This is a genomic window from Methylomonas sp. LW13, from assembly GCF_016865255.1.
Taxonomy (GTDB): Bacteria; Pseudomonadota; Gammaproteobacteria; order Methylococcales; family Methylomonadaceae; genus Methylomonas.
Map to the genome: position 1 here is coordinate 4,898,652 of NZ_CP033381.1, position 115,343 is coordinate 5,013,994.

General features: G+C 51.5%; 106 protein-coding genes, 2 tRNA genes, 3 rRNA genes, 1 pseudogene and 1 riboswitch (2 of these 113 cut by a window edge). Of the genes and pseudogenes, 54 read left to right on the plus strand and 58 right to left on the minus strand.

All coding sequences use genetic code 11. From position 1 onward, the window contains the following. The 21 genes from tagH to pilM form a co-directional block, all read right to left on the minus strand. A protein-coding gene (gene tagH, locus JL719_RS22315; RefSeq protein WP_033159242.1) for a type VI secretion system-associated FHA domain protein TagH crosses the window boundary here: on the minus strand, positions 1-222 show its 5' portion. It extends 1,146 nt beyond the left edge of the window; the window shows 222 of its 1,368 coding nt (coding positions 1-222); it begins with the start codon at positions 220-222; its stop codon lies beyond the left edge, outside the window. 729 nt (positions 223-951) lie between these two features. Continuing rightward, entirely contained in the window at positions 952-1,356 is a 405-nt protein-coding gene (locus tag JL719_RS22320; protein ID WP_033159243.1) for a hypothetical protein, read from the minus strand. Positions 1,357-1,472: 116 nt separating this feature from the next. Next, a complete protein-coding gene (gene amoB, locus JL719_RS22325; protein ID WP_033159226.1) occupies positions 1,473-2,717 on the minus strand; it encodes a bacterial ammonia monooxygenase, subunit AmoB in 1,245 nt (414 codons plus the stop codon). Positions 2,718-2,806: 89 nt separating this feature from the next. Beyond that, a complete protein-coding gene (gene amoA, locus JL719_RS22330; RefSeq protein WP_033159227.1) occupies positions 2,807-3,556 on the minus strand; it encodes an ammonia monooxygenase, bacterial type, subunit AmoA in 750 nt (249 codons plus the stop codon). 117 nt (positions 3,557-3,673) lie between these two features. Continuing rightward, the gene (gene amoC, locus JL719_RS22335) at positions 3,674-4,426 is read right to left on the minus strand and encodes a bacterial ammonia monooxygenase, subunit AmoC (RefSeq protein ID WP_033159228.1); all 753 of its coding nucleotides are present in this window, start codon (positions 4,424-4,426) and stop codon (positions 3,674-3,676) included. Between the two features lie 1,936 nt (positions 4,427-6,362). Then, positions 6,363-6,683 (minus strand): Grx4 family monothiol glutaredoxin, encoded by a 321-nt coding sequence (grxD, locus tag JL719_RS22340; RefSeq protein ID WP_033159229.1) that lies wholly within the window; start codon positions 6,681-6,683, stop codon positions 6,363-6,365. A 134-nt stretch (positions 6,684-6,817) separates the two neighbouring features. Then, a 5S ribosomal RNA gene (gene rrf / locus JL719_RS22345) occupies positions 6,818-6,933 on the minus strand. Between the two features lie 201 nt (positions 6,934-7,134). Then, positions 7,135-10,029: ribosomal RNA gene (locus JL719_RS22350) — 23S ribosomal RNA — on the minus strand. A 323-nt stretch (positions 10,030-10,352) separates the two neighbouring features. Further along, positions 10,353-10,428, minus strand: a tRNA-Ala gene (locus tag JL719_RS22355). Positions 10,429-10,544: 116 nt separating this feature from the next. Next, positions 10,545-10,621 (minus strand) — tRNA-Ile (locus tag JL719_RS22360). Positions 10,622-10,681: 60 nt separating this feature from the next. Further along, a 16S ribosomal RNA gene (locus tag JL719_RS22365) occupies positions 10,682-12,215 on the minus strand. The 16S, 23S and 5S rRNA genes sit together here with 2 tRNA genes alongside, the layout of an rRNA operon. 400 nt (positions 12,216-12,615) lie before the next feature. Then, positions 12,616-13,509, minus strand: a complete 894-nt coding sequence (gene xerC / locus JL719_RS22370) for a tyrosine recombinase XerC (RefSeq protein ID WP_033156984.1) — start codon at positions 13,507-13,509, stop codon at positions 12,616-12,618. A gap of 5 nt (positions 13,510-13,514) precedes the next feature. Further along, positions 13,515-14,204 carry a DUF484 family protein gene (locus JL719_RS22375; protein ID WP_033156768.1) on the minus strand — a complete coding sequence of 230 codons (690 nt, stop codon included), beginning with the start codon at positions 14,202-14,204 and terminating at the stop codon, positions 13,515-13,517. Beyond that, positions 14,201-15,028, minus strand: coding sequence for a diaminopimelate epimerase (dapF, locus tag JL719_RS22380; protein ID WP_033156985.1), 828 nt, complete (start codon positions 15,026-15,028; stop codon positions 14,201-14,203). Before dapF ends, JL719_RS22375 begins: the two co-directional genes overlap by 4 nt. Positions 15,029-15,033: 5 nt before the next feature. After that, positions 15,034-16,284, minus strand: a complete 1,251-nt coding sequence (gene lysA / locus JL719_RS22385) for a diaminopimelate decarboxylase (protein ID WP_033156769.1) — start codon at positions 16,282-16,284, stop codon at positions 15,034-15,036. Positions 16,285-16,287: 3 nt separating this feature from the next. Continuing rightward, the gene (lptM, locus tag JL719_RS22390; protein WP_084153286.1) at positions 16,288-16,413 is read right to left on the minus strand and encodes an LPS translocon maturation chaperone LptM; all 126 of its coding nucleotides are present in this window, start codon (positions 16,411-16,413) and stop codon (positions 16,288-16,290) included. Between the two features lie 141 nt (positions 16,414-16,554). Next, entirely contained in the window at positions 16,555-18,798 is a 2,244-nt protein-coding gene (gene pilQ / locus JL719_RS22395) for a type IV pilus secretin PilQ (RefSeq protein WP_033156770.1), read from the minus strand. Positions 18,799-18,800: 2 nt separating this feature from the next. Further along, positions 18,801-19,358, minus strand: a complete 558-nt coding sequence (locus JL719_RS22400; RefSeq protein ID WP_084153287.1) for a pilus assembly protein PilP — start codon at positions 19,356-19,358, stop codon at positions 18,801-18,803. Continuing rightward, positions 19,355-19,981, minus strand: coding sequence for a type IV pilus inner membrane component PilO (pilO, locus tag JL719_RS22405; protein WP_033156771.1), 627 nt, complete (start codon positions 19,979-19,981; stop codon positions 19,355-19,357). Before pilO ends, JL719_RS22400 begins: the two co-directional genes overlap by 4 nt. Further along, positions 19,978-20,550: a PilN domain-containing protein gene (locus JL719_RS22410; RefSeq protein ID WP_033156772.1), complete on the minus strand. Its 573-nt coding sequence runs from the start codon at positions 20,548-20,550 to the stop codon at positions 19,978-19,980. The genes pilO and JL719_RS22410 overlap by 4 nt, the downstream gene beginning before the upstream one ends. Continuing rightward, positions 20,550-21,611 (minus strand): pilus assembly protein PilM, encoded by a 1,062-nt coding sequence (gene pilM / locus JL719_RS22415; protein ID WP_020483743.1) that lies wholly within the window; start codon positions 21,609-21,611, stop codon positions 20,550-20,552. Before pilM ends, JL719_RS22410 begins: the two co-directional genes overlap by 1 nt. A gap of 210 nt (positions 21,612-21,821) precedes the next feature. On the opposite strand from pilM, the gene JL719_RS22420 reads away from it, so the two are divergent. Further along, on the plus strand, positions 21,822-24,185 hold the full coding sequence (locus tag JL719_RS22420; RefSeq protein ID WP_033156773.1) for a penicillin-binding protein 1A: 2,364 nt from the start codon (positions 21,822-21,824) through the stop codon (positions 24,183-24,185). Between the two features lie 71 nt (positions 24,186-24,256). On the opposite strand, the gene rpmE is transcribed toward JL719_RS22420, so the two are convergent. The 3 genes from rpmE to nhaD form a co-directional block, all read right to left on the minus strand. Continuing rightward, entirely contained in the window at positions 24,257-24,457 is a 201-nt protein-coding gene (gene rpmE / locus JL719_RS22425) for a 50S ribosomal protein L31 (protein ID WP_081607938.1), read from the minus strand. 295 nt (positions 24,458-24,752) lie between these two features. Next, positions 24,753-26,132 carry an AmpG family muropeptide MFS transporter gene (locus JL719_RS22430; RefSeq protein WP_084153288.1) on the minus strand — a complete coding sequence of 460 codons (1,380 nt, stop codon included), beginning with the start codon at positions 26,130-26,132 and terminating at the stop codon, positions 24,753-24,755. A gap of 262 nt (positions 26,133-26,394) precedes the next feature. Next, positions 26,395-27,702, minus strand: a complete 1,308-nt coding sequence (gene nhaD / locus JL719_RS22435) for a sodium:proton antiporter NhaD (protein WP_225587310.1) — start codon at positions 27,700-27,702, stop codon at positions 26,395-26,397. A gap of 212 nt (positions 27,703-27,914) precedes the next feature. Here nhaD and JL719_RS22440 point away from each other — a divergent pair, with 212 nt between their 5' ends. Beyond that, entirely contained in the window at positions 27,915-29,567 is a 1,653-nt protein-coding gene (locus tag JL719_RS22440) for a nitrite/sulfite reductase (RefSeq protein WP_033156776.1), read from the plus strand. Next, entirely contained in the window at positions 29,554-30,009 is a 456-nt protein-coding gene (locus tag JL719_RS22445; protein ID WP_033156777.1) for a DUF934 domain-containing protein, read from the plus strand. Before JL719_RS22440 ends, JL719_RS22445 begins: the two co-directional genes overlap by 14 nt. Positions 30,010-30,119: 110 nt before the next feature. Here the strand turns inward: JL719_RS22445 and ctpA are convergent, their stop codons facing one another. Beyond that, positions 30,120-31,484: a carboxyl-terminal processing protease CtpA gene (gene ctpA / locus JL719_RS22450; RefSeq protein WP_033156778.1), complete on the minus strand. Its 1,365-nt coding sequence runs from the start codon at positions 31,482-31,484 to the stop codon at positions 30,120-30,122. Between the two features lie 37 nt (positions 31,485-31,521). Beyond that, positions 31,522-32,733, minus strand: coding sequence for a murein hydrolase activator EnvC family protein (locus JL719_RS22455; protein WP_225892929.1), 1,212 nt, complete (start codon positions 32,731-32,733; stop codon positions 31,522-31,524). Positions 32,734-33,123: 390 nt separating this feature from the next. Between JL719_RS22455 and JL719_RS22460 the strand changes: the two genes are divergently transcribed. The 21 genes from JL719_RS22460 (at position 33,124) to lpxC (ending at position 54,156) form a co-directional block, all read left to right on the plus strand. Further along, entirely contained in the window at positions 33,124-33,435 is a 312-nt protein-coding gene (locus JL719_RS22460) for an ArsR/SmtB family transcription factor (RefSeq protein ID WP_033156780.1), read from the plus strand. A 179-nt stretch (positions 33,436-33,614) separates the two neighbouring features. Continuing rightward, positions 33,615-33,905: a rhodanese-like domain-containing protein gene (locus JL719_RS22465; RefSeq protein WP_308441620.1), complete on the plus strand. Its 291-nt coding sequence runs from the start codon at positions 33,615-33,617 to the stop codon at positions 33,903-33,905. Positions 33,906-33,938: 33 nt separating this feature from the next. Beyond that, positions 33,939-34,412, plus strand: a complete 474-nt coding sequence (gene secB / locus JL719_RS22470; protein WP_033156782.1) for a protein-export chaperone SecB — start codon at positions 33,939-33,941, stop codon at positions 34,410-34,412. A gap of 5 nt (positions 34,413-34,417) precedes the next feature. After that, a complete protein-coding gene (gene gpsA, locus JL719_RS22475; RefSeq protein ID WP_033156783.1) occupies positions 34,418-35,419 on the plus strand; it encodes an NAD(P)H-dependent glycerol-3-phosphate dehydrogenase in 1,002 nt (333 codons plus the stop codon). A 393-nt stretch (positions 35,420-35,812) separates the two neighbouring features. After that, the gene (gene mraZ / locus JL719_RS22480; RefSeq protein WP_033156987.1) at positions 35,813-36,280 is read left to right on the plus strand and encodes a division/cell wall cluster transcriptional repressor MraZ; all 468 of its coding nucleotides are present in this window, start codon (positions 35,813-35,815) and stop codon (positions 36,278-36,280) included. A 5-nt stretch (positions 36,281-36,285) separates the two neighbouring features. Next, positions 36,286-37,215 (plus strand): 16S rRNA (cytosine(1402)-N(4))-methyltransferase RsmH, encoded by a 930-nt coding sequence (gene rsmH, locus JL719_RS22485; protein WP_084153289.1) that lies wholly within the window; start codon positions 36,286-36,288, stop codon positions 37,213-37,215. Next, positions 37,215-37,487 carry a cell division protein FtsL gene (gene ftsL, locus JL719_RS22490; RefSeq protein WP_020483757.1) on the plus strand — a complete coding sequence of 91 codons (273 nt, stop codon included), beginning with the start codon at positions 37,215-37,217 and terminating at the stop codon, positions 37,485-37,487. The genes rsmH and ftsL overlap by 1 nt, the downstream gene beginning before the upstream one ends. Beyond that, positions 37,488-39,215, plus strand: a complete 1,728-nt coding sequence (locus JL719_RS22495) for a peptidoglycan D,D-transpeptidase FtsI family protein (RefSeq protein WP_033156785.1) — start codon at positions 37,488-37,490, stop codon at positions 39,213-39,215. Beyond that, positions 39,212-40,672, plus strand: a complete 1,461-nt coding sequence (locus tag JL719_RS22500; protein ID WP_033156786.1) for a UDP-N-acetylmuramoyl-L-alanyl-D-glutamate--2,6-diaminopimelate ligase — start codon at positions 39,212-39,214, stop codon at positions 40,670-40,672. The genes JL719_RS22495 and JL719_RS22500 overlap by 4 nt, the downstream gene beginning before the upstream one ends. Continuing rightward, positions 40,669-42,033, plus strand: a complete 1,365-nt coding sequence (locus JL719_RS22505; RefSeq protein ID WP_033156787.1) for a UDP-N-acetylmuramoyl-tripeptide--D-alanyl-D-alanine ligase — start codon at positions 40,669-40,671, stop codon at positions 42,031-42,033. Before JL719_RS22500 ends, JL719_RS22505 begins: the two co-directional genes overlap by 4 nt. Then, positions 42,033-43,115 carry a phospho-N-acetylmuramoyl-pentapeptide-transferase gene (gene mraY, locus JL719_RS22510; RefSeq protein WP_033156788.1) on the plus strand — a complete coding sequence of 361 codons (1,083 nt, stop codon included), beginning with the start codon at positions 42,033-42,035 and terminating at the stop codon, positions 43,113-43,115. Before JL719_RS22505 ends, mraY begins: the two co-directional genes overlap by 1 nt. Before the next feature lie 2 nt (positions 43,116-43,117). Continuing rightward, on the plus strand, positions 43,118-44,488 hold the full coding sequence (gene murD, locus JL719_RS22515; RefSeq protein WP_033156789.1) for a UDP-N-acetylmuramoyl-L-alanine--D-glutamate ligase: 1,371 nt from the start codon (positions 43,118-43,120) through the stop codon (positions 44,486-44,488). Further along, positions 44,482-45,648 (plus strand): putative lipid II flippase FtsW, encoded by a 1,167-nt coding sequence (ftsW, locus tag JL719_RS22520; protein WP_051669999.1) that lies wholly within the window; start codon positions 44,482-44,484, stop codon positions 45,646-45,648. Before murD ends, ftsW begins: the two co-directional genes overlap by 7 nt. After that, positions 45,645-46,709: an undecaprenyldiphospho-muramoylpentapeptide beta-N-acetylglucosaminyltransferase gene (murG, locus tag JL719_RS22525; protein ID WP_033156790.1), complete on the plus strand. Its 1,065-nt coding sequence runs from the start codon at positions 45,645-45,647 to the stop codon at positions 46,707-46,709. The genes ftsW and murG overlap by 4 nt, the downstream gene beginning before the upstream one ends. Then, the gene (murC, locus tag JL719_RS22530) at positions 46,706-48,133 is read left to right on the plus strand and encodes a UDP-N-acetylmuramate--L-alanine ligase (RefSeq protein WP_051670001.1); all 1,428 of its coding nucleotides are present in this window, start codon (positions 46,706-46,708) and stop codon (positions 48,131-48,133) included. Before murG ends, murC begins: the two co-directional genes overlap by 4 nt. Then, a complete protein-coding gene (murB, locus tag JL719_RS22535) occupies positions 48,133-49,011 on the plus strand; it encodes a UDP-N-acetylmuramate dehydrogenase (protein ID WP_033156791.1) in 879 nt (292 codons plus the stop codon). Before murC ends, murB begins: the two co-directional genes overlap by 1 nt. Further along, on the plus strand, positions 49,008-49,958 hold the full coding sequence (locus tag JL719_RS22540; protein WP_033156792.1) for a D-alanine--D-alanine ligase: 951 nt from the start codon (positions 49,008-49,010) through the stop codon (positions 49,956-49,958). Before murB ends, JL719_RS22540 begins: the two co-directional genes overlap by 4 nt. After that, positions 49,945-50,688: a cell division protein FtsQ/DivIB gene (locus JL719_RS22545; protein WP_084153290.1), complete on the plus strand. Its 744-nt coding sequence runs from the start codon at positions 49,945-49,947 to the stop codon at positions 50,686-50,688. Before JL719_RS22540 ends, JL719_RS22545 begins: the two co-directional genes overlap by 14 nt. Before the next feature lie 20 nt (positions 50,689-50,708). Continuing rightward, positions 50,709-51,935 carry a cell division protein FtsA gene (gene ftsA / locus JL719_RS22550; protein WP_020483769.1) on the plus strand — a complete coding sequence of 409 codons (1,227 nt, stop codon included), beginning with the start codon at positions 50,709-50,711 and terminating at the stop codon, positions 51,933-51,935. Between the two features lie 23 nt (positions 51,936-51,958). Further along, positions 51,959-53,119, plus strand: a complete 1,161-nt coding sequence (ftsZ, locus tag JL719_RS22555; protein WP_033156793.1) for a cell division protein FtsZ — start codon at positions 51,959-51,961, stop codon at positions 53,117-53,119. 110 nt (positions 53,120-53,229) lie between these two features. Further along, positions 53,230-54,156 (plus strand): UDP-3-O-acyl-N-acetylglucosamine deacetylase, encoded by a 927-nt coding sequence (gene lpxC / locus JL719_RS22560; RefSeq protein WP_033156794.1) that lies wholly within the window; start codon positions 53,230-53,232, stop codon positions 54,154-54,156. A gap of 72 nt (positions 54,157-54,228) precedes the next feature. On the opposite strand, the gene JL719_RS22565 is transcribed toward lpxC, so the two are convergent. Genes JL719_RS22565 through JL719_RS22580 form a run of 4 tightly spaced genes read right to left on the minus strand, consistent with a single transcriptional unit; the run spans position 54,229 to position 58,167 of the window. Continuing rightward, positions 54,229-54,693: a DciA family protein gene (locus JL719_RS22565; RefSeq protein WP_033156795.1), complete on the minus strand. Its 465-nt coding sequence runs from the start codon at positions 54,691-54,693 to the stop codon at positions 54,229-54,231. Next, on the minus strand, positions 54,690-56,333 hold the full coding sequence (locus JL719_RS22570) for a glycosyltransferase family protein (RefSeq protein ID WP_051670003.1): 1,644 nt from the start codon (positions 56,331-56,333) through the stop codon (positions 54,690-54,692). Before JL719_RS22570 ends, JL719_RS22565 begins: the two co-directional genes overlap by 4 nt. A 25-nt stretch (positions 56,334-56,358) precedes the next feature. Further along, a complete protein-coding gene (locus JL719_RS22575; RefSeq protein WP_033156796.1) occupies positions 56,359-56,724 on the minus strand; it encodes a DMT family transporter in 366 nt (121 codons plus the stop codon). Between the two features lie 3 nt (positions 56,725-56,727). Then, positions 56,728-58,167 carry a UbiA family prenyltransferase gene (locus JL719_RS22580; protein ID WP_033156797.1) on the minus strand — a complete coding sequence of 480 codons (1,440 nt, stop codon included), beginning with the start codon at positions 58,165-58,167 and terminating at the stop codon, positions 56,728-56,730. 290 nt (positions 58,168-58,457) lie between these two features. Between JL719_RS22580 and JL719_RS22585 the strand changes: the two genes are divergently transcribed. The 3 genes from JL719_RS22585 (at position 58,458) to JL719_RS22595 (ending at position 62,234) form a co-directional block, all read left to right on the plus strand. Then, entirely contained in the window at positions 58,458-59,213 is a 756-nt protein-coding gene (locus JL719_RS22585) for a pentapeptide repeat-containing protein (RefSeq protein WP_084153291.1), read from the plus strand. 13 nt (positions 59,214-59,226) lie between these two features. Further along, positions 59,227-60,624: an amino acid permease gene (locus JL719_RS22590; protein WP_033156798.1), complete on the plus strand. Its 1,398-nt coding sequence runs from the start codon at positions 59,227-59,229 to the stop codon at positions 60,622-60,624. 542 nt (positions 60,625-61,166) lie between these two features. After that, positions 61,167-62,234, plus strand: a complete 1,068-nt coding sequence (locus tag JL719_RS22595; protein WP_129871449.1) for a LapA family protein — start codon at positions 61,167-61,169, stop codon at positions 62,232-62,234. Positions 62,235-62,302: 68 nt separating this feature from the next. On the opposite strand, the gene JL719_RS22600 is transcribed toward JL719_RS22595, so the two are convergent. The 6 genes and pseudogenes from JL719_RS22600 to speA form a co-directional block, all read right to left on the minus strand. Next, positions 62,303-62,740 carry a transposase gene (locus JL719_RS22600; RefSeq protein ID WP_225892930.1) on the minus strand — a complete coding sequence of 146 codons (438 nt, stop codon included), beginning with the start codon at positions 62,738-62,740 and terminating at the stop codon, positions 62,303-62,305. Between the two features lie 85 nt (positions 62,741-62,825). Then, positions 62,826-63,362, minus strand: a pseudogene (locus tag JL719_RS22605) (REP-associated tyrosine transposase). 1,255 nt (positions 63,363-64,617) lie between these two features. Next, the gene (locus JL719_RS22610; protein ID WP_033156801.1) at positions 64,618-65,937 is read right to left on the minus strand and encodes a UDP-glucose dehydrogenase family protein; all 1,320 of its coding nucleotides are present in this window, start codon (positions 65,935-65,937) and stop codon (positions 64,618-64,620) included. Between the two features lie 16 nt (positions 65,938-65,953). Then, complete coding sequence (locus JL719_RS22615; protein ID WP_033156802.1) at positions 65,954-66,820, minus strand: NAD(P)-dependent oxidoreductase; 867 nt, start codon at positions 66,818-66,820, stop codon at positions 65,954-65,956. A 71-nt stretch (positions 66,821-66,891) separates the two neighbouring features. After that, the gene (locus JL719_RS22620; RefSeq protein ID WP_033156803.1) at positions 66,892-67,500 is read right to left on the minus strand and encodes a GDSL-type esterase/lipase family protein; all 609 of its coding nucleotides are present in this window, start codon (positions 67,498-67,500) and stop codon (positions 66,892-66,894) included. A 64-nt stretch (positions 67,501-67,564) separates the two neighbouring features. After that, positions 67,565-69,391: a biosynthetic arginine decarboxylase gene (gene speA / locus JL719_RS22625; RefSeq protein ID WP_033156804.1), complete on the minus strand. Its 1,827-nt coding sequence runs from the start codon at positions 69,389-69,391 to the stop codon at positions 67,565-67,567. Positions 69,392-69,474: 83 nt separating this feature from the next. Here speA and speE point away from each other — a divergent pair, with 83 nt between their 5' ends. From speE to JL719_RS22645, 4 genes are all read left to right on the plus strand, one after another. Next, positions 69,475-70,320, plus strand: a complete 846-nt coding sequence (gene speE / locus JL719_RS22630) for a polyamine aminopropyltransferase (RefSeq protein WP_033156805.1) — start codon at positions 69,475-69,477, stop codon at positions 70,318-70,320. A gap of 252 nt (positions 70,321-70,572) precedes the next feature. Further along, positions 70,573-71,487, plus strand: a complete 915-nt coding sequence (locus JL719_RS22635; RefSeq protein ID WP_033156806.1) for a GGDEF domain-containing protein — start codon at positions 70,573-70,575, stop codon at positions 71,485-71,487. Between the two features lie 163 nt (positions 71,488-71,650). Continuing rightward, positions 71,651-72,088, plus strand: coding sequence for an exosortase system-associated protein, TIGR04073 family (locus tag JL719_RS22640; protein WP_033156807.1), 438 nt, complete (start codon positions 71,651-71,653; stop codon positions 72,086-72,088). Between the two features lie 35 nt (positions 72,089-72,123). Further along, positions 72,124-72,819 (plus strand): OmpA family protein, encoded by a 696-nt coding sequence (locus tag JL719_RS22645; protein ID WP_033156808.1) that lies wholly within the window; start codon positions 72,124-72,126, stop codon positions 72,817-72,819. A gap of 84 nt (positions 72,820-72,903) precedes the next feature. Here JL719_RS22645 and JL719_RS22650 read toward each other — a convergent pair whose 3' ends face one another. The 6 genes from JL719_RS22650 to JL719_RS22675 all read right to left on the minus strand — a co-directional run bounded on the left by JL719_RS22650 (position 72,904) and on the right by JL719_RS22675 (position 79,376). Continuing rightward, the gene (locus JL719_RS22650) at positions 72,904-73,104 is read right to left on the minus strand and encodes a hypothetical protein (protein ID WP_033156809.1); all 201 of its coding nucleotides are present in this window, start codon (positions 73,102-73,104) and stop codon (positions 72,904-72,906) included. A 42-nt stretch (positions 73,105-73,146) separates the two neighbouring features. Next, entirely contained in the window at positions 73,147-73,422 is a 276-nt protein-coding gene (locus tag JL719_RS22655) for a late competence development ComFB family protein (protein ID WP_033156993.1), read from the minus strand. Between the two features lie 125 nt (positions 73,423-73,547). Further along, positions 73,548-74,747, minus strand: a complete 1,200-nt coding sequence (locus tag JL719_RS22660; RefSeq protein WP_033156810.1) for an ABC transporter permease — start codon at positions 74,745-74,747, stop codon at positions 73,548-73,550. 1 nt (position 74,748) lies between these two features. Then, positions 74,749-75,954 carry an ABC transporter permease gene (locus JL719_RS22665; protein WP_033156811.1) on the minus strand — a complete coding sequence of 402 codons (1,206 nt, stop codon included), beginning with the start codon at positions 75,952-75,954 and terminating at the stop codon, positions 74,749-74,751. A 150-nt stretch (positions 75,955-76,104) separates the two neighbouring features. Beyond that, the gene (locus tag JL719_RS22670; RefSeq protein ID WP_033156812.1) at positions 76,105-77,319 is read right to left on the minus strand and encodes an amidohydrolase family protein; all 1,215 of its coding nucleotides are present in this window, start codon (positions 77,317-77,319) and stop codon (positions 76,105-76,107) included. Between the two features lie 65 nt (positions 77,320-77,384). Then, a complete protein-coding gene (locus JL719_RS22675) occupies positions 77,385-79,376 on the minus strand; it encodes a TonB-dependent receptor (RefSeq protein ID WP_084153304.1) in 1,992 nt (663 codons plus the stop codon). A gap of 298 nt (positions 79,377-79,674) precedes the next feature. Between JL719_RS22675 and JL719_RS22680 the strand changes: the two genes are divergently transcribed. Together JL719_RS22680 and JL719_RS22685 are read left to right on the plus strand one after the other, a co-directional pair. Then, the gene (locus tag JL719_RS22680) at positions 79,675-80,640 is read left to right on the plus strand and encodes a helix-turn-helix domain-containing protein (RefSeq protein WP_033156813.1); all 966 of its coding nucleotides are present in this window, start codon (positions 79,675-79,677) and stop codon (positions 80,638-80,640) included. A gap of 151 nt (positions 80,641-80,791) precedes the next feature. Next, positions 80,792-81,706, plus strand: a complete 915-nt coding sequence (locus tag JL719_RS22685; protein ID WP_225892931.1) for a DMT family transporter — start codon at positions 80,792-80,794, stop codon at positions 81,704-81,706. 102 nt (positions 81,707-81,808) lie between these two features. Here JL719_RS22685 and JL719_RS22690 read toward each other — a convergent pair whose 3' ends face one another. From JL719_RS22690 to JL719_RS22715, 6 genes are all read right to left on the minus strand, one after another. Next, entirely contained in the window at positions 81,809-82,708 is a 900-nt protein-coding gene (locus JL719_RS22690; protein WP_033156814.1) for a hypothetical protein, read from the minus strand. Between the two features lie 36 nt (positions 82,709-82,744). Continuing rightward, a complete protein-coding gene (locus tag JL719_RS22695) occupies positions 82,745-83,170 on the minus strand; it encodes a hypothetical protein (protein ID WP_033156815.1) in 426 nt (141 codons plus the stop codon). 116 nt (positions 83,171-83,286) lie between these two features. Further along, on the minus strand, positions 83,287-83,958 hold the full coding sequence (locus tag JL719_RS22700) for an ABC transporter ATP-binding protein (protein WP_033156816.1): 672 nt from the start codon (positions 83,956-83,958) through the stop codon (positions 83,287-83,289). Continuing rightward, positions 83,955-85,091, minus strand: coding sequence for an efflux RND transporter periplasmic adaptor subunit (locus JL719_RS22705; RefSeq protein WP_033156817.1), 1,137 nt, complete (start codon positions 85,089-85,091; stop codon positions 83,955-83,957). The genes JL719_RS22700 and JL719_RS22705 overlap by 4 nt, the downstream gene beginning before the upstream one ends. A 118-nt stretch (positions 85,092-85,209) precedes the next feature. After that, complete coding sequence (locus JL719_RS22710; RefSeq protein ID WP_033156818.1) at positions 85,210-85,665, minus strand: DNA polymerase III subunit chi; 456 nt, start codon at positions 85,663-85,665, stop codon at positions 85,210-85,212. 76 nt (positions 85,666-85,741) lie between these two features. Then, complete coding sequence (locus tag JL719_RS22715; protein WP_033156819.1) at positions 85,742-87,226, minus strand: leucyl aminopeptidase; 1,485 nt, start codon at positions 87,224-87,226, stop codon at positions 85,742-85,744. Between the two features lie 91 nt (positions 87,227-87,317). Here JL719_RS22715 and lptF point away from each other — a divergent pair, with 91 nt between their 5' ends. After that, a complete protein-coding gene (gene lptF / locus JL719_RS22720) occupies positions 87,318-88,451 on the plus strand; it encodes an LPS export ABC transporter permease LptF (RefSeq protein ID WP_033156820.1) in 1,134 nt (377 codons plus the stop codon). Next, positions 88,448-89,518 carry an LPS export ABC transporter permease LptG gene (lptG, locus tag JL719_RS22725; RefSeq protein ID WP_084153292.1) on the plus strand — a complete coding sequence of 357 codons (1,071 nt, stop codon included), beginning with the start codon at positions 88,448-88,450 and terminating at the stop codon, positions 89,516-89,518. Before lptF ends, lptG begins: the two co-directional genes overlap by 4 nt. Positions 89,519-89,586: 68 nt before the next feature. Here lptG and JL719_RS22730 read toward each other — a convergent pair whose 3' ends face one another. From JL719_RS22730 to JL719_RS22740, 3 genes are read right to left on the minus strand one after another with little or no spacing between them, the layout of a single operon-like run. Further along, on the minus strand, positions 89,587-89,973 hold the full coding sequence (locus tag JL719_RS22730; protein WP_033156821.1) for a hypothetical protein: 387 nt from the start codon (positions 89,971-89,973) through the stop codon (positions 89,587-89,589). A 59-nt stretch (positions 89,974-90,032) separates the two neighbouring features. After that, entirely contained in the window at positions 90,033-90,458 is a 426-nt protein-coding gene (locus JL719_RS22735) for an RDD family protein (protein WP_225892932.1), read from the minus strand. Positions 90,459-90,497: 39 nt separating this feature from the next. After that, a complete protein-coding gene (locus JL719_RS22740) occupies positions 90,498-90,677 on the minus strand; it encodes a hypothetical protein (protein WP_020483849.1) in 180 nt (59 codons plus the stop codon). A gap of 327 nt (positions 90,678-91,004) precedes the next feature. Here JL719_RS22740 and pcnB point away from each other — a divergent pair, with 327 nt between their 5' ends. The 5 genes from pcnB to panD all read left to right on the plus strand — a co-directional run bounded on the left by pcnB (position 91,005) and on the right by panD (position 94,945). Continuing rightward, a complete protein-coding gene (gene pcnB / locus JL719_RS22745) occupies positions 91,005-92,315 on the plus strand; it encodes a polynucleotide adenylyltransferase PcnB (RefSeq protein ID WP_033156823.1) in 1,311 nt (436 codons plus the stop codon). Next, complete coding sequence (gene folK, locus JL719_RS22750) at positions 92,302-92,805, plus strand: 2-amino-4-hydroxy-6-hydroxymethyldihydropteridine diphosphokinase (RefSeq protein WP_033156824.1); 504 nt, start codon at positions 92,302-92,304, stop codon at positions 92,803-92,805. The genes pcnB and folK overlap by 14 nt, the downstream gene beginning before the upstream one ends. Further along, on the plus strand, positions 92,802-93,611 hold the full coding sequence (gene panB / locus JL719_RS22755; protein ID WP_033156825.1) for a 3-methyl-2-oxobutanoate hydroxymethyltransferase: 810 nt from the start codon (positions 92,802-92,804) through the stop codon (positions 93,609-93,611). The genes folK and panB overlap by 4 nt, the downstream gene beginning before the upstream one ends. 4 nt (positions 93,612-93,615) lie before the next feature. Next, the gene (gene panC, locus JL719_RS22760; protein WP_033156826.1) at positions 93,616-94,467 is read left to right on the plus strand and encodes a pantoate--beta-alanine ligase; all 852 of its coding nucleotides are present in this window, start codon (positions 93,616-93,618) and stop codon (positions 94,465-94,467) included. 97 nt (positions 94,468-94,564) lie between these two features. Then, a complete protein-coding gene (gene panD, locus JL719_RS22765) occupies positions 94,565-94,945 on the plus strand; it encodes an aspartate 1-decarboxylase (protein WP_033156827.1) in 381 nt (126 codons plus the stop codon). 48 nt (positions 94,946-94,993) lie between these two features. Here the strand turns inward: panD and fliW are convergent, their stop codons facing one another. Continuing rightward, positions 94,994-95,452: a flagellar assembly protein FliW gene (gene fliW, locus JL719_RS22770; RefSeq protein WP_033156828.1), complete on the minus strand. Its 459-nt coding sequence runs from the start codon at positions 95,450-95,452 to the stop codon at positions 94,994-94,996. Between the two features lie 139 nt (positions 95,453-95,591). Further along, a riboswitch (cobalamin riboswitch) is annotated at positions 95,592-95,809 on the plus strand. A gap of 119 nt (positions 95,810-95,928) precedes the next feature. On the opposite strand from fliW, the gene JL719_RS22775 reads away from it, so the two are divergent. The 4 genes from JL719_RS22775 to cobD all read left to right on the plus strand — a co-directional run bounded on the left by JL719_RS22775 (position 95,929) and on the right by cobD (position 100,394). Then, positions 95,929-97,752, plus strand: coding sequence for a TonB-dependent receptor domain-containing protein (locus tag JL719_RS22775; protein ID WP_051670006.1), 1,824 nt, complete (start codon positions 95,929-95,931; stop codon positions 97,750-97,752). Positions 97,753-97,771: 19 nt separating this feature from the next. Next, positions 97,772-98,347: a hypothetical protein gene (locus JL719_RS22780; protein ID WP_033156829.1), complete on the plus strand. Its 576-nt coding sequence runs from the start codon at positions 97,772-97,774 to the stop codon at positions 98,345-98,347. Positions 98,348-98,464: 117 nt separating this feature from the next. After that, complete coding sequence (gene cbiB, locus JL719_RS22785) at positions 98,465-99,382, plus strand: adenosylcobinamide-phosphate synthase CbiB (protein WP_033156830.1); 918 nt, start codon at positions 98,465-98,467, stop codon at positions 99,380-99,382. After that, complete coding sequence (gene cobD, locus JL719_RS22790; RefSeq protein ID WP_051670008.1) at positions 99,369-100,394, plus strand: threonine-phosphate decarboxylase CobD; 1,026 nt, start codon at positions 99,369-99,371, stop codon at positions 100,392-100,394. Before cbiB ends, cobD begins: the two co-directional genes overlap by 14 nt. Here cobD and JL719_RS22795 read toward each other — a convergent pair. Together JL719_RS22795 and JL719_RS22800 are read right to left on the minus strand one after the other, a co-directional pair. After that, on the minus strand, positions 100,365-101,087 hold the full coding sequence (locus tag JL719_RS22795) for a hypothetical protein (protein WP_033156831.1): 723 nt from the start codon (positions 101,085-101,087) through the stop codon (positions 100,365-100,367). The genes cobD and JL719_RS22795 overlap by 30 nt on opposite strands. Before the next feature lie 216 nt (positions 101,088-101,303). Then, positions 101,304-102,098, minus strand: a complete 795-nt coding sequence (locus JL719_RS22800; protein ID WP_033156832.1) for an RMD1 family protein — start codon at positions 102,096-102,098, stop codon at positions 101,304-101,306. Positions 102,099-102,204: 106 nt separating this feature from the next. Here JL719_RS22800 and aroG point away from each other — a divergent pair, with 106 nt between their 5' ends. The 6 genes from aroG (at position 102,205) to trmB (ending at position 106,708) form a co-directional block, all read left to right on the plus strand. Then, on the plus strand, positions 102,205-103,284 hold the full coding sequence (aroG, locus tag JL719_RS22805; RefSeq protein ID WP_033156833.1) for a 3-deoxy-7-phosphoheptulonate synthase AroG: 1,080 nt from the start codon (positions 102,205-102,207) through the stop codon (positions 103,282-103,284). Between the two features lie 3 nt (positions 103,285-103,287). After that, positions 103,288-104,265: a sulfur carrier protein ThiS gene (gene thiS, locus JL719_RS22810; protein WP_033156834.1), complete on the plus strand. Its 978-nt coding sequence runs from the start codon at positions 103,288-103,290 to the stop codon at positions 104,263-104,265. A gap of 293 nt (positions 104,266-104,558) precedes the next feature. Beyond that, positions 104,559-104,759: a (2Fe-2S)-binding protein gene (locus tag JL719_RS22815; protein WP_033156835.1), complete on the plus strand. Its 201-nt coding sequence runs from the start codon at positions 104,559-104,561 to the stop codon at positions 104,757-104,759. 4 nt (positions 104,760-104,763) lie between these two features. Further along, a complete protein-coding gene (locus JL719_RS22820) occupies positions 104,764-105,081 on the plus strand; it encodes a hypothetical protein (protein ID WP_033156836.1) in 318 nt (105 codons plus the stop codon). A gap of 185 nt (positions 105,082-105,266) precedes the next feature. Next, the gene (locus JL719_RS22825; RefSeq protein WP_033156837.1) at positions 105,267-105,788 is read left to right on the plus strand and encodes a hypothetical protein; all 522 of its coding nucleotides are present in this window, start codon (positions 105,267-105,269) and stop codon (positions 105,786-105,788) included. A 230-nt stretch (positions 105,789-106,018) separates the two neighbouring features. After that, positions 106,019-106,708, plus strand: a complete 690-nt coding sequence (trmB, locus tag JL719_RS22830) for a tRNA (guanosine(46)-N7)-methyltransferase TrmB (RefSeq protein ID WP_033156838.1) — start codon at positions 106,019-106,021, stop codon at positions 106,706-106,708. A 73-nt stretch (positions 106,709-106,781) separates the two neighbouring features. Here the strand turns inward: trmB and JL719_RS22835 are convergent, their stop codons facing one another. The 3 genes from JL719_RS22835 to bamD are packed head-to-tail and all read right to left on the minus strand — an operon-like array spanning position 106,782 to position 109,460. Then, on the minus strand, positions 106,782-107,336 hold the full coding sequence (locus tag JL719_RS22835; RefSeq protein WP_033156839.1) for a DUF2058 domain-containing protein: 555 nt from the start codon (positions 107,334-107,336) through the stop codon (positions 106,782-106,784). A gap of 54 nt (positions 107,337-107,390) precedes the next feature. Then, positions 107,391-108,611 carry a hypothetical protein gene (locus JL719_RS22840; RefSeq protein ID WP_033156840.1) on the minus strand — a complete coding sequence of 407 codons (1,221 nt, stop codon included), beginning with the start codon at positions 108,609-108,611 and terminating at the stop codon, positions 107,391-107,393. A gap of 3 nt (positions 108,612-108,614) precedes the next feature. Next, positions 108,615-109,460 carry an outer membrane protein assembly factor BamD gene (gene bamD / locus JL719_RS22845; RefSeq protein WP_084153293.1) on the minus strand — a complete coding sequence of 282 codons (846 nt, stop codon included), beginning with the start codon at positions 109,458-109,460 and terminating at the stop codon, positions 108,615-108,617. Positions 109,461-109,543: 83 nt separating this feature from the next. Here bamD and rluD point away from each other — a divergent pair, with 83 nt between their 5' ends. Genes rluD through JL719_RS22860 form a run of 3 tightly spaced genes read left to right on the plus strand, consistent with a single transcriptional unit; the run spans position 109,544 to position 112,080 of the window. After that, on the plus strand, positions 109,544-110,497 hold the full coding sequence (gene rluD / locus JL719_RS22850; RefSeq protein WP_033156841.1) for a 23S rRNA pseudouridine(1911/1915/1917) synthase RluD: 954 nt from the start codon (positions 109,544-109,546) through the stop codon (positions 110,495-110,497). Further along, the gene (gene pgeF / locus JL719_RS22855; protein WP_033156842.1) at positions 110,478-111,203 is read left to right on the plus strand and encodes a peptidoglycan editing factor PgeF; all 726 of its coding nucleotides are present in this window, start codon (positions 110,478-110,480) and stop codon (positions 111,201-111,203) included. The genes rluD and pgeF overlap by 20 nt, the downstream gene beginning before the upstream one ends. Position 111,204: 1 nt before the next feature. Further along, a complete protein-coding gene (locus JL719_RS22860; RefSeq protein WP_033156843.1) occupies positions 111,205-112,080 on the plus strand; it encodes a ZIP family metal transporter in 876 nt (291 codons plus the stop codon). Between the two features lie 74 nt (positions 112,081-112,154). Here JL719_RS22860 and JL719_RS22865 read toward each other — a convergent pair whose 3' ends face one another. Further along, positions 112,155-112,619, minus strand: a complete 465-nt coding sequence (locus JL719_RS22865; RefSeq protein ID WP_033156844.1) for a hypothetical protein — start codon at positions 112,617-112,619, stop codon at positions 112,155-112,157. Positions 112,620-113,548: 929 nt separating this feature from the next. On the opposite strand from JL719_RS22865, the gene JL719_RS22870 reads away from it, so the two are divergent. Then, positions 113,549-115,343, plus strand: the 5' portion of a protein-coding gene (locus JL719_RS22870; protein WP_033156845.1) for a thiamine pyrophosphate-binding protein. Its footprint extends 98 nt past the window's final position; the window shows 1,795 of its 1,893 coding nt (coding positions 1-1,795); it begins with the start codon at positions 113,549-113,551; its stop codon lies off the right edge, out of view.

A 115,343-nucleotide genomic window follows, 5' to 3' on the forward strand; every position in this document is an offset into this window, starting at 1 on the left:
TGATAAATATGTACCATTTTTACTTGTGTCTTTTATTAAGTAACCGCCGTCCTCATAAATGATTTCAGCATGGTGGCCTGATACAAAGTTTTCCGCATCAGGTAATACCAAGGTATTTCCTGCCTTTCTGCCTATTGTTCCGCCTAACTGACCGAATTCGGCACTCAATTCAGTAGGTAGTGGTAAACCTTTGTAAGAAAGTACTTTTAAGATAATTGGCACGATTGTCGTCCTACCGTTAGCATTAGTTAAATAGCTTAGCAACTTACGTCAGCTTTTATCTAAAAACTTAGTCATTTTATAGCAGTCTAATCTTATCAATTGTGCGATTCTCAATCAGAAGAACAGTCATCGCAGATTATTAGTTGTCGAAATTATAGTTATATGATGGACGGAAAACTCCTGCTTTAGTAGCTTCTAAAATATGTCGCCTTTCAAACGAGGAATGCAAACTGACTCCGCCGACTTTGCCTTTTTAATCTCATTGTAGGAACGCATTTTTATATAAAGAGATTCCTGTCGCTACTTAATATCCCGGCGAGTTGAGCCGGGATATTAAAGGATCAGATTATCTTATGAGCTTGAGAAGCTCCCAAACATCAAAGTAAGTAATTTACAGTTCTGTAAGATTAGGGATAACAACGGCGGTGTGCATTAAGCTAGCGGCAGTTTCGGTAACGTTTCGGGCCATTAGTTACCTTTCTGATGTCGTCGCTTTGGGAGTCTCTGATTAATTCGTAACATCGAATTTCAGCGTAATTTAAATCAATGATGGGCACCGAGTTGTCATGCAAAACCGAAGTAATCAGAGGTTCTTTGCAACATAAACTCCTTTTTATTTCATTTTTTCCTGAATATACCAACAACCCTCCTAAGACTCGCCTTGCTCATATTTGGGTTTGCATTTCACTTTTGAGTAATAACCAAAATAGCTTTCGTTAAAACGTCATCCTATTTTGTATTTTTTAACTTTTCCTCTCCGCCAGTCACTAAACCAGACATACATTCGACTACGCTTTCGACATAATTTGAATGTGCTTCTGCAAGCTCTTTGGCTGCACCGAAACTTTCTCGTAATTCGATTAATGTTTTTTGTGGATCCGTTGACTTATTAATATCCAACATTTTCGCGTAATTTTTATATGCTTTACGCCTTTCAGGATCTAATATGAATAACCCTGGCATAGCATTCGACGAAGTATCGACGACACATTTTGTCATTAATTCCGGCTCAATTCCGTAGTCCTTAATATCTTTATCTTGCTTCATCTGTTCCAATACTACGGACTGATATTCTTCTTTTTCCGAGCAACCGCTCAGCACTAAAACCCCCAAAATTACTAGCACTTTTTTCATTTTTAACATTTTCCTGCGGTTTCCGAGCATATTACCTAAAAAAAACCCCCGCTATCTTTCAATAGCGAGGGCTTTCAATTTCTTCCTAAGTATTTCGACTTAGAACACTTTCACTATTAGATGAAAGTTGGGATCAGAGGAGCATCAACTGTTACCAATTGACGGTTACCTTTTTCATCCCAGAAGAACAACAGACCTGCGAAACGGCTGTCTGGATCGTAGATCAAGTCAGCTAAACGATATACTTCCCATGCAGCGTCAGAAGCAGTAACTTCGATTGTGCGTGTTTCGCCTGGAGCCAGAGGGCTGTTATCGCTAACAGTTAAACCTTCTTCAGCCAGCAAATCGTCCGGGTAAGCTGTATCATCTTCATGAACAGCCGGATCCAAGAAACGTACACCTGCAGTGTTGAACTCGCCCAAACGTACAGCTGAGTCACCGTTGTTTGTGATGGTCAAGGTCATTTGCATTGCACGACCTGGTACACGGTATGTAGCGTCATCAACTTTAACTGAAACGTTAGCTTCAGGCATTTGATAAGTTTTCATGCCGCGCAACAAACCAGCTTGCAAAGGAGTTGTTACAGGGTATTTTTCGTTGGTTGCACCCATAGAGGCAGCAACGATTACCATCGTACCGACAGCGAAGATCATACCAACTTTTTTGTCGCCGGCTGAGATCAGAGAATCTGCTTTGCCTGTGCTAACAGCGATATGACGTGGAACAAACAATGGACGTTTGATCCAGAACAACAACCATGCGAACGCGATAGCAAACCATACTGCGTGCCAGAAATAAACGTTGTCCAGAGCATAGTTTTCCAAGTTGATTGTTTGACCAGTCAAAGTAGTAACTGGGTTAACAAACTCGCTCATAGAACCAGTAATGGTTACCCATTTACCTGGACCGATGATAGGACCACCGCCTTGTACGTTCATCATAGAGTGAACGTGCCAGTCACCTGGACGACGAGCTTTCAACAGAACTTTAAACTCATAAACTTCGCCCAATTCCAGAGACACTGAACGAGGAACCAATTGACCGCCGATCCAAGAACCTGCACGGATAAATACAGGACCAGGAATACCAACGTTCAAAAATGAAACTTCTGGTTTATCAACAGTTTCTGGCCATCCTGCGAATACCAGGAATTTACCGGAAATTGTCATAGTTTCATTAACAGGCACTTCTTCTTTTGACCAGTTCAGGTCAAACCAGTGAATCGTCCGCATACGCATAAACGCAGCCTGTGATTTTTCACCGTGAGCAGATGCTGTTGGAGCATAGAACATCGCTGCTGTCATTGCGACCAACAGTGCGACAAAGGACAGTTTTGCAACTTTGTCTTTTATTATTTTCATATTTCCTCCTCTATCACTAGAGAATTTTAATTAAGACTTTCTGGTAGCTATCTAGAACCACCAGGTTCATTTTCTTACTATTCTTCTAATTAAGACGCGTCGTCAGCGATGAAGTCGGTTTTAGCGAACCATCTGCCGAAGAAGTGCCACAAGAAGTAAATAATGATAGAAACGAATCCAGAGAAGAACGCTGATACTGGAGCAACGTCTTTACCGAAAGTTCTTAATGTACCTTTCTCTACCATACGGATGTACTCAGGTGTACCGGTACGAACATAGTGGTAACCTTGCAAGTCAGCCAAAGTCATCATCATGCCGTTGTACTCTACAGGCACGTGCAATGGAGCGATAACAGGCCAGTTACCTGGGTAGAACAACAAGCCGTAAGCCAAACCACCTAATACAGCAGTCAGAGTCATGCTGTTACCCAACATCAGGATAACATCAAGAACGATAGCGCCTGGCAGCAGGTTAGATGGGAAGCAGATGTTAACTGGGAAGTATGTCCAACCCCAGAAGTTCATGTAACGATTGATCCACTCACCAATCATCAGAGCAACCACAGACAGAGTTGCGCCAACTGGCAAACGGTATCTCCACCACAAGCAAGCTTGAACAGCTGCAGGGAACGTAATAGAAACGATAGGTGCCACAGTTACCCATAGACGTCTATCTTTCCAGTCGGTCCAGAAGTCCCAGTCACCACCGGTCAACATGTAGTGAATGTGATAACCGCCCAGAACCGCTGTGAACAGTGTAAAAAGAATCATCCAGTCAAACGTACGGGAAACTTGAACCGCTTCCGCACGTGAACGTACAGCTGATTGAGATGCGCTCATTAGCTTACCTCCTAAAGAATTAAAATTATATTTTTTTCACTTCTCTTTATCCTACCGCCACTTAAACAAAGCAGCGGCAGGAAAGGAGATAGTATTTTTACTTTTAAAGATAAGCTATTAAGCCAAATCTTTTTTCAGCAATTTTGCAATTGCCATTACTTCGGTGTTCACAACACCCATTATAGCCAGAGCAGCCCAACCAAAGAATACGAAACCGTAGTGCAATGGAGCAACGAACAACTCTTCCATAAACCAGAATGTGTGACCCCACTCATTCAAACCAACGTTTGGCAGAATCATGAAAGGACCGATAACCGCGATCAAATACATCAAATGCAGACCTTCATGGTAGGTAGGCAATCTGGTTTTTGCATACATGAAAGAAGCTGAACCAGTGATGATGTAGATTGGGTATGACAGGTAGAACTCGATAATGTGACTTGGAGTAAAGTCAGTATCGCGAACGATAGTTTGGTGCCATGTGCCGTCTTGCTCTGTGAAGTAAGAAGCGCCCCAATAGATCGCCCAACCGTAGCAAACCAACCATGTCCAGTGTGTGAAGTGACGACGCAATTCTTCACGTGGAGTGATTGACATGACTTTACGGTCACGAGTTTTCCAGATATAGCCATTGATACCAGCAAACAACAGTACTTCGATAACGATCTCGATATACAGCATGTTCATCCAGTATGTTTCAAACTCTGGAGCAAATGAGTCTAAGCCAGCTGACCAGCCGTAAACACCTTCGTACCAACGAATGAAAGAATAAAAAACCAAGTACAGGGTGATACCTGCCCACAGGTTTTTTTGATTTAAAAGCGGTGCTTCCGCAGCATCAGCCTTAACTGATTCAGTTGTAGCAGCCATTTCTACCTCCTAAAAGATTATCTAAATCCCCGATCAAATCGGGAGTTCTTTGTTTTTCCATGTTATTAGCCTTCATTTCGAAGACACCCCGGTCCCTTGAGGTGCGTGGCAGTCTACCACTTGCCAAATCCTTGTCAAGATAAATTAAGCTAATTTAGCTGGGTGCGCGCTGTCACCCATTTGCAATTTTACTGTTAACAAAACTCGAACACCTATTTAAGCGACGTTTCGATAAAATTCCCGTTCGAATTCAATTAGGATAGATAGGTTACCAAATACTGTGCATGTGATAAGTCGCAGCCTAATTGATTGGATCCAAACTCCGCCATCTATCGCCTCGCATTTTTTCTTACCCCCCCACTTGTGTTTCAGGCACCAAAAAAACATCTAGCTCAAAACGTAGCGATCCAGTAAAAATTCACACCCAAGTAGTTTAATAAACCTTCACTTTGCGAAATGGATGAAACAGAATGACGGCATTATGAAGCTGTATTCAAACTGCAATTAGGGAAAACGATTCAGGAGCAACGGCTGAACGGTGACCCAGATTTGCCTGGACCTCTAGCAGAATGAGAAGATAGGGGGCGATGGGGCAAGCAGGTGTAAGCCGAGCAATCGGACCAACCGCGAATCAGCAATTGCGGACGGATAATAAATTACTAAAATAGATCTCGGCTTCTTATGCATTGTAGCGGCCGCCGACAGCAAGAATAGCCTACCACTGTAAGATGTTGCACAGCGCGACAACTACCAATCACGCCGAGACTATCCGAGACGCAACCAACTATATCGTCAATTTCTAGAACAACCAGACTTGCATTCGTTATAGGATTAACTGCTCCCTTAGTGCCTCTAAGAAAAAAGGTGCCCGAAGGATCAAAGTTATATCCTCACATTAGATCTAACCTGAGCTTTTGAAAAAATCAGTTTCAAAAATTGCTCAAAGGCGAGCTAGTAACGGGATTGAGCTTGGCATGATGCTCCCAAAGAGTCTGTTGGATGGATTCCGGAATGTCGAGTTGATCGCGGATGCGCTTGTACGGTCGTTGCGGGGCGTAGTATTTTTATTGATTTTGGTGCCGTCGTGGCGTTTTTCTCTGGAGTGGTTGAAGACAGGGTGTCGAGGGTGATCGGTAATATAGCGAACCAAGTGATGATTGAGAAGTTCAGAACCGTTTCTCGAGTCCTGCGGGTATCGCAATCGAAGCCCATCAACGGGAACAGGTACAAACCGGATATACTCCTGAATGCCTTGAGAGCTCTTATTCCAAGTGCCCCTACTTCGGGTCCAGCCAGCTACAATTCCGGTCATGGCTAAGGCCCAGACGAAATCTCCGGTCAACAAATTGCCCGCAGTGAGCAAGCGTACCGACCTCTACTAAGCTTTTGAGCGGTTAGCAGCTAGCCAGGCATGGTTCCGGACAAACCCTTGGGATGTAGGACGCGCATAGGATTGAGTAAGCACCCAGGACCGCCGCCTTCAAGCACCTGCCGCACGGTTGATCGCTGTTGAACCCGATGCACTTCAACGGCCCAGGCAACACCTCGGCTTGAAATTTTCGCTTGGGTCCTGGCCGTTTGGCTGGCCGAGCGGCTAGTTTGGCATTTCGATTCAGCAAACGAACGCCGCGAAACCGTGGAAACGAAGCATTATCAATCGCAGGTTGAATAGCCCCCCCCCGGAAGCCGCGGGCCGGGCGGGTTTTCGCAGCAAAATGGAAAGCATTGCGACACCACTTCAAGTCATTCGAGAGTAAACTCCGACCTCGTGCTGGGTCGGAACGAGGTGACGTGGACGAATCTGAGCGCTGAAGACATAAACGGGCGCGTCATCTTTGCCGATTTTTTCAACAAGATGCTTGAAAAAATCTTTCGGCAAATAGCGACTCTCCTGTAGCGCTTCCTCTAATTGGCCCACAGAACCAAGGCTGCGGACCTATTGCTTTGCGATCACGCTTGCCAGCAAATTATTAAGCTCACCTTTATTAAACAGATCGATGACGATGTCGCAGCCGCCGATTAATTCGCCGTTGATATACAGTTGGGGATAGGTAGGCCAGTGTGAGTATTCTTTTAAGGCTTCACGCACTTCAGGGTCTTCGAAGATATTGATGTGGGCATAATCCGCATTGCAAGCCTGCAAGACCTGCACCACCCGGCTGGAAAACCCACACTGGGGAAAATCTGGCGTGCCTTTCATGTATAAGACCACAGGATGGCTGGCTAATTGGGCTTGGATTCTGTCTATTGCACTCATGCGTTTTCTCGCTAAACATTGATGAGAGGGGATTCTAACAACCCCGTCCGCAAAAGAGAAGAGAGCAGCAGTAGGGGTGGTTTGGGGGTCAAAAAAAAAGCCCTGCTATGGCTAGCGGGGCTTTTGGTTTAAGAGCTTGGCGATGACCTACTTTCACATGGCAACCTGCCACACTATCATCGGCGCTAAGCGGTTTCACTTCCGAGTTCGGGATGGGATCGGGTGGTTCACGCTTGCTATGTTCACCAAGCAAACTGGTTTGGCTGCTTTTAGTCAGCCTTCATAAACAGGTTATAAGCTTTTGCTTTTAGGAAAAACCTTTGGGTGATGCGTTCGCATTTAACTTAGGTTGTTCCCGGTCCTGTTTTTCATGGAAATCTGTATTGAGCTTATCGTTCTCAGTTGGTTATCAGCTTGTCATCTGACCTGACCCAAACGCATTGGGTGTTATATGGTCAAGCCTCACGGGCAATTAGTACACGTTAGCTACGCCCATTACTGGACTTCCACACCGTGCCTATCAACGTCGTAGTCTCCGACGGCCCTTCAGGGGACTTAAAGTCCCAGTGAGATCTCATCTTGGGAGGGGCTTCCCGCTTAGATGCTTTCAGCGGTTATCCTGTCCGAACGTGGCTACCCGGCAATGCCATTGGCATGACAACCGGAACACCAGAGGTTCGTCCACTTCGGTCCTCTCGTACTAGAAGCAGCTTCCCTCAAATCTCAAACGCCCACGGCAGATAGGGACCGAACTGTCTCACGACGTTCTGAACCCAGCTCGCGTACCACTTTAAATGGCGAACAGCCATACCCTTGGGACCTGCTTCAGCCCCAGGATGTGATGAGCCGACATCGAGGTGCCAAACACCGCCGTCGATATGAACTCTTGGGCGGTATCAGCCTGTTATCCCCGGCGTACCTTTTATCCGTTGAGCGATGGCCCTTCCATACAGAACCACCGGATCACTAAGACCTACTTTCGTACCTGCTCGACTTGTCCGTCTCGCAGTCAAGCACCCTTATGCCTTTGCACTCATTGCCTGATTTCCGACCAGGCTGAGGGTACCTTCGTGCTCCTCCGTTACTCTTTAGGAGGAGACCGCCCCAGTCAAACTACCCACCAGACACTGTCCCTAATCCAGATAATGGATCGAGGTTAGAACTCCAAACATACCAGGGTGGTATTTCAAGGTTGGCTCCACGAGAACTGGCGTTCCCGCTTCAAAGCCTCCCACCTATCCTACACAAGTAGGTTCAAAGTCCAGTGTCAAGCTATAGTAAAGGTGCACGGGGTCTTTCCGTCTAGCCGCGGGTACACTGCATCTTCACAGCGATTTCAATTTCACTGAGTCCCAGGTGGAGACAGTGTGGCCATCGTTACGCCATTCGTGCAGGTCGGAACTTACCCGACAAGGAATTTCGCTACCTTAGGACCGTTATAGTTACGGCCGCCGTTTACTGGGGCTTCGATCAAGAGCTTCTCCGAAGATAACCCCATCAATTAACCTTCCAGCACCGGGCAGGCGTCACACCCTATACGTCCACTTTCGTGTTTGCAGAGTGCTATGTTTTTGCTAAACAGTCGCAGCCACCGATTTTTTGCAACCCCCTTCCGCTCCAGTCGCGAGGACCTTCACGTAATGAGGGCATACCTTCTCCCGAAGTTACGGTATCATTTTGCCTAGTTCCTTCACCTGGGTTCTCTCAAGCGCCTTAGAATTTTCATCCCACCCACCTGTGTCGGTTTAGGGTACGGCCACTAGTAACCTGAAGCTTAGAGGTTTTTCCTGGAAGCAGGGCATCTATCACTTCGCTGTTCTTTCGAACCGCTCGTCATCACGTCTCGGCATAGAGCACCCCGGATTTGCCTAAGATGCATGCCTACCTGCTTAAACGGCCACTTCCAACCGACCGCTGATATAGCCTTCTCCGTCACCCCATCGCAGTTACTACTGGTACAGGAATATTAACCTGTTTTCCATCGACTACGCTTTTCAGCCTCGCCTTAGGTGCCGACTAACCCTGCGTCGATTAACGTTGCGCAGGAAACCTTGGGTTTTCGGCGAGGGGGTTTTTCACCCCCTTTATCGTTACTTATGTCAGCATTCGCACTTCCGATACCTCCAGCCGACTTCTCAATCGACCTTCGCAGGCGTACGGAACGCTCCTCTACCACTCACACTTACGTGTAAATCCGTAGCTTCGGTACTATGCTTAGCCCCGGTAAATCTTCCGCGCAGACCGACTCGACCAGTGAGCTATTACGCTTTCTTTAAAGGATGGCTGCTTCTAAGCCAACCTCCTGGCTGTCTGTGCCTTTCCACATCGTTTCCCACTGAGCATAGATTTGGGGACCTTAGCTGACGGTCTGGGCTGTTTCCCTTTTCACGACGGACCTTATCACCCGCCGTGTGTCTCCCGTGCTGGCACTTGCTGGTATTCGGAGTTTGCATCGGGTTGGTAAGTCGGGATGACCCCCTAGCCGAAACAGTGCTCTACCCCCAGCAGTGATACACGAGGCGCTACCTAAATAGCTTTCGAGGAGAACCAGCTATCTCCGAGCTTGATTAGCCTTTCACTCCGATCCACAGCTCATCCCCGTCTTTTTCAACAGACGTGGGTTCGGCCCTCCAGTTAGTATTACCCAACCTTCAGCCTGGCCATGGATAGATCGCCCGGTTTCGGGTCTACACCTTGCGACTAAACGCCCTATTAAGACTCGCTTTCGCTACGCCTCCCCTATTCGGTTAAGCTTGCCACAAAATGTAAGTCGCTGACCCATTATACAAAAGGTACGCAGTCACCCCACGAAGGGGCTCCCACTGCTTGTACGCATACGGTTTCAGGTTCTATTTCACTCCGCTCTCCGCGGTTCTTTTCGCCTTTCCCTCACGGTACTAGTTCACTATCGGTCAGTAAGGAGTATTTAGCCTTGGAGGATGGTCCCCCCATATTCAGTCAAAGTTTCACGTGCTCCGACCTACTCGATTTCACTAGAAAAAGGTTTTCGTGTACGGGGCTATCACCCTGTATCGCCGGACTTTCCAGACCGTTCCACTAACCTTATCCTAGCTTAAGGGCTAGTCCCCGTTCGCTCGCCACTACTTAGGGAATCTCGGTTGATTTCTTTTCCTCCGGGTACTTAGATGTTTCAGTTCTCCGGGTTCGCTTCAGTGAGCTATGTATTCACTCAAAGATGACGCGCTTATGCGCGCCGGGTTTCCCCATTCGGACATCTCTGGATCACAGCCGGTTTGCAGGCTCCCCAAAGCTTTTCGCATGCTACAACGTCCTTCATCGCCTCTTACTGCCTAGGCATTCACCGTATGCGCTTATTCACTTGACCATATAACCCGAATACGTCTGTACTTTGGTTATACTGTCAGCTGACATTTTCGCTGATTTTTTCTGCTTGAGAACGACATGCCGTTTGCTTTCAGCCTTTCTCTTTCGAGACTGACGTTATTCAAACCGCAACTCGTTTTAGTGTTGATCATTGCTGATCATTACTATAGTTACAGATTTCCATATTGTTAAAGAGCTATCGGTACGAATACCAATGCTATAAAGTCTTTATCTGTTGCCGCCGATAAAACCCTATAGCGTTGATGTTCATCCACTATTTTTCTTACGTTTGACGAACTGGTTGACCCTCAGCGTTCAGCATGATGGTGGAGCCAGGGAGGATCGAACTCCCGACCTCCTGCGTGCAAGGCAGGCGCTCTCCCAGCTGAGCTATGGCCCCTAAAGCAGACTAAAGCCAAGACTCAAGCCGAAACGTGACTAAGCACAGCGCCAGTTATTCTAACCAGGCGTGTGGTCTGATTGTGTTTCGCCTTATTGCTTTCGCCTTTTATGCGTTGGTGGGTCTGGGAGGAGTTGAACCTCCGACCTCACCCTTATCAGGGGTGCGCTCTAACCAACTGAGCTACAGACCCAGGTGCGTCTTTCAATCGAAATAATTTGTTGTGAGTACGTGTAACGGTGTGCCGTCTTTGTAAGGAGGTGATCCAGCCCCAGGTTCCCCTAGGGCTACCTTGTTACGACTTCACCCCAGTCATGAATCACAAAGTGGTAAGCGCCCTCCCGAAGGTTAAACTACCTACTTCTTTTGCAACCCACTCCCATGGTGTGACGGGCGGTGTGTACAAGGCCCGGGAACGTATTCACCGCGGCATTCTGATCCGCGATTACTAGCGATTCCGACTTCACGCAGTCGAGTTGCAGACTGCGATCCGGACTGGGACCGGCTTTTTGGGATTCGCTTACTCTCGCGAGTTCGCAGCCCTCTGTACCGGCCATTGTAGCACGTGTGTAGCCCTACCCATAAGGGCCATGATGACTTGACGTCGTCCCCACCTTCCTCCGGTTTATCACCGGCAGTCTCCCTAGAGTTCCCGGCATGACCCGCTGGCAACTAAGGATAAGGGTTGCGCTCGTTACGGGACTTAACCCAACATTTCACAACACGAGCTGACGACAGCCATGCAGCACCTGTCTCAGAGTTCCCGAAGGCACTCCGCTATCTCTAACAGATTCTCTGGATGTCAAGGGTAGGTAAGGTTCTTCGCGTTGCATCGAATTAAACCACATGCTCCACCGCTTGTGCGGGCCCCCGTCAATTCATTTGAGTTTTAGCCTTGCGGCCGTACTCCCCAGGCGGTCAACTTAATACGTTAGCTCCACTACTAAGTTCTTTAAGAACCCAACAGTTAGTTGACATCGTTTACGGCGTGGACTACCAGGGTATCTAATCCTGTTTGCTACCCACGCTTTCGTACCTCAGCGTCAGTTTTAGTCCAGGGAGCCGCCTTCGCCACTGGTGTTCCTTCAGATCTCTACGCATTTCACCGCTACACCTGAAATTCCACTCCCCTCTACTAAACTCTAGTTGCCCAGTATCAAATGCAGTTCCCAGGTTAAGCCCAGGGCTTTCACATCTGACTTAAACAACCGCCTACGCACGCTTTACGCCCAGTAATTCCGATTAACGCTTGCACCCTCCGTATTACCGCGGCTGCTGGCACGGAGTTAGCCGGTGCTTCTTGTATAGGTAATGTCAGTCTACCGGGTATTAACCGATAGGTATTCCTTCCTATTGAAAGTGCTTTACAACCCTCAGGCCTTCTTCACACACGCGGTATTGCTGGATCAGGCTTTCGCCCATTGTCCAATATTCCCCACTGCTGCCTCCCGTAGGAGTCTGGGCCGTGTCTCAGTCCCAGTGTGGCTGATCATCCTCTCAGACCAGCTACGGATCGTCGCCTTGGTAGGCCTTTACCCCACCAACTAGCTAATCCGACATAGGCTCATCTATTAGCGCCAGGCCCGAAGGTCCCCAGCTTTCCCCCGTAGGGCGTATGCGGTATTAGCGTGAGTTTCCCCACGTTGTCCCCCACTAATAGGCAGATTCCTATGCATTACTCACCCGTCCGCCACTCGTCAGCGCCCGAAGGCCTGCTACCGTTCGACTTGCATGTGTTAAGCATACCGCCAGCGTTCAATCTGAGCCATGATCAAACTCTTCAGTTTAATTTTAACTTGCCACTAAATAAGATTAGTGACCAATCTTGGCTCGACTACAGAACATCTTTTCTTGCGAATTGACGTGGTTTCTGTGTCGACTATTTCTAACGGCACATAGTCGCTACACATACCCACACAAATTATTTCGATTTCGTTTGTTAAAGAGCCAGAGCATTTCGCCCTGTTGAGCCGACATATTCTACAGCGTTTTCAGTGTTTGTCAAATTTATTTTTAAGTCATTTCAAAAACCGAAACCAAAAAAACAAACCCGCCAATCAACAACCTCAAACCCGCCGAACCAAGTCGACCGCTTCACCGCTAAAACTTAAAAGCCAGAGCAGTGAAGAGCCGCTCATTCTAATCACCCATCATCCTCGCGTCAAGAACTTTTTTATTCAACAGCCTTCAACCCTTGCGCGAGCGCGGATGTGCTTGATCATAAACAGCCGCTAAATGTTGAAAATCCAGGTGCGTGTATATCTGAGTAGTCGATATATTGCTATGCCCTAACAACTCTTGCACAGCCCTAATATCTTTACTGGCTTCAAGCAAATGGCTTGCGAACGAATGCCTCAACATATGAGGATGAAGGTGCTCGGCTATTCCTTTTTTTTTGCCCCAACGATCCAATCTAAGTTGCACGCTTCTTTGAGATAATCGAAGCCCCTTCAGGGAAACAAACACTGCCTGCCACTCCCCCTCAGGCCGACTTGCCAGCCAAACCTTAAGCGCATCAAGTGCTTTACTACCAACCGGCAATTGCCTTTGCTTGCCGCCTTTACCAAACCGCACCCTCAAAAAGCCTTCGCTAAGATTGATGTCTGACAAATCAAGCATTACCAACTCGCTCAGTCGCAACCCAGATGAGTAAAACAATTCAAACATCGCCAAATCGCGGATTTCCAAAATCGAATCCGGCGTCGCATTTAACATCCCCACAACCTGATCGACATCCAAAACATGTGGCAACCTTTTTGAAACTTTGGGCGCTTGCACATGCTGGGCAGGGTTATGCTCCACTTGCTTGGCTTTGAGTAAAAATCGATAAAAACTGCGTAAAGCAGCGAGTTCGCGCTGAATCGTCTTGCTACCGATACCGTTTTTATGACGCCCGGCAATATAATTCCGTACATCACGATCCTGAACTTGCTGCCAAAACATGAGCTCTTGCCTAGAGCAAAAACTTTGAAAACGTTTTAAATCCCTTTGGTAGTTTGTTGACGTATGATCTGCAACGCGCTTTTCCGAAACCAAATAGCGAAAATACTGCAGCAATGCCTCATCCGCTTCGGTATGCATGACAATCAATCCGTTTGGTGTAGCAATGATATAAAACGAGTCCCGATAATCTCACTCATTTGAGTGAGAAATATGCTGCCCATACTATAGTGAAAGCGCGACTCATCGCGACTGCCGATCGCCAACAGCCCATCAAGCTGCGTAAACACCATAGGAATGATCGCACACGAGCGAACTTCCGCGGCCACGTCGCCAAACAAAAACCTCGCTTGCGCTAAGGTCGGCCGACCGCATTTCGGCTGGTTTGTGGTTAATTCATTGGAAAAATGCTTCAAGTTAGCATCATCAGCCCCAACGAATAAATTACTGATAGGCGAGAGCGGTTGTTCTTTAATGATTTTAATGGATACGAAATCAGTGAAAAAACATTCAACCAACACCTCACTTAAATTTGCTACCGCGTCCTCCAGGGTATTTGCTTCCAACATGGCCAGAGTCAACTCATGCATGCGATTGAACGAAGCGTCATTTTCCCGGGCAATATCGATCAACGCGGTCAATTGATTTTCTTGCTCCTGATGCTTCGCCCGAAAAATTTCAAGTTGCTTGGATATTAGCGATATTGCATTACCACTGGGATGTGGGATATGCATCTTCTCCAGCAAATCCAAATGATTTTGGAAAAACTCGGGATGTTCTTGCAGATAGGCCTTAACGAGGGCTTCGGTCAATAAGACTTTTGGTTCACTGCTCATAACTTTATTTGTCCTTCGAATACCGTAGTCGCGGCCCCCGTCATCATGACAGGATGACCACTACCAAGCCAGCTAACGATTAATTCCCCGCCAGGCAGTTGAACCTGAACATCCTGCTCCAACAAACCTTGCTCGATACCGGCCACAACAGCAGCGCAAGCCCCGCTGCCACAAGCCAGCGTTTCGGCTGCGCCACGCTCGTAAACTCGCAACTTGATTTGTCGACGATTAACAATTTGCATGAAACCAATATTAGCTCGCTCCGGAAACAGCTCATGACTCTCCAACCTAGCGCCGATAGATGAAACTGGCGCGCTGATTACATCATCAACCTGGATAACCGCATGAGGATTCCCCATAGAAACAGCTGCGAATGCAACTTCTGTGTCCGCCAAAGTCACTTTATATAACGTGGACTGTTCGGAAACCTTTAGCGGTATTTGCTCAGGCTCCAGTGCGGGAACTCCCATGTCAACGGTGATCAAACCGCCCGCATCGAATCGAAGCGTCAGTTGTCTCGCGTCTGTATCAACAATAATTTCGTCTTTATTACTTAATCCTTTGTCGCGCACAAAGCGTGCGAAGCAACGCGCACCGTTTCCACATTGCGCAACCTCGCTACCGTCAGCATTGAAAATCCGGTATTTAAACTCGGCGTTATCGCTAACCGGCTTTTCCACCAATAACAATTGATCGCAGCCCACGCCAAAATGGCGATCCGCCAAAAATCGAATCTGTTCGGTCGTCAATTGTATTGGCTGGTTTATAGCGTCGATCACGACAAAATCATTGCCCAAGCCCTGCATTTTGGTGAAATTAATCATCATCGCTACTCAGGTAAAAGCTGCTCGCCAACCCATAGTTGCTCCAGAGTTTCTCGGGATCGAATAAGATGCGTTTTATCGCCATCCACCATTACCTCCGCCGCTCGTGGCCTCGAGTTATAGTTTGAACTCATCGTAAACCCGTAGGCTCCCGCTGAACGAACCGCCAATAAATCGCCTTGTTTCAACTTTAACGACCGCGCTTTACCCAGAAAGTCACCTGTCTCGCACACCGGCCCCACGATGTCCCAATCCAACTCGGACTGATCGCTTTCGGTATTCGCCGGAATGATTGCCTGCCACGCCCCGTATAAAGCCGGCCGGACTAGATCATTCATGGCCGCATCCACAATAGCAAAATTTTTATTCTCCGTTGGCTTGAGGTATTCCACTCTGGTTAACAATATTCCCGCATTGCCGACGATGGCGCGCCCCGGCTCCAATAGAATTTCAAAGCTCCGTCCCGCCAAACGCTGCAGCAGGGCTGAAATATATTCAGAAGGTTGCGGTGGGTGCTCATCGCGATAACAAATACCCAGCCCGCCTCCTAAATCGAGATGGTGCAATTCAATACCTTCCTCTTTCAGCTCATCGACTAACGCCAACACCCTATCCAATGCATCCAAAAACGGCACTGTTTCAGTTAATTGAGAGCCAATATGGCAATCGATACCGACTATTTGGATATTCGGCATCTGCGCGGCGCGCCGATATTCATGAATGGCTTGCTTGATATCGATCCCGAATTTATTTTCTTTCAAGCCGGTGGAAATATAGGGATGCGTCTTAGCATCAACATCCGGATTGACCCGGAAAGACACGGGAGCAATAACACCCAGCTCACCGGCTAATCGGTTGATCCGATCAAGTTCGCCACTGACTTCAACATTAAAACAGCGTATACCTATTTTCAGCGCAGCTAAGATTTCGTCCTCGCGTTTACCGACACCGGAAAACACAATTTTGTCAGGACTGCCGCCCGCAGCTAGCACGCGCTGCATTTCGCCAAGCGACACGATGTCGAACCCAGACCCAAGTCGCGCCAGCACGTTGAGAATCGCAATATTTGAATTGGCTTTTACGGCATAACAAATAAGGTGCGGGTGCCCGGCAAAGCCTTGATCGAAGGCTTGCCAATGCCTCTCCAAGGTCGCGCGCGAATAGACATAGCAGGGAGTACCGTAGTTTTCGGCAATTTTGTCAACAGGAATGCTTTCGGCAAACAGCTCGTGTTGCCGATAATTAAAAAAATCCATGGCTTATTTATCTTGTTTCGGTACGTAAATTGGCGGCGGGCTATCCGGCATATATAAGGGCCCGGTTTGACCGCAGGCTTGCAGCAACAGCGCCCAAAGAACTAGAGTTAAAATTTTGTTTGTCGTCATGTTCGTAACGATTATCGGGTGAATGCGGAATATAGCATAGCCGACAGCTTAAAAGAACGAACGCAAGACAGCCAACCAATCTCGGCAAGCCACAAAAAAAGGGGCATGAAGCCCCTTTTTGTCGCTAGGCCAGACGAAGACTCACTTTATCGTCATCGACTCTTTCACCACTTTAGGCGTAATAAACACCAACAACTCTTTTTTGGTATCGTTTTTTACACTTTTCTTGAACATCCAGCCAATCACCGGTAAATCCGACACCCAAGGCACAGTATTGTAAGATTCCTGAACAGTCGACTCATAGATGCCGCCCAACACTACCGTCTCGCCATCTTCAACTTGAACTTTGGTTTTCAACTGCCGGGTATCGATAGGTACCGTTGCGTTACCGCCTGTAGCCAAAGGTGTTCCCGGCGAATCTTTTTTGATGTCGAGCAGCATGATAACACTGCCGCTTGGCGTAATCTGCGGCGTGACATTCAGCTCCAACACCGCATCGACCAGCTCCGTCACCGGACCAGTCGCCTGGCTTTGGGTTTGATACGGAATCTGCACACCTTGTTTGATTGAAGCTTGCACCATGTCGCTAGTCATTACCCGCGGATTGGACACCAACTCGCCTTTACCATCGTCTTGCAATGCACTGATCTCAAGGTTCAAAAGATAATCCGCTCCGCGTGCCAAGGTCAAGGCCAAAGCACCTCCGCTAGAAGCTGCCAATGCAGATCCCAAATCCGACAGAATTTGCGAATTTTCGCTAGTTTCCGCACCACTGGCCGTCATTCCGTATTGCGTTCCGCTATTTACGTCGGCTTTATGAGCCACCCCAAATTTGGTACCCAAGTTCTGCGCAAACGAAGTATCCGCTATGACGATTCGCGATTCGATCAACACTTGGCGCACAGGCACGTCCAATAGTTTGATCATTCTGCGTACATCTTCCATAGCCTTTGCCGTATCCTTGACAATCAGCGTATTGGTTCTGGCATCGACAATCGCCGTACCGCGTGGCGATAGCAATCGCATACTTGCTGGACCGCCACCTTGGCTATTCTGGCCGGAACCGGCCTGTTGCGACGCGACGGAACTACCACTACCACCGCCGCAACCACCACCTCCGCCACTGCTTGCACCTGCACCGGACTGACCACCTTGCGAGCTATTCCCCACCCCCATTAATACACCGCAAATCTCCCCTGCTTTTGCATAATTGATCTGAATATTTTCGGTTTTTAACGGTTCCAACTCTTCGAATATTTTTTTCGAATCCAGCTCCTCCTGCTCGATTTTCATGATCTCAGCAACCGGCGCCACCATCACCACATTGCCGTTCTGTCTTTTTGCCAAGCCTTTGGATTTTAAAATCAACTCCAAAGCCTGATCCCAAGGTACATCGTTTAATCTAAGCGTGACATTGCCCGCGACCGAATCAGCAGCAATGATATTCAGCTCGGTAAAGTCGGCCAGAATTTGCAACACCGAACGCACTTCGATATCTTGAAAATTCAATGACAACTTATTGCCGATATACGGGAATTTTTCTTTTTGCTGCGCTTCTTTTTCCGCCGGTGTCAACGGCCGAAACTCAACCGTCAATAAATTATCGGACTGATAGGACGAGTAATCGTAATTACCATTGTTGGGTGTTATGACAATGTTGACGCTATCGCCTCTGGGAGAGGCTTCGATTTTTTGTACAGGTGTCGCAAAATCGGATACGTCAAAACTTTTAACTAAAGACTCCGGCAACTTGGTGTTTAGGAAACTTAAAACCACTTTACCGGCATTTTGTTTAGCGTCCACGACAGTATTTGCCGCAGATAAACCCAGTAGCAAACGTCCCTCACCGTTTGGCCCGCGTCGAAAATCAATACTTTTTATGTTTTGTTCCGGCAAAAATTTACTAATCACCGAATCCTTCGCGACAGGCGCTTGCTGTACGGCTCGGTTTACCGCAGCAACGGTCCCGCTGGACTTCAACACCACATAAAATTTATTGCCCTCGATTTTGGTTTCGTAAGGCACTTTTTCTACCAAATTGATAATAACCCGAGTCCGCCCCGAAGCCTCGACCACATATACCGTGCCTGCCGCACCTTGATTGATTGGAAAGCTTTTTTTTGCCAGATTACTTTTTACGCCGGCAAAGTCCAATGCGATTCTGGAAGGGTTATCGGTCTGGAAGATTTTCGGCTCCACTATCGGACCATCCATTTCCAGTTGCACTTGCACTTGGTTTCCGGCCAAGGTGGAAAACTCTAAGTTGTTTATCGCTCCGTCGTCGGCGTGCACCAGCGCAACATGCACAAAACAACTCAGCAACACTGAACACCAGAAACCGAAGCCGGCCACTTTCCATCCATTTTTATTTTGTTTAATACTCATTTCTATAACCCTTTTTCATCGGCCAATGCTAGTGAAGACTGTTGTTCGCGCCAAGTGCCCGGTTTATCAGGTACGATTTCCATTAGCTCTATTTTGTCGTCAAGAATACGCAGTATCTTGCCGTAATTTTGCCCCATGTGATGCCCAACCTGTACGCGGTGGATAGTCCCATCTCTAGCTCTTACCAAACCCCAATAGCCTTTGTCGTTACGTAGCGTTCCAACCATGCGCAGACTGTCCAGAGGGTAGGCTTCCAACTCTTCCTTCCGGCGTTCTATATCAGGTCTAATACCGTTGATACCGGAGACGTCGACATTGCTATCGTCATCTTTTCTTTCAATTGACCTAAACGGATCCCTCAATCCATCGGGCTTGAATATAAACGATTCAACCACTTTAATTTCAGGCAAGGGTTCGATAGCGGCCTTGGGACGAGCTTTTACCTCTTCAATATATTTGGTCAAATCGCTGACATCGTCGCCACCGCATCCGACCATCCCAACCAAAAGCAAACTCAACATCGGCAGGGTCGGAAACACTTTCACACCGACGCACCTCATTGCCCTCTCCTTTTCTTAGCAGCCGGTCCGCCAGCGGCTTGCGCTGTTTCGCCCTCGTTATAGGTTTTTATCGTTGCCGTCATGCTCATACCATCTTTGCCTTCTTTACCCATCGGCGTCATGACCACATCGTGCACCGTCACAATCCGGGGTAGGGAAGCTAAACCGCTGACAAATAATCCCAGCTCTTCATACTTCCCGACGACATGGATACCAATTGGTAATTCAGAATAAAACTCTCTGTTAATTTCAGTACTGGGTTGGAACAATTTAAACTCTAGGCCACTTGCCAATCCGGTTTGGGAAATATCAACCAACAAGCTGGCAACTTCAGCTTTGGTAGGCATCTGCTTCAACATCTCACCTAGCGACGCTTCGATTTGATCCAGCTGATCGCGGTAATCCTGGAGATTGACAGCCTTTTTTTGCTTAACTTCAAACGCACTTTTCAAACTCTCTTCTTGTTTTTCAAGCACATCCAATTCATCCAACTGCGGCACCGTCACAAAGTAAATGCCAGCCGCCGCTGTTAATACCGCAAACATAAGAATGACGATGATTTTTAGTGGCGTTGGCCAGCTGCCCGCCGAATTAATGTCCCAATTGATTTCAGACAAATTCATTTGACGGCTCCTGGTTGAGGCTTATCGACCTTCTTACCTTGCTTGGCAGTTAGGGTGAAGTCATTCATCTGCCCATCCTTCTTACCCTCGCCCTTGATAACAGTCAGTACCGAGGTATTCATCCACGGCGAGTTATCGATAGCTCGCATATAAGCGGACACCCGCGCATTCGATTCCGCCTTCCCATCCAGCGTCAAAACCGCTCCTGCCTGGGCAAACTTCGTCAGGTAAATACCATCCGGCGTGGTTTTGGCCAATTCATCGAATAAATGCACCACCTCGGGACGGCTTTCCTGCAACTTTTGGATGACTTCAATTTTGGTCAATAACCGGTTTTTCTTATCTTCGATTTCTTTGATTTCTTGAATTCGCTTATCCAAGATGGCTATTTCGTTTTGTAGTAGCGTGTTTCTGCGGGTCTGATACTCTTTGATCCCTTCGATATACATATAGACCACGACCAAAATCAGTGCTGTCACCAAAATACCGGCACCAATACCCGCCACAAAATCCTGCTGCTTTTTTTTACGCAGCTCTTCTCGCCAGGGGAGTAAATTAATTCTTGCCATTAATCGAAACTCCTTAGCGCTAAACCGCACGCTATCATCATCGCAGGCGTATCGTTGCTCAGACTTTGCGGTTTGACCCGATTAGAAAGCGCCATATTGATAAATGGATTGGCAATGTAAGACGGGATGCCGAGGTCGCGTTCCACCAATTTGTCCAAACCCGCGATTGACGCGCAACCACCGGCAAGTACCAAGGCATCGACGCCGCGATTGGCGCTAGAGGAAACAAAGAATTGCAACGATCTGGCGATTTGCTGCAACATGGCTTTTTTGAAGGGCTCCAGCACATCCGTGACGTAATTATCCGGCAAGCCGCCGTGCTTCTTGGCCAAACCGGCTTCTTCATACGACAGGCCATAGCGGCGCTGAATCTCTTCAGTTAGCTGTTTTCCGCCAAAGCCCTGCTCCCGGGTATAAACAGTTTTACCTTCATGCAGAATGTTCAGAGAGGTCATGGTTGCGCCAATGTCGGCAATCGCAACAGTCATATTGCCGGCACCTTCCGGTAACTGATCCGCCAACAAGGAAAACGCATTTTCCATCGCGAAAGCTTCCACATCGACGACGACAGCCTTCAGGCCGGCATAGGCCAGCGCAGCCACCCTGTCTTCAATGTTTTCCCGTCGAGAAGCCGCCAGCAACACATCAACCATATCCGGGTTATTTTTGGTGATGCCCTGGACTTCGAAATCGAGATTGACTTCGTCCAGCGAATAAGGAATGTACTGATCCGCTTCTACCATGATCTGCTCCTCCATGTCCCTATCAGACAAGGAGGCGGGCATCGAAATGATTTTGGTCATCACCGACGAACCCGCAACCGCAACGCTCGCCTGCTTTGCGCGAGTACCGGATTGCTTGACCGCCGCTTTTATTACCGCGCCGATTTGCTCTATATTGGTGATGTTCTTATCGACTATCGCATCTTGAGGTAAGGGCGCCACCGAGTAACTTTCTACCCGGTAACGAGCACCGACCCGGCTCAATTCCAACAATTTAACCGCAGCTGTACTAATATCCACACCCAGCACAGCCGACGGATTCCTGCTCAACCAGCTCATGAATGAACCCTTTTTAGATCGAATATGATTGAATTTGGCTCAAGCATGCTCAGACGAGGTGCAGAACCCACATGGGTCAGAAGTATAGTAGGTTTTTTTAATTTCATCCTCTTAGATAAACCACTTTATAAGTAACTTTAGGTTGTTCCTATTATCAAAAGGGTTTATTTTGACCGGCAATTTGTATTTTAGCAGTGCGTTTGAATTTCAGTGCCCATTAAGAAAGTTCCCAAACCCAAGTCTCTGATCAAGACACTTTTTAAGTGGCTGGCCTTCTTCTTTTTCGCTTTTATCGGCACATTTCTGATCGCCACTTATTTTTTCCTAATCGAACTCGATAAGGAACTGCCGGACATCGACCAGTTACAACATGTTCAATATCAAATGCCGTTGAACATCTACAGCCAAGACAAGCTATTGATAGCTCAGTTTGGCGAGAAGCGCCGAATCCCGATCAACATTGAGCAAGTTCCGCCGCAATTGATCAAGGCGTTTATCGCTGCGGAAGACGACCGCTTTTACAAACACAACGGCGTCGATTTCAAAGGTCTGCTGCGAGCCGTCGGCCAGCTAGCCCTTACCGGCAAAAAAAGACAAGGCGGCAGTACCATCACCATGCAAGTTGCCCGCAATTTTCTGCTGAGTAACGAAAGAACTTATTTGCGTAAGCTCAAAGAAATCATTCTTGCACTGAAAATAGAGCGGCAATATTCCAAAGATCAGATTATGGATCTTTATTTGAACAAAATTTATATGGGCCAACGCGCCTATGGCGTAGCAGCAGCCGCACAAACCTACTACGGTAAAGATATTTCCGAGTTAACTCTGCATCAACAAGCGATGATTGCCGGCCTGCCGAAAGCGCCGTCCATTTACAATCCCATAGCCAATCCTCAGCGCGCTATAGAGCGACGGAACTACGTGTTGCGCCGAATGCTGGATCTAAACTACATAAGCCAGCACGATTACGAAATTGCTGTGCAAGCAGTTGATAATGCGGAGATTCAGCCGATAAATGTCGAGCTACAATCGCCACACATCGCGGAAATGGTTAGGCAAGAAGTTATGTCCAAGTATGGCGAGACAGCCTATACCTTGGGTTTGAAAATTTTCACCACCGTCCCTAGCCAATTTCAGTTAGCCGCAGAAGACGCTTTGCAAAAAACCTTGCATGAATATGACGAGCGCCACGGCTATCGCGGTTTTCCACATAAAAATACACAAAAAGGCGGCGCTCAACTGACCGACAATGTTATCGGAGACACTCGGCAAGCCCTGATAACAGCAGTGGCCGATTCCGGGGTTACCGCAAGACTTTATGACAACACACAGATTGTCATCGCCTGGAAAAATATTGAATGGGCAAGACCTTATCCGGAAAAAAATATTGGCTCCGCCAAGGCTTTTCTTAAACCGAACGACATCATCTGGGTTAGAGAATTAGCAAAAGACGAATGGGCGCTGACGCAGATTCCGGGAGCTGAGGCTGCTTTCGTAGCACTCAATCCTAACAATGGCGCGATTCTGGCACTATGCGGCGGCTTTGATTTTTATCACAGCAAATATAACAGGGCTACACAGTCCAAACGCCAACCGGGCTCGGGATTCAAGCCTGTTATTTATACTGCCGCCCTGGAGAAAGGCTTCACCGCGGCCAGCATCATTAATGACGCGCCCATCGTAATCGAGGACCCTTCGCAAGAAAACGACTGGCGTCCGGAAAACTATAGCCGCCGCTTTCTGGGTCCGACATCATTGCGGGTTGCGCTCCGGGAATCGATCAATCTGGTCTCAGTGCGATTGCTGCAGGAAATCGGAATACCTCAGGCAATCGATACAGCCATGCGCTTTGGTTTCGATAAAGAACAATTACCCGGCACACTGTCTCTGGCCTTAGGTAGCGGCTACGCCTCACCGTTGCGCATGGCGTCGGCCTATGCCGTATTTGCCAATGGCGGCTTTTTGGTAAAACCCTACCTCATCGAACGCATCGAAGATCACAAAGGTAACCTGTTATTCCAGGCCAACCCACCCCTGGCGTGTGCCGATTGCCCCGACCAAGACCCGCCGCCACCAAACCGCGCGCCGCGCGCTATTTCAGCAAAAATCAATTTCCTGGCAAACAGCCTGCTAAGAGATGTTGTACAGCGCGGTACGGCAACTCAGGCCAAACAATTGGGCCGTAACGATTTGGCGGGTAAAACAGGCACCACGAACGAACAGAGAGACGCTTGGTTTAATGGTTTTGCTACCGATATAGTGGCCTCTGCATGGATAGGCTTCGATAATTCATTACCGCTTGGGCATGGCGAGACTGGCGGAAAAGCAGCCTTACCGATGTGGATTAAATTCATGAAGGCCGTACAACAAAACTTCCCGGAAAAACCATTAACGCAACCAGCTGGGATAGTCCAGGCTTACATCAACCCAGCAGACGGGTTATTGTTAGATCAAGAAGCGAGGGGAGGCATTTGGGAATATTTCAGCGAAGAAACCTTACCAACGGCAAAATCGGCACCGAAAACTGAAGAACCCGAAGAGGATGAATTATTTGCAGAAGAAGCGCTATTTTAAAACACTTCGTATAACTGGGAAGAATCTGGCCGCCAGTTAACCGACGGCCGAACAAGACTTCTCGAAAACTATTATTTTCCGAATTTTTTGCGGAATTTATCAACACGGCCCGATGTATCAACGACGCGTTGTTTACCGGTATAAAACGGATGGCAAGAAGAACACACCTCAATGTGTAAATCAGAAGCCAGCACAGAACCGGTTTGAAAAGTATTGCCGCACCCGCAAGTAACGGTAATTTGTTTATATTCTGGATGTATTTCTGGTTTCATAGCGCTCACATACCCGTTCCGGGCTACATACTTGATAGAGAACTGCTTATGATACGATCTCGGCAAGCAATCTGCAACACAAAAAACAGTATTAAACACTAACTTAGCGCCTCAGACCATCACCGCTAATCACCAGTCGGCATCAATAACATATTAAAACCCCAGCAGGCAGTGCCGGATTGAACCGGCATCACGAACAGACGCTAAGAACAAGATAGCGCTTCTAAAAGCCTACTAAACATTTCGTGTAATTTGCTATCAAATCAGGGGGCTATCAATACTTTAGTCACAAGGACTATCGCTTGATGTTCTGCATGCGCCAAAGCAGCAGCAATAGCAGCAGCGGCGGCACCGCGGTCAGGCCAGTAGCCACAAACGCAGTAGCATAGGCTCCGGGTAACCCGTATATGGGCGTGAGCGTTTCGACCGCAACCCCGGAGAATCCTTTCAGGAATTTGCCAAGCAAGGCGTAAGTTGACGACAGCATGGCGTACTGAGTGGCGGTGTAGCCCAAACTGGTCAGGCTCGACATATAAATTACCAAGGCGACGCCCGCGAAGGACTGGGCAAAAGCGTCGAGCGTCATGACTGCGGCGAAAATCGCTGTGTCTGCGTTGACGCTGAGTAAGGCGAATGCCGCCGTGCCAAATCCCTCGAACACAAGTCCCGCGATCAGGGTTGGTAACAGGCCGGATCGCACGGCACTGAGACCCGCCGAGGCAATACCGAAAAAGGTGGCAACCAGCCCGAACGAACCTCGCACCCAGGCCACCGTATCCTTGGAAAGCCCGAGATCATGATAATACGGGTTGTACATTGGCCCCATCACGAAATCAGGCAGGCGATAGAGCGCCACCATCAGCAGCATAAGCAGCCCTGCAACCTTGTGATTGACGAAAAAGTCGATGAACGGGCCGATGATCGCATCGGCGAGGCCGCGCAAGGTCCATAGCGGAGACTTCTGGCGCCGCACCACATCAGCGCGGGTTGGCTCAGAGGCACATAGGGTTGCTACGGTGCAAAGTGCCATCAACACCGCCATGACAACGTACGACATGCTCCACCCGACACGGGCCGCCGCAGCAATGATCAAGGCGTCGGTAATAATGAGAGCGACACGGTATCCGACCTGCGCCGCCGAAGTCATCAACCCCACGTCGGCGTCGTCGGACGCGGATTCGATTCGCCAAGCGTCGATGGCGATGTCCTGCGTGGCTGACGCGAAGGCCGTCAACAACGCGAAGGCACCAATAGCCGCCAGCCCGCCTGCCGTCCCGACAGCGGCCATACCCAGCAGACCGATGGCGATCAAAATTTGGCACAGCAGCATCCAACCGCGACGACGCCCCAGACGGCCCAGCAGCGGCACATCGATATGATCCACCAGCGGCGACCAGTAAACCTTAAAGGCGTACGCAAAGCCAACCCAGGACATGAAGCCGATGGCAATCAGGCTCGTGCCGTCATCCCGCAGCCAGTAGCCGAAGGTATTGGCTGTCAGCAGGAAGGGCAGGCCCGAGGCAAAGCCCAGCGCCAACATGACGGCCACCTTGGGCTGCTTGAGCTCATGCATCACTTCCAAAGCGGAGCGCTTGCTGCGCACAACGGGGGTTGATTGGGTTGCGGGCGACGGCTTCTGAGCCGAATTAGGGGGGACGTGCGTCGGCGTGCTCATGCAGGAATAGTACTTTAATCGAGTAAGGCCCTACACCCACCAGAGTAAAAAAGCCTATAACCAAAAGATAATCCTGTCCATCGGCCAGCCAAACCGATACAGGCGAAGAAACCGACTAGAAAGGAAGTCCGGCTGAAACCGAGAAATACCACACTCAGAACACGCCAATGCGTAAAAATAGAGAAAGCGCTACGCCAACTATTAATAGTCTTTGTCACGCGCCTTCCCTTACTTTATTGCAGTTCTATCAAAAATCGACGAATTAACCGTTTATCAGATAGTGGGTAACGATACTCGCCGCATAGCCTGCAGCGATAACCGGCGTCCATTTCAAGTGACTGAAGAAGGTGTATTTGTGATTGGATTGCCCCATCAACGCTACGCCTGCCGCAGAACCCACCGAGAACAATGAACCACCCACACCGGCAGTCAATGTCACCAACAACCATTGATACAAATCCATATCCAGATTCATATTCAGTACCGCGAACATCACCGGGATGTTATCAACTATTGCTGAAATTATACCGACCAGGATGTTGGCGGTGGTTTGACCCAAGCCGTCGTACATCGCGCCGGACAACAATTCCAGGTAACCGATATAACCCAAGCCGCCTACCGCGAAGACCACACCAAAGAAGAACAGCAACGTATCCCATTCAGCTTCCTTTACGCGATCAAATACATCAAGATGCACCGCATCAGCTGAGGCGAAGCGCATCTTTATGTAGTAGATGAATAACATCAATATGGACAACCCTGCCATCATGCCCATGAACGGTGGCAAATGCAGAAATTGTTTGAAGCTGACGGCCAAACCGATGGTAACGCCGAACAAACCACAAACCACCCAACCACCGGGCTTCAATTCAACAGCGGCCTCGTTGGTTGCTTTTGGCTGACCACTTGGAATCGCTTGCGCCATGAAGAAGGCGGGCACGACGAAATTGACGACAGAGGGAATGAACAACTTGAAGAAATCGAAAAACTCAGCATAACCAGCTTGCCATACCATCAAGGTCGTGATGTCACCGAATGGGCAAAACGCGCCACCGGCATTTGCCGCGATCACCAAGTTGACGAAACCGATAGAGACGAATTTTTCGTTATCCGCACCCACGGCCATCACCACGGCGCCGACCAACAGCGCAGAAGTCAGGTTGTCAGCAACCGAAGACAGGAAGAAGGTAATGATGCCGGTGATCCAGAACAATTGCTTGTAGCCAAATTGTTTACGAATCAACCAGGAGCGTAGCGCTTCAAACACATTACGTTCCGCCATGGTGTTGATATAGGTCATCGCCACCAGCAAGAACAACATCAACTCTGCGTACTCTTTCAAATCATGTTCGAAAGCTTTATGCAGTTCTTCACCGGAAACACCGGCCTCTTGAGCCAATATCGCCACATGCCCCCAAATCACGGCAGCGGCAAAGATAACCGGCTTGGATTTACGCAAATGCGTAAACTCTTCTGCCATCACAAATCCATAGGCCACCAAAAAGATCAGAACGGTATAAATGCCCCGCTCGGTTCCGGTTAAGCCCAGGTTATGAAACTCTTCAGCCATGGCGATTTCCGGCAAAAACAGCAAGCCGGCCAAAATTAACAGTAAGCGCAACAAGATAGCCCCCTTTATCCTCTATGTTTTAGTCATTATTGAAAGCGGAAAAAACTAACCGGGCATGTTATCACCATACAATATTCTTTGTCATTTAATCCCGGCCAGTATATTATTCAGATACCTAGCAAAATAGTATGTAAACCAAGCATCGCCTTTAAATGTATCAATATAACAAGCAAGATCAAACACTTATCGAAGAGCGCGTCAATGAGTTTCGCGGTCAAACCCAACGCTTTTTAAGCGGCGAACTCGGCCCCGACCAATTTAGAGCCTTGCGGCTGATGAACGGTTTGTACGTGCAAACCCATGCGCCGATGCTCCGTGTCGCAGTACCTTACGGACTGCTTTCGTCCAAGCAATTACGCAAACTGGCATCGGTAGCTCGCGACTATGATCGCGGCTATTGCCATTTTACGACCCGCCAAAACGTGCAATACAACTGGCCGGAACTTAGTCGAGTACCCGACCTGCTCGCCGAACTGGCGACCGTGCAAATGCACGCCATTCAAACCAGCGGCAATTGTCTGAGAAATACAACCTCCGACCCCTTAGCCGGCATTTGCAAGGACGAAATCGAAGATCCGCGTCCGTATTGCGAAATCATTCGCCAATGGACAACCCTTCATCCGGAATTTGCCTTTTTACCACGTAAATTCAAGATCGCCGTTAGCGGCGCTACGCATGATCGGGCCGCCGTGCAATTTCATGATATTGGCGTCTATTTGGTTAAAAACGAAGCTGGTGAAATCGGCTTCAGAATTTTGGCCGGCGGCGGTCTGGGTAGAACCCCCATCATTGGCCAAACCGTTAGACCTTTTCTGGAAAAACAACATCTGCTTTCTTATTTGGAAGCGATCCTGCGAGTCTACAACCTGTTCGGCAGACGCGACAACAAGTATAAAGCGCGCATCAAAATCCTGGTCAAAGAAACCGGATTGGAGAAGTTTACCGCCATGGTCGAAAAGGAATGGCTGCGCATTAAGGAAGATATGATCCTGAGCAACGAACGCATTGAGGAAATCAAAGCGCAGTTTTTACCACCCGCTTACGATCCCAGCGCTGCGGATGACAACGCCCTGACCGCGCAGTTGGCCGACAACACCGATTTTGCAAAATGGTTTAAATACAATACCGTCGAACACAAAATCGCCGGCTATCGCGGCGTCTACGTTTCACTAAAAGCCCCGGATTCTCCTCCTGGCGACATGACTGATAAACAGCTTGAAGCGGTAGCCGATTTGGCTGACCAATTCAGCTTTGGCGAAATTAGAAGCACTCATAGACAGAATTTGGTCTTGGCTGACGTGAAACAAGCCGACCTGTTTACAGTATGGCAGCAACTAAACGCCATCAAATTGGCTACACCCAACATCGGCACCGTCACCGACATGATCTGTTGCCCGGGCCTGGATTTTTGCTCGCTGGCCAATGCCGGCTCTATTGGCGTAGCAAAGGAACTCAACGAAGCATTGGATGATTTGGATTACATACACGACATCGGCGACATCAAAATTAATATGTCTGGCTGCATGAACGGCTGCGCCCATCAAAGTGTCGGCCACATCGGCATTCTGGGCGTCGATAAACATGGTGAGGAGTGGTATCAAATCACCTTGGGCGGCTCTTCTGAAAACGAAGCAGCGATAGGCGAACGCCTGGGACCATCAGTTCCCAAAGACCAAATCACCTCGACCATCACAACGATATTAGACGTTTACATCAAGCAACGCCTTGAAGACGAAGCATTTTTAGAGACCGTCAAGCGTGTTGGCCTGGAACCATTCAAAGAAAGAGTTTATGCAAATCATTAAAGATCGACAGTTGGTAGAAAACACCTGGACTTTTGTTGCCGACGACAATCCGTTACCAGAAAATGGTGACATTACAGTCACATTAGCGCGTTGGCTGACAGATAAAGAACAACTACTCAAACGCTCCAGCCAAACCGGCGTTCGGCTCATTCCCAGCGATCAAATTGAACCGCTGACTAACGACTTAAGCAAAATTGGCGTGATAGAACTTAATTTTCCGATATTCGGCGATGGTAGGCTTTTTTCGCAAGCACGCTTACTAAGGAGCCGCGACGGCTATCAAGGGGAAATTAGAGCCGTCGGCGATTATCTGCCTGATCAGGTATTTTATTTGGCGCGGGTGGGCGTGAATGCGTTTGAGTTTTCTGACCCAAACCATATTCAAGAGGCTCTGGCAGCCATGAACAATTTCTCAGTACGCTATCAGGCATCGACAAACTAAGCCAAAACCGGCGACTTGTCTTAAGTACCTGACAAGAAACAAAAGCCACACAATAAAAAACCCGCTTGACGAATATCGTCAAGCGGGTTTTTCTTTGCCCTATATCTGAGCTACTTTTTCATAATGCTGATACCTTTCAGCAGATTCAACGCTTCATGCAAAGGATAGTCGCGAATTTCCGCTTCTGAAGATTCGTTGGTATCGCCATCTTTTTCAGACGGGTCTTTCGCATCATCTTTATCCTCTTCTTCGGATTTTTTCTCCGGCTTCGCGTTACCGTTAGTCAAGTGGTGCGTCAGATCGGCTTCTTTAATCGACTCGATCTTAGCTTTTTCCAATGATTCCAGCTTAACTCTCGCCAAAGTCACATCAGGCTCGATGCCCTGCGCCTGAATTGAGCGACCGGAAGGCGTGAAGTAGCGGGCTGTAGTCAATTTCACCGCCGCGCCATTGCTGGTCGGCAGAATGGTTTGCACCGAACCCTTCCCGAAAGATTTTTCACCCATGATGATGGCTCGTTTGTGATCTTGCAACGCACCAGCAACAATTTCGGATGCCGATGCCGAACCGCCATTAATCAACACCACAATCGGCGCACCATTAATAATGTCATCCGGTGTTGCACTAAAACGCATTTCTGAGTTTTTGATTCTGCCTTCGGTGTAAACGATCAAACCGGACTCGATAAACGCATCACTGACATCAACAGCAGCATTCAATACACCGCCGGGGTTATTACGCAAATCCAGCACAATACCTTTCAGTGGGCCTTCGTTTTCTTTTTTCAGCTCGTCGACCGCATCCAACAAACCTTGACCGGTACCGGATTGAAAACTACTGATCCTCAAGTAACCGTAATTTTTTTCCAGCAGTTTGTTTTTAACACTTTTGACTTTGATGATGTCGCGGGTCAAGGTAAATTTCAGCGGCGCTTCTTCGCCTTCCCGAACAACAGTCAACACGATGTCGCTACCTGGCTCGCCACGCATAATTTTGACTGCGTCGGCCAGAGTCATGCCTTTAACCGGCTTGTCATCCAGACGCACGATCAAATCGCCCGCCTTGATGCCGGCGCGCTGAGCAGGTGTATCATCAATCGGCGAAACGACTTTAACAAAGCCATTTTCCATACCCACCTCAATCCCCAAACCGCCGAACTGACCAGTGGTGCCTTCTTGCAACTCTTTATATTCTTCGCTAGCCAAATAAGCCGAGTGCGGATCAAGGCCGGACAACATACCGCGAATCGCATCTTCCAACAGTTTTTTGTCGGATACGGGTTCGACATAGTCCTGTTTGATACGCCCGAATATCTCGGTAAATGTCCGCAACTCATCAAACGGCAAAGCCTGTAAATCATCTACCTTGGTCGAAACAGGTGCTTCCTTTTCCGCCAGGACACTGCTGCACAAACTCAGCGTCGCACCCAAAATAAACCCGACCAATAAAATCACTATATTTCTGTTTTTTAGCATGTGTTTTAAAACTCCAACAACCTGTTCCTGTAAATGATTAACCCTTGCCCGGCTTACGGCACCATTGCTCGGGATCTATGGGCCGACCTTGTTTCCTGATGCCGAAGTACAATGCCGCATCAGCACGCCCCCCGCTACGTCCAACCGAAGCCAATGTCTCACCGGCTCTAACATGCTCTCCCACGCTTTTATGCAAACTTTGATTGAATGCATACAAACTCATATAACCCTTACCGTGATCAACAATGATCATCAAACCATAACCCCGCAACCAATCGGCGTAAACAACTCTCCCGGCATTGACCGCATGAATATCGGCACCTTCGCGAGCGCTAATCACCACGCCGTCCCAGGTTGTTTCGTAGCGGCGACTGCCGAAACGATCCGTTATCGCCCCTTGCACCGGCCAAGGCAGCTTTCCTTGCAACTCGGAAAAAGAAAGACCCGTCGGTTCGCGAACAGGATTGACTTCGGATTTTTTTGGCGGCTCGGGTTGTTCGACAGGCTTTTCGTGCTTATCAAGCACGCGCTCCGGTGCAACCGCAGGTTCATTATCATCAGTTTTCTGCAATGATGCTACCAAGGCTTGCAATTTTTTCTCGTCACGCATCAAGCCAGCCAGCAGGGCGCTTTTTGACGCATAATCTTGCTGAATGTCGGCAAGCAAGGCTTCTCGCTGTTTTTTCAGCGTCTGCATCGCCTCGGTTTCTTGTTGTTTCTTGTCGAGAGACACTTGCAATAACTGAGTTTCCGTGTCTTTTTGCGCCTCCAACTGCCGCAAAACCTTGAAATCCTCAGCCATGGCCTGAAGCTTTTGTAAGCGGGCCTTACTAATGTAATCGTAGTAAACCAACATGCGACTCGATAACGCCGGATTACGTTGGTTAAGGATAACTTTCAGCCCTTCCTTATCGCCACCCATCGCATAAACCGACTTAATCAGCCCCTCAAGCTCCTTCTCCTGACTACGCATGTCTTTTTGCGTGGCAACGCTTTTATTACGCACTTCCTGCAATGCCTGTACTTGCTGCCTGATTTCAGCTTTGATAGCTCGCAGACTATTCGCAAGCTCCCCGTATTGCCGCTCCAGCTTTTGCAACTGCTCTAACAACCGAGACTTTTCAACCCCCAGGCTTTTGACGTCATCGCCAACTTGCTGGATTTGCGATTGCACTTCTACCAAGCTGCGGGCTTTTACGGGATCGCCCTTAGCCGGCACTGCGCAGACAATCGCAATCCAAGCGATCAAAAAATATTGGTAAACATGCATCGATTAGGCAACCGGCAATAACCATCCAATCATTGACGCGGAGAGCAGCAATAACGGCTTTGCTGGACTGACCATTTGTTACGGACTCCAAACATTAGTTTTGCGGACGTTAAGGCAGATAAAATTTGGCCTAGTCAAAAAACGAGCCAACCCAAGCAGCTCCGAGCTATTTTCCCAAGCCTCTAGCCGAGGGTATTGAACAATAAAGCCCACTCTGTTAGATTTGCTCACCTTTTATTGCGTTAGCGCAAGCGATTAAACCCACTTGCGCCGTAGCGACATTATACCAGCACAAGGATGTCGTCATAGCTCGAAAAGTGCCATTGCTCTCTCACTGCTCTTAACTTTTGCCACGATCATCGTTATTAAATGGAAGACAAAAACGATACCATCCTCTACGACGACAACGATATTAATCGGGCCGCGCGCTGCTTGAAAGCGATGTCTCATCCGTTGCGCCTGAAAATCCTTTGCGTACTCGGCAATAACTCGATTAGCGTACAAGAGATCGTTGAGCAAGTTGGCACGAGTCAAAGCAATATTTCCCAGCACTTGGCAATACTGCGAGACAAGGGCATTCTCGATTACAAAAAAGAAGCCAATCGGGTTTACTATTTTATCGACGATGAGCGTGTAACACACCTGATTCAAATGATGCGCAGCGTTTTTTGCGGCACGTAAACAGCATTCAATAACCACTAAAATAAACCCACGCGATGGACCAATATATAGAATTTGCCACCAATCACTATTTGCTAGCATTCTCGCTGGTATGCGTTATTTTTTTGCTAATCCAGGATTTGCTCGCGAACTCATTCAATAAGTACGAAAGCATTTCTCCGTTGATTGCAGTCACCAAAATGAACAGTGACGATGTCGTTGTGCTTGACGTGCGAGAAACCAACGAGTTCGCCAAAAGCCACATCGAAAACGCGATCAACATTCCCTTAGGCAAAGTAGAAGAACAACTGGGCTCTCTGGAAAAGCATAAAAATCATCCTATGATCGTGACCTGCCAGACTGGCGCCCGCTCGGTAGCCGCTTGCAAAACACTGACCAAAGCAGGATTTGAGCATGTATTCAATATGACGGGCGGAATGCAATCCTGGGAAGATAACAAGCTCCCCATCAAAGTCAGCAGTAAACACTAAAGATTAATCAACCAACCCTAACAAGTAATCATCATGGCCGAAATCAACGCATCCAGCGAAAAGCAGTTCGCGATTCAAAAGATCTATACCAAAGACATTTCTTTTGAAACCCCCAATGCTCCAAAAATATTCACGCAAAAGTGGGAACCCGCGCTGGATCTTAATCTCGGCACGCACGTTCAACCCATCGAAAACTCGATGTACGAAGTATCGCTGACATTAACTGTCACCGTGAAAATTGCCGACACAACGGCCTATTTAGTTGAAGTCAATCAATCCGGAATTTTTTCAATAGCCGGTTTCAGCGAACAAGAAATGGGACCAATGTTGGGTAGCTTTTGCCCCAACGTCTTGTTCCCTTATGCGAGAGAGGTCATTTCCGACCTAGTGAATAAAGGCGGTTTTCCACAGTTAATCTTGGCGCCGGTCAATTTCGACGCATTGTATATGCAGCACCTGCAACAAGCGCAAACCCAACAGGAAACTGAAGCTAAAACGCTAAATTAAGCGGAATGCCACCATCTATCAGTATCCTTGGTGCCGGCTCATGGGGAACCGCTTTAGCGGTACAGGCAGCCAGAAATGGCTGCAATACCCTGTTGTGGGGCCATAATCCCAAACACATAGCCGCATTAAAGCAAACCGGCGAAAATGCACGCTATTTACCCGGCATCCATTTTCCAGAAAAACTGCAATTCACCGACAATCTTGCGGAAGCCGTGGGGTTTAGCGCGGTATTGCTTATTTCGGTCCCCAGCCACGCCTTTAGGGACTTATTGACGCAAATCAAGCCCACGCTCAGTGAAAGCTCCCGCATCGCATGGGCCACCAAGGGTTTCGATTCCCAAAACGGCGCCTTGTTAAGCGAGGTGGCGACGCAAATACTGGGGGCGAATATCGAATGCGCCGCACTCTCCGGCCCCACATTTGCCCAAGAAGTAGCTGCCGACCTACCAACCGCACTCACCATCGCCTCTAACTCGGAAGGCTTCGCCACCCAACTTAGCGAACGATTGCACAACCAACGATTTAGGATCTACACCAGCAACGATATTATTGGCGTTCAGGTAGGCGGAGCCTGCAAAAATGTTTTGGCAATCGCGGCAGGCATAGCCGACGGCCTTGGCTTTGGCGCTAACACACGGGCAGCACTAATCACTCGCGGTCTAACGGAAATTATGAGACTAGGCATCAAGCTTGGCGGCCAAGCCGACACTTTTATGGGCCTAGCCGGTCTGGGCGACCTGATTTTGACTTGTACCGACAATCAATCCAGAAACCGCCGCTTTGGCTTGGCATTAGGCCAAGGCAAAGACCAAAGATACGCATTAAGCGAAATCAATCAGGAAGTCGAAGGCGTATCCGCAGCCCGAGAAGCGCACCGTTTATCGCAAAAATACGGTGTCGAAATGCCAATCACCGAACAAGTTTACAAAGTCTTATTCGAACAACTCTCCCCCAAACAAGCCGTCCAAAACCTGCTGACACGCGATCAAAAGCCGGAAAGTTTGTAAATTTCGTCTGAAATAGCCCAACGAACTCAATCTAAGGGCTCTACCACTATTTATTCCAAACCACAGCCGCCAATCTTTTGCTCAGAAAAACCAGCCTTACCGCTAACCGTCCAAACAGCTTGCTACAGCAAACCGCGTGCAAAAAGTGAGAATTAGCACCTAATAATTGCAATTCACATCAAAAACCATCATTAACTTTTTGATACAAATCATTTTTACTCGAAACCCTCGCATATACCGCCTAATACGCACCAATCCTGCGTAAGTCCTTGTAGAAAAAGAAAGAATTTAATTTAAATGCCTCTTGACTAAGCACCCGTTGAAAACTATAGTGGTGCAAAAGTGATGTAAAGTGGTCAGAAATGGATTTTTTTGGAATTTTTGAGGTTCATCTTGTTTCGAGGCATAAGTTCAATCAGTTTGGATGCGAAAGGGCGCATTGCAATTCCTACCCGCTATCGGGAGGAGTTACAGGAGTCCTGCGACCGCCAAATGGTTGTGACCGTTGCAGTTGACGACAAATGCGTCGGCGAACCGGGTTGCCTATGGCTATACCCGTTACCGGAATGGGAAAAGCTTGAACAAACCATCAGCAAACTACCAACATTAAACAAAATGGCCGGCAAGTTACGACGTTTTGTGATCGGCAATGCCTCGGAATGTGAAATGGATAACCAAGGGCGCCTGCTGCTTCCGGAAACCCTTCGGGAGTTTGCCGGTATGGAAAAACACATCATGCTAGTTGGTCAGCTCAACAAATTTGAAATATGGAATGAAGCGGCCTGGAAGGCCAAAGAACAGGAATGGATGGACGGTAACGACACAGAGGGCCTTGAAGAACTTGGCTCGCTGTCGTTTTGACGGAGATGACCGCCCATCAGACGGTTTTGTACGAAGAGGCCTTAGAGCAGCTCGACATAAAACCGAACGGTATTTATCTGGACTGCACCTTCGGGCGTGGCGGACACAGCAGCGGCATTCTGAAAGCACTGAATAGCTCCGGCAGATTGCTGGCGCTTGACAGAGACATGGATGCGATTGCTAGCAACGAAGCCAAGCGCTTGCTGGAAGACAGCCGTTTTAGTTTGCATCACGCCAGTTTTTTGGAACTGAGCGCCATTATTGAACAACAAGGCCATAAGGGTAAAGTCGACGGCATTCTGATGGACCTGGGCGTATCGTCCCCGCAACTAGACAATGCGGAACGCGGGTTCAGTTTTTTACGCGATGGTCCTTTAGACATGCGTATGGATAGCAATAAGGGCCTGTCGGCTGCAGAGTATTTGGCGCAAGTCGACGAAAAAGAATTGGTTCGCGTATTGTTTGAATATGGCGAAGAGCGTTTTGCCAGGCGAATTGCCAACGCGGTTATCTGCCAACGCCAACAGCAGCCTCTGCAGACCACTCTGCAATTGGCAAAATTGATCGAAAACAGTGTGCCGTTTCGCGACAAGCACAAACATCCTGCAACCCGCAGTTTTCAGGCGATCAGGATAGAGATTAACCAAGAACTCGAACAGATTAAAACCGGATTGAAACAAGCCGTGGACGTATTGGCACCGAGCGGACGTTTAGTCGTGATCGCCTTTCACTCATTGGAAGACCGCATCGTCAAACGCTTCATTCGCGACCAAGCCGGCCCGAAAACCAATCCCGGCAAACTGCCGATTAAAGAGCAAGACATAGAACAAGGTCAGTTACGCAAAATAGGCAAGTCTATAAGGGCACAACAACAGGAATTGCAACAAAACCCACGCGCACGTAGCGCGGTCATGCGAGTTGGGGAGAAACGTTGATGGCGATTGCAAGAAATATCCTGCTGACACTGTTGGTGGCGATGCTGATGATCTCTGGCATTGCCGTGATCTACAGCAAATACCAATCGCGCCTGCTGTTTATCGACATCCAGAAAAAAGAAAAAGAGCTCGACGATTACGAAGTGGAATGGGGCCGATTACAACTCGAATTGACCACGCTGACCGAAGAAAACCGGGTTGAAATCGAAGCAAGAACGCGGCTGATGCTGACTTTGCCGGCCCAAGACAAAATTATTTATATAAAGCCGTAAATGCGAATTGCCTCCGGCGCGGGCACGATACCGCGCCACAATACAGATTTTGTGATCCGCCGCAGAGTGCTGCTGTCGGCAATGTTGTTGGCCATGCTCGGATTGGTTGCGCGCGCGGTATACCTGCAAATTCTCGATAAAGAATTTCTGCAGGACAAAGGCGATATGCAGCACGTCGGCGTAGTGTCGGTTTCGGCTTATCGCGGGCAGATTAAGGATAGGAACGGCGAACCGCTGGCGATCAGCACTCCGGTGCAGTCAATTTGGGTCAACCCGCGGCAACTGCGAGATGCGGAACAGGACAAATTAACACCGATGGCGAAAATCCTCGGTTTTCCGGAAAAGGAACTGCGTTCGCTGTTAAAAAAGGAAAAAGACGCCAATAAGCGTTTCGTCTATTTGCGCAGGCAGATTAACCCGGATATAGCCGAAAAGGTCAAAGCGCTGGAAATTACCGGTGTGTATTTCGAGCGGGAGTTCAAGCGTTACTATCCAGCCGGCGCGGTATCGGGCCATTTATTGGGCTTTACCAATATCGACGACATCGGCCAGGAAGGCATAGAGCACGGCTACGAGCACATTCTACGCGGCCAGCCCGGCAAAAAGCGCGTGATCAAGGACGGCAAGGGGCAGATCATCAAGGACGTAGAAAATATTGAGGAAGCCATCCCGGGCCGCGACCTGGTGTTGACTATCGATGAACGCCTGCAATACCTGGCTTATCGGGAATTGCAGAACGCAATGATCCAGAACAAAGCGCATTCGGCATCCTTGGTGGTACTGGATGCCAAGAACGGTGATGTATTGGCGACGGTCAGCCAACCGGCTTTCAATCCCAACAACCGTAAGGAATTGAGCAGTAACCGCTATCGGAATCGGGCCATGGTGGATAGCTTCGAACCCGGCTCGACGGTCAAACCCTTCGTGGTAGCGGCGGCGCTGGATGGTGGCTATATCAAACCCAACGTGTTGATAGAAACCCATGGTGTCTATCACTTGGGCCGCAACGTGGTTAAGGATGTGCATAACTACGGCACGATGGATTTGACCCACGTACTGCAAAAATCCAGCAATATCGCGGTCACGCAAATCGCGATGAGCATGCCGCCGGAGTATTTTTGGGGCGTATACAGCAGGCTGGGGTTCGGCACCTCCGCCGGTGTTGGTTTTCCGGGAGAAGCCAGCGGCTCTTTGCTGGATTATCAGGGCTGGCACGAATTCGACCAGGCGATTTTATCGTTCGGTTACGGGGTTTCCACCTCGATTTTACAATTGGCCAGAGCGTATACCGCTTTGGCGGACGACGGCATCATTCATTCCGTGACTTTACTGAAGCGCGATGAAGATCCCGATGCCCAACGGATTTTCAAACCCGAAACCGCCAGAAAGGTCAGGGAAATGCTGGAGCACGTGATCAGCAAAGAAGGTACGGCATACCAGGCCAGAGTCGAAGGTTACCGGGTAGCAGGTAAAACCGGTACCGTGAAAAAGGCCGGGGCCGGCGGTTACAGCGAAGACAAATATTTATCGGTATTTGTGGGCATGGCGCCGGCCAGCAATCCGCGTTTCATTATCGCGATTGTGGTGGACGAACCTACCACCGGCCAATATTACGGCGGCCTGGTGGCGGCACCGGCTTTCTCGAAAGTGATGGCGGGCGCATTACGAGTATACGGCGTTGAGCCGGACGGCATGGACAACATGCATTTATTGTTGAGCAAACAATGAAGCTAGCCCAATTGCTACACGGAATGACCGTAAATCCGCCGGATTTGGCAATCAGCGGATTGTGTTTGGACAGCCGAAACATCCAAGCCGGCGACGCATTCATTGCGTTGAACGGTGCCGTCCAGCATGGTATTGCGCATGCGGAACAAGCTGTTGCCAACGGCGCGGTCGCGGTGATTTACGATCCAAGCGGCGTGGAGACGCAGATCGTCAGCAAAGTAACAGTACCAAGCGTGGCAATAACCGATTTAGCGCAAAAGTTGGGCGAGATCGCCGCAAGATTTTACGGCAACCCGTCGCAACTGTTGGATGTGATCGGTGTAACAGGCACCAACGGCAAGACCTCCTGCAGCCAATTAATTGCACAGGCTTTGCCGGCTTGCGGTGTGATAGGCACGCTTGGTTGGGGCGATGTCGGCAATTTGCAGCCGACCGCCAACACCACGCCGGATGCATTGGCCGTGCAGCGGATGCTGAACGAATTTGTAAAGCAGGATAAGCGTAACGCGGCCATGGAAGTGTCCTCGCACGGCTTACACCAAGGCCGGGTTAACGGGGTTAGCTTTAAAGGCGCAGTTTTTACCAATTTGAGCAGGGACCACTTGGATTATCACGGCAGTATGGCGGAATACCTGCAAGCCAAATTGACGTTATTTAAAACGCCGGGCCTGCAGTTTGCCGTGGTCAACCTGGACGACGCCAGTAGCGCCGAGGTATTGCAAAGCCTGCCGGACGCCGTGCAAAGCTGGACCTATAGCGCGACCGGCCAACGCGGAACTGCTAAGGAAGCCGTAAGTGCCGAGCAAGTAAAACATAGCGCTGCCGGCATCGAATTCGATGTGATATGGCGCGAGCAAAGACGCCGGGCAACGACAACGCTGGTTGGCGGCTTTAACCTGGATAACGTGCTAGCCGTGCTTTGTGTATTGCTGGCGACCGGCAGCGAATTCGACGCCGCCGTCGCGCAACTGGCCAAATTAAACGCCATTGCCGGCCGTATGGAAAAATTCGGCGGCAATGGCAAACCCACGGTATTCGTGGATTATGCCCATAGCCCGGATGCTTTGGAAAAAGTACTTAAAGCCGTAAAAGGCGCGCACCATCTGCGAGTGGTATTCGGTTGCGGCGGCGACCGCGATAAAGGCAAGCGTCCGGAAATGGGCCTGATTGCCGAAACTTGGGCGGATCAAGTTATCGTTACCGACGACAACCCGCGCAGCGAAGCATCGGCAGCGATTATTAAAGACATTTTGAGTGGCTGCCAAAGCCAAAAAATAACGGTCATTAACGATAGAACCACGGCCATAAACACAGTGATACGACAAGCAAACCCAGACGATTGCGTGGTGATAGCCGGCAAAGGCCACGAGGACTACCAAGAAATCGGCGGCGTAAAACAGCCGTTCAGCGATAGCGCTGTCGTCAAGCAAGCACTGGCGGGGTGGAGCAAGCCATGAAACTGCAACTTAGCGAGATCGCCCAAGCCGTCAACGGCAAGCTGATCGGCGAAGACAGAGAAATCCGCGCCACCGGTATCGACACTCGCACCTTACAATCAGGCGCTTTGTACATTGCAATAAACGGCAAAAATTTCGACGGCCACAGCTTTATCGATAAAGCCGAGCAAGCCGGTGCGGCAGCGCTGTTACTCGAGCGAGCCGCGCCATCCGCTTTAGCGCAAATCATCGTCGCAGACACCCATCTGGCACTGGCGGAACTGGCCGGATACTGGCGCAAAACCTTGTCGGTCAAAGTAGCCGGCGTCACCGGCAGCAACGGCAAAACCACCGTCAAGGAAATGATTGCGGCGATTTTCGCCACCCAAGGCCACACCCTATCGACCCAAGGCAATCTCAACAACGACATCGGCGTGCCGCTGACACTGCTCAAACTGGATGACTCTCATCGCTACGCTGTCATTGAAATGGGCGCCAATCATCCCGGTGAAATTGCCTATACCAGCCGCTATGCGCAAGCCGATGTCAGCGTCATCACCAATATTGGCGCCGCCCATATCGAAGGTTTCGGCAGCATCGAAGGCGTGGCTAAAACCAAAAGCGAAATCGTCAAAAGCCTCGGTGAGGGCGGCGTGGCGGTATTAAATCGCGATGACGCTTTTTTCGATTTCTTGCTGACCATGGCCGGCAACCATCGCAGCGTATCCTTCGGCTTGCACCCCGCAGCCGACGTCACGGCGTTAAATATTGCCACAGCTTTGGACGCACAAGGCTTTAACACCTATTTCGAATTAAAAACGGCGACCGACACCTTACCAATCCGCTTGCATCTGGCCGGCGCTCACAATGTGAAAAACGCTTTGGCCGCAGCGGCAGTAGCGTTGCAATTCGGTATCAGCCTGTCAGACATTAAACAAGGCCTGGAACAACTCCAGCCCGTCACCGGCCGCATGCAACCCTTAACAGGCCGTAAGGGCAATATCATCATCGACGATACCTATAACGCTAACCCCAACTCCTTGAAAGCCGCGCTGGACGTACTGACCGATTGCGGCAGCGAAGCGTGGGTAGCATTGGGCGCTTTCGGCGAGCTCGGCCCGGACAGCCCGGCGATACACCGGGAAATGGGCGAATTAATCAAAGCAAAATCAGTGAAGCGTTTGTTCGCGACCGGCGCATTGGCAAAACATGCCGTTGAAGCCTTTGGCGACGGCGGCCAGTTTTTCGACGATCAGGAACAATTAATAGACACACTGACAACAGCCGTCACAGGTAAGGAAACCCTATTGGTTAAAGGCTCGCGCGCCCAGAAAATGGAAAACGTGGTGGCGGCGATGGTCAACAATTTCAGAGCAGCCTAATGTTACTTTTACTCGCGGATTATTTAAGCAATATCGACAGCGGCTTCAGGGTGCTACATTACCTGACCTTTCGCGCCATCTTGGGCGTGCTGACCGCGCTCATTATTTCCCTGATGGTCGGCCCGGCCATGATCGAAAAATTGACTCGTAAAAAAATCGGCCAAAGCGTGCGCGACGACGGCCCGCAAAGCCATTTTTCCAAATCCGGCACACCAACCATGGGCGGCGCGATGATTCTGTTCGCCGTAGCGATCAGCACCCTGCTCTGCGCGGATTTGAGCAATCGTTATGTCTGGGTGGTGTTGCTGGTAACACTAGCACATGGCGTAATCGGCTTTATCGACGACTATAAAAAAGTCCTGCTCGGTAATAGCGACGGCCTATCCGCCCGCGCCAAATACTTCTGGCAATCGCTAGTGGCACTGAGCGCCGCCTTGTATTTGTACAACACCGCTCAAGTAGCGGCGGAAACCCAATTCATCGTGCCGTTTTTCAAGAACGTCACCGTGGACATCGGCTGGGGCTACGTCGTACTGACCTATTTCGTCATCGTCGGCTCCAGCAATGCCGTCAACTTGACTGACGGCCTGGATGGTCTGGCCATCATGCCGACCGTGATGATCGCCGCCGCCTTGGCGATTTTTGCGTATTTATCCGGCCACGTTAATTTCTCGCAATACCTGGCTATCCCGCACATCCCCAAAGCCGGCGAGTTGGTGGTGTTCTGCGCGGCCCTGGTCGGTTCCGGCTTGGGCTTTTTGTGGTTCAACACTTATCCTGCCATGGTGTTCATGGGCGACGTCGGGGCGCTAGCTTTAGGGGCGGCACTGGGCATCGTAGCGGTGTTGGTTAGACAAGAAATCGTGCTGGTGATTATGGGCGGGATTTTCGTGATGGAAACCATCTCGGTGATTATCCAGGTTGCCTCCTTCAAAACCCGTAAAAAGCGGGTGTTTCTGATGGCGCCGATTCACCATCATTACGAATTGAAAGGCTGGCCGGAGCCGCGCATCATCGTGCGTTTCTGGATTATCTCGGTCATCTTGGTGTTGATCGGTCTGGCCACTTTGAAACTGAGATAAGCATGAACACCACCGCCCTACTCAGCAATCTGGAAACCCATTTCAACTTAAATCCGGATAACGCTCGCCTATTGATCGTCGGTCTGGGCGCTACCGGGTATTCGGCTGCGCAATTTTTGCAAAAGACCCCGATTAAATTCGCCGTAATCGATAGCCGAAAAAATCCGCCGCTGATCGATAATTTGCGCGAACAAATGCCGGACGTACCGGTATTTTCCGGCGGTTTCGACCAGTCCGCACTGGATGTCGCCACTCATTTGCTGGTCAGTCCTGGCGTATCTTTACACGAAGCGGCCATCCAAAAGGCCGTGCAGGCGGGCGTCACCGTACTAAGCGACATCGACTTATTCGCTTGCGCCACCGACAAACCGGTTATCGCCATCACCGGCTCCAACGGTAAAAGCACGGTTACCACCATGCTGGGCGAAATGGCTAACGCCGCCGGCGTCAAAACCGCCATCGGCGGCAACCTCGGCACACCTGCACTGGATTTGCTGCAACAGGACGCCGAACTCTACGTATTGGAATTGTCCAGCTTCCAGCTGGAACGCACCACGGCTTTGAACGCAAAAGTCGCCACGGTGTTAAACGTCAGTCCGGATCATCTGGATCGCCACGACGGCATGGCCGGTTATGCGGCGGAAAAGCAACGGGTGTTCCGGGGCGACGGAGTGATGATCTTGAATGCCGACGACCCGATGGTCATGGCCATGCGCGATCCCACCCGGCAAACATTGACCTTTTCCACCCAAACTCAAGCCGATTTTTATCTGCGTCGCGGCGAAATCGATACTTTAATGCAAGGCGAACAAGCCTTGATGGCAGCCAGCAAATTGCGCCTGGAAGGTAGCCACAACATCGCCAATGCGTTGGCGGCGCTGGCCCTAGGCACGGCTGCCGGTCTAAGCATCACCAAAATGTGCGATGCGCTCAGAAAATTCAAAGGCCTGCCGCACCGCATGCAAAAAGTCGCGGAAAAAGGCGGCATCAATTGGGTTAACGATTCCAAAGCCACCAACATCGGTGCGTGTATCGCCGCGCTAAACGGCTACGAGCATAAAGTTGTTTTAATTGCCGGCGGCGAAACTAAAGGCGCAGACATGACTGAACTAGTGCCTGCCGTCACCGAAAAAACCAAGGCCGTGGTCCTGATAGGCAAAGATGCACCATTGATCGCACAAGCTTTGAATAACTGTGTGCCTGTCCATTTCGCCGGCAACATGAAAGAAGCGGTCACCATCGCCGCCAGTTTGGCCAGCGAAGGCGACAGCGTGCTGCTGTCACCGGCCTGCGCCAGCCTGGATCAATACCGCAGCTATGTTGACCGCGGCAATAAGTTCGCCGAAGCCGTGATGAGCCTGCCCTTATGTTGAAACCGACGCCCAAGCCCCGCGCGCAAAACCGCCTGCACGTCGACCCGGTGTTGATGTTGGCGTGCTTCAGCCTGCTGGGCATCGGTTTTATGCTGGTCACGTCGTCCTCTTTGCATTTGGGCGTCAAAATGGCCGACGACATTTCCCACTATCCCTTCAAGCAACTCATTCATATTGCTTTTGGCTTGGGCTTTTCCGCGATTATTTTGAACATACCGATGCAAAGCTGGGAAAGAATGGGACAAACCCTGTTCATCGCCGGCCTGGCCTTGCTGCTGGTGGTATTGATTCCCGGCGTCGGCATCAGGGTTAACGGCAGTATCCGCTGGCTATCGATTCTGGGTTTGCGGATCCAGGTATCGGAGGTCGTGAAATTCATCTCGGTGATTTATATGGCCGGTTACGTCACCCGTCATGCCGACCACGTCCGCCGCTCCGCGTTCGGCTTGGTCAAGCCGTTGATGCTGTTTTCGGTGGCTTGCGTACTGTTATTGCTCGAGCCTGACTTCGGCTCGGCGGTGGTGATTCTGATCATTGCCATGGGCATGATGTTTCTGGGCGGCGCCAGAATTTCTCAATTCATTATTTTATTGGGTTTGGTCGCCAGTTTAGCGGTGATCTTGGTCATTGAATCGCCCTATCGATTGGCGCGGGTCACCAGCTTCATGGACCCGTGGGCCGATGCCAGAGATACCGGCTTTCAGCTCACCCAGGCTTTGATTTCTTTCGGTCGCGGCGAATTTTTCGGCGTTGGCTTGGGCAACGGTCTGCAAAAACTGTTTTACCTGCCGGAAGCGCATACCGACTTTTTGTTCTCCGTACTGGGTGAAGAGTTGGGCCTACTCGGCGTGTTGCTGATCATCGGCCTATTCGCCGCCCTGGTCGTGCGCGCCTTTGCGATTGGCGAGCAAGCAGAGCAAGCCGGTCTAAAATTTTCCGCCTTGGCGGCTTACGGCTTAGGTATCTGGTTTGGCTTTCAATCCTTCGTGAACATGGGCGTCAACATGGGCATGCTGCCCACTAAAGGCTTAACCCTGCCGCTGATGAGTTACGGCGGCGGTAGTATGATCGTGATGTGCGGCGCGATGGCGGTATTGTTTCGGATTCACTACGAAGTCACCGAACACAATAAAAGCAATGTGAAGGGGAAACACGCATGAGCGGCCGCATCGTCATCATGGCAGGCGGCACCGGCGGACACGTGTTTCCGGCACTAGCGGTCGCCCAGGAAATGCGCGCCCGTGGCTGGCAAGTCAGCTGGCTGGGCACCGAGAAAGGCTTGGAGAGCTGGGTGGTGCCCGCCAACAACATAGACATCGATTGGCTGGCGGTAGCGGGTATGCGCGGTAAGGGATTGTTCTCCAAACTTGCAGCCGGTTTTAAATTGATTCAAGCCTGTCTGCAGGCGCGGCGCATACTGAAACAGCGACAACCCGACGTGGTTTTGGGCATGGGCGGCTTTGTGGCCGGGCCAGGCGGGCTGATGGCGAAATGGTTGGGCATTCCGTTGGTGATTCACGAACAAAACCGGGTTCCGGGCACCACTAACCGTTTACTGGTGAAACTGGCCGCCCGCAAAGTGCTGGAAGCATTCCCGGACAGCTTCGCCAAATCTGTAAAAGCGATCTGCACCGGCAACCCGTTAAGAGATGCATTCATCGGTCTGCCGGAAAAATCCGAATGGCATCCACAAGCCGGACGCAATTTAAGGATTTTGATCCTGGGTGGTAGCCAGGGCGCCAAGGTACTGAACGACACCGTCCCGGCGGCATTGGCGGGGCTGACCAATCTGGATGTGAAACACCAAACAGGTAGCGTTATGCAAGCCGAAGTCGCCGAACGCTATCGTGCTTTAGGCTTAAACGCCGAAGCCGTGGCTTTTATCGAGGATATGGCCGGCACCTACCAATGGGCCGATTTGATAATTTGCCGGGCCGGCGCGATGACAGTCAGCGAAGTAGCGGCCTGCGGTTTACCGGCGATTTTCGTGCCCTTGCTGCACGCCATCGACGATCATCAAACTGCCAACGCCAAATATTTAACCGAAGCTGGCGCCGCATTGTTGCTGCCGCAACCCGAATTAAACGCAGACAATCTGCGTAAAACCCTAGAACGAGCCATGACATCATTGACATCCATGAGCCGGGCCGCCAAAGCCAAGGCCAGACTCGCCGCCACTCAGACCGTGGCTGATATTTGCGTTGCGGAGGCTGCCGTATGAACCGCCCCCACATCGAAAACCAAGCACTGGGCGACATCGACAAAATCCATTTCGTGGGCATCGGCGGCACCGGCATGAGCGGTATCGCCGAAGTGCTATCCAACCTGGGCTATACCGTGTCCGGCTCCGATATTAAAGGCTCGGCGGTTACCGACCGCCTGCAAGCGATGGGCGTCAAGGTTTATTTTGGCCATCACGCCGACAACGTGACCGATGTCGATGTGGTCGTCACCTCCACCGCTGTCGATAGAACCAACCCGGAAATCGTCACCGCCTACGAAAACCGCATCCCGGTAATTCCGCGTGCGGAAATGTTGGCGGAATTGATGCGCTTCAGATTCGGCATCGCGGTGGCCGGCACGCACGGCAAAACCACTACCACCAGCCTGACCACGATGATGCTGGCCGAGGGCGGCTTGGATCCCACCTTCGTAATCGGCGGCCGTTTGAATAGCGCCGGCGCCAACGCCAAATTGGGTTTGGGTAAATATTTGGTGGCTGAGGCCGACGAAAGCGATGCGTCGTTCTTATTCCTGCAGCCAATGATGGCCATTGTCACCAACATCGACCAAGACCATATGGAGACCTATGGTGGCAGCTACAGCAAACTCAAGGACACTTTCCTGAAATTCCTGCATCAATTGCCGTTCTACGGTTTGGCGGTGATGTGCATCGACGATCCGGGCGTCTGCGACGTGCTGCCTAATGTATCCAAGCCGGTGAAGACCTACGGCGTCAGCAGTTACGCCGACGTACGCGCTGTGGATATTCGCCAGGACGGCTTACGCACTCATTTCACGGTATTGCGCTGGGGTGATTTACCGCCCTTGCAAGTCACGCTGAACCTACCCGGCTGGCACAACATGCTGAACGCCTTGGCGGCCACGACTATCGCCACCGCCCTGGGTGTGGACGATGCGGCTATTGTAAAGAGTCTGGCCGAATTCAAAGGTGTGGGCAGGCGTTTTCAAATCAACGGCGACGTGGATTTCCAAGGCGGCAAGCTGACCTTGGTCGACGATTACGGCCACCATCCGCGCGAACTAGCCGCCACACTGGAAGCCTTGCGTCAAGCCTGGCCAACCCGCCGCAAAGTCGTGGTGTTTCAACCACACCGCTACACCCGCACCCGCGACTTGTTCGAAGATTTCGTCGAAGTATTGTCTAGTGTCGATGTGCTGATTTTGTTGGATGTGTATTCGGCCGGCGAAGCGCCGATTACCGGTGCCGACGGCAAAGCCTTGAGCCGCTCGATCAGGGTGCGCGGCCAGGTTGACCCGGTGTTCGTGCAAAACCGCGAAGATTTGGCGACCATCCTGGCCGGCATCGTCGAAAAAGACGACGTGGTATTGACCATGGGCGCCGGCAACGTCGGCCAGATCGCCGCCGAATTGCCGCAACAATTGGCCGAGGCCCTAAAGTGATGGTGGCTAGAGGCACTTTATTAAATAACGAACCGCTGGCGAAATATACCAGCTGGCGGGTCGGCGGTCCGGCCCAGCACCTGTACATCCCGGAAAACAAGGCCGACCTGATCGAATTTATCGCCAGCCTGCCGGCCGGCGAACCGTTGTACTGGATGGGTTTGGGCAGCAATTTACTGGTGCGCGACGGCGGCATTCGCGGCACGGTGATCAACACTCGCGGTCGCCTGAAAGAAATGTATCTGGCCGATTCCGAACGGGTATACGTGGAAGCCGGCGTACCTTGCGCCCATGTCGCCCGTTTTTGCGCGGATTTGGGCCTGACCGGCGCCGAATTTCTGGCTGGCATCCCCGGCACGATGGGCGGCGCGCTGAAAATGAATGCCGGCGCGTTTGGCGGCGAGACCTGGAGCATTGTGGAACGGGTGGAAATGATCAACCCGCGTGGTGAAGTCATTCTGCGCGACCATCACGAATTTGAAGTGGCCTACCGCTCAGTCAAAGGACTGGCCGACGAATGGTTTTTGTCTGCTCAGTTGAAGTTGAGCAAAGGCAACAGCGAAGCCAGCCAACAACACATCAAAGCGCTGTTGGAAAAACGTAACGCCTCGCAACCGACCAATAAGCCGACTTGCGGCTCGGTATTCAAGAATCCGCCCGGCGATTACGCGGCGCGCTTGATCGAAGCCTGCGGCCTGAAAGGCTTTGCCATCGGCGGCGCGGTGGTGTCGGAAAAACACGCCAATTTTATCGAAAATCGTGGCAACGCCAGCTCGGAAGATATAGAAGCCTTGATCGAACATATTCAAACCCAAGTACAAACGCAGTTCGGCATCAGTCTGCAAACTGAAGTCTGCCGGGTAGGTGAAAAAGCATGAAGCCATTACGCATCAAAAATGCCGCCGATTTCGGCAAAGTCGCCGTGCTGTTGGGCGGCTCCGCTGCCGAGCGCGAAATATCCTTGAACAGCGGCAATGCGGTGTATCAAGCCTTGAAAGCACAAGGCATCGACGCCGTCGCGATAGACGTGACCGCCAGCCCCATTGATGCCTTGGCGAGTGTTAACGCCGACAGAGTGTTCAACGTCATCCACGGCCGCGGCGGCGAAGACGGTGTGTTGCAAGCAGTATTGCAAGTCATGGGCTTGCCCTACACCGGTTCCGGCGTCATGGCGTCAGCATTGAGCATGGACAAATTGCGCACCAAGCTGTGCTGGCAAGGTTTGGGCTTGAGCACACCGCTGTGGTTTGTGCTGAAAAGCGCTGCCGATATTGACGCCTGCATCACCAAACTGGGTTTTCCGGTGATCGTCAAGCCGGCTCAGGAAGGCTCCAGCATTGGCATGAGCAAAGCCACGAACCGCGATGAACTGGCGGCCGCATTAGAACTCGCCGGCCAATTCCATTGCGACGTTTATGCCGAGCAATGGGTACTAGGCCAGGAGTACACCGTCGGTGTGCTGGACGGCGAAGCGCTGCCGGCCATCCGCTTGGAAACGCCGAATACCTTTTACGATTTCGACGCCAAATATCGGGCCAACACCACGAAATACCATTGTCCCTGCGGCTTGAGCGCGGAGCGCGAACAACAATTGCAAGCGCTTGCGGTACAAGCCTGCCAGGCCTTGAACGTAAAAGGCTGGGCGCGGGTGGATGTGTTTATCGACAGCAATGGCCAATCGCAACTGATCGAAGTAAATACCGTACCTGGCATGACCGACCACAGTTTGGTGCCGATGGCGGCGAAAGCGGTCGGCATCAGTTTCGAGGAATTAGTCTGGCGGATTTTGGAAACCAGCATGGCGGGTGCAGGTGAGCCGGTTTAGTGTGATTTTAATGACCGCGCTGTTGATCGGCGGCGGCTGGTGGGCTTGGCAGCAATTCGGCGCCAGCGCACTGAGCAGCAAGCCGATCCGCTACGTCAAGATTGAAGGCGCGTTCCAATACACCAGCAAAGATCGGCTGAAAGAAGTATTGGCGCCGCAAATGAAACAGGGCTATTACCAGGCCGACATGAACGCGATTCATCAAGCGATCAAAGCGCTGCCCTTGGTGGATAAGGTTGACGTAAAGCGGGTGTGGCCGGATGCGGTGCATATCAAAATCAGCGAGCAAAAGCCGGTGGTGCGCTGGGGCAAATCGGCGCTGCTGAACAAGCAAGGCGATTTGTTGGTGCCGGACAATATCGACGAATTTAAAAATTTACCGCTGATTACCGGCCCGGACGGCCAGGAAAAGAAACTGCTGGAGATCATGAAAGGCGTCTACATCGTGCTGAAGGATAAATCGATGCAGCTTGCGGAATTTCATGTCAACGAACGGCGGGCCTGGCGGATTAAGTTAGCCAGCGGCATGGAAATGCAATTGGGGAGAAAAGCGCCGCTGGAAAATATGCAACGCTTTTTAAAAACCATGGATTTATTGGGCGAGGAACAGCTGGCGCAAATAGCCAGCGTGGATACCCGATACCCGAACGGCTTTGCAGTGACCTGGAAACCGGAAGTCACTAACATCGATTGGAAAGCAATCGTGGAAAAAAATAAAAACCTGATTTAAACGCTTACTGAGCATAAACAATGGCCAAAAAGACAGATCGAAATTTATTAGTGGGGCTGGATATAGGCACGTCGAAAGTCGCTGCTATCGTTGGTGAATACCGCGGTGGCGACGAGATCGAAGTGATCGGCATCGGCACCGCGCCGTCCAAGGGCTTGAAAAAAGGCATCGTGGTCAATCTGGAATCGACCGTGCATTCCATCCAGCGGGCGATTGAGGAAGCCGAATTGATGGCGGGTTGCCAGATCAAATCGGTATTTGCGGGTATCGCCGGCAGCCATATTAAAAGCCTGAATTCACATGGCATCGTGGCGATCAAGGAAAAGGAAGTGACCCAACACGACATCGATAGAGTGATCGATTCGGCGCGGGCGGTGGCGATTCCGGCGGATCAGAAAATCCTGCACATCCTGCCGCAGGAGTTTGTGATCGACCAGCAAGAAGGCATCAAGGAGCCCATCGGCATGTCCGGCATTCGTTTGGAAGCCAAGGTGCATATGGTCACCAGCAGCGTCAGTGCCGAACAAAACATCGTCAAATGTATCCGTAAATGCGGGCTGGACGTGGACGACATCGTGTTGGAGCAACTGGCCTCCTGCGCGGCGGTATTGACTGACGATGAAAAAGATCTGGGCGTCTGCCTGATCGACATCGGCGGCGGCACCACCGATATTGCGATTTTCTCGGAAGGCGCGATCAAGCACACGGCGGTGATTCCCATTGCCGGTGATCAGGTCACCAACGACATCGCCGTGGCGTTGCGCACACCGACCAAAAACGCGGAGGAAATCAAACGCCAATATGCTTGCGCGTTGACGCAATTGGCGGACCCGCAACAAACCATCGCGGTGCCCAGCATCGGCGACCGCGAGCCGCGCAAGATCTCGGCGCAGAATCTGGCTGAGATCGTCGAGCCGCGTTATGAAGAATTGATGTTGTTGGTGCAAGCAGAGTTAAGAAGAAGTGGCTATGAAGATTTAATTGCCGCCGGCATGGTGATCACCGGCGGCAGTTCGCAAGTGAGAGGGTTGGTCGAATTGGCGGAGGAAATCTTCCATATGCCGGTTCGCATGGGGGTGCCGCTGCATGTATCCGGATTGACCGATGTAGCGGAAAACCCGATTTATTCGACCGCGGTGGGTTTGTTGCTGTACGGCAAGGACCATCACGGCCGGGCGTTAGGCATGAACGATGATGGCGCGGATCTGTTGTCAAAAATCAAAAGCTGGTTTCAAGGAAATTTTTAATTTTTTGTCTGGAGGGTGTGAAAATGAAATATGAATTATTGGATAGTAGCGGCACCGCGGTTATCAAAGTCATCGGCGTCGGTGGCGGTGGCGGTAATGCGGTTAACCACATGGTGGAAGACGGTATCGACGGCGTGCAATTTATCTGCGCCAACACCGATGCCCAAGCCCTGCGGGAAATGAACGTAGAGTCCATCGTGCAATTGGGTGTTGAACTCACCAAAGGCCTGGGAGCGGGCACTCGCCCTGAAGTCGGTAGAGCCGCAGCGGAAGAAAATCGTGACCGCATCCGCGAAGTCATTGCCGGCGCCGACATGGTGTTTCTGACCGCAGGCATGGGTGGCGGTACCGGTACCGGTGCCATCGCGGTATTTGCCGAAGTGGCGAAAGAACTGGGTGTATTGACAGTCGCTGTCGTATCCAAACCTTTTGATTTTGAAGGTTCCAAGAAAAAAGGCGTGGCCGATGCCGGTTTACGCGAACTGGAAAAACTGGTCGATTCCTTGATCATCATTCCTAACCAAAAACTGCTGCCGACTTTGGGCAACAATAAATCGCTGGTAGAAGCATTCCGCGCCGCTAACGACGTGTTGCGCGACGCGGTACAAGGTATCACCGAGCTGATTACTCACCCTGGCTTGATGAACGTCGACTTTGCCGACGTCAAGACTGTGATGTCCAATATGGGCAGCGCCATCATGGGCACCGGCGTCGCCAGCGGAGAAAATCGCGCCCGTTTAGCGGCGGAAAAAGCCATTGCCTGCCCATTGTTGGACGACAACAATCTGCAAGGCGCGCGCGGCATTTTGGTGAACGTCACCTCCAACGGCGACTTGGGTTTGAACGAGTTCGACGAAATCGGCAGCATCATGCACGCCTTCGCTTCCGAAGACGCCGACATGAAAATCGGTATGGCAGTTAATCCAGCCATGGGCCAGGAAATTAAAGTCACCGTCGTCGCCACCGGTATGGGTGAAAAAGCCAAGCAAGCGGCTTCGCCTATCAGTCTGGTGAAAAAAGTCGCGGCCGGCGAGATCAATTACGATCAATTGGACAAACCGACCATCGTCCGCCAGCAAAAACAGGAATCGACTCGGGAATCCCGCTTCGGCGCGCAACCTAGAAACGACGTCGATTTGGATTACTTGGATGTACCGGCTTTCTTGAGACGTCAAGCAGACTGAGGTCCGCTTGCGACGAGTCCTTATGAGGCTGCACAACCAAGTTCGGGGGGAGCTATCGCATAATCTGTGATAGACTCCCCGGCTTTGTTTTACCTATTTGTCGGCATTTCATGATTAAACAGCGTACTTTAAAAAACACCATCAGAGCCACCGGCGTTGGTTTGCATACCGGCGATAAAGTGTATCTGACCCTGCACCCCTCCGAGCCCGATACCGGCATCCGTTTTCGCCGCGTGGATTTGGAAACCCCGGTGATGATAGCCGCGCGCCCTGAAAATGTCGGCGAAACCAAGCTGTCCACGACTTTGGTCCGCGACGGCGTTAAGGTGTCCACCGTCGAACATTTGCTGTCAGCTTTGGCCGGTTTGGGCATAGACAATGCGATTGTCGATGTCAGCGCCGCCGAAGTGCCTATCATGGACGGCAGTGCCGGACCGTTTGTGTTTCTGTTGCAATCGGCCGGCGTGGTCGAGCAGGACGTACCCAAACAATATATCCGTATCAAACGCGCAATCCGCGTCGAAGACGGCGACAAGTGGGCCGCGTTCGAACCGTTCGAGGGTTTTAAAGTGACCTTTACCATCGATTTCGAACATCCGGCGTTTTCCGAGCATTTGAAAACTGCGGTGATGGATTTCTCTTCGACGACCTTCGTTAAAGAAGTCAGCCGGGCCCGTACTTTCGGCTTTATGAAGGACATCGAGTTTTTACGCGAGAACAATCTGGCGCTGGGCGGCAGTCTGGATAACGCCATTGTGGTGGACGACGATAAAGTGTTGAACGAAGACGGTCTGCGTTATGCCGACGAATTCGTGAAACACAAAATTCTCGACGCCATCGGCGACTTGTATTTGTTGGGTTACAGCCTGATTGGCGAATACCAGGGTTTTAAATCCGGCCACGCGCTGAACAACAAGTTGCTGCTGAGCCTGATGAACGACAAAGACGCCTGGGAAATGGTGACTTTCGAAAATGCCGAGGACGCACCGATTTCCTTTATGCATTCCGCGCAAACATCAGCACGCGCGACAGGCTAATCCCGCATCACACAGACATTAAGCTGTGCCGTGGCCGGTCAACTTGATCGGCCACAATCCTGCCAAAACCTACTAATCTTCCCGCAAGCGTTTCGCCAACGTAGCACCCAAACGCGCCAAAGCCGCCGCCAAAACATCCTGCTCATCCGCCTGTTTAAACTGCTGTGCAATCAAACCGACATTTTCCGCTGACGGCAAGCGCGGTGTGCGTTTTGGCCGAATCGGCTCGCCTGTCGGCGGCACAATCCGTACTTGCAAGCGGACAATATAGGGATGCCCCGCATCATGCAATTTGTCTAAAATCGCTCGATTGAAAAACCGAATTTGCGATGCCCAGCTGGCCGAATCGCAGTACAAGAGTATCTGCGCACCTGACGCCACGCAATGTTGAGCATGCGGAGCAATCTCAGACGGTAACGCCGTCCTGACAATGGTCAGCAAGGCCTGTTGCGCGTTAATTTTGGCCATACACAGATTCAACTGCTTGTTGTCAAAATCCAGCGCGGTCTTAAGCACATTTTTGCGATAACGAGTCATTGCAAATTCATTTGCTCTGAGCCGGCTTTTGGATATTCCAGAATCAGGCCCTGTTGATCGTTTTTAATAATATGCCAGCCATTTGCCACTATTTGCCGTTCATCAACGGCTGACAAAGGCAAATTTTCAGATTCCACACCGAATCGGCCCGGAAATAAACCGACGCGAATTGGTCGGCTGCCGGCTTGCTGTTTTATGTCACTGACAGCTTCGAGCACTGACATATACCCATCACCTGCGGACATGAACGCTCGCATTTCACCACCCTTTGTCCCTGCGGCAATGGCTTCAATCTGGCGGACTCGTGCGCCGCACTCTATCCGAAACACATGCGCCCAGTTCGATACCAAGTAAGTATCTGCCTGATTGCCGCACAAATAGGCTTTTCCAATTGAAAATGCCTGCGCCAATTTCGGGTAGTCGTTATCGCTGTTGCGGAAACTCTCCGAATTGACCGCATAGCTAGCATGGAAAAACACCAAGCAAACAGAAATCGCCAATTTGGCCTGCTTCCAGGCAATAATAGCGGGCTGCCTGCCATGATCAGCCAACAGCGCAAACATTCCAGCCCATAAAAAAGGCGAATATTGCAGGGTGTGGCGAAGATTAATCACCTCGCCCCATTGATAGCGGGTACGGGCAGCAACGACCACACAGGACCCCATGACCAGATAAATAGTTGAAATAGCCAAGGTTTTTTTACCGAAAGTCGGTAGATTGGACCAGCGGTATTTATAATCCGCGTAGGCAGCGGCGATAATCAAAACCCCGAATCCCAGTAAACCAGGCAGCGACCAAGCCACATACCGGGCACATTCGCTACAAGCCGTTGCATCCTTTAGCAAAGCCTCGATATAGGTGCGTAAATTCTCGACAAAACCTATCGTGCTTGGCCCCATCACATAGGGATTCAGCGACCCAAACATCACTATATTTCTGAGCAGCAGCGGCGCTACGACCACGGCCATGCCAAACATCGCCGCAACAGCGCGCAGCAAAACAACGCGCCGTTCCCCAGCGGCACTGCTTAACCAGCAATAACAAAAATAACAAATAACACTAGCCAGCAGCGCTAAATGCGCATTTCTGATTGCGTAAGCCATACCGGCAAGCAAACCAGCGAAGATAAAGCCGACGATGGACCGCGAGTTAAGCGTCAACCCTATAACAACCACCGCTAACCATAAACCGAATACATCGGTCAGCCCCATCAGCGAATGCTTGAGCACACCGGGTGATAATGCTGCTAATCCGGCCAGCAGCAAAGCATAAAGTGGTCCAAGGCTCTGCCGAAAACTGAAAAATAATAACCACGGCAATGTAATGGCGGAAAAATGCGCCAAACCTATCGCGGCATCTTTCGCATCGATACCGAAACTGGAAACGGCCGCCAGAACGACAGCAAAACCCACGGGAAACAAACGATTCTCGACCTGATCCTGATCTCCCGGCGCCAAGCCATACGGAGTAATCAGCAAGCTGCCTGAATTGAGAAAATTTCTGGCTTGTTCGATATAGCTGGCGCTGTCAGGCGTAAACGGAAAACTCGGCGACCTATAGTGCAAATGCACCATCACCAGTAGCGATATCACAGACAGAATGAATAATTGATGTAACAGTGCTCTAAGTTGCCAAGTCATACTTGTTAGTTATCTCGGAACAGAATCAGGAATTGGCCACGAGCCAAACGCCCTCGCAAATCAGCAAAATGCCCAAGACGCGGAAAGCGGTGACCGTCTCGCCGAGCAGCATGCCGATCAGCACGGTTAACGCAAAGCCCAAGCCTACCAAGGGATAGGCTTTACTGACATCCCATGATGCCAACACCTTCAACCAAACTATCGCACCCACGCCGTACAAGGTAAAACCGGCAAACACAAATTTGTTGGTAAATACGATCCAAGGCAGGCGTGGTGTCAGCGGCCCGGCCATCGCCTGCTTGACATCCACACTGGACATGCCGAGTTTCAGCATAAACTGCGCGGCAACAGACAGGACGATGCTAAAAATAGCGATCAGTAGAATTTGCATGGCTTATTCCCAATGTGAAAAATGAGCGGCTAATGTGGCGAACAGCATCAAGAGCACTGTGATCCGGCTACCGAAGTCGCGAACCGCAAACACCAGCGGGTCATCGTGCATTTCCCCGCGAGCGGTTTTAATCCACAGGCGTGCTAACCAATAAATAAGGCCTATCGCCACAAACCATAACAGCTGCGGATTTAGGTAACGTATCTGAGTCTCCGCCGAGGTAATAAATAAACCAAACACCACCACCGCGCACAACGCGGAACTGACACCCAAGGGCCAGAGCACGACCAGATCCACCGCCCGGTAATCGCGGCCATGCGTGGTTTCCCGGCCTTTTTGTTGCAAAGCAACCAGTTCGGAACAACGCTTGACTAAAGCCAGACTGAAAAAGATAAACACCGAAAAAGCCAACAGCCAGGAACTGGTCGCTACCGACGCGGCCACGGAACCGGCAATAATCCTGAGCGTATACAGCAGAGATAGCACCATTACATCGATCAATACATAGGATTTCAATAGCCATGTATACGTAGTGGTGACGAATAAATACAACAGCAACATGCCCAAAAAGGCCTGCGACACGGCGAGCGCTAACATCAGGCCGCTCAGCAATAGCCCGCAAGCGGCTGCCAGACCTTTCAAAATGGGCAATTCAGCACTGGCAAACGGCCTAAATTTCTTACGCGGATGATTACGGTCGCTGTCCAGGTCCCACAAATCGTTACCCATATACGTGGCGGACGCGGCCAAGGAAAACCCGAAGAAGCCCAGTACAACGGTACCCAACTTATCCAAATCATCAAACGAAAAAGCCGTTAGCAGCGGCACGAATATCAACAGGTTTTTCAGCCATTGATGCACCCGCAGCGCGCGCAACCACAACCGGATTTGGTTCAGGTTGGCAGTAAATTCCTGTTCTATCGGTGTATGTTCCCGCACGAATTTCGCGACCGGCTTTGAGGTATTAACCAGGATTGCGGCCTGTGCGGCTCGCCAAATCGGCAAATCGGCCTTGCTGTCACCCGCATAGACAAAATTCGGCCCCACTGCCTCGCGGATGGCCTCCAGCTTGTTGACACCTTTAAGATTATGGTTCTCATCGCTGCCTAACACTTTATCGAACAAATCCAGATGTTTGGCAACCGCATCGGCTATATCGGTATGTGCTGCGGTGGCGAGCACCAACTGCCTGCCCTTCCGTTTTTCCGCGCGCAAATACTCCAGCAAATCAGTCCGATAAGGCAAACTCTCGACATCCAGGGCCGATGCTTGCGCCACGCGCGCTTTAAACGCCGCTCGCCCCTTCGCTAACCAAAACGGTAATTTGAATATAGCGTGCGGCTGCCGTTTACAGACCTGTAATACCGATTCGACCAAGGTGTCGGTGGGCGTCAGCGTGCCATCCAAATCAACGACAAGCGCGGCTAGCGAAGTTTCTGTCATGTTATGTTTCTTTTAGAGTGATTGGTGCAACGCTGAAAAAATCGAAAATATCTGGCTCATCGAAGGCATTGTAATGTAACAGCAATTCCGCAAGCTACGTTTAACTGGGGCCGCGCGGCCACCCACAAGCACCCTTGGCCGCGTCCCGCTTAATCCTCAGAAAAATCCAAGTACAATCCGGGCAGCATTTTTCTCGTTGAGTCTGTCTGTGACCCTGTTACTATCAACGACAATACGGTCCTGCCAAGCGGATTATCCGAATCAACAATGACAATATTGCGGAGGTTTTAATGACAAACTTATCGATCAAAACATTTCTAGCGCTATTTCTGGCGAGTCAAAGCATAGCCCATGCCGCCGATCTCACCCGCGCCCAAGTCGAGCAAATGCTGACCAAAGCGGACAAGCAACACCCCGCCGACCTGCGCCGTAAGGATCTAACCGACCTGGACTTGTCGAATCTGGATTTTCGTAATGCCGATTTATGGGGCGCCGATCTAAGACGCTCCAATCTGAATAAAAGCAATCTGCAAGGCCTGACGCTGGATTTAACGGTGATGACCAATATCAAGCTCAGCGCCGCTAATCTAGCCAATACCAGCATCTTCGGCGTCAGCCTGATGCACGCCGACCTGAGCAACGCCGACATGAGCGGCAGCCGGGTGGTGGCGATCATGGACGGCGCCAATTTAAGCCATGCCAATCTCAGCAATGTGCAATGGGCGGCGGACATGAAAAATCAATCCATGGGCTTGATGCGCGCCAGCTTGAAAGGCGCCAATTTGACCGGTGCCAATCTCAGCAACGCCCAGCTTGGCCGGGCCATGTTAAAACACGCCAAATTAAATAACGCCAACTTACAAAACGCCGATCTGTATTCCGCCGAAATGGACGGCGCCAATCTGACCGGTGCCAATCTGACCAACGCCAATTTCTCGCAAGCCAAATTGCACGACGCGATTTTTACCGAGGCCGTGACGACCGGCACCCGCTTCGACGGCGCCCAAAACCTGCCCGATTCCGTCAAGCCCACCTCTTCCAAATAATCGAGACCACTTCATGCAAATCCCCAAGCAATTACTGCAACGCAAATCCGTCGAGGCCTTGACCGATGTTCAGCACGGCTTAAAGCAAACACTGACGGCCAAAGACTTGACCATCCTGGGCATAGGCGCGGTGATCGGCGCCGGCATCTTCGTGTTGACCGGCATCGCCGCCGCTAAATATGCCGGTCCTGCCATCGTAGTATCGTTCATTCTGGCCGGCATCGCCTGCGGCCTGGCGGCCATGTGTTACAGCGAACTGGCGGCGATGATTCCGGTTTCCGGTAGCGCTTACAGTTACGCTTACGCGACGATGGGCGAATTAATGGCCTGGATCATAGGCTGGGATTTAATCCTGGAATACGCCCTGGCCAGCAGCACGGTGGCAATAGGCTGGGCCGGCTACCTCACCAGTTTTCTAGAAAACTTTGGCGTGCATTTACCCACCTATCTCACCACCGCCTATCTGGCCAACCCCGCGGCCGGCTTCATCAATCTGCCAGCAGTGGCAATTATTTTATTGCTGACCGGCCTGTTGGTGATCGGCATCCGCCAATCGGCAATCTTCAATTTCGTCATGGTACTGATCAAACTCTCGGTGATCGTCGTCTTCATCATCGCCGGCTCCCAACACATCGAAACCGGAGAGAATTGGTCCAACTTCATGCCATTCGGGTTTGGCGGCGTATTGACCGGGGCCGGGGTAATTTTCTTTGCCTATATCGGCTTCGACGCCGTTTCCACCGCCGCTCAGGAAGCCATCAACCCGCAACGCGACGTGCCGATCGGCATCATCGGCTCATTGGCGGTCTGCACCTTGCTATACATTCTGGTGGCAGGTGTATTGACCGGCATCATTTCCTACACCGAACTCAACGTCCCGGCACCCATTGCGCTGGCGGTCGATCATGTCGGCATGGGCTGGCTGTCACCGATCATTAAAATAGCCGCCATCGCCGGTTTGACTTCGGTGATGTTGGTGCTGTTGATGGGGCAGAGCCGGATTTTCTTCTCGATGGCCAAGGATCAATTGTTACCGCCGCTATTCGCGCAGGTGCATCCCAAATATCAAACACCACATTTATCGACCATACTGGTCGGCGTCGCAGTCTCCTTACTCGCCGGCTTCATGCCTATCGAGAAGCTTGGCGAGCTAGTGAGTATCGGCACCCTGTTCGCGTTCGTACTGGTCTGCGGCGGCGTCTGGATTTTACGTAACAGCCATCCGGAAATGGAACGCCACTTCAAATGCCCAGCCGTGCCTTACGTGCCGATTGGCGGGATTTTGGTGTGTTTGAGTTTGATGGCGGGCTTGCCGATTGATACGTGGATTCGGTTATTCGTTTGGCTGGTGATTGGGTTTTTGATTTATTTTGGGTATGGGGTAAAGCATAGTCAGCTTCGGTCTTCTTAACTTTTGAAGTTGACTGGCTTTCAACTAGTCCGTTCGCCCTGAATTTGTCGAAGGGCTACTAATGTGTCGCTAACACGACGGTTTAATTTAATGTCGGGTCTCGGCCCGACAGCCGCGATACTTTCTTTTGCGTGGCCAAAAGAAAGTATCCAAAGAAAAGGCCACCCGGATGCCGCTTATTCCCTGAGCTCCTCGCTTTTGAACGGGGTCGCCGAAAGGGGCTTCCTGCCCCTTCGGCAACGTGCGGCATCCATGCCGCACCCCTTCGGGCAAATCCGTTCAAAAGCTCCGGTGCTCGGTGCGGCATACAGGAGAAAACCCGCCGGGGATTTGAAATTCAATTAGTTACGATCAGATATATGCTGCTGACGTAAGGAGGTGCATCGTTCGCGATCAATGCGCTTCACGTCGTTCAATACATCTACGGTCCTGGATATAACCGGGGGTTATATGAAATTGAAAAATACAATTCTCACTGGAATACAGTGCAAAGCCCGCTGCTGCTTTCGCCTTACGGCTTTGCCAAAAGCCGAGACAAAAACATGGGTTGGGATCTTTTAAATTTGTTTATCGCTCCGGGGACCTTGCGCTTAATCGTCTGGGCAGTGGCGATAGGCGCTGTCGCGACTTTTCTGGTAGTGCTGTGGTTTAGCGTTTCCGCCGCCCGGCGCAATATCGATAATCCTAAACTCAGATATCTAGCCATGGGTTTAGTGTTGGCGATATTTCTGATGCCTGTGGCTTACAAGCTCCATCAAAACCACCTGAAACAACAAGCGCTGGACGCCAAGCTCGCCACCATGACCAAGGCCTTGGATCGCTATCACGAACTGTGTAAAGGCGCGGGTGAGAAGATTTATCGCACGGTTGACGATGTCGACGGGGTGTTTTTGATGAAGATCGATTTGGATAAATCTTCCGACATCAGTCAATACAGTAATGCGGCCAAGAGTCCTTATGAAAGTCTCGGCGATTTCGACACGAGCTCAAACGACCATGAGGTCCGTTATATGTGGTTCGATGGCTATATTAAATCGTTTTTGAACGATGGCGGTTTCGGGCTTCAGTGCTGGGTTGGTAATACAAATAGGTGCAAACAACAGCCCGCGTTCAAATACGTCGAGGCGATCGATCCCGGCGACGGTAAACGCTACCGCTATACCGGCAGTTGGCAAAGACACGACAAGGTTACAGGCAAGGAATGGAGCGAACTGCTTCGCAAAGTCGGTTACATCCCCCGCGAATTGCTCGAGCCTACCAAACACGATGACGGCACTTGGTACGATTTAGTGCTGACTCGCGAACCAGCTGGCGATCCGCCGCCGCGCTATGGCGTGACCTACGACGACCTGGAGACCCCGGAAGAGCGGAAGATGTGGATTGCCGGTAGCGCCTTGAAAGTCATCGATTTGCAGACCGGCGAATTGCTGGGCGAGCGCATCGGTTATTTACATGATCGAGGTGGCGGCAGTGTGGCTGGCGGCCGGCAGCCATGGTCATTTGCTAAAACCGGACTGGGCTGGTCGTGTCCTCCACAGAGAGTGGTAGGCCGTTCCAAGCGTGATTTCATAATGGATGTATTACATACCAATCAAGGAGTTAAACCATGAACGAATCGACGATCTCATCTCATTCCCACGCGCCGCGTGGGAATGCAAACCTGCCGCGCTGCGGTCAGCTAAAACCAATCCCGATAAACCGGCAATAATCCTTCCTGACCCGCATAATTCCGGGCGCTCGAATAGCGCCAATGCTCCGGTAGATCAACATAATCGCGTTTGACCTGATTCAGGTGGATATACTCCAATTTCTGCCTCAAGACGTCGGGGTTATCGATCATCTGCGGATGACTTCCTTCTTCCCACAACTGATATTCCCTGTCAGTTTTGTGCGCTTCGCGGAACCAGTTCAATTGCTTCAATAAGCGCTCGGCATTAACGGCTTGCAAATAATCGATCAGCTGGCGCGCGGTGTAAGATTTGAAGTGGGCCAATTGATGGGTTAAATCGTCAGCTTGTACCAGCAGGTGCAAATGGTTTTCCAGAATGACGTAGCCGTATATTCGCCAATTGTGTTGTTGTTGACGGTAAAGCAAGGCGTCCAGCACGATTTGCACGGTAGCCAGTCGGGAAAATAATGTATCCAGTTATCTCGTTCCCACGCGCCGCGTGGGAATGCAAACCAGCCGCGCTGCGGGCCAGCTAAAACCAATCCCGATAAACCGGCAACAGCCCTTCCCGCCCTGCATAATTCCGGGCACTCGAATAACGCCAATGCTCCGGGAAATCAACATAACCGCGTTTGACCGGATTCAGGTGGATATAGTCCGGTTTCTGCCGCAAGACCTCGGGGTTCTCGATCATCTGCGGATGACTTCCTTCTTCCTACAACTGATATTCCCTGTCAGTTTTGTGCGCTTTGCGGAACCAGCGTAACTGCTGCAACAAGCGTTCGGCATTGATAGATTCCAGATAATTGATCAACTGACGCGCCGTATATGACTTGAAGTGGGCTAATTGCTCACGTAAATCGTCAGCTTGTAGTAATAGGTGCAAATGATTTTCCAGAATGACGTAGCCGTATATTAGCCAATTGCGCTGTTGTTGACGGTAAAACAAGGCGTACAGAACGATTTGCACGGTAGCCGGTCGGGTAAATAACAGTATCCAGTTCAGTACAGTGCAGGTTAAGAAATACGGCTGTTGGGATTGGAGAATACGGTAACGACTGCCGCCCATGAGTTTGACCTCGTTTGCTTGCTTTGTCGCATGTTACCGCTGGCGCGGATAGACTGCGTTCCCACGCCGCGCGTGGGAACGAGTGATCCCTGCCGCACCCCTTCGGGCTAGTCCGCTCAAAAACTCCGGTGCTCGGCGCGGCATACGGGAGAAAAACCATCCTGTGTGGTGGGCAATTTTGCCCACCATTGGGCTTTCACCCCGCGTGGGCACTAAATCCCACGCTACTGGGCTACGCCTATTGACGCCCTACATGCACCCTATGCACGTGAAGAAAGCCGGAAAACAGTCATTCAGTGCTTGAATCGACGAATTAATTACTTGGTTTTCTTGAAGATGTAGCGAGCAGCGACCAAAACAACAATTACGACTATCGCTAAAGCTAGTCCAGCAAACAGAAGCGACTTTTGTGGACTGATGTCAAATTCAGAGATAGATAGCACAATAAGAGTCGTTGCCACTCCGAGTGCCATGGTGGACATAGCAATGCCAGACCATAATTCATGACGATCCGCACATTGCTCACAATAAATATACCTTCCGCCTCTGTGGTGACAAATGACTCGACATTTCGTCATCGAGACAGGGGTTCCGCATGAATAACATTCCTGTCGAATATTTCTAGCCTTTCCGCGTAAGTCGCGGAATATATGTATAAGCAATGCCAATATAACTGGCGAGATCAGAATGATAAAAAAGATAAAAAATCCCATAATGCAAGTAGTCTAGGTGAAACGCAAGGCCGTAAGGCGCAATTCGTAGGGCGTCAATAGGCTCAGCCATATTGCGCCGTATATCGGCCTTAAATCATTCGGCGCATTACGCTATCGCTAATGCGCCCTACAAAACTGATGTTACCGCTGGCGCGGATAGTCTGGACTCCCACGCGGCGCGTGGAAACGAGAGAAAACTTCGTAAACAATAAGCTGCGATTTGGGGCGGGGGTCTCCCGTATGCCGCGCCGAGCACAGGAGCTTTCGGCGGGAATAGCCCGAAGGGGTGCGGCAGGGATGCCGCACGTTGACTAAGGGGCAGGAAGCCCCTTTCGTCAACCCCCGGCGAAAGCTTCGGCGCGCAGGATCAAAGCGGCATCCGGGTGGCCTTTTCTTTGGATACTTTCTTTTGGCCAAGCAAAAGAAAGTATCGCGGTCGTCGGTCCGCGAACCGACATTAAATAAACCGTCGCGCTAGCGACACCTCAACTTCGATACCCCTTAGACAAGCTCAGGGCGAACGGAGTCAAATACCAAACTAATCAACGCCCAATCGCGTAATACTGCAACCCAAACTGTTTAACCAACCTCGGCTCATACATATTCCGCCCATCGAATATCACCTTGTCTTTCAACAAGCGACCCAAATCGTCGAAATCCGGGCTGCGGAACTGTTTCCATTCGGTGACGATGATCAACGCATCCACGTCGCTTAGAGTATCCGCCTGCTTGGCGCAGTACACCAATCCGGCTTTATCGCCGTAAATACGGTGCGCTTCTTCCATTGCTTCCGGGTCGTAGGCTCGCACTGTGGCACCGGCATCAATCAAGGCTTCCAGCAATACCCGGCTGGGTGCTTCGCGCATGTCGTCGGTGTTGGGTTTAAACGCCAGGCCCCACAACGCAAAGGTTTTGCCTTTAACTCCGTTCGGATAATGCGTGGAAATTTTCTCGAATAAACGGTGCTTTTGCCGGTCGTTGACGTTTTCCACCGCGCTGAGCAATTCGGCTTGATAGCCGTAATCGCGGGCGGTGCGTTCCAGCGCTTTCACGTCTTTCGGGAAGCAGGAACCACCATAGCCGCAGCCGGGATAAATAAAGCTATAACCGATACGGCTGTCGGAACCAATACCGTGGCGGACATTCTCGATGTCGGCGCCCAGTCTTTCCGCCAGATTGGCCAATTCGTTCATGAAGCTAATTTTGGTGGCCAGCATCGCGTTAGCGGCATATTTGGTCAATTCGGCGGAACGAATGTCCATGGTGATGACCCGCTCGCGGCTACGATTGAACGGCGCGTACAGCGCTTTCAACAATTCGGCGGTTCTGGGGTTGTCGGTACCGATGATAATGCGGTCCGGTTTCATGAAATCGTCCAGTGCCGAGCCTTCTTTCAAAAATTCCGGATTGGAGACGACGTCAAATTCCAATTCCTGGCTGCGCTCGGCCAATACGTCCTTGATGGCCTGTTTAACCTTGTCGGCGGTGCCGACCGGTACGGTGGATTTATCGACGACGATTTTATAATCGCTCATGTGTTCGGCGATGCTTTTCGCCACGGCCAACACATATTTCAAGTCGGCCGAACCATCCTCGTCCGGTGGCGTACCGACGGCGATGAATTGAAACAAGCCAAAATCCACAGCTTCTTTAACATCGGTGGTAAAGCTCAAACGTCCTGCGGCAACGTTGTCCTTGACCATCTCGTCCAGACCCGGCTCGTAAATCGGAATGATGCCTTGTTTGAGTTGGTCGATTTTGCGCTGGTCAACATCCATGCACAGCACTTGATTACCCACTTCGGCCAGACAGGCGCCCGTCACCAAACCCACATATCCACTACCAAACACCGTAATTTTCATCGTTACACCTTGTAAACTAATTGGAAGATCGTTTCTGTTTTAATCGATACAACGCGGAAATATCCTCGTCGCCATAACCCTTGGCCATCAGTTTGGCATAATCCGCCAGCGTGGCGATGGTTAGCGGACAACCCACGCCGGCATGCTGCGCCATATGCTGGGCTATTTTTAAGTCTTTATGATGAAGCGCCAGTTTAAATCCTGGCGGGAATTGGTGTTGCGTCATGGTCTTGCCGCGATGCTGTAAAAACCAGTTACCCGCCGCCCCGCCGCTGACGACCTTGATGACTTTGTCCATCGGCAAACCTTGCGCTTCCGCAAACGCCAAAGCTTCGGTCACCGCTTGGTTAATCCCCGCACACATAATCTGGTTCACTGCCTTGCAGGCTTGCCCGGCACCGACATCGCCCAGGTGTTCGATGCGTGCGGTCATGGCCGCCAACACGGGCCGAACCTGCTCCAAGGTTTGCGCGCTGCCGCCGACCATCATGGCCAACGTGCCTTTGTTGGCGCCTTCCACGCCGCCGGACACTGGCGCATCCAGAAATGCGGCATTCTTCTCCGCAAGTTTTTGCGCCGCGACAATCGCTGTTTCACTGCTGACCGTGGACATATCCACCACCACACTACCAGGGCGAACGGTTTTAGCGACTGCATCCACCACCATCAATACGTCTTTATCCGCCGACACACAAATCAACACGACATCGACTTGACCGGCCAGTTGTTCGATAGTCTCGCAAGCCTGGATTTGCAATTCCGCCGCCAATGCCTCGGCTTTACTAAAGGTCCGATTGTAAACCGCGGTCAAGTAGCCGGCCTTGGCAAGATTACGCGCCATGCCCTGGCCCATTGCCCCCAATCCGATCAAGCCTACCCGCATGTTATATCCCCCGTAATATTGTCTGGACCATTATAGCGTCTTAGTTGGGTCCTAACAGACCGCGCGGACGATTACAACGCTCCGTGTTTTTGCAATAACGCGACAACATTTTCCGCCAAAAGCCGATACCCCCTATCATTAGGATGGACCGTATCCGACTTAAGCTCGTTATTTGCCAGAATCTTAGGCAAACTATCCAGATCGCTCGGCACGCCTTCAGATGCAGCCAGCTCTTCATAAATTTTCGCGCTATGTAAAAACACGATCCCAAACGCCGGCACACCCAACATTACGACCGGAATATTGCGTTGCCGGGCTTCGGCTATCATGGCTTTAAGATTGTCCCGGGTCTGATCGGCGGCGAGTTGTTGCAGAATATCGTTGCCGCCGTGTATCAAAATTAATAGATCGGGCTTGTATTCATCCAGCAATGCCGGTAAGCGCTGCCGGCCTGCACTGCTGATCTCTCCAGGAACGCCTTCATTAATGACCTCGCGGCCGGTCAGTTGCGTGAGTATGCTGGGGTAATCATGCTGGGCCGAAGCACCGGTTCCATAAGTCAAGCTATCGCCAAAGGCCAGAATGACGGCGTTATCCGGCAGCTTGCTTAAGGCTGGCTTTGGTTTATTACAAGCCATACCACCGAATAGCAATGCCACAACCATCAGAACTATTTTCATGCTCGCCCTCGATCCTTTAAGCGCCTGGGGCGCAGCACCCTTATCTATCCTTCTATCGCCTTAGCTATTTTTCCAGGTAGGTATAAGCATTCAGTCCGGCCAACAGCTCCTGCTCGAAAGCCTGCTTTTGCGCAGCCGTTAATCCGCTGACACCCAACTTTTGCCGGTAGGCGGTTTTTAACGCTTCGGTATTGATATGCACATAATCCAGCAGTTCGCTGACATCCTCGCCTTCCATGAAGTCACCGAAACGATAGCTGTCTCCCTCCAGTTCGATATTGATCGAATGCGTGTCGCCGAATAGATTGTGCATATCACCCAAAATTTCCTGATACGCGCCGACCATGAAAAAGCCGATCAGATAGTCCTGATCTTCGGCAATGCTATGCAGCGGCATGGTGTTGGCGATGTTCTGATGATCGACGTATTGATCGATACGGCCATCGGAATCGCAGGTTAAGTCTTGCAGGACCGCACGCCGGTTGGGTTGCTGCTGCAGATTATGAATGGGCATAATCGGGAAAATCTGATCGATACCCCAAATGTCCGGCATCGATTGAAACAAGGAGAAATTGCAGAACACCTTGTCCGCCAGTTTTTCATCCAGCTCCTGCAAAATTTCGCGGTGATGGTGATTATCCAGGTTCAACTTGCGCTGAATTTGCTGACACAAACTGACATAGTGCTTTTCGGCTTCGGCCAGTTCGGTCAGCGACAAATCGCCTTGCACGAACTGGGCGCGGGCTTCGGCCATGTTGAATTGGGCATTGTGATAAGCCTCGGCGATATTTTGCCCGCTGATGGTCACCGCCGTCGCCGCACCTTGCAGGCTTTCAACTTCGGTAACATTAGTAATCAACACCGCATGATGCGCGGTGATGGCACGACCGGATTCGGTGATGATATTGGGCTGCGGCAGACCGTGCTGCTGAGCCACGTCCGCAAAGGCGCGGACGATGTTTTCCGCGTACTCGTTGACGCTGTAGTTGATCGAACATTCCCTCCGCGAACCGCTGCCGTCGTAGTCCACACCCAAACCGCCACCGGCATCGACCGTGGTAATGTTGGCACCCAATTGATGCAATTGCAGGTAAAACTGGCCGGCTTCTTTTAAGGCCAGTTTGATGTCGTGGATATTGGCGATTTGCGAGCCCATATGAAAGTGCATCAGTTGCAAACAATTCAACATATTCAATTGCTGCAAACGGGCAATCAGTTGCAACACTTCACTGGCATGCAAGCCAAACTTGGATTTCTCGCCGCCGCTGTTCTGCCATTTGCCGGCGCTGATGGTCGATAAACGCACCCGCAAACCGATCAACGGTGTGACTTGTAGCTTAGCGGCTTCTTCGATGATCATCTCCAGCTCGGAGGGCTTTTCGATGACGATGAATACCGACAAGCCCATTAACTGGCCCATCAAAGCCATGCGGATATAAGCCCGGTCCTTGTAACCGTTGCAGACGATGGTACCGCCAGGTTTGGCCAGTCCTAAAATCGCCAATAACTCCGGTTTGCTGCCGGCTTCCAGGCCGATATGCTCGGCGGCAACAATGCTTTCCACCACATTGCCTTGCTGATTAACCTTGATCGGATAGACCGGCGTGTAATGGCCGCTGTAATGGTTCGCGGCTCTGGCTTGGTCGAAGGCCTGCTGCAGCTGACGGATGCGGTCGCACAAAATATCGGTAAACCGCACCAGCACCGGGAAGTTCAAGCCCTTGCCCCGCAAGGCCTGGGCAATGTCGAACAGATCGATTTCGGTCGCGCAATCGGCTTGCGGCTTCACGCAGACATGGCCCTGGTCGTTAATTGAAAAATAACCGTTACCCCATTGCTGGATAGCGTAAAGCTGCTTGGATTGTTCAATCGACCAGGGTTGTGTCGGCACGCGCGGTATCCTAACTGTCATAAAGAGGTAGAAATTCTAAAGTATAATGATGAACGTTATATGACTTTTTACAGGACTTTCCCATGCTCGACGATCAATGGTTTAGCGAAGCCCAAGAGCCTTCCGGTTCGGCCTTCTCGTTAAAAATCAAACGCAAACTGCACGAGGAGCAATCCGAATTTCAGTTTCTGGAAATCTACGAAACCGAACAGTTCGGCAATCTGATGGTAATCGACGGCTGCACCATGGTCTCGACTCGGGATAATTTCTTTTATCACGAGATGATCAGCCACCCGGTGTTGTTCACCCATCCCAACCCGAAAAATGTGTTGATCATCGGCGGCGGCGACTGCGGTACTTTACGGGAAGTGCTGAAGCATCCTGGCGTCGAAAAAGCCGTGCAAATCGACATCGACGAGCGCGTCACCCGCTTGGCGGAAATCTATTTCCCGGAACTGTGCGAATCCAACAACGATCCGCGCGCCGACCTGAAATTCATCGACGGTATTAAATGGGTGAAAGAGGCCGCGCCGAATAGCGTGGACATCATCATCGTCGACAGCACCGATCCGGTCGGCCCGGCCGAGGGCTTGTTCTGCGCTGATTTTTACAAGGATTGCTATAAAGCTTTAAGCGAGAACGGCATCGTGGTGCAACAAAGCGAATCAGCCCTGCTGCATATGAAAATTCTCAAGGAAATGCGCGAGGAAATGAAAGCGGGGGGATTTGCAAACTTCCAAACGGTCTTCTTCCCGCAATGCATTTATCCATCAGGCTGGTGGAGCGCAACGATGGCCAGCAAAACCGATTTGTCGAAGTTCCGCGAGCAGGACGCGGTCAACAAGGGTTTTGAGACTGTTTATTACAACAGCGACATCCACAAAGCCAGTCTGGCAATGCCGGAGTTTTTCAAAAAAGCCTTCGCTTAACCATTGCTCGAGCCGAAGCCACGCGCTTCGGCTCTGCTGAGCAGTTCTTAGCGCGCCACGCTGAACATGGCCTCAAATCGTTTGGCCACGTGCTCACATCCCTTGCTAGCTATCCGGCTATCTGCGACACTGAGGCCTTGTAGGAGGTTTCTTACAGCGCGCCTGACTGGCAAGATAGTCTCGCAACTGCCCGAGTAACGCCCCAAAAGCATATTTCATTACCTAAGCCAGGAGATGATTAGGACTCGCCCGATGACCACGCCTCCCGACAAAACTCAGTTAATCTTGTCCAACACCTTGATCGGCAAATTATCCGAAAACAGTCGTGACACTTCGGAGCTTGAGCCGTATTTGGTGGTGTTATCCGGTAGCGATCAAGGCAAGCAATACAAATTGCACCATCATCAGCATGTGTTGGGCCGCGAACCGGCCGTGGATATTCTGATTCCCGATCCTAAGGTCTCCCGGCGCCACGGCCGGCTCTGGGTACAAAACCGGCATATCCTGCTGGAAGACTTAAACTCCACCAACGGCACCTACGTCAACGGCAAGCGGGTCGCAAAACATAAACTCGAATTACTCGACAGAATCCTATTGGGCGACACTTACTTAAAAATCGATTACAAACGCGCCAACGAAGCTAAATCCGAACAGGCGCTATACGCGGCGGCGAATCTGGATGCGATGACCAACATTCTGAACCGCAACGCCTTCATGCTGCGCGCGCAACAGGAATTGTCTTTTTGTAAACGCAACGAAACCCGATTAACGGTGATGATGTGCGACGCCGACCATTTCAAGCGCACCAACGACAATTTCGGCCATCTCGCCGGCGATCAGGTCCTTAAAGAACTGGCGAAAATCCTGAATGCGGAAATGCGCCAGGAGGATTTCCTGGCCCGCTACGGCGGCGAAGAATTCATCATGTTGTTGCGGGATATTTCCAGCGATGCCGCAACCAATTTGGCGGAGCGCATCAGACTAACAGTGATGCGGCATGCGTTTCAATACCAAAATCAGCCCATACCGACCACCCTGTCGATTGGCGTCTGCTCGTGCCGGATAATGGCCGACACCTCCCTGGACGCCATTATTCAAGCAGCCGACGACGCCCTTTACCGCGCCAAGAAAAACGGCCGAAATCGCGTAGAAATCGACGCCCGATAACTTTAGCTTGCCAGCCGGCCAATACAAACACCTGGCTTCATAAGGTATTTGCATTTATCCGCGCCGTGCGTTACTGTCCAACTTCCAGTGTTTTCGGCGTTCTGCTGCTATGCTTAGGCATGCTACGTAGAATTAAATTTGTAACACCACGGGAGTATCTAACATGAATAAAAATAAATTCCTCACCACCTGTTTGCTGTCAGGTGCATTATTGGCCAGCCAAATGGCAAATGCGGACGAAAACCATCCGGGTTATCTGGCAGGTTTCACTTCCAGAGTTAGCCAAGGCTTTGCTAACACCACCTTCAGTTTTATTGAAATCCCTAAAAACGTGGTCAACATCACTCACGACCAAAACATTCTGCTGGGTTCAAGTTGGGGTCTGCTGCGTGGCGTAGCTCACACCGTCAGCCGCACTGTAATAGGCGTAGCGGAGCTGATTGCCTCGCCGATTCCCACCGATGAATTTATCTCTCCGCCCTACGTCTGGGATCGTTTTAGCGAAGATACCCGTTACTTCGGTCTGCATTACCCCGGCTACTGGACTCATTTCGGCCCGCTGGATCACGGCTATACCGACACGCTGGATCATGGCAAGTAACGCGGACGATACCGCTCGATATTGAGGATAAGATCATGACAAAAAAATACGTATACATCCCGCTTGCCGTTATGGCTTTGTCGCTGGCCGCCTGTTCCACGCCGAAAAAGGATGTGGCCGGGCTCAGCGCTGAGATTGATGCTGCATCCAAAGGTCATTACGGCCAAGCTTTGCTCCATGCTTCAGCAGCTGAACAGGACTTGAAAACCGCCAATCATGTGTTGAAACATTGGCAAAACGATTATTACTGGAACATCGACGAGAGTCTGAAAGCGCAAGAGGCCGCAAAATCAGCTGCGGCACACGTTTTGGCCTCGGAAAAAGAGTATTGCCAATGGCTGACCGAAGCCCATTCGCAAAACCACCATCACGTGGAAACCATTCACGAAACCGTGGCCTACTTTAAAACCGGCAGCCATGTGCCGTTTAAAACCAAGGAAGACACCATCAGCCATATCGGTCACTTTTTACACGACCACCCGGATGCAACAGCGACTGTCACGGCTTCCACCGACACAGTGGGTAAACCTGCGGCTAACCAAGCCTTATCGGAAAGAAGGGCTAAATCCGTTACCGAACTGCTGATTAAAAACGGTGCCAGAGCTTCGCAACTGGTCTCCAAAGCAATCGGCGAAGCGGGTGGCCCCGATAACACGGCAGATCAGAATCACCGGGTTGCCGTGGTTATTTCCGCACATCCCGACTATCTCGACTGCCCTAAATTTAAGTAAGCCCAACCCACCCTGCTCGCACCAGCGGCAGGGTACTTGGCGGCAGAGATTCAATAACATCGGTTATCGAATCTCTGCCCCACCTTACATCTCGTCTGCCTGCTGTTTCTGCCGATCCGCGCTTTCAAAAATTTGCTTTTCCGCATCCCTGGCCTGATCCATGGGTTGCTTGATTGCATCCGCCAGCGGCTGCGGCACCACTGGCGGATTCGCCTTGTCTGGCGGCGAAGAATCGCAAGCCTGCAAACCGCCAGCTATTAGTAAAAAAATCAAAACGTTTTTCATGGCTTTACCGAATCGGCGACGTCAAAGGTTAATGACAAAAACTCAATCATTGCGGTGCTCGCGAGGACGGCGCAAAACCTGCTTTATCGCCTGCTCCACCGCCATATCGACAGCACCGGCCATCTCCTGATATTGCTGCTCGCTGACATTAATACCCTTATCGATGGTGTTCCGCACATAACACGGCGGTAATTGGTTCAGCGCCAGACAAGCCACGTCTTCCTGAAACGCTTGACTGAAAGGCTCGTCAGCCTGCTCAGCAAGCTTCCAAAGCCTGTCTATCACCAATCGCTCGTAATAATTACTAATATTCAGCATAAAGGCCTCTTGAAAAACATTGGCTGCAAATGCTAATAAGCATAGCCCAGAATCCAACTTGGCCGAATCCATTCGCCACGCTGACAGAGGCCCTGATTACCCTCATTTTTTACAGCGGGCATAGCTCATTCCGCCCGCAACGCTTCCAGCGGGTTCAATCTAGCGGCCTTGATGGCCGGCACCACACCGGCCGCAACGCCGATAAACAAGGAAATCGCAAAAGCGGCAACGATGTAATTCCAGGCCAATTGCACCGGTAATGCCGGCACGAAAGCAGCGGCGAGTTTTACCAGTGCCACGCCCAATAAAACGCCGCCGAAACCGCCGACCAGACTCAACAACATCGCTTCGCCGAGAAACAGCTTAAACACCATGCCACGCTCGGCACCAATAGCCCGCAACAAACCAATCTCCGATACCCGTTCCGACACGGCGATGGTCATGATGGTGAGAATACCGACCGAGCCCACCAGTAACGAGATACTACCCAGCGCCGCCACCGCCAAGGTCAATACACTCAATACCGAATCCATTTTCTCCAGCATCTGGTTTTGGGTAACTATCGTAAAATCCTCGGCACCGTGCCGCGCTATCAAGCGGCGTTTGATGGCTTGCTCCACCGTTTCCGCGCTGGTCTCACTGCTGTACAGCAAGTCGATTTCCATCAAACTCTGCCGATCAAACATCTCCATGGCCTTGCCGGCGGCAACGAACACCGTATCGTCCAGGTCAAAACCCAACATCTGGCCTTTAGCCTGCATCACCCCAATCACCCGAAACCGGTCGCTACCGATGCGAATCCGTTGCCCCAGGGGATGGGTATTGCCGAATAATTCCGTGCGCATCTTACTGCCCAACACCGCGAACGCGCGCGGATTATCCAGACCATCGTCGGGTAAAAAGCGGCCGCTATCGACTTTTAATTGCCATACTTGCGGCAAGGCGGCGCCGACGCCAAACACATTGGCCCGGCGCTGTTTGTTGCCGGCCTCGATCCGGGCATTGCCCTGTACCATGGGCATGGCGGCCAACACGTGATCGAGATTTTCCAGACTGGCCGCATCGGCCGTGGACAAAGGCCGCACCGTGCTGATGGTCGCACCGGACATGCCAAACGTGGTGGTTTTTCCGGGATAAACCGCGATCAGATGCGTGCCGAACTGGGTAAATTCCGCCAACACGAAACTATGAATGCCGCGGCCGATGGAGGTCAAAATCACCACGGCGGCGATACCGATGATCAGGCCCAGGGCGGTCAACAACGAGCGCTGCCTATGGCTGCTGATGCTGCGTAACGCCAGCTTGGCTAAATCCAGCCAGGTCATCTCAGCGCCTCGCCAAAGCCGCGACCGGGTCGAGTCGCGCAGCCTTGCGAGCCGGCAACACCCCAAAAACCAGCCCCGTTACTAAAGCGACGGCCAAGGCCGACACTCTGCCCCAAATCGGTAGAGCAACCGGAAAATTCGGATACAACCACTGTAAGATCAAAATACCGAACTGACCGAGTACGCTGCCGACCAGCGCGCCGGCCAGCGACAACAAGGCCGCTTCGCATAAAAACCAGCGTTGCAGTTGGCTTTGCGTGGCGCCCAAGGCTTTCAGCAAGCCAATTTCGGCAGTGCGTTGACTGACGCTGACCAGCATCACATTCATCACCAACACCCCGGCCACCGCCAGACTGACCGCGGCAATACCGGCCACGGTAAAAGTCAACGCGGTGAGGATTTTATCGAAGGTATTCACCACGCTATCCTGGGTAATCACCGTCACATCGTCCTCGCCTTCGTGGCGCAGCTTGATGATAGTGCGGACCTCGTCGACGGCCTTATACATGGCTGCTTCAGAGTAGGCTTCAATTAAAATCCGAAACAATGAATGGCTGTCGAACAAGGCTTGCGCGGAAGCCACCGGTACGATGACTAGTTCATCAAAGCCGGTGCCTATCGATTGACCTTCCTTGGCTAACACGCCAATCACTCGAAACCGCCGATCATTGATGCGCAGCCATTGCCCTACCGCTTGTTGATGGGCAAACAGTTCCTCGCTGATTTTTTTGCCGATCACGCACACCGAGATTTCCTTATCCGCGTCGGCCTCCGGCAAAAACTGGCCTTGGGCCATGGTGAGATGCCGCACGCGCAGCAAGGCATGCGTAGAGCCCATGATATTGGTTTCCCGCTCCAGACCGCCAACCGATACCGGCGCGGAGCCGATACTGACCGGGGCAATCGCCGCAACGTGCTTGCTGCGGAATAAGGTAGCGGCATCATCCAAGGTCAAATCTCGAGGGGTTTCGCCGAACAGGGGCGGGTGGCCGCCGGTGGTTTCGGTGCGGCCGGGCAAGACAATAAGCAGATGGGTGCCCAACGATTCGAATTCGTGGACCACATAATTGCGGGCGCTGTCGCCCAATGCAGTCAACACGTTCACGGCAGCCACGCCTATGCTCATCGCCAAAATAATCAGTGCGGCGCGCAGGGGTTGAGTCCGGATGGCTTTGCCGGCCTGAAGAAGTAAGTCTTTACTGAGCATGGCGATTGGGTAACAAGCTTAGCCGGCAGTTTAGCCGGAACCGCCAACAAATACCCAGCTAAAACGTGAGCGCTCCATAGACTTCGGAGTTAGAGCCTTGAGTTTTGGTTTTCCAGAGGCTGAGCAGAGCCCCTATAGAACCGGGACCGATCAATTTTCGAAGTAATTGATTATCAGCTTGCCGCCGGACATCACCAAATCAGGGTATTCCAACAACTTAAGCTTTTGCGTCGGATCACCTTTTACCGCGATCAGATCGGCCGGCGCGCCGGGTAATAAGGAGCCAAGCAAGGGCGTATTCAGGTATTGACCCGCTTTGGAGGTTGCGGTCCGCATCACATCCAACGGCGTCATTCCGGCCAGATGTTGCAGGTACAGCAATTCCTGCCCATCTATGCCCCAGGGAATGTCGGGATGAGCGATTTCCGCGCCATATAAAAACTCCGCGCCCAACTCGGCCAAGCGCCTGACATTGCTGCTCACGCCCGGACATTTCGACAAAGTATCGATGGTGCCGACGATTCTGACCTGTTGCGCCACGGCCCGCTGCAATTGCGCGTCCGGCAAACTGTCGCAGGGCGCGTGGGCCCATTCGTCGACACCGGCATCCAAGGCCAATTGCGCGCCTTTGGGCTCGGCAAGATGCGCCGCCACCCGGCGGCCGACTAGATGCGCTTCGTCGACAATGGCCGCCAACACCGCCGGCGCTAACATCGGCCAGCTATGTGGTTTATCGTGCGCTTTGCTGCGTGGGTCTTGGGAATGAGCGTGCGTGTGTCCGCCAGACCAAGGCGCGCCCGCTTCGCCGCCGGGCTCCAGCGCCACTTTAATCACTACCGCGCCGCCTGCCACCAGTTTACGCACCGCTTGCCGCGCCTGCTGCTCATCGGCTACCGGCATGGCAATGTCGGTTTCGCCAAGGTTAGGGATCGGGTAGCCTGCCGGCGCGGTTAGAATCGGCCCGGACGTCATCAGCCTTAAGCTGCCGTCGCCGCCGTAAGGCTGATGCAGCGGCCCGCCGACATCACGCACCGTGGTGATGCCATGGCGCAGCACGGTATCAGCCGGTACGTGTTGGTAGCTAAGATGCGCGTGCAATTCAATAAAGCCCGGCAATAAGGTGGCATCGCCTAGCTCAAGCCGAGGCGCATCGCTATCGTTAAACGCTTCCCGGCTGTCTATCCTGGCGACCTTCCCGTCGCTTATCAGCACCGCAGCATCGCTTCTGAGCGTATAGCCATCGAAAACCCGCGCTGCCGCGATGAGCAGCGGTTGGTCTTGGGCGAAGGCGATGCTGCCCGGCAAGGTCAGCACCAGCGCGGAAAGCAATTGGAGGCAGCGGTTGAAACTAGATTGAGATTTCATGGCTATTTCGCAAAAAGCAGTGCCGGCGAAAGCCGGCGCTGTCGAGTTGATGGGGATTAAATCGCCTAGAAGCTGGCGGCAATACCGATTTGCCCCCAAATACCCGGCATTTGATAACCAGGGCGATAGACATAGCGTTTATCAAACAAGTTTTCCACGCTGACAAACACTTCGCCTTTTTTGCCTAACTCGGCAATAGGATAGGCCAGCCGGGTATTCGCCACAGTAAAGGCTTCGACACGTTGGTTATTCACCTCGGCGACATTCCGGGCGCGATTCAACGCCCAAGTTCTTGATTGGTATTGCAGATCGAAAGAAAAGCGCAGCGGACCGATGGGGCCGTTGATGCCGGCGGTCACCGCTTGTTCCGGGGTGTAGGGCAAATTCGGGATGCTGGGGTTGAGTAGCGTCAATCCGGCAAATAGACTCCAGTCGGCGATCAAGTCTTGTTTTACCGACGCTTCCAAGCCACGCATCCAGTACGAGCCGTAATTGATATAAGCACCCTGGGTTAAGTCGAACACGTAGCGATTCTTGACGTTATCGATGAAAAAGCTCAGGTCGATTTGCGTACTTTTAAAGGGCGAAGCTTTCAAACCCACTTCAGCATGATCGACGTTTTCCGGCGACAAGTTTTGCCAGCCGTCGGCTGAAAAATTCGGCAAAAAGCCGCCGGAAAATAGATTTAACGGCACGTTCGACAAGGCGCCTGAGTTAGCCGCCGCGTCAATGCCGGGATAGTTGACGCCGTTTGAGACGTTGCCGAACACGGTTAAATCTTCGGAGACAAATGACAAACCGGCATGCGGGGAGGCTTTGGACTGGTAGTGGCTATGGTCGTAAAAACGCACTCCGACAGACGGGACCATCACCCACTCTTTGCTCAGCACCAGGTCGTGACTCAAGGCCAGGTAAGGACTGGTGAGTCTAAAAGTGGGGGTAGCGAATTGATAGACTTGGTTGCCGGTCTGGCTGCCCAGGTTAGTCACTTTACCGTTCAGCCACTCGTTATCTATCCCAGCCGTTAAGGTGCCGCCCTGCCAGGGCGAAAGCTGTTCCTTCCAGCGAAAACCGTCCATGCTGTATTGGCTGAGCAGATTCGAACGGTTGTCGGCAAAACCGGTGAAGTAAGTATTTTGACTCAACCAATTACCGTCGCCGCCGTTATGGTAGAGAGTAAATTTGCCCTGCCAATCGCCGTGCGCGTGGCTGAGGCTGGCGGCGACCATGCCGGCAACCGTATCGTACTCGCCGATAGGCAGTGTTACTCCGTATTGTCCGGGGTCGCCGGCCCTATTATCCGCGTACAGAAAAGTCACATCCGAGCGCCATTGCGGATTTAGCTGGTAGCCAGCCTTGCCCATCACGTTGCGTAATTCGCCGTAGCCGTTTTGGCGGTGGCCGTCTGATTTGGCGTAGCCTTGCGCCAGTGAGAAATCGAAATCGCCGTACTTGCCTTGCACATCCGCTTGTTCGGTAATCGTGCCGAAAAAGCCGCCGGACAATCGGCCGCTGCCGTGCAAACCGTCCTCCGCCGCAGCCTTGGTTTGCAGATTGATAGAACCGAAATTGTTGCCGTTGATAGCCGGCTGCGGGCCCTTGTAAACCGTAATCGATTGCATGCCGTTGACGGGCAACAAATCCAGCAAAGGATGGTTCCAGGTAGCCATATACAAAGGAATATCGTCGATATAGGTCTTGATCTCGCTACCCGGACGGCCAGAGCCCTGACCGCGAATCGAAACCGCGCCGCCCTGGTCGCCGCCGAAGGCGCCGACGGGGTTATAGCGGGAAATTTGTACGCCGGGTGTTCTTTTCAGGACGGACGCCAAGTCCAAGGCATTTTGGTCGCGGATTTGTTCTTCAGTGACGACCGCAGATACGCCGGAGAACTCGTCCACATGATTTTCTTCGATAACAGGGTTGGCGACTACCTCGGTGGAATCGAGCTGGTCAGTCTTTTCCTCTGCCAGGACGGCGGTACCGGCTTGCAGTAGCGCAAAAAAAACCAGCAAGGATTTGGGTAAATTCAGTAAGGGCAGCACGGCGTATTTCATGATCATTCCAGTCAACATTCGGCAAAAATAAAACCCTATCCACCGAACATTTATCGCTGAATGTTCGAATATGGAAAGCGTTTATCACAATGCTGATTTTAACGAATCACTCGCAACCGCCTGAGTTACTTTCATATGCTAAAAGTAATATTTTTTATGCTATAAGTAGCAGCCGGTAATATCCGAATTTTCGACTACCTCATCCAAAAAAACTCAGCGGCCTATTTAGCAACTATTAATTAAGCCAAATAACATAGTTTAAATAAAATTGCTTATTAGCACCAACACAGGGATTGCCATGACGAAGAAAACGGCGGGACGCTGGCGCATCAAAAACGACGAATTGCAATCCCGCCAGCAAGGCAACTGCCTGACTGAGTATCTGCCGGATGACATAGGCAAAGGCTACTCGACATTATTTCCGCTCGACCCAGACTTGAACTATATCGAAACCCATTATCAGCCCAGTCAGGATCTAGCTATTCTGACCCGAATGGATCAGCACAACCCTCGCCTGGTGGTGACTTTGGGCATGCAAGGGCAATCGAGATTCGTTGATGCGCAGGGCCAGGAAATTACTTTTAATGAAGGCTATACGTCGATAACCGCATTCAGCTCCAGTATTGGCGAACGCCAATATCAAGCCAATAATCCAATGGCCCAAGTGCGGTTTTCGATGAGTAAATCTTGGTTGAGTCGATACTTCGGCGAAAATACCGCAACGCGATTTTTTAATAAGAACGGCATTAGTTTAATAAGTTATAAACCCATTTCAAATAGGGCATTAATAGCCACGCGACAGCTATTAAATTGCGATCCGAATAATCCGGCAAGACATGTATTTATGCACGGCCAAGCCCTGTCGATATTAGCCGCGGAAATGACTCATCTATGGCAAGATAATCGGAAGACATCGCCGGTATTTTCAAAAAAAGACCAAGTCATTGCCCAAGCCGCGCATAACATTCTGTTAAATGAATATAAAAACCCGCCATCGGTTGCCGAATTATCCAGACGCGCCGGCACCAATCAATTTAAATTAAAACAATTGTTTCATCACTTTTTTAATACGACGCCGTATGGCTTATTATTAGAGATTCGCATGAAAACCGCCTATCAGTTATTAGAATCCAGCCGCTGTCAAATCGATATTGCCGCCGCCTATGTCGGCTACAATCACGCCAGCAATTTCAGCACTGCTTTTAGCAAATATTTCGGCATATCCCCCCGCAGTATCGCCAAAAACCACACATCCAAACCTTAAGAGGTTAATATACCTGCGACGCTGACCAAATCCGTGCGTCGGTAGCCGGCGCAATGATGTGCATTTTGGACTCGCAAGCCGTCAGGCCGAACCGATACGGCCCTATCCTCAACCTATTCGCCCTTACCGACGCTCTTAAGCCAAGCCACCAGTGCCCGCCGACACTAATCAGCCGCAAACCATCCAAACTCCCACGCCTATCTTGCCGCTGCCTAACAGCCGCCTCGGTCTGAGTTATATGCTGGTCGCTTGTGTCTTGTTTTCGGTGATGAACGCCGGCGCATACGCCATCGGCCTATTCGATACCGGCTTGCCGCCCAGCATGATCAGCTTTATCCGCATCCTGGCCAATTTCTTGATCCTGACAATTCCGGCGCTGATCGGCGGCCGACTGCTCGGCCTGTTCGGCGACGCCCGCCCCTCGCTGTGGTTGCGCGGCTTGTTCGGCAGCACGGCCTTGATGCTGTCGTTTGCGGCCATCGTCCGCATCGGCCCCGGCGAGAGCGCATTTTTGACCGCCAGCAGCGGTGTGTTCGTCATGTTGTTAGGGCCACTGGTTTTGGGCCAAAAAAACTCGCTATTGGTTTGGCTGGCCATTATCGGCTCGTTCAGTGGGGTATCGCTGCTATTTGATTTCGAAAATAGCCACAACTTATTCGGACAAGCCATGGCCTTGCTGGCCGGCCTGTTGTCGGCGCTGGCCTATTTGATGGTGGCGCGTGCCGGGCGCAGCAATACCCCGCAAACGGTAATTTTCTATTTTTGCCTGGTGGGCTTGGCGTTACACGGCATTTATTTTGCGCGGTTTGGCTATCGCCTGCCGGGCTCGGCGGAAAGCTGGGGCTTATTGCTCCTGGTAGGCGTGTCGGGCAGCGGCGCGCAACATTATATGACTCGGGCTTATCAAGCCGCGCCAGCAGCCTTGGTGAGCTCCATAGGGTATTTGGCCCCGGTATTAAGCTTAGCCTGGAGCGTCTTGCTATTCGAACAAATTCCCGGCCAAACGGCCCTGATCGGCACTACGCTGATTTTGGTGTTTGGGGTGATGTTGCCGTTTCTGCGTTAAGCCAAACTGGCTAAACGCCTGTTCTTCAGATACCGGGTTGCTTGCAACGCCTGACCATCGGCATGTCATTGCTGAATTGGCAGTCGCTTTCGAGACCAGATTTTAAGCGGCAACCTTGCAATAAGAAGGAACCCAACTGCGGGCGACCATGTAGTCCGGCAATTGATTAAAATCAAACGCTTCGCCGTGAGCGATCATTTGCTTGACATCGAATAATTCGCCCACTTCCGGAATGTCCTGATAAAACAGTATGTAAAACGGCTTAACCAGATAGCGGGCAATCTTAATGCCCACCGACCCGATGAAATTACGGCGTTGTCCGACGTGCGCGACTTCGTCGATGGTGATTTCGTCCAGCAAGGCTTTCAGACGATCTCTAACTTCCGGCTCGTCGGCCAATAACTCGTCGAATAAGGGATACAAATGGCAATAGAAGCTGACACCCATTAACTCGGTGACGAAGGCCGGCGTATCCATCAATACCCCCGGCAACTTCGGAAATTGTTCGTAGATCATTTCCTTAAACGGGGTCAACGGTTCCCATACCACCCGCTCTAATCCGCAGGTTTTCAGCATTTCATCAAACAAACGCCAATGGCAAAACTCTTCGGCCAGATGCACTCGGGAAATTTTGTCTTCCACGCTATGCGAATTAGCCATATCCGGCACCACATCCCAGGCGCCTTTGATACCTACCCACTCGTGGCGCGCGAATTTATAAATACCGCAGAGTAATAAGGTCAGCCTGTCCAAGGATTTTGGATCGTCCACCATCTTCACATAATTACGATAAAATGCTTCCGGGTCCGCTAAGGGCTTGTGCAAGCGCACCGGATTATTTTGAAAATAAGCCAATCGCTCGCGCTTTTTAGCCAAATCCCGGTCCGCTTCCAATAACTCACCGCCATGTTGTTGGGTAAACAGCCAATAATCAGCAAAATTTTCTTGCCGTTGCACGTCGCTGGCTGGCGTAAAAATAGAACGATATTTGAGCTGAGTCACAAAAAACTTCCCAATCTGTGGCTGAAAACACAGATTCTAACGAATTAATGACTTAGAGGTGGATTTTAAAGTTTTTCCGTCGTGATCGTTCGATTCCCGCTGCATTCCCAACCACATCAACGCATCGTCACGATTATTAAAAATCCGATAAACCCAATCGGCATCCCGCGGCATTGACAACATAACTTGGGTGGTTAGCTGACTAATATGGGTATACACCACAAATGCCGCCGCTTTAATACCAAGCAAAGTACCCATAGCAGTTTGCGAGGCAAAGTCATAGTGATAGGCGTTTACTTTGTGCACCAGCAGCAGATAGGGCCTCTGCAAATGCGCCACGATCCAAGCATGATATTCGTCGACAAGCGCCAAGTTGAGTTCCACTCCCTCATCGACAATAAACTCCGCCAAGTCCTCATCCAGCTTGATGGCATTACAAAAACTTAATCTATATCGCTCCATCATCCCTCCTCAGCCTACTGGCGTGTCAACTCTGTTGACAGTATCGCACAACCAGGAAAACTCTAACGACAAAGTTATCGCCGCCAAGCTTTTTTAGCACCGTTCTAAATGAAAAACTAAACCGCGCCGTCCGCCAAACGGCCGTCCACAATGCGCAACTGCCGCTTGGCTCTGCCGCCGATATTTTGATCGTGAGTGATGATGATTAAAGTCACGCCTTGCTGATTTAAATTCTCCAACAACTCGATGATGTCCTGTCCAGACTTGCTGTCCAGATTGCCGGTCGGCTCGTCGGCCAGCAAAATACCGGGTTGCATGATCATCGCCCTGGCAATGGCAATGCGCTGCAACTGGCCGCCGGACAATTGATTGGGCTTATGCTCGGCACGATCCAGTAAACTCACGGACGCTAGCGCCTGTAACACCCGCTGCTTGCGCTGCTTACTATCAACCCCGGCCAGAATCATCGGCATTTCGATGTTTTCCGCTGCGGTGAGCCTGGGGATCAAATGAAAAAATTGAAACACAAAGCCGATATTGTCGCGTCGAATCCGCGCCAGCTCGTCATCGCTTTGCCGGGTGACATCGGTGCCGTTTAATAAGTATTGGCCGGCCGAGGGCTGATCAAGCAGCGCGACAATGTTTAACAGCGTCGATTTGCCCGATCCTGACGGCCCCATCACCGACACATATTCGCCGGGCCCGATAGACAGGTCTATCCCGTTCAAAGCCTGTACGGTCTGCTCGCCGACCTGAAATACCCGGCGAATGCCACTGAGCTGAATCATGGCTTGACACTGACCGTTACGCCGGCCGCCACGCCTTCCTTGCCAACCGACGTCACTACTTGATCGCCCGCTTTCAGCCCGGACAGTACTTCCGTAAAACTCCAGTTGGATAAACCGGGCTGGAAGCTCTGTTCATGCAACACATGGTCTGCGTCTATCAACAATACGCGATGATTCTCCAGAATCGCCTCGGCCGGCAAACGCAGCGTGCGCTCTTTTTGACTGAGCAACACTTCAATGTCGGCGCTGTAACCCGGCAACAGCTCCGCCAGATCTTTGGGATCGCGCAAGGTCACTTCCACTTCCACCGTGCGCGCCTGTTTTTCCTTTTCCAACACGTAGGGCGCGACGCGGGTGACAATGCCGGAACAACGCTTATCCGGAAACGCATCCAGCGACACACAAGCACTCATGCCGGTCTTGATGCTGGCTGCGTCCACTTCATCGATAGGCGCGGAAACGGTCAAACAGCTGACATCCAGCAAGTCAATGGGCGGCAAGGTTGGAATCCCCGGCGGCGACGGTGTAACAAATTCGCCCAACTCGGCATTCACTTCCGCCACCGTGCCGTCAAACGGCGCTTTCACCAAGGTACGCAGCACCGCCGCTTCCGCCACGCCCAATTGCGCCTCTGCCACCTCAATGGCTTGCAGCGCGGCCCGGCATGCCGCGCGCTGCGACTTGCCGCCCGTCACTGATTTATCGACTTGCTCCACAGACACCACGTTTTTGTGTTTTTGCAATTGCGTCATCCTGGCCGCTTCCCGCTCCGCGCCACCGGCCAATTGGCAAGCTTGTTCTGCGCTGGCTCGGCTGGCATTGATCTGGGCTTTTTGCAGTTCAACCTGAGCTTTTAAGTCCTGGTTCCAAACCTCCAATAACACCTGACCCTGCTTGACTTTGTCGCCCTCCTTAACCCGCAGCTGCGCCACTTGCCCGCCGGTTGCCGGCGCCAGATAGGCCCGCCGACACGCTTTGACCGTACCCACCCGGGTATTCGCTACCGTCGCCCGCACCTCGCCTTCCACCACAGTGTAAGCCTCCACTGCCACCGGCTGCGGGCGGCGGCTATAGAGAAATAGTGCGGTGACAGCTATAAGCAAGGCGGCAACAATCAGCGTTTTACTTTTCATGGCGCGAGAGGGCGGATGCGTTGTACAAATTGGGATTCCACTTTTCTGAGCTTTGCTTTGGTTGGCGATAACCGGGGCGAAGTCCTCGTTGCATTTTCTAGTTCGCCACGTGACCACCCTACATTTTGTGGGTAGTAATCGCCAGTAGGGCTTGCTGGTAATGCCGGTAACGCTGGCGGCCGGCCTGTTTGCACGCTTCGCTGTTGTCCAATATTTCCAGGATACGCTCGGTCGGGGCGGTGGTCGGCGGGTACAAACTGGATAGGTTGACGACAATTTTCTGCCAGCCCTCAGGAATGTTTTCGCCACCAATTAGGATGGTGCCGGTAAATGCCGGGATTTCTCCGCGATAGGTTTGGTGCGGAATAAAACTGCCGGCCCGGAAGGTCCACAAGGCTTTATCGATTTGCTCGGCTTGCTCCGCCGAGTCGGTCAGCACATAGGGAAAATGGCCGCTACGGTAGATTTTCTCGATCAGCTTGCAGGCGAAATCCTGGCGTTGTTGCTGGTCATGGGTCGCCAGCACGTAGAAGCTGACTTCGGGGAGGGATGGCGAATGACTGGGGTCGGTCATGTCGTTTTAAGCCTGCGGAAAGTGCAGGGGCTTTCGCGACACCGGATCACCGCGAAAGCCTCTGTTACGCTCGGCCTTAAGCCGAGGCGCGGTTTAGCAAATACTGGCTTACCAGCGGGACCGGCCGGCCGGTTGCGCCTTTGTTGGCGCCGGTGCGCCAAGCGGTGCCGGCGATGTCGATATGCGCCCAGCGGTATTCTTCGGCAAATTTGGATAAAAATACCGCTGCCGTGATGCTGCCGCCGTCCGGGCCGCCGATGTTGGCCAGATCGGCGAAGTTGGATTTTAGTTGCTCCTGATATTCTTCCCAGATCGGCATGCGCCACACCAAGTCGCAGGCGGCATCGCCGGCGCTCAGCAAATCGTTGCAGAGTTTGTCGTCGTTGCCGAACAAGCCGCTCGGTACCCGGCCCAAGGCGACGATACAGGCGCCGGTCAAGGTCGCCATATCAATGACCACATCCGGGTTATATTTCTTTGCGTAGGTGAGCGTGTCGCACAAAATCAAGCGGCCTTCAGCGTCGGTGTTCAGGATTTCGATGGTTTTGCCGGACATGCTGGTCCAGATGTCGCCGGGTTTGTTGGCCGCGCCATCCGGCAGATTTTCCGAGGCCGGAATCAAGCCGACGATGTTCAGTTTCAGATTCAACAATGTCGCCATGCGCACCAGACCTAACACGCTGGCGCCACCGCACATGTCGTATTTCATTTCGTCCATGCCCAGGCCGGGTTTCAAGGAAATGCCGCCGGCATCGAAAGTTAGACCCTTACCGATCAAGACAATGGGTTTGGCGTTGCTGTCGCCGCCTTGGTAATCCAGACAAATCAATTTAGCAGGCTGACGGCTGCCGCGCGATACCGACAGAAAGGAGCCCATGCCCAGGGCTTCCATGTCGCTTTCTTCCAAAATCTCGCAGGTGAGTTTGTCGTGCTCGCCGGCCAGAGCCAGGGCTTGCTCGGCCAGATGCGTGGGCGTGCAGATATTGCCGGGCAGGTCGGCCAAGTGTTTGGCCAATTCCATGCCTCTGGCGATGGCGATGCCTTGTTGCAGGCCCGATTCGGCCAAAGCTTGTTGACTATCGTCGGCCACTACAGCCAGCTTTTGCAGCGGATTTTTGTCGTCGACTTTTTTGGTGGCGCTGTATTGGTACAGACCATCGTTGAATACTTCTACAACTTGGCGGGCTTTCCATTGGCTGTCCGCACCGTTGACGTCTATATCTAGCAGTGCGCAGCTGGCGGCGCTGACTTTACTGTCCTTGATGATTTTGATCGCAGCCGCCAAGGCTTTACGGTATTGCTTGCGCGTGACCTTGCCGCGCTCGCCAAACCCGAGCAATACGATGCGAGCGATATTGCCGTCGGGCAGGTTATTGATCAATAAGGTTTCGGCGTTTTTGCCCCTGATGTCGCCGCGGCCGATTAATTTGCTCAACAAACCGCCGAATTGGCTGTCCAGTTGGGTTGCCGCCGGGCTGAGTTGTTGATTTTCGTAGATTCCGACCAGCAGACAGTCGCTTTGCAGTTTGTCTAAGGGTGAGCTTTCTATAGAATAGTCCATGAGAGTAGTCTGTAAGTATCTGGGATTGAGGGGTTGCGCCGGATGCAGCGGTCTGTGGTTCGATTATACCTTAGAAATTAGGAGTGAGTTGTTGAGCATTGAGCGAGGATTACCCAGCGCGGGCCGGCCTTTCCGGCTGTTGACGGTGCTGGATAAAATGATAATCAAGGAGCTGTTTCACACCGTCACCGCCGTGTTGGTCGTGTTGGTGGTGATCATCGTCAGCCGCAAATTTATCAAGGTATTGGCGCAGGCCATCGAAGGCAATATCGCCAACGATACGGTGATGACCTTACTGGGTTTGAAAATCGTCGTCGCCACGACCACCTTCCTGCCCGCCGCGCTGTTCATGGCGGTATTGATGGTATTGGGCCGCATGTACCGCGAGCAGGAGATGGCGGCAATTTCCTCGGCCGGCGGCAGCGTGTTTACCATTTATCGGGCGATATTCATGCTGGTCATACCGTTAAGTCTGGCGGGTATGGCGCTATCGATGCTGGCTTCGCCGTGGGCGGAGGCCAAAACCGAGCAGTTGATGCATCAGGATAAACAAAATGCCGATATTCGCGGCATCGCTGCCGGCCGCTTCAGCGAGTACAGCGACGGCGAGTTGATTTTTTACACCGAAAACGTCGATGACGAAGGCCGCATGCACAAGGTGTTCGTGCAAAACAAACAAGGCGACAAAGCCGGCGTGGTAAACGCCGAATACGGTTGGTTGAAAAATTTGCCCGGCGGCTTGTATCTGGTGTTGGAAAATGGCGAACGGATTCAAGGCGTACCGGGTAACAAGAACTTCACCATTGAGACATTTAAAGAATATGCCGTGCTGATCGAAAAAAAGGTCACCATTTTGAATTTGGGCCGCGAGGCTACTACTACCGAGAATTTATGGCTGTCTCCGGAACTGCGCGATGTCGCCGAGTTACAGGATCGTTTCAGCACGCCGTTAGGGGTTATTTTATTGGCTTTTCTGGCAGTGCCCTTAGCTAAGCTGTCGCCGCGCGGCGGCATATACGGCAGTATGCTGGTGGCTTTTGGGATTTATTTCGTTTACGGCAATTTGCAGAGGGTCAATCACAGTTGGGTAATCAGCGGGGCGCTGCCCTCCTGGCTGGGCTATTTCTGGGTGGACGCCTTGTTACTGGTCTTGGGTTTGTTAATGTTGATGCGTTTGTACGGCTGGCAATGGTTGTCGCAAAGTCTTAAGGAGAAGCTGTCATGATCAACGTATTGACCATTTACATCGTCAAAGAAGTCGTCAAGGGCTCCTTAATTGCGGTGATATTGTTATTGACGCTGTTCAATCTGTTCAGCTTCAGCGACGAGTTAAAAGATTTGGGGCAAGGCGGTTACGGCTTGAAACAGATTTTATGGTTTTTGACCTTAACCTCACCACGGGTATTTTACGAATTGGTACCGTCGGCGGCGTTGCTGGGTAGCTTGTTCGTCGTGGGCTCGATGGCGAATAACCGCGAGATTGTAGCGATGCGCGGCGCCGGTTTATCCATCGCCTGGATTATCAGAACCATTATGCTGGCAGGCTTGCTGTTGGTAAGCGTTGCCGTACTGGTGGGCGAGTTCGTCGCGCCGTCTTGCGAACGCGCCGCGCAAGTGCTGAAAACCACGGCGCTGCACGACGGCGTGGTGATGCGCTCGCAATACGGGATGTGGCTGAGAGAAGGCAATAGCTTTATCAACGTCCGCAAAATTCTCGACGATGGCTCGCTGGCCGATGTACGCATTTACGATGTCGACGATGCACATAAACTCGCCCGCATCACTCAGGCCGAACATGCGCAGTTTTTAGGCGACAAACAATGGCGCTTGGAAAGCGTCAAACAATCCGAAATCAATCGGCAGCAAATTTATGCCGGCACTCAAGCAGAACAAAGCTGGAAATCCAGCATCGACTCGGATTTGTTGAAAGTGGCCGTCGTTAAATCCGACAACCTGTCGCTTTACGATTTGTTCATGTACATCGACTTCCTGAAGCAGAACAATCAAAAGTCGCAAAGTTACGAGTTGGCATTCTGGAGCCGTTTAATCAACCCGTTTGTAACCTTTGTGATGTTGATGGTGTCGGCGCCATTTGTGATTGGTATCGGTCGCGGCACCAGCACCGGCGCGCGGATTATGATGGGTATCGTGATCGGGATGACGTTTAACATTTTCGACAAGATTGCCGGCCATGTCGGTTTGGTTTACGACATGAATCCGATGTTGATGGCGATGTTGCCGAGTGCTTTGGTGTTTTTAGGCGCGCTGATCGCGGTTAAGCGGGTCAGCTAGGCGGCATAGTTGTCTCTCCACGGACCGGAAACCCCTTGCTTCCGTTCCGTGGAGCGTTATCACGGCAGTTATTTGCGCGTCATGAACAAATAAAGAAACTTACATTTCAAAATCGCATCTTTTTCGTCCATTTCCACCACCGCGCAATCTTCGTATTTTTCCCGGCCAGGTGTGACTTGCTTTTTTATCACGCCGTCGGCCACGCTATATTTGATTGGGATGGTCATTTCCCCGATGCCGCTACGCGCATCTTCACCGGTGGTTATCAAGGTGCCGTCTTTTTGAAATTCCCAAGTGACGTGCAAGGGCTTCTTTTCGCGGTCGAGAGCCAGGGCTTCGTGAGTGACCTGCCATTTACCCAGTAATTTGGAGTTATCCGCCAGTTTGACTTCGGCATTGGCGGTGCCGGCGGCAACGGCGGCAAACAGGGAGAAAAGTATTGTTATTGTTTTCATCGTATATTCCCGGCTGGTAGGTTGATCGAGCCTGGAATATAGCATATCCGCTTTTGCCGTCAGCGCTTTTCTTCCTGAAAAACCAGCCGGGTTTTTGACAGGTAATCGTGCCAGCATTGGCCGTTTTTATCGAATAGGCACCAGAAAAACCCTAGCCCCAAGCAAGCCCAGGATAATAAACCGCCAACGAAGCGGACGCTGGCTTGCTGCCAATTGGGAGAGCGACCATCCAAGGCGCTGACTTTAACTTTCCAGGCGCGCAAACCCAGGGTCTGGCCGCCGTGGGTCCAAAACCAGCCATAGAAAACAAAGCTGATGCCGAGCAGATAAAGTGGATAAAAAAACTGATCGCTGGCAAATGCTTGGCCGGCGTTAAAAGGCAGAGCGATGGCCGTGGCGAAAAACCATATCGCCAGCAGTAAGAAAGCATCGTAACCAGCAGCCGCCAGCCGACGCAAAAAACCCGGAGGGGACGGTAAATCCACGCCGGGTTTTGGGGTGCTTGCTTTAGCGGATTGTCGCAATTATTTGTCGAAAATCGCTAGTTTTTGCCCCATGTACATGCTCATGCCCACCAGCGCGCCGATCATGACAATTGAAAATAAAAAGGGCGGTCTATGGAAAACCAATAATGCGAAATCGGCGACGAATAGACTAGTAAATACAGGCTGGTCTACAAAACCCAGTAAAATTTTTTTAAACATACGCTCCACTCTCCGATATAAATTCCCCGTCACCGGCCTAAGGGCGACAAGTACAGCCAATTTTTATGTTATTACACCAAAATATTCGGCGAATGGCGAAATTCTACATTTAACCCAAGGGAATGTAAAAGAATGTGCTGGATTGAGCTTAAATCTGGCGAGGTGTTATGATAAGACCGCTAGGACGTTCGCGCCCGAAGCCTCGAAAAAGCTGGCACACGTCATTCTAAATTAAGGGATAAAGTCATTTTTAGTTTCTTCAAAAAAATCTTTTCACCGGATGAGCAAATTGCCGAACCGGTTAATGAATCGGCGGGGTCGAGTGCCGTGAAGATTTATCCGCGTTCAGAGCATTGCATTTCTCGTGCACAAATCAGCGAAAACGCCCTGAAAGTGCTGCAACGCTTGAAAAAGGCCGATTACGAGGCCTATTTGGTGGGCGGCTGCGTCAGGGATTTGCTGCTGGGGCGGGAGCCTAAGGATTTCGACGTGGCCACTAACGCCAGCCCGGAGCAAATCAAGCAAGTATTTCGTAATTGCCGAATTATTGGCCGGCGCTTTCGACTGGCGCATGTGTTTTTCGGCCGCGAAATTATCGAGGTGGCGACGTTTCGCGGTTCCGAATCCGAAGAATCTGACCAGCAAGTCGTTCATGAAGACGGCCGGTTATTGCGCGACAACGTGTTCGGCACGCTGGAACAGGATGTCTGGCGCCGAGATTTCACCGTCAACGCACTGTATTACAATATCCGCGATTTTTCCGTGGTGGATTATACCGGCGGCATGCAGGATCACGCAGCGGCTGTCATGCGTCTCATCGGCGACCCGGAAGTACGCTATAGAGAAGACCCGGTGCGGATGCTGCGCGCCATCCGTTTTGCCGTAAAGCTGGGTTTTACGTTGCATCCGGATACCGAAAAGCCGATTTACGCCCAAGCCGATTTATTGAAGAGCATCCCCTCGGCGCGTCTTTACGATGAAGTCATTAAATTGTTTTTGTCCGGTTACGGTCTGCAATCCTTCGAGATGCTCAGGCATTACGGTTTGTTTGCGATTTTGTTTCCGGAAACCGACCGCTGCCTCGCCAGCGAAGATCACGATTTTCCGCGCTTGTTCTTGATCCGAGCCTTGGAAAACTCCGACACCCGCTTCAACGACGGCAAAACACTGACGCCTTATTTTTTATTAGCTGCCTTGTTGTGGGAGCCGCTGCAATTGGCCGCGCAAAGACGCATCGCCCACGGCGAAAACGAAACGCTAGCCTATCAGAACGCCGCCAACGAAGTGCTGACCAGACAAATCAAGGTCACTGCGCTACCGCGCCACATCACCCAATCGATGCGCGAAGTTTGGTTCTTGCAAAACAAATTCTCCAGAACGGTTGGGCCAAGGCCTTATCGTTTGCTGGAGCAGCCTAAATTCAGAGCAGCGTACGACTTTTTGCGGCTACGCGCGGAAACCGGCGGCGCCGATCCGGAACTGGTCGAATGGTGGACACGTTTTCAGGAAGCCGACGATGCGGAGCGGGAAAGAATGACCGCGCCGCCAAAATCCGGCGGCGGTAAACCCCGTAACCGGAAAACCGGTCGTTACCGTTCTCGAGGCAAACCCGCCCCCGTCGGCAATGACGCTAGCTAAGTCAGCTGTCGAGGCCTATATAGGCTTGGGCAGCAATCTCGAAGACTCTGTCGATCATGTCAATCGGGCCAGACAGGAAATCGCGGCCTTGCCAGGTGTGGTCGAAATTGCCTTCTCGCCCTTGTACCGCAGCTTGCCGGTTGGGCCGCAAGATCAGCCCGATTACGTGAATGCGGTGCTGCGAATTTCGACCGAGCTGGGACCTTTGGTTTTGCTCAGACAATTACAGCAAATCGAAAACCAGCATGGCCGGCTGCGCAACGTGCGTTGGGGAGCCAGAACCCTGGATTTGGATGTATTGCTTTACGCACAACAGCGCATTAACGAACCGGACCTGATTGTGCCGCATCCGGAGCTGTCGAAGCGCGCCTTTGTGTTGTACCCCTTGGCCGATGTAGCAAGCAGCGATTTGACCATTCCGGGCTTGGATTCGTTGCCACAACTCTTGGCGGCTTGTCCTCCCGGCGGTTTGCGGAAAATAGCAGTATGAACTTATATGCCGATGCCTTAAAGGCGCTGACGATCAGCGATCTGGCGGCAATGAAACGAGCCGGCGAGAAAATCAGTTGTCTGACTGCTTACGATGCCAGCTTCGGCGCGCTGTTGGACAGAGCGGGTATCGACGTACTGCTGATCGGCGATTCGTTGGGCATGGTGATACAAGGACACGGCAGCACCTTGCCGGTCACACTGAGCGATATGGTGTATCACAGCCGTAGCGTGGCAATGGCCAGGAAGCGAGCTTTTGTGGTTACCGACTTGCCGTTTGCCAGTTACGCTACACCGGAGCAGGCATTGCTGAATGCGGCAAGCTTGATGCAGTTGGGTGGCGCGCAAATGGTCAAGCTGGAAGGCGCCAAGCTCGACGTCATTCGCTTTCTGGTGGATCAAGGCATTCCGGTCTGCGGCCATCTAGGTCTGTTACCGCAATCCGTAAATCGCTTAGGCGGTTATAAAGTGCAGGGTCGTGAAGAACAGCAAGCCAAACAAATTTTGGCGGATGCGGAAAAAATCGAACAAGCCGGCGCAAGCCTTTTAGTGCTGGAATGCGTGCCGGCGCGACTGGCCGCCGAAATAAGTCAGCGCCTAAGTATTCCGACCATAGGCATCGGCGCTGGTGTTGATTGCGATGGCCAGGTGTTGGTGCTGTACGACATGTTGAATATCAGCACCGGCAAGCGGCCGCGCTTTTCTAAAGACTTTATGGCCGACGCCTCCAGCATAGAAGAGGCGGTGCGCCACTATCATCAAGCGGTTAAATCCGCGCAATTTCCAGCGTCCGAACACAGTTATTAAGCGTATGCAGATAGTCACCAGCGTCGCCGCCTTGAGAGAAGTCATCCGCCAATGGCGGCAAGCCGGCCATAGCGTCGGTTTCGTGCCGACCATGGGCAATCTGCATGCCGGGCATATCAAACTGGTTAGCACGGCCAAGCAACAGACCGATAAAGTGGTGGTCAGTATTTTTGTCAATCCCACGCAGTTTGGGCCGAACGAAGATTTTGCCAGTTACCCGCGCACCGAGCAGCAGGATCAGGAAAAGCTGATAGCCAGCGACGCCGATTTACTGTTCTTGCCGGCGGTGACGGAAATGTATCCGCAAGCCACGCAAACCGGCATTTCAGTCAGCGGCTTGTCGGCCCTGCATTGCGGTTCCAGCCGGCCCGGACATTTTGACGGCGTAGCCTTGGTTGTTTGCAAGCTGTTGAACATGGTCCAGCCCGACCTGTTGTTGTTGGGCGAGAAGGATTTTCAACAACTGACGCTGATTCGGCAAATGGTCGCCGATTTGAATATACCCGTTGCAGTCCAGGGCGTGGCAACGGTTAGGGAGGACGATGGCTTGGCGATGAGTTCCCGCAACGGCTATCTGACCGACCAACAAAGACAGCACGCGCCCAAGCTCTATCAAGCCTTGATCGCTGCACGCGACGAGATTTTAGCAGGGCATGTCGATTATCCAGCTGTGGCGGAACGGCAGCGCCAAAATCTGCAGCAAGCCGGTTTTGCCGTCGACTATTTCAGCATTTGCCGTAGCAAGGATTTATTGCCCGCCAGCACCTGCGACGCTAATCTGCTGATTTTGGCTGCTGCCAAGCTGGGCACTACTCGCCTGATCGATAACTTGTATTTTTCTAAAATAAACAACTGACTGCGTTGGTTTTTACCTTTGAAAGCTAATGCTTAAATTTGATAGCAGAGTCAATTTCAGGCATAATCGCCGGCCCTAGTATTCGACCTTGTTTACCATGAACATAAACATGCTTAAAGCTAAGTTACACCGTGCGCGGGTAACGCATTCCGAGCTGGATTACGAAGGATCGTGTGCTATAGACGGTAAAATTTTGGATTTTTCCGGCATCAGGGAGTACGAGCAAATCCATATTTACAATATTAACAATGGTCAACGCTTTACCACCTATGCGATTCGCGCCGAAGAAGATTCCGGCGTATTTTCGATTAACGGTGCAGCTGCAAGGTTGGCGTGCCCTGGCGATTTGATTATCGTTTGTGCGTTCGCCAGCTTAGACGAGAAGGAACTGACGAACTACAAGCCGACTTTGGTGTATTTCGACGGCAACAATCGTATTAGCCATTCCAGTCATTCCATTCCTGTTCAGGCCGCCTGATTTAAACATCCGCCGGCAAACGCAATCGCCGGTGGATGTTTGCATTTTTTAAGCTTCAGATACATCTATCTCACTGACCTTCTCGGTCAGGGTGATGCTTTGTTCGATTGCCACCAATACTTTTTGCATGCCGATGCGTTTGTTGGCGTTGATTAAGATTGGCGATTTGATCGAGCCTTTAATGGTCGGCTTACCATTATCCTGCTCGTTGTCTTTGTGTAGCAGAATTAATATCACCAGTTCGTCGCCCGGCTCTAGTTGCAGCAGCGCTTCTTCGGGGTCGGTTACCGTAAAGTTATAATTGATGTTGAAGTGCGACGGATGAGCCGCGGAAAAAGTCAGCTCCGCGTTATCGACCGATTGCAGCCAATAGACAATCTCGCTGCCTTCCTGATGAAATAATTTAAAGCGGGTCTGATCTTCAAAACCGGGTAGGCCGCGCGGAAAATTGATGATAGTGTCCGGATTGATGTCTTGGTTGCCTAACAATTTCGATTGAATTTCCATGATCCCGCCCGTATTCGTTGAAGTCTAAGTTAACAGCATTAATCAATGCACCAATGTATAGCACGGAAAGGGGTATTTGCAATGCCGATTGTGGGCGACCCGCTCGGACACTCTTGCTTTATCATGCCCGACTCCCTAAAATTGCGCGTTTCTTTCAGGTGTTTGCGCCGCTTTCTCGGCCAAGCTTAAACAGGAAGTCGGTGCGGCGGTTTTAACCGCCCATGCCGGCGCTGCCCCCGCAACGGTAGATAAGTAAAGAGCTGCGTTTTTGCCACTGTGCGCTTTGCATGGGAAGGTCGCAGATCAGGCCTCAAGCCACTTATAAGCCCGGAGACTGGCCCGGAAGATCATTCGAGACAGCGGAGGGCTGTTGACGGAATGGTCTGAGTCCATGCCTAGCCTGCCTCCGTCTTTTTCGTTTTCCGTTTTTCCTCTGTCCTTTTTCACCCGGATGCGCGGCGGGCGCAGAGGATAATATGCAAACAATTCTATACAGATCTTTATTGCTGGCGAGTACGCCTTTTACAGTGTGGGCGGCGACTAGCGATGAGGCTATCAACCTTGCTGAAACAGTCGTGACGGCTACCCGAACCGAGACTCGGCAGAACGAATTAGCCACGGCGATGACGGTTTATAATCGTCAGGACATCGAGAAACTTCAGGTCAGAACCCTACCCGAATTACTAAAAGGCACGCCGGGTGTGGACATGGTGCAAAGCGGTGGTTACGGCAAGGACACCAATCTCTATCTGCGCGGCACTAACTCCGATCATGTACTAGTTTTAATCGACGGCATCAAGGCCGGCTCGGTGACCACCGGCACCAGCGCATTTCAGTTTATTCCTATAGATCAAATCGAACGTGTGGAAATCACTCGAGGCCCGCAGTCCAGCCTCTATGGCTCGGAAGCGATCGGCGGGGTGATTCAGATATTTACTCGCAAGGGCGGCACCAGTGAACGGCCGAACATTGCGCTGGAAGCCGGCGGCGGCTCATACGACACCTATAACGGCTCGGCGGCCGTCAACGGTAAATGGGGCAAGGCTTGGTATAGCTTGAGCGCCGCTCAACTCGGTAGCCAGGGCATCAATGCGCTGAGCGGTGTCAGCGTCGCGAGCGGCTATAATCCGGACCGCGACGGCTATAACAACACCAGTCTGAATGCCAAAGCCGGTTACCGCTTCGACAACGGCGCGGAACTGGAAGCATTTTTCCTGCGAGCCGAAGGCGAAACCGAGATCGACAACTCCATCAGTAGCACCACTGAGTTTGTCAATCAGACACTAGGAGCCACAGCCAGCGCAAATTTCAGCGATAGATGGAAATCCACTTTGCGGGTGGGACAAAGCATGGACGATGCCGATCAGTTTCGGCATAACGGTCGGTTTACCAGCCGTTTCAACACCACGCGCTGGAACGCCAGTTGGCTGAACGAACTGGCCTTGCATAAGGATCACCAATTGACAGTGGGCGCCGATTACCGCTTCGACGAAGTCGACAGCACCACACGCTATGTCGAAACCTCGCGTTACGATGTCGGAGTGTTCGCTGATTTGCACAGCCGGATTTTCGACAAGCATTTTTTGAACGCTTCCTTGCGGTGGGACGAAAACCAGGCTTTCGGCGATAGTGTCACCGGCAATTTCGGCTGGCGGTTTAATTGGGATTACGGTCTCAGCGCTTTTGCCAGTTTCGGCAATGCGTTTAAGGCGCCGACCTTTAACCAGTTATACTTCCCAGGCTTCGGCAACCCCGGCTTGCGTCCGGAAAAGTCCACCAGCTTCGAAGCCGGTTTTGCCGGCCATCACGATTGGGCCAACTGGGAACTGCGCGCTTATCACACCAATATCGAGGATTTGATTGTATTTAGCGGCACGCCGTCCACCGCCAGAAATATCGGCAAGGCGCAGATAGACGGCATAGAAGCCGAAGTGTCCGCGCCAATTTTCGGCTGGAACAACAAACTAAGCATGAACCTGATGACACCGAAGGACAGGCAGACTAATTTGCGCCTGCCGCGTCGAGTGACGGAAAGCTTGTCCTATGATGTCTCGCGCTCGTTCGGTGACATTGATATTGGTGCCTCCGTGCTGGCTCAGAGCGAACGATTCGACGACGCCGCGAACCGGGTCCGTCTGGGCAGCTTTATGACCGCCGATCTGCGTACCGCTTATCGCATCGACAAAAATTGGATGTTAAGCGCCAAACTGAATAATATGTTCGACAAACGCTATCAAACGGTTAACACCTATAACAGCTTCGGCAGAAATTTCTATTTTTCGATCCATTACAATTATTAAACCTTTTTTGGAGAACCCTATGAGTTTGAATCAAACCTTGGCTGTTAAACCCAGCGCGGTCGCGTTGATGGCCCTGATGGCCGCCACCCGCTTTCACCATTTCGGCACCCCATTCGCATTGCCGGACGCTTCATTGGCGGTGTTTTTTTTCGCCGGCTTATGGCTGGGCGGACGCTATTTGTTCGCCTTACTGCTGGCGGAAGCGGTGCTGATTGATTACTTGGCGATCACTAAACTCGGTGTCAGCGATTTTTGCGTGTCAAAAGCTTACGGGTTTCTGGTGTTTTCTTATGGCGCAATGTGGCTGGGTGGCAAATGGTGCCGACAATTCACTGGGTTGTCGATAGCCACCTCCGCGCAACGCCTGATGGCTCTAGTAGCGGCTACATCCATCGCGTTTCTGTTTTCCAACGGCAGTTTTTACTGGCTATCCGGACGCTATCCCAACGGCTCATTCGCGCAATATATTGAGCGCGTTGCGATGTATTATCCGCCTTATCTGACGTCCACCTTGATCTATGGTGTGGTCATTTTTGGCTTGGTAACTGTCGTAAAATCCTTACTGGCTGCCAAAGCCACTCGCGAAGCCCTCTAACAGCATTCCAGAATCCAGCGCGGCGATTTTCATCGCCGCGCTGGTCATGAATATGTCGGCCAATATGCCCCTTTCCGCTCTCCCAGATTTGCAATACCTGTTTATCCAACGTAAATCATGATTCTCACCCTCAGCATTTTGTTGGCTGTAGCCATCGATTTTTGGCTGGGCGAGCCGCGCAATACTTATCACCCGCTAGTGATGTTCGGCAAATGGGCTAGCGCTGTAGAAATGCGGCTGTTAAACAACGAGCAATCGGCTTTTCGTCAACGAGTCAGCGGCTTTTTGGCGGTGGCGATAGTCTTAATTCCCTGCCTGCTCTGGTTGCGGCTTGTACCGAGTTGGCCACCGCTGCAAACTACAATCGATGTACTGGTTTTGTATTTTTGTATCGCGGCCCGCAGTTTGCAGCAACATGCGCTGGCCGTTCATTCCGCCTTATCGGATAGCGATTTACCGTTAGCGCGGCAAAAGGTGGGTAAAATCGTCAGCCGTCAGACCGAAGCGATGACCGAGGCCGACGTGCGCCGTGCGACTATCGAATCGGTGCTGGAAAACGGTGCCGACGCGGTGTTTGCGCCCTTGTTCTGGTTCGTCGTATTGGGGCCGTTCGGCGCCTTGCTCTACCGCTTCAGCAATACCCTGGATGCCATGTGGGGCTATAAAAGTCAACGCTATTTGTACTTCGGCTGGGCGGCTGCCCGCTTCGACGATTTGTTGAATTGGCTGCCGGCACGCTTGACGGCCTTGAGCTATGCCCTGCTCGGCAACACTGCACAGGCTATCAAGTCCTGGCGGACGCAAGCCCATCTACTGGACAGCCCTAACGCCGGACCGGTGATGACAGCTGGCGGCGGCGCACTGCAGTTGCAGCTGGGCGGGCCGGCTTGTTATCACGGACAACTGAAACAAAAACCCTGGTTCGGCGGCCCACAACTACCGGAAAACGGCGATATTACGCGCGCCTGCAACCTGATGTACCGGACTCTACTGTTGTGGTTGATCGTGATCGCTGCGGGAGATGCCCTTGCTTGAACATGGCGGCCGCTTGCGACAAGCCGCGAGCCAATATGCCATTCCTTTGGCCGACTGGCTGGATTTGTCCACCGGCATCAATCCCAACGGCTGGCCGGTGCCTGCGATTCCAGCCGCATGCTGGCAACGCTTGCCGGAAGACGATGACGAGTTATTAGTGGTGGCACGCGCTTACTATCAGAACGACTCCTTGCTGGCGGTAGCCGGCTCGCAAGCGGCGATTCAAGCGTTACCTTTGTTACGGCCGAAATCACGAGTGGGCTTGCTGCACCCTGCCTATGCCGAGCATGCCGGCAGTTGGCAAAAAGCGGAGCATCAAGTTGTCAGAGTCGAAGCGGAGGCAATAGACGACCGGCTGGACGAGTTGGATGTGCTGATTCTGGTCAATCCCAATAATCCCACTGGCCGGCTATGGAACCGGCAACAGCTATTGAATTGGCATGAAAGTCTTAGCCGGCGTGGCGGCTGGCTACTAGTCGACGAAGCGTTTATCGATAGTTTGCCCGCCGAATACAGTCTGGCACCACTACCTGTGCGGCCGGGTTTGATAATATTACGGTCTGTCGGTAAGTTTTTTGGTTTGGCCGGCATCCGTTGCGGCTTCGTGATTACCCAGTCGGACTTATTAGCGAAACTTGCTGAGCGGCTTGGGCCCTGGGCTATCAGCCATCCAGGCCGTTATGTCGCTGCACTGGCCTTGGCTGATCGAAGCTGGCAATCCGCCGCTGCTGCATCGTTAGCGAAGCAGGGGCAACGACTACAGCAGCTATTGACCGACAGCGGTTGGCCACCCAGCGGTGGATGCGATTTATTTCAATGGGTGAAGTGCGAGCAGGCAGCTAAGCTGCACGATTTATTGGCTGGGCAGGGTATTCTGACCCGCTTGTTTCAGGAGCCGGCCAGTGTGCGTTTCGGCTTACCGAAGGACGAGTCAGCCTGGCAACGCTTGACCCAGGCAATGACTCATCCTGATATCAGGCAATTAAGCGTGTTTGCGCATCCGCAAACCTAATCCGGCGATAACGCTTGCAAATAACCACGCCGCGCCGGGTAGCGGCACAGGGGTAAACACGTGAGTGTCGACAATGTCACTGGCGGTAATGACACCAGCGCCACGAAAATCTTCGCTGTCACCTAATTTTCGGTTAACTTCAAAAACCAAAAACTTCAAATTATCGGCAAATGCTAAGCCAAACAGGCTGGGCAGTTTAGTCGGATCAAGGTCTACCCCGCCCAGTAATAGCTGATCAAAAAAACCTGTCACCGAAAATTCCGCACCGGATACCAAAAGACCACTGTCATCGTATTGGTTGCTAGCCGATTCCATATGAAGGGTCAGGATGTCATAAGTGCCCGGCATTACTTGAGTACTGGTAAACCCCTGACTGTTTATCTGAGCTTCGCTGACGGTGGCGTTGTCGACGATATTTAGCACAGCGTGGTCGTTATCGATCGCCAACGCTTGTCCATTAGCTAATATGGAAAGCGGAGCACTTAGCGAATAGCCCAAACGTAAACTGGCGGATTCGCTGCCTGACGCCGGAAAAACGTCGCTGGAGCTCGGTGACAAAGCATCGACCGTTACTTGTCCTGAAAAATTGCCGGTGCTGAAATTGACGAAATCGCCTGAAAAAGTAAATTCAAGAGCCGCAGTCGCGTTAGCCGAATACAAAAACGTCGCTAATAGGGCAGATAGTATTTTCATGGTTTGTCCTTAAAGTAAATTTAGTGATGCGACTTCTTAGACTTAGCAGCAAAACTAAGCGGAGACGCAGGGGATACCAATATTTTTGTGAGCGAGTTCAATCTCTGGACCGATTATCGCGGCAGCCGGTCGATACCGTCAACCCTTGATTTTCCTGGGCAAACGTTAGCTTGCTGCAAACCCGGTGCCGAAATGGGCCGCTGAGAGTTGGGCTAACTAAAAAAGCTTGTCCAAAATCGACATCACGATTTCCACGGCAATCAGCCAGATAATGATCCACTCCAAGGCTGAGGAATGCTGGTGTTTTTGTTCATCTGCCAGCATTTCCAGCAGCTCGTGTATCGTCTCAAGCTTTTTTGACAATACGTCGGTGCGTTGCTGAATTTCCAGATAATTGGCCGCCATTGAATAAATATGCTGGTATTCGGGATGTTCCCAAAAAAATTCCGGGGTATCCAGCAGATCATAATTGAGGATGATGTCGCTCTTGGTCAGAAACAGCTGGCCGCGGATCATCGCCATGGTTTTGCGATTCAGCTTGATTTTGCCTTCCCGCGCCAGCGATTGCGGTAAATGGCTGGTGGCGCGAATGGTGTCGATGGCGTGGCCTTCGAACGCCGCTAATTTGATCGATTGCGCCATCGCGTGCGAAAGCGCCAACAGCACTTTGAAGTCGGCAGATTGCAATTCGATATGATCGTGCTGAATCCGGTCCTGCTCGCAACCTATTTCATAGCTGAAATTGTCTTCCTGCGGTTCGGCGTCGGGTTTAATCGCGTAATCCAGCAATAAATCCTGCAAGGCGCGGCGGTCGTCGAGATTCAGGTTCCAGCACACCATCACGCCATAGGCAAACACAATCGCGCAGCCGGTTTTGTAATCGACCACCAAAGCGTTTCTAAATAGTTGCGCGCGGGTGGTATCCAGCAGTTTTTCCCGCAATTGCGCGAATTCGAACGATTGCGCCAGGCACACCGTCAAGCAGCGTTTAATGGGTCTGTCGTCTGTCATGTCCGTATTTTCTCAAGTCGGTTTCGGCATTAGTTTGTAACACCGACAGGCAAAACGGTTAAAATAGCCAATTAATTCCTCTACTGAAAGCGTATTGCTGAGTGTCATGCCAACTAACTATAACACCGATGATTTAAGAATTTGTGAAACCAAGGACGTGGTGGCGCCGATTCAGGTTCATGAAGAAATCCCGATGACCGAGCAAGCCGCAGCCACCATTCTGCATGCCAGGGAAGCGATTCACAACATTCTGACCGGTGCCGACGACAGATTGCTGGTGATTATCGGTCCTTGCTCCATCCACGATCCGGCAGCGGCAGTGGAATATGCAGGGCGCTTGAAACTGATCATGGACGAGTTGAAAGACGACCTGGTGATCGTGATGCGGGTTTACTTCGAAAAGCCGCGGACCACGGTAGGTTGGAAAGGCTTGATCAACGACCCGGATTTAAACTCCAGCTTCAACATCAACAAAGGCTTACGGATGGCCCGTCAAGTATTGTTGGATGTGAATAATCTCGGCGTGCCGGCCGCCACCGAGTATCTGGACTTGATCACGCCGCAATACGTCTCCGACTTGATTTCCTGGGGCGCCATCGGTGCCAGAACCACCGAAAGCCAGGTGCATCGCGAGTTGGCATCCGGCTTGTCTTGTCCGGTCGGCTTCAAAAACGCCACTGATGGCGGGATACAAATTGCGATTGACGCGATCAATGCGGCAATGAGTCCGCATCATTTCTTGTCGCTCACCAAAGAAGGTCGCTCGGCGATTTTCTCGACGCGCGGCAACGAAGATGCCCACATCATTCTGCGCGGCGGCAACAGCCGGCCGAACTATGACGAAGTCAGCGTCGATCAAGTCGCCGAAGGTCTGGAGAAAGCCGGGTTACGCCCAAACATCATGATTGATTTCAGTCACGCCAACAGCCTGAAAAAATACCAGCGGCAAATGTTGGTGTCCGAGGATGTGGCCAGCCAAATTCGCGGCGGCGACAACCGCATCATCGGCGCGATGGTGGAGAGCCACTTGGTGGGCGGCCGTCAGGATGTCGAAGAAGGTAAACCGCTGACTTACGGCCAAAGCATCACCGACGCCTGCCTGGGTTGGGACGATAGCGCCGAATTGTTACATCATCTGGCCGGCGCCGTGGAACGCCGCCGTGCCGCCAATACACACAAGGTTTAACGTATGAAAATACAGGTCAATGGCGATCATCGCGAGTATGGCGAAAACGCCACCGTTGCCGACGTAATTGCCGATTTGGGCTTGACCGGCAAACGCATCGCCGTGGAATTGAACAAGGAAATTTTGCCTTTTACCCAGCACGCCAGCCAACGCTTGCAAGCTGACGATAGATTGGAAATCGTACAGGCTATCGGCGGCGGCGAAGACGATTATTTCACGCTGGCCGGCAAACAATACCGCTCGCGTTTGTTGGTCGGTAGCGGCAAGTACAAGGATCTGGAAGAAACCCGCCTGGCCACCGAAGCCAGCGGCGCCGAGATTATCACTGTCGCGATTCGCCGCACCAATATCGGCCAGAATCCCGGTGAACCGAGCTTGCTGGACGTAATTTCGCCTGATAAATATACGATTCTACCCAACACCGCCGGCTGCTACACTGCCGAAGATGCTGTGCGGACTTGCCGGCTGGCCCGGGAGTTATTGGGTGGCCACAAACTGGTCAAATTGGAAGTATTGGCCGACCAACTGACCTTGTTTCCGGATGTAGCCGAAACCTATGTCGCCGCCGAATTGCTGGTCAAGGAAGGCTTCGACGTGATGGTCTACACCAATGACGACCCGATTGCCGCCAAGCGCCTGGAAGAAATCGGCTGCGTGGCGGTGATGCCGCTGGCCGCGCCGATTGGCTCCGGTCTTGGCATCCGTAACCCGTATAACATTCTGACCATCGTCGAAAACGCCAAGGTACCTATCTTGGTCGATGCCGGCGTCGGCACCGCCTCCGATGCAGCCATCGCCATGGAACTAGGCTGCGACGGTGTGTTGATGAACACCGCGATAGCCGCTGCGAAAAATCCTGTATTGATGGCTTCGGCGATGAAAAAAGGCATCGAAGCCGGCCGCGAAGCCTTCCTGGCTGGACGGATGCCGCGTAAACGTTTTGCTTCGGCCTCTTCGCCGATTGATGGGTTGTTTTTGTAATGGGGACTCTGTGGAACTATCAGAGCGGTTGGTAATAAAACTTCTGATTTTAGCGATTACTCTTGGGGTCTATTTTTTATTAAAAACTATAATCCCCAATTTGGAATTCGAGAGTTTGCACAAGAAAGTAATACTGATAGTTGCAGTAACTTCAATTGGATTTTTTATCTTTGTAACTTTTAAATACGGAATGTAGGTTGGGTTAGCCCAATAGGGCGTAACCCAACAAACCGAAGCCACTGCCTAAAGACATACTCTGTAGAATTTGAGTTGATACGCTTAAAATCCTTATCATGACCGCCACCAAACCCAATACTGAAAACGACGTGCTTTGCTATTGCAGCGGCACCACCGAGCAGCAAATCAAAACCCTGCTAGCCGAGGGTATCGTAGATCCCGAAAGAATCTCCCGCATCACCGGCGCGGCATCCGGCTGCGGTGGCTGCGAATTCGAATTTCAGCACCTCATATCCGAGTACGGTCAAAAAACGTAAGACAATGGCCTGCTGTGACGATCCTACCGAACCCAAAAAACTCGACCGCCGGGAGTTGATCCGACTCCAAGAGCAATATGGAGAATTGGTGAGGGATTTGTTTACCGAAGATCCGGAAAAGGTCGTTTTGAAGCTGTTAAACGACGCCAATGCTTATTTGACAGAGTTGGCGGCCTTGCATGCCCATCATCCTTCTGTGCGCTTAAAAGCTATTGAGTTGTTGGCAAAACCTAGCATTCCTGTGTTGCAACAAATTTTAGAAAAAGAGCCGTATTCCCCGTTCGGCATGGCTGCGCAAACCCGGTTGGCACAATTACGATAGATCATTCGCTTACAAGTGCGTTGAATAGCTTGATACTTGTATTATCTCAACTACATTAGTGAAGCACTCAACTTAGACTGGTCAAAATCTTGGTAGCATTCTATCAAGCAGTTCGCGCACGGCTTGTGGTGATACCGGCAAAAGATCAGTCGCTTCTCCCATCTTAAAGTCTTAAGGATTTCATCATGAAATTGTCGACAGTTACAATTGCGGTACTAGCGTCTCTAGTATCTGGAAATTTATATGCAGACCAATATATATGCAAAAATATCAGCGGAACAATACAGCCGTCCACCGCTGACCCGGATTGCAATATTCTAAAATTCAAGGATCGCCAGTTTCCCGATTTAACTTTTTTGGGACCACTACCGCCCGGCGCACCACCGGTGTGTTTTATCGGCACCTTAACCGCCACATTTGGTAAAAACCTGAAGCTGACCGGAACGGCGTTCTCCGGGCTGTTTGCAAATGGGCTTGGTCAATTAACCGGGGCGTCGGCAATTAAGCTGAGTGCCGGGGCAGTTGATCTGGGGCGGGTTTTTACTAAGGATCTGATTTTTAACCCTGAAGGTGCGACGACAGAATTATTAACGGTAGTTGGTGGCAGCAAAACTTTTAAAGACGGTAGGGGACAATTTGAAATTACCGGCAACATTCTTTACGAGAGCGCACCATTTACCGGCCAGTTGTGTATAGAGGACGACTGATTCGGTTTGTACAATTTAGATAAATGCGTTTTTAATCTGTGTTTTTCGGCGACTTATCGTTGACGAAAAACACTCTCTTTTGCTATCGGAATACCGCACTAATTTGATGGTCAAATTGAAATAGTTACAGGAAACCCTTCTCGCTTACATGGGCAGACTGATGTTTAAACTTCAGCTGATATACTCCGCTACCAATATTTAGCTTCACCTGATTAATCTTCGCTATTCCAATGATTGAACCCCAAAAAATCGACCCCGCCCGCATCAAAAGCTTCATCCGTCGCCAAGGCCGCGCGACTGCCGGCCAAAAGCAAGCACTGGAAAGCCATTGGGATAAATATTGCCTGTCGCCGCAAGCCAACTTCGATGCCGAGCAAGCCTTCGGCCGGCAAGCGCCGTTGATTGTCGAGATCGGTTTCGGCAACGGTGACAGCCTGGCGGCGATGGCTGAGGCCAATCCGGATTTGAATTATCTGGGGATTGAAGTGCACCGCCCCGGCGTCGGCCATTTGATGATGTTGCTGGAGCAGCGCGGGATTAACAACGTGCGGATTTACCACCACGATGCCATCGAGATTCTGGAGCAAAAAATTGCCGACCATAGCCTGGCCGGCGTGCATCTGTTTTTCCCCGACCCTTGGCAAAAGCGCCGCCATCACAAGCGTCGCATTGTCCGTCCTAGCTTCGTGGACTTGCTGAACAAGAAATTACTGGCCGGCGGCTATTTTCACGCCGCCACCGATTGGGAGCATTACGCCAAGGACATGCTGGGGATTTTGTCTGCCGGCACCGGCTTGAAAAACAGCAGCCCGAGCAACGATTTCTGCGAGCGGCCGATTTATCGGCCCTTAACCAAGTTCGAAAACCGTGGCCTGGGTTTAGGTCACGGGGTTTGGGATTTGATTTTTCGGAAGATTTGAGCGAATCGAGAGACTACGACACGTTCGCCGAGCGGAGCCGAAACAATTGCCGGCTCCGCTCAACTGGCTGTTTTCACCACATCAAATCGTCCGGAATCTGAAACTCGATATACGGGTCGTCGGCGGCAGAGACATCTTGCGTCGCTTCGTTCAACACCACAATACTACCCGCATCCCGAGCCTGCACTTTGCGGGCGACCTCCGCCGGCACGATCTCATAATGACTGTCTATTTTGGCGATGCCGGCCCGGCCGTTGATCAAGGCCTCCCGCACTTTTTCAGCCACGTATAGGGTTTTGACTTTGTTGTCGTCGGTGAAGTTGTAAGCCAAGCCGTTCGGATCCAGCGCGATACGGTTCATTTCGACGATTTGCTTGATTTGCGCCCCCAGGGCCTTTTGTTCATCGGCCAGCTTGCGCTGCCGATTCAGTTCTCGGTCGCGCTCCACCTGTTGCTGGCGCAATTGCTCCGCACTCAGCTTAACCTCATCGATGGTCTCGACGCCATTATTGCGTTCCAATTTGGTTTGTTTACGCTTCTCGGCTTTGACTTGTTTGAGCTTAGCGTCGTTGCTGAGGCCGGATTTAAGCAGTTGTTCTTGCAGGGATAGGTTTTGCGGTTTTTTCATGGCTAGACAACGGTTTAGCGAGATTAAAATTCAAGGTCAGCATAGTATAAAGCGTTACTGGCCCAGCATCTTGCCGGTAGCGTATTGCCACCAGCTTAGCGGCTTGGTCAGCGGCACCTCGCAGCGGTCGTAACCTTGGTATTCGATGCCGCGGAAGATGTCCTCACGTAGCCATTGATAAGCGGCCGGCGCGCTTTGTTGCAAGCGTTCCGGAATTAAAATGTATTGCGCCACCAACTCGGCCAACTTTTCCTGGGTGGTGCCATCGTAACGGCCTTCGTTGACTTCGCCCAAATACTCGAACGCCTCGAACCATTTCGAAGGCCACAATGCCAGCTTAGCCTCGGCGATGATTTTCATGATGTCTTCGTCGTTGGAAATCTTGTGGTACTTGTAGAAAAAATACAGATCGTCCTGGCCGTTCCAAAAATGAAAGTTGTCGATGGTGTGGGCGATTTCATGCACGACGATAGGCAGCCTAAAATCCACCAGATATTGCACGCCGATGTCGCGATAGGTGCCGCCTTCCTTGCCCTTGTCGAAGGCCTTGACGGTAAACACGATCAGGTTTTGACCGCTGAATACCTGAGCCACGGTCTGCGAGCGAAAGCCTATGCCCGGCACCAGCGTCAACGGATGAGTATGATCCTGCCAGATGCTGTTTTTGTAGTCTTCTTGAAACGCATCGCGAATCAGTTCCTGCATCACCGTGGGTTTATCGGCGATTTCCTGTTCCAAATTATCTACCGGCTTGGCTTTGCTGATGCTTTGTCTTAAAAAGGCCGGGATCTTACGAATCGCTTTTTCGAACAAACGCAGATGATCTAAGTTGAAGCGTCGCACTTCGTAGCGATAGTCGTCGCTGTGTTTGACCACGGTTTTGGTGTCGTAGAACAAGGCCAAGGCCCGCCAGGCGGCTTCGCGGTCGTCCCAATATTTTTCCAGTACGCAGAGTTCGCCGGCGATATTGTTGGCGCAGTCTTCGCGGTAATCGGCCAAGTCGTCGAGATGATCCTGGTTTTTATGATCGGTCAGCACCGCCACCGCTTGTTTGCGCAAACCGGGATGGTTTGTTTCGTAAAAACGGATGATGTCAGCTAGGGCCGCAGTAGGGGTAAAGTGTTGCTGGCTGGTAGCGCAGACCAGTTCAGTGTTCTGCGACAACGTGAAAAAGCGGTTTTGAAACAGCGGTACCGGCTCGGCTGCGTATCCAAAGCCGGCATTTAACAGCAGCCAGCCTAAGCAAGCAGGCCGCAACAAGGTCAAACGGCGCAAGTTTTATTTATCCAGGCCCATGGCGTCCCACACTTTTTGAATGGCGCCTTCATCCTTGTAATTGGCTTGCGGTGCGCCGGCGGGGTAATTCAAGGTATAGATTCGTTCGGCGTCGGCGGCCAACTCGTCCATGCCCAACTGCCGATAACCGTCCTGCATGATTTGCAAGGCAAACGGCACCGCCGGGGTGCGTTGATATTCCTTGATGATGTAATTAGCCCGGTTAACAGCGGCGACATAGGCTTTACGGCGCATGTAAAAGTCGGCGACATGGACTTCGTACATTGCCATATTGTTACGGAGTGCGATCATCCGCAGTTTGGCATCGGCAACATATTGGCTATTGGGATAGCGGCGGATCAATTCCTGGAAATTATCATAAGAATCTTTGGCCGGACCGGGATCGCGTTGCGAAGAGTCCGTGGGCAGAAAGCGGTCTATAAAGCCGATACCGCGGTTGTAATTGATCAGGCCTTTTAGATAATAGGCATAATCGACATTGGGGTTGCGTGGATGGATTTTAATGAAGCGGTCGGCGGCGGCTAAGCCCGCTTCCGGATCGTCGTTTTTATAGTAAGCGTAAGCAACATTTAATTGCGCCTGAGCCGCATAGTCGCCGAACGGATAACGCGATTCCAGCGCTTCGTAAAGAGTCACCGCTTTTTGATAGTTTTTATTGTCCAGCGCTTCCTTGGCTTTTTCATGAAACATCTTGTCGTCCCAGCCGGCGTATTCTTCGTCTTTGCTAGCGGAAGAATCCTTGCTCATAAAGGCATCCAGGGTCTCGCAGCCTTGCAGCGTCCAAGCCAGACAGGCGATAAAAACGGTTTTTACTAAAACTAATCGCATACGTTTATCAACACGTTGTAATATTGCGGGTTTTTTGCAGCTTTTGGCGGCATTCTGGCCGCGAGTATAACTTAAAAACGACTATGACGATATTGACGGCAAGGGTTCCCGAGGAACTGGCGGGTATGCGACTGGACCAGTGTCTGGCCGAAGTGTTTCCGGATTATTCGCGCAGCAAACTGCAAACCTGGATCAAAGCCGGCCGGGTATTGGTGGATGGTGAGGTTATGAAAGGCCGCGAGAAATTGGACGGCGGTGAGGAAATCGAGCTGGATGCCGAAGCTGAGCGCGTGATCGAATATGCGCCTCAGGAAATCCCGCTAGACATTGTTTATGAAGACCGCTCTTTACTCATCGTCAACAAACCGGCCGGTTTGGTCGTGCATCCGGCGGTCGGCAACTGGGACGGCACTTTAGTTAATGCCTTGCTCAATCACGCCCCCAATCTGGATACCCTGCCGCGTGCCGGCATCGTGCATCGCATCGACAAAGACACCAGCGGCTTGCTGATGATCGCCAAAACCTTGCAGGCTCATAACAGTCTGGTCGAGCAGCTACAGGCACGCAGCATCCATCGTGAATATCTGGCGCTGGTAAAGGGCTGGATGACCGCCGGCGGCACGGTCGACGAACCTATCGGCCGCCATCCTGTGGACCGTAAACGTAATGCCGTAGTAAAGCGCGGCGGTAAAGAAGCGATTACCCACTACCGGCTGGAACAACGCTTTAAGCGCCATACGCTGATTCGCGTCAAGCTGGAAACCGGCCGGACGCATCAAATTAGAGTACATATGTCGCATATCAATTATCCGCTGGTCGGCGATCAAGTCTACGGCGGCCGCTTCCAAATGCCGGCTGACTGTAATCCCGCGTTGGCAGAGGCCTTGCGCAATTTTAAGCGCCAAGCCTTGCATGCCGCGAAATTGGGTTTGGAGCATCCTGAGACCGGCGAGTATTGCGAATGGGAACAACCCATCCCCGAAGACATGCAAAATCTGTTGAAATTATTGGCCGAAAATGAATTGGATCAAGCCTGATTGGCCGCTGCCGGCGCATGTGCATGCCGCCGTCACCTTGCGCACCGGCGGTGTCAGTACCGGCCCTTACGCCAGTTTGAATCCGGCCAGCCACGTCAACGACGACCCGCAGCACGTCAAAACCAACCGCTACATCATCAAGGACATGCTGCAACTACCAACGGAGCCGGTCTGGCTGCAACAGGTACATGGAGTGCGGGTAGTGAATGCCGATGAAACCGACAGTTTGGCAGAAGCCGACGCCAGTTTCGCCGATCAGCCCGGCACGGTATGCGCGGTACTGACCGCCGATTGTCTGCCGGTATTGTTCTGTGGAGACGATGGCGAAGTGGTCGCCGCCGCCCACGCCGGCTGGCGCGGTTTGCAGGCCGGTATCATCGCCGAAACCCTGTATGCGATGAGTTGTCAGGATGTGCATGTTTGGCTGGGGCCGGCGATAGGCCCGGATAATTTCGAAGTGGGTGACGAGGTGCGGGACGCTTTTATTCAAGACAACCCGATTACCGCCGTCGCATTTCGCGCGCGACAGCCTGGCAAGTGGCTGGCGGATATTTACCGGCTGGCACGTATTAAACTGGCGGAACTGGGTGTGGAACACGTTTATGGCGGTGACCTATGCACCGTCGCCGATCCTCAACGTTTTTACTCGTATCGCCGTGACGGCGCGAATACTGGCCGCATGGCCAGTTTGATCTGGAGAGACTAATTTGACTGTATTGTTGTCGATTATCTTGTTTACCGCGCTGGGTGGAGTGCTTAGTGTTCTGGCTGCTGCGGTGTTTTTATTACTGCCAGAACACAAACAAAAGCATGTACTGCCGCACGGCATCAGTTTTGCAATTGGCGCGTTGTTGACCGGCGCGTTTTGCGGATTGATCCCGCATGCTTTCGAGGAAGTGCCGGTCGAGGATATGTCCACACTCTCGGCTACGATTTTAGCAGGCATCCTATTGTTTTTTGTATTGGAAAAACTCCTGGTCTGGCGCCATTGCCATTCTCACGCTTGCGAAGCCCACGGCGAAGAATCGCACGATGATCATCACCACGAACACGGCCATACGCATTCAATCCAAGCGGCCGGCCACCGCCCCGCCGGGATGTTTATCATTCTCGGCGACAGCATCCATAATTTTGTCGATGGCGTGTTGATCGGCGCGGCATTTTTAACCGATGTGCAACTGGGTATCGTCACCAGCTTGGCGGTGGCCGCGCATGAAATTCCGCAAGAAGTCGGCGACTTCGCGATATTGCTGCACAGTGGCTACAAGCGCGGTGAGGCCTTGTTTTACAATGTTCTTGCCAGCTTGAGCACGGTGGTTGGCGGCGTATTGGCGTATTTCAGTCTTGGCGACCTACATCACATCTTGCCCTACTTTTTAACCCTGGCGGCTTCCAGTTTTATTTATATCGCGGTTGCCGATTTAATCCCGTCTTTGCATCAGAAGACCGACATCAAAACCTCATTACAACAGATTGGTTTTATTTTGGCTGGGGTGGTGTTGATTTTGGTGATGCAAGGCATAGCGCATCGATTTGAAGGGAAAATTGACGGGGATAGAGTCGAGCAAACTGGTATCGTTTAATTCAGACTTTATAGGGTCACGATTCTGCTATCTCTTCGGCATACGGGCGAAACTTAGGTTGCCAGCACCGTGGCTTAGTAATCGTAAGCGTCGTCTCGTAATCGGCGGCTAATTTGATAGATGTTTTCGGTATCGAATACATTCGTGTAAGCGGCGGCTTGCCCTTCATGCTTGATATTGCAACGCCGTTCGCCTTTACGCTTTTCCAGTATGTCTGTCGATACCGGCTGCTGCGTTAAGCGTCTGTCGTTTTTGTGCGAACGTATAAAATATTCTCTGACTTCGACGACTTTATTTTTGAAACGCTTGCCATGCAGTTTTTTGATGGCAAGCTTACCGGCTTTGTCATCGTCAATAAAAATACGGCCATGAAACGACAGTACATTGGTCTTGATATTTTTAAGACAAAAGATGTCGGTTTTTAGAATATTGCCAAGCTTGAAGGGAAGTAACAGGCAAAACCTGAGAGCGGGGGCGACAAAGTCTCCCAACTCGCTTTCTTGCGTAATCGACGGGATATTTTTAATAATCAATATCATAAAGACACTCTGGTAGTACTTAGCTGTATCCCAAGGCTGGTTAATACGGTTTGGGCCAACGCTCACTACCCTCGATACGTAAACCATGAAAATCAAGCTACCGGACTGCCGGTAAGCTGATAGGCTTGGATTCTCTTGCTTACCCTATGTAGCGTCAACCAGTTGCTTTACTTTAGGTGTTGGAAACATAGTCCACGTTGCGGATAAATACAACTAACGCGACTTTTCCCTTTGGAAAGACCACTTACACCGTTTTGCGATGTCTTGCCGACTCTCCCCCCAGGCTGTTTGAAACGCGATGGTTTTGGTCACCGCACCGGAAAGCTTGACTAATCGGCCTCCCTTCTCCTCCGCCGAAGCCATCCTTTATCCCTTTGTTTAGAGCAAGAACGAAACTAATGGTTCCAAGCCCGCGTTCCGATCCCTCCGGCGAAATGTTTGAGATATTTCCGCTGGCGATTTGGGATTGTGTAGGCGAGGCGTGTTTCGGCAACACACTACCATTCAATCAATTCGTCCCGCAAAGCTGCACTGCCGCGAAAAATAAAATAAATTTTTTTGCTGCTTATAATCCTCGATAGTAGAAGCGACTTGAATAACTAATTGATTTTCCATAGAACGTATTCTGTTATTTGTCTCAGGGCTATACAGGCTTTCCGTTTCAAGTTATATACAAATTAGTAGGTATTTAATAAGTCTTGCAAAGCCCATTTTAATGGGTGTAAGGTTCGATACGACGGCATGAAAAAACAAATTTAAGACTACAAAATTGCAACGGCTTGTGTAAAAAAGCAGCGGTATTGTAGTTAATTAGCAACGAATATTTGCCGGGGCTAAATATTATCTTTGTTCTATGTCGCGTTTAAAAATGACAGCGTAACAACTAGCTGCGCGTCTATAAAAATAATGTCCTCACCATGAGATTAGTTATGTCCAAATTTCCAATCGATCTTGGCGCTTATCAGCGCATCAACTTAGATCCAAAAAACCCAACTTTAACCGATGCACAACGTGCCAGCCTGAAAGTCAACATTCAGTTGTGCCGTGATGCTATTGTCTATTTCACAGCCAACGGCGCAGCCCGTGGCGTGGGTGGTCATACCGGCGGTCCATACGATACCGTGCCGGAAGTCATGATCATGGATGCGCTGTTCCACAGCTCCAATGATTTTGTACCCATCTTTTTTGACGAAGCCGGCCACCGCGTCGCCACCCAGTATTTGATGTCCACCCTGAACGGCGATTTGCCGGCCGAACGCTTGATCGAATACCGCGCCGCGCATTCGCATTTGCCAGGCCATCCTGAATTGGATTTCACCCCCGGCGTGAAATTCAGCTCCGGCCGCTTGGGCCACATGTGGCCGTATGTCAACGGCGTAGCCATTGCCAACCCGGCCAAAACTGTGTTCTGCCTGGGCTCGGACGGCTCGCAGCAGGAAGGTAACGATGCCGAAGCGGCCCGTCTGGCTGTGGCGCAAGGCCTGAACGTTAAACTGATCATCGACGACAACAACGTCACCATCGCCGGCCACCCATCCGAGTACTTAAAAGGCTGCAGCACTGCCAAAACCTTGGCCGGTCAAGGCGTCACCGTATTGGAAGGCGACGGCGAAGATCTGGACGATTTGTACAAACGCATCATCACCGCCATTAACACCCCTGGCCCGGTTGCGGTTATCAACCACAGACCAATGTGTCCAGGCATTGTCGGTCTGGAAGGCTCGACCCACGGTCACGACGTTGTGTCGGTGAAAGTGGCGTTGGAATACTTGGAATCACATGGTCAACAAGCCGCTGCCGATGCACTGCGCGAAGTCAAAGCACCGAAGAACGACGCGGTATTTTTGGGTTCCAGCGACAAATGGGACGCCAACCGCAACGTCTTCGGCGATGCTTGCGTGGAAGTCTTGGGCCGTTTGAGCGAAGCGGAACGGGTTGCCAAAGTACGGGTTGTGGATAGTGACTTGGAAGGCTCTTGCGGTCTGTTCAAAATCCATAAAGCTTTCCCGGAAGTGTTTATCTCCTCCGGCATCATGGAACGTGGTAACTTCTCCGCGGCAGCCGGTTTTGGTATGGAAGCGGGCAAACAAGGTATTTTCGGCACCTTCAGCGCGTTCTTAGAAATGCTGATGTCCGAAATCACCATGGCCCGCTTGAACAAATCCAACGTGCTCAGCCACTTCTCGCATTCCGGTATCGACGACATGGCCGACAACACCTGCCATTTCGGTTTGAACAATATGTTCGCCGACAACGGTTTGAGCGACGGCTATGAGACCAAGCTGTATTTCCCGGCAGATCCTTTGCAAATGAAAGCGTGCGTGGAAAAAGTCTTCTTCGATCCGGGCTTGCGTTTCATCTTCTCCACTCGTTCCAAAGTGCCAACCATTCTGGACAGCAACGGCAACGAGTTTTTCGGTGGCGACTATAAATTCGTGCCCGGCAAAGACGAAGTCATTCGCGAAGGCACGGCCGGTTATATCGTCAGCTTCGGTGAAGCCTTGTACAGGGCGCTGGATGCAGTCGAGCGCCTGAAACAACAAGGCGTGGATGTAGGCTTGATCAACAAACCGACCTTGAACGTCATCGATGAAGACATGCTGGCCAAAATCGGTAAGTCACCGAAAGTGCTGGTGGTTGAGTCCTTCAACCGTAAAACCGGTTTGGGTAGCCGCATGGGCACATGGTTGTTGGAACGCGGTTACACACCAAAATACAACTATA

Bases quoted from the DNA above. Each gene is read 5' to 3' on its own strand.
- JL719_RS22320 (WP_033159243.1), bottom strand. From the start codon at position 1,356: ATGAAAAAAGTGCTAGTAATTTTGGGGGTTTTAGTGCTGAGCGGTTGC.
- amoB (WP_033159226.1), bottom strand. From the start codon at position 2,717: ATGAAAATAATAAAAGACAAAGTTGCAAAACTGTCCTTTGTCGCACTG.
- amoA (WP_033159227.1), bottom strand. From the start codon at position 3,556: ATGAGCGCATCTCAATCAGCTGTACGTTCACGTGCGGAAGCGGTTCAA.
- amoC (WP_033159228.1), bottom strand. From the start codon at position 4,426: ATGGCTGCTACAACTGAATCAGTTAAGGCTGATGCTGCGGAAGCACCG.
- grxD (WP_033159229.1), bottom strand. From the start codon at position 6,683: ATGAGTGCAATAGACAGAATCCAAGCCCAATTAGCCAGCCATCCTGTG.
- xerC (WP_033156984.1), bottom strand. From the start codon at position 13,509: ATGCATACCGAAGCGGATGAGGCATTGCTGCAGTATTTTCGCTATTTG.
- JL719_RS22375 (WP_033156768.1), bottom strand. From the start codon at position 14,204: ATGAGCAGTGAACCAAAAGTCTTATTGACCGAAGCCCTCGTTAAGGCC.
- dapF (WP_033156985.1), bottom strand. From the start codon at position 15,028: ATGATTAATTTCACCAAAATGCAGGGCTTGGGCAATGATTTTGTCGTG.
- lysA (WP_033156769.1), bottom strand. From the start codon at position 16,284: ATGGATTTTTTTAATTATCGGCAACACGAGCTGTTTGCCGAAAGCATT.
- lptM (WP_084153286.1), bottom strand. From the start codon at position 16,413: ATGACGACAAACAAAATTTTAACTCTAGTTCTTTGGGCGCTGTTGCTG.
- pilQ (WP_033156770.1), bottom strand. From the start codon at position 18,798: ATGAGTATTAAACAAAATAAAAATGGATGGAAAGTGGCCGGCTTCGGT.
- JL719_RS22400 (WP_084153287.1), bottom strand. From the start codon at position 19,358: ATGAGGTGCGTCGGTGTGAAAGTGTTTCCGACCCTGCCGATGTTGAGT.
- pilO (WP_033156771.1), bottom strand. From the start codon at position 19,981: ATGAATTTGTCTGAAATCAATTGGGACATTAATTCGGCGGGCAGCTGG.
- JL719_RS22410 (WP_033156772.1), bottom strand. From the start codon at position 20,550: ATGGCAAGAATTAATTTACTCCCCTGGCGAGAAGAGCTGCGTAAAAAA.
- pilM (WP_020483743.1), bottom strand. From the start codon at position 21,611: ATGAGCTGGTTGAGCAGGAATCCGTCGGCTGTGCTGGGTGTGGATATT.
- rpmE (WP_081607938.1), bottom strand. From the start codon at position 24,457: ATGAAACCAGAAATACATCCAGAATATAAACAAATTACCGTTACTTGC.
- JL719_RS22430 (WP_084153288.1), bottom strand. From the start codon at position 26,132: ATGAGCACGCCGACGCACGTCCCCCCTAATTCGGCTCAGAAGCCGTCG.
- nhaD (WP_225587310.1), bottom strand. From the start codon at position 27,702: ATGGCTGAAGAGTTTCATAACCTGGGCTTAACCGGAACCGAGCGGGGC.
- JL719_RS22440 (WP_033156776.1), top strand. From the start codon at position 27,915: ATGTATCAATATAACAAGCAAGATCAAACACTTATCGAAGAGCGCGTC.
- JL719_RS22445 (WP_033156777.1), top strand. From the start codon at position 29,554: ATGCAAATCATTAAAGATCGACAGTTGGTAGAAAACACCTGGACTTTT.
- ctpA (WP_033156778.1), bottom strand. From the start codon at position 31,484: ATGCTAAAAAACAGAAATATAGTGATTTTATTGGTCGGGTTTATTTTG.
- JL719_RS22460 (WP_033156780.1), top strand. From the start codon at position 33,124: ATGGAAGACAAAAACGATACCATCCTCTACGACGACAACGATATTAAT.
- JL719_RS22465 (WP_308441620.1), top strand. From the start codon at position 33,615: ATGAACAGTGACGATGTCGTTGTGCTTGACGTGCGAGAAACCAACGAG.
- secB (WP_033156782.1), top strand. From the start codon at position 33,939: ATGGCCGAAATCAACGCATCCAGCGAAAAGCAGTTCGCGATTCAAAAG.
- gpsA (WP_033156783.1), top strand. From the start codon at position 34,418: ATGCCACCATCTATCAGTATCCTTGGTGCCGGCTCATGGGGAACCGCT.
- rsmH (WP_084153289.1), top strand. From the start codon at position 36,286: ATGACCGCCCATCAGACGGTTTTGTACGAAGAGGCCTTAGAGCAGCTC.
- ftsL (WP_020483757.1), top strand. From the start codon at position 37,215: ATGGCGATTGCAAGAAATATCCTGCTGACACTGTTGGTGGCGATGCTG.
- JL719_RS22495 (WP_033156785.1), top strand. From the start codon at position 37,488: ATGCGAATTGCCTCCGGCGCGGGCACGATACCGCGCCACAATACAGAT.
- JL719_RS22500 (WP_033156786.1), top strand. From the start codon at position 39,212: ATGAAGCTAGCCCAATTGCTACACGGAATGACCGTAAATCCGCCGGAT.
- JL719_RS22505 (WP_033156787.1), top strand. From the start codon at position 40,669: ATGAAACTGCAACTTAGCGAGATCGCCCAAGCCGTCAACGGCAAGCTG.
- mraY (WP_033156788.1), top strand. From the start codon at position 42,033: ATGTTACTTTTACTCGCGGATTATTTAAGCAATATCGACAGCGGCTTC.
- murD (WP_033156789.1), top strand. From the start codon at position 43,118: ATGAACACCACCGCCCTACTCAGCAATCTGGAAACCCATTTCAACTTA.
- ftsW (WP_051669999.1), top strand. From the start codon at position 44,482: ATGTTGAAACCGACGCCCAAGCCCCGCGCGCAAAACCGCCTGCACGTC.
- murG (WP_033156790.1), top strand. From the start codon at position 45,645: ATGAGCGGCCGCATCGTCATCATGGCAGGCGGCACCGGCGGACACGTG.
- murC (WP_051670001.1), top strand. From the start codon at position 46,706: ATGAACCGCCCCCACATCGAAAACCAAGCACTGGGCGACATCGACAAA.
- murB (WP_033156791.1), top strand. From the start codon at position 48,133: ATGGTGGCTAGAGGCACTTTATTAAATAACGAACCGCTGGCGAAATAT.
- JL719_RS22540 (WP_033156792.1), top strand. From the start codon at position 49,008: ATGAAGCCATTACGCATCAAAAATGCCGCCGATTTCGGCAAAGTCGCC.
- ftsA (WP_020483769.1), top strand. From the start codon at position 50,709: ATGGCCAAAAAGACAGATCGAAATTTATTAGTGGGGCTGGATATAGGC.
- ftsZ (WP_033156793.1), top strand. From the start codon at position 51,959: ATGAAATATGAATTATTGGATAGTAGCGGCACCGCGGTTATCAAAGTC.
- lpxC (WP_033156794.1), top strand. From the start codon at position 53,230: ATGATTAAACAGCGTACTTTAAAAAACACCATCAGAGCCACCGGCGTT.
- JL719_RS22565 (WP_033156795.1), bottom strand. From the start codon at position 54,693: ATGACTCGTTATCGCAAAAATGTGCTTAAGACCGCGCTGGATTTTGAC.
- JL719_RS22570 (WP_051670003.1), bottom strand. From the start codon at position 56,333: ATGACTTGGCAACTTAGAGCACTGTTACATCAATTATTCATTCTGTCT.
- JL719_RS22575 (WP_033156796.1), bottom strand. From the start codon at position 56,724: ATGCAAATTCTACTGATCGCTATTTTTAGCATCGTCCTGTCTGTTGCC.
- JL719_RS22580 (WP_033156797.1), bottom strand. From the start codon at position 58,167: ATGACAGAAACTTCGCTAGCCGCGCTTGTCGTTGATTTGGATGGCACG.
- JL719_RS22585 (WP_084153291.1), top strand. From the start codon at position 58,458: ATGACAAACTTATCGATCAAAACATTTCTAGCGCTATTTCTGGCGAGT.
- JL719_RS22590 (WP_033156798.1), top strand. From the start codon at position 59,227: ATGCAAATCCCCAAGCAATTACTGCAACGCAAATCCGTCGAGGCCTTG.
- JL719_RS22595 (WP_129871449.1), top strand. From the start codon at position 61,167: ATGGGTTGGGATCTTTTAAATTTGTTTATCGCTCCGGGGACCTTGCGC.
- JL719_RS22610 (WP_033156801.1), bottom strand. From the start codon at position 65,937: ATGAAAATTACGGTGTTTGGTAGTGGATATGTGGGTTTGGTGACGGGC.
- JL719_RS22615 (WP_033156802.1), bottom strand. From the start codon at position 66,820: ATGCGGGTAGGCTTGATCGGATTGGGGGCAATGGGCCAGGGCATGGCG.
- JL719_RS22620 (WP_033156803.1), bottom strand. From the start codon at position 67,500: ATGAAAATAGTTCTGATGGTTGTGGCATTGCTATTCGGTGGTATGGCT.
- speE (WP_033156805.1), top strand. From the start codon at position 69,475: ATGCTCGACGATCAATGGTTTAGCGAAGCCCAAGAGCCTTCCGGTTCG.
- JL719_RS22635 (WP_033156806.1), top strand. From the start codon at position 70,573: ATGACCACGCCTCCCGACAAAACTCAGTTAATCTTGTCCAACACCTTG.
- JL719_RS22640 (WP_033156807.1), top strand. From the start codon at position 71,651: ATGAATAAAAATAAATTCCTCACCACCTGTTTGCTGTCAGGTGCATTA.
- JL719_RS22645 (WP_033156808.1), top strand. From the start codon at position 72,124: ATGACAAAAAAATACGTATACATCCCGCTTGCCGTTATGGCTTTGTCG.
- JL719_RS22650 (WP_033156809.1), bottom strand. From the start codon at position 73,104: ATGAAAAACGTTTTGATTTTTTTACTAATAGCTGGCGGTTTGCAGGCT.
- JL719_RS22655 (WP_033156993.1), bottom strand. From the start codon at position 73,422: ATGCTGAATATTAGTAATTATTACGAGCGATTGGTGATAGACAGGCTT.
- JL719_RS22660 (WP_033156810.1), bottom strand. From the start codon at position 74,747: ATGACCTGGCTGGATTTAGCCAAGCTGGCGTTACGCAGCATCAGCAGC.
- JL719_RS22665 (WP_033156811.1), bottom strand. From the start codon at position 75,954: ATGCTCAGTAAAGACTTACTTCTTCAGGCCGGCAAAGCCATCCGGACT.
- JL719_RS22670 (WP_033156812.1), bottom strand. From the start codon at position 77,319: ATGAAATCTCAATCTAGTTTCAACCGCTGCCTCCAATTGCTTTCCGCG.
- JL719_RS22675 (WP_084153304.1), bottom strand. From the start codon at position 79,376: ATGAAATACGCCGTGCTGCCCTTACTGAATTTACCCAAATCCTTGCTG.
- JL719_RS22680 (WP_033156813.1), top strand. From the start codon at position 79,675: ATGACGAAGAAAACGGCGGGACGCTGGCGCATCAAAAACGACGAATTG.
- JL719_RS22695 (WP_033156815.1), bottom strand. From the start codon at position 83,170: ATGGAGCGATATAGATTAAGTTTTTGTAATGCCATCAAGCTGGATGAG.
- JL719_RS22700 (WP_033156816.1), bottom strand. From the start codon at position 83,958: ATGATTCAGCTCAGTGGCATTCGCCGGGTATTTCAGGTCGGCGAGCAG.
- JL719_RS22705 (WP_033156817.1), bottom strand. From the start codon at position 85,091: ATGAAAAGTAAAACGCTGATTGTTGCCGCCTTGCTTATAGCTGTCACC.
- JL719_RS22710 (WP_033156818.1), bottom strand. From the start codon at position 85,665: ATGACCGACCCCAGTCATTCGCCATCCCTCCCCGAAGTCAGCTTCTAC.
- JL719_RS22715 (WP_033156819.1), bottom strand. From the start codon at position 87,226: ATGGACTATTCTATAGAAAGCTCACCCTTAGACAAACTGCAAAGCGAC.
- lptG (WP_084153292.1), top strand. From the start codon at position 88,448: ATGATCAACGTATTGACCATTTACATCGTCAAAGAAGTCGTCAAGGGC.
- JL719_RS22730 (WP_033156821.1), bottom strand. From the start codon at position 89,973: ATGAAAACAATAACAATACTTTTCTCCCTGTTTGCCGCCGTTGCCGCC.
- JL719_RS22740 (WP_020483849.1), bottom strand. From the start codon at position 90,677: ATGTTTAAAAAAATTTTACTGGGTTTTGTAGACCAGCCTGTATTTACT.
- folK (WP_033156824.1), top strand. From the start codon at position 92,302: ATGACGCTAGCTAAGTCAGCTGTCGAGGCCTATATAGGCTTGGGCAGC.
- panB (WP_033156825.1), top strand. From the start codon at position 92,802: ATGAACTTATATGCCGATGCCTTAAAGGCGCTGACGATCAGCGATCTG.
- panC (WP_033156826.1), top strand. From the start codon at position 93,616: ATGCAGATAGTCACCAGCGTCGCCGCCTTGAGAGAAGTCATCCGCCAA.
- panD (WP_033156827.1), top strand. From the start codon at position 94,565: ATGAACATAAACATGCTTAAAGCTAAGTTACACCGTGCGCGGGTAACG.
- fliW (WP_033156828.1), bottom strand. From the start codon at position 95,452: ATGGAAATTCAATCGAAATTGTTAGGCAACCAAGACATCAATCCGGAC.
- JL719_RS22775 (WP_051670006.1), top strand. From the start codon at position 95,929: ATGCAAACAATTCTATACAGATCTTTATTGCTGGCGAGTACGCCTTTT.
- JL719_RS22780 (WP_033156829.1), top strand. From the start codon at position 97,772: ATGAGTTTGAATCAAACCTTGGCTGTTAAACCCAGCGCGGTCGCGTTG.
- cbiB (WP_033156830.1), top strand. From the start codon at position 98,465: ATGATTCTCACCCTCAGCATTTTGTTGGCTGTAGCCATCGATTTTTGG.
- cobD (WP_051670008.1), top strand. From the start codon at position 99,369: ATGCCCTTGCTTGAACATGGCGGCCGCTTGCGACAAGCCGCGAGCCAA.
- JL719_RS22795 (WP_033156831.1), bottom strand. From the start codon at position 101,087: ATGAAAATACTATCTGCCCTATTAGCGACGTTTTTGTATTCGGCTAAC.
- JL719_RS22800 (WP_033156832.1), bottom strand. From the start codon at position 102,098: ATGACAGACGACAGACCCATTAAACGCTGCTTGACGGTGTGCCTGGCG.
- aroG (WP_033156833.1), top strand. From the start codon at position 102,205: ATGCCAACTAACTATAACACCGATGATTTAAGAATTTGTGAAACCAAG.
- thiS (WP_033156834.1), top strand. From the start codon at position 103,288: ATGAAAATACAGGTCAATGGCGATCATCGCGAGTATGGCGAAAACGCC.
- JL719_RS22815 (WP_033156835.1), top strand. From the start codon at position 104,559: ATGACCGCCACCAAACCCAATACTGAAAACGACGTGCTTTGCTATTGC.
- JL719_RS22820 (WP_033156836.1), top strand. From the start codon at position 104,764: ATGGCCTGCTGTGACGATCCTACCGAACCCAAAAAACTCGACCGCCGG.
- JL719_RS22825 (WP_033156837.1), top strand. From the start codon at position 105,267: ATGAAATTGTCGACAGTTACAATTGCGGTACTAGCGTCTCTAGTATCT.
- trmB (WP_033156838.1), top strand. From the start codon at position 106,019: ATGATTGAACCCCAAAAAATCGACCCCGCCCGCATCAAAAGCTTCATC.
- JL719_RS22835 (WP_033156839.1), bottom strand. From the start codon at position 107,336: ATGAAAAAACCGCAAAACCTATCCCTGCAAGAACAACTGCTTAAATCC.
- bamD (WP_084153293.1), bottom strand. From the start codon at position 109,460: ATGCGATTAGTTTTAGTAAAAACCGTTTTTATCGCCTGTCTGGCTTGG.
- rluD (WP_033156841.1), top strand. From the start codon at position 109,544: ATGACGATATTGACGGCAAGGGTTCCCGAGGAACTGGCGGGTATGCGA.
- pgeF (WP_033156842.1), top strand. From the start codon at position 110,478: ATGAATTGGATCAAGCCTGATTGGCCGCTGCCGGCGCATGTGCATGCC.
- JL719_RS22865 (WP_033156844.1), bottom strand. From the start codon at position 112,619: ATGATATTGATTATTAAAAATATCCCGTCGATTACGCAAGAAAGCGAG.